The 104,385-nt window shown below is 71.0% G+C and carries 104 protein-coding genes, 1 tRNA gene, 3 pseudogenes and 1 riboswitch (1 of these 109 only partly in view); of the genes and pseudogenes, 50 read left to right on the top strand and 58 right to left on the bottom strand.

Annotation, left to right across the window (positions count from 1 at the left end):
* Nucleotides 1–294 precede the first annotated feature (294 nt).
* Complete coding sequence (locus tag AC1DWC_RS09825) at nucleotides 295–1,197, bottom strand: universal stress protein (protein WP_477836954.1); 903 nt, start codon at nucleotides 1,195–1,197, stop codon at nucleotides 295–297.
* A 227-nt stretch (nucleotides 1,198–1,424) separates the two neighbouring features.
* Here AC1DWC_RS09825 and AC1DWC_RS09820 point away from each other — a divergent pair, with 227 nt between their 5' ends.
* The 4 genes from AC1DWC_RS09820 (at nucleotide 1,425) to AC1DWC_RS09805 (ending at nucleotide 4,234) form a co-directional block, all read left to right on the top strand.
* Entirely contained in the window at nucleotides 1,425–2,603 is a 1,179-nt protein-coding gene (locus AC1DWC_RS09820) for a sensor histidine kinase (RefSeq protein WP_477907563.1), read from the top strand.
* Nucleotides 2,600–3,277, top strand: a complete 678-nt coding sequence (locus AC1DWC_RS09815; protein WP_477907561.1) for a response regulator — start codon at nucleotides 2,600–2,602, stop codon at nucleotides 3,275–3,277. The genes AC1DWC_RS09820 and AC1DWC_RS09815 overlap by 4 nt, the downstream gene beginning before the upstream one ends.
* Before the next feature lie 77 nt (nucleotides 3,278–3,354).
* On the top strand, nucleotides 3,355–3,618 hold the full coding sequence (locus AC1DWC_RS09810) for an SHOCT domain-containing protein (protein WP_477907559.1): 264 nt from the start codon (nucleotides 3,355–3,357) through the stop codon (nucleotides 3,616–3,618).
* Between the two features lie 43 nt (nucleotides 3,619–3,661).
* Complete coding sequence (locus tag AC1DWC_RS09805) at nucleotides 3,662–4,234, top strand: LLM class oxidoreductase (protein WP_477907607.1); 573 nt, start codon at nucleotides 3,662–3,664, stop codon at nucleotides 4,232–4,234.
* On the opposite strand, the gene AC1DWC_RS09800 is transcribed toward AC1DWC_RS09805, so the two are convergent.
* Entirely contained in the window at nucleotides 4,231–5,271 is a 1,041-nt protein-coding gene (locus tag AC1DWC_RS09800; RefSeq protein WP_477836964.1) for an LLM class F420-dependent oxidoreductase, read from the bottom strand. The genes AC1DWC_RS09805 and AC1DWC_RS09800 overlap by 4 nt on opposite strands.
* A 114-nt stretch (nucleotides 5,272–5,385) precedes the next feature.
* On the opposite strand from AC1DWC_RS09800, the gene AC1DWC_RS09795 reads away from it, so the two are divergent.
* Nucleotides 5,386–6,198 carry an SDR family oxidoreductase gene (locus AC1DWC_RS09795; protein ID WP_477907556.1) on the top strand — a complete coding sequence of 271 codons (813 nt, stop codon included), beginning with the start codon at nucleotides 5,386–5,388 and terminating at the stop codon, nucleotides 6,196–6,198.
* Here the strand turns inward: AC1DWC_RS09795 and AC1DWC_RS09790 are convergent.
* Nucleotides 6,195–7,172, bottom strand: coding sequence for an antibiotic biosynthesis monooxygenase (locus AC1DWC_RS09790; RefSeq protein WP_477907554.1), 978 nt, complete (start codon nucleotides 7,170–7,172; stop codon nucleotides 6,195–6,197). The two genes, AC1DWC_RS09795 and AC1DWC_RS09790, sit on opposite strands and share 4 nt — an antisense overlap.
* A 53-nt stretch (nucleotides 7,173–7,225) precedes the next feature.
* Between AC1DWC_RS09790 and AC1DWC_RS09785 the strand changes: the two genes are divergently transcribed.
* The 6 genes from AC1DWC_RS09785 to AC1DWC_RS09760 all read left to right on the top strand — a co-directional run bounded on the left by AC1DWC_RS09785 (nucleotide 7,226) and on the right by AC1DWC_RS09760 (nucleotide 14,298).
* On the top strand, nucleotides 7,226–7,786 hold the full coding sequence (locus AC1DWC_RS09785) for a TetR/AcrR family transcriptional regulator (protein WP_477907551.1): 561 nt from the start codon (nucleotides 7,226–7,228) through the stop codon (nucleotides 7,784–7,786).
* 26 nt (nucleotides 7,787–7,812) lie between these two features.
* The gene (locus AC1DWC_RS09780) at nucleotides 7,813–10,167 is read left to right on the top strand and encodes an MMPL family transporter (protein WP_477907550.1); all 2,355 of its coding nucleotides are present in this window, start codon (nucleotides 7,813–7,815) and stop codon (nucleotides 10,165–10,167) included.
* Between the two features lie 116 nt (nucleotides 10,168–10,283).
* A complete protein-coding gene (locus AC1DWC_RS09775; RefSeq protein ID WP_477907548.1) occupies nucleotides 10,284–11,594 on the top strand; it encodes a YhgE/Pip domain-containing protein in 1,311 nt (436 codons plus the stop codon).
* A 45-nt stretch (nucleotides 11,595–11,639) separates the two neighbouring features.
* Nucleotides 11,640–11,715 (top strand) — tRNA-Arg (locus AC1DWC_RS09770).
* 148 nt (nucleotides 11,716–11,863) lie between these two features.
* A complete protein-coding gene (locus AC1DWC_RS09765; RefSeq protein ID WP_477907546.1) occupies nucleotides 11,864–13,282 on the top strand; it encodes a DUF1254 domain-containing protein in 1,419 nt (472 codons plus the stop codon).
* 122 nt (nucleotides 13,283–13,404) lie between these two features.
* The gene (locus AC1DWC_RS09760) at nucleotides 13,405–14,298 is read left to right on the top strand and encodes an ABC transporter substrate-binding protein (protein WP_477907543.1); all 894 of its coding nucleotides are present in this window, start codon (nucleotides 13,405–13,407) and stop codon (nucleotides 14,296–14,298) included.
* 17 nt (nucleotides 14,299–14,315) lie between these two features.
* Here AC1DWC_RS09760 and AC1DWC_RS09755 read toward each other — a convergent pair whose 3' ends face one another.
* The 14 genes and pseudogenes from AC1DWC_RS09755 to AC1DWC_RS09690 all read right to left on the bottom strand — a co-directional run bounded on the left by AC1DWC_RS09755 (nucleotide 14,316) and on the right by AC1DWC_RS09690 (nucleotide 28,214).
* Nucleotides 14,316–14,747 carry a type II toxin-antitoxin system Rv0910 family toxin gene (locus tag AC1DWC_RS09755; protein WP_072842910.1) on the bottom strand — a complete coding sequence of 144 codons (432 nt, stop codon included), beginning with the start codon at nucleotides 14,745–14,747 and terminating at the stop codon, nucleotides 14,316–14,318.
* A gap of 102 nt (nucleotides 14,748–14,849) precedes the next feature.
* The gene (locus tag AC1DWC_RS09750; RefSeq protein WP_477907541.1) at nucleotides 14,850–16,487 is read right to left on the bottom strand and encodes a solute symporter family protein; all 1,638 of its coding nucleotides are present in this window, start codon (nucleotides 16,485–16,487) and stop codon (nucleotides 14,850–14,852) included.
* Nucleotides 16,484–16,846 (bottom strand): DUF485 domain-containing protein, encoded by a 363-nt coding sequence (locus AC1DWC_RS09745; RefSeq protein WP_477907539.1) that lies wholly within the window; start codon nucleotides 16,844–16,846, stop codon nucleotides 16,484–16,486. The genes AC1DWC_RS09750 and AC1DWC_RS09745 overlap by 4 nt, the downstream gene beginning before the upstream one ends.
* Before the next feature lie 145 nt (nucleotides 16,847–16,991).
* Nucleotides 16,992–18,746 carry a sodium/solute symporter gene (locus AC1DWC_RS09740; protein ID WP_477907537.1) on the bottom strand — a complete coding sequence of 585 codons (1,755 nt, stop codon included), beginning with the start codon at nucleotides 18,744–18,746 and terminating at the stop codon, nucleotides 16,992–16,994.
* Nucleotides 18,747–18,756: 10 nt separating this feature from the next.
* Nucleotides 18,757–19,131 carry a hypothetical protein gene (locus AC1DWC_RS09735; protein WP_477836985.1) on the bottom strand — a complete coding sequence of 125 codons (375 nt, stop codon included), beginning with the start codon at nucleotides 19,129–19,131 and terminating at the stop codon, nucleotides 18,757–18,759.
* On the bottom strand, nucleotides 19,128–19,949 hold the full coding sequence (locus tag AC1DWC_RS09730; RefSeq protein WP_477907535.1) for a LytR/AlgR family response regulator transcription factor: 822 nt from the start codon (nucleotides 19,947–19,949) through the stop codon (nucleotides 19,128–19,130). Before AC1DWC_RS09730 ends, AC1DWC_RS09735 begins: the two co-directional genes overlap by 4 nt.
* Nucleotides 19,950–19,977: 28 nt before the next feature.
* On the bottom strand, nucleotides 19,978–21,183 hold the full coding sequence (locus AC1DWC_RS09725) for a sensor histidine kinase (RefSeq protein ID WP_477907532.1): 1,206 nt from the start codon (nucleotides 21,181–21,183) through the stop codon (nucleotides 19,978–19,980).
* Nucleotides 21,180–21,431 (bottom strand): annotated as a pseudogene (locus tag AC1DWC_RS09720) (MmcQ/YjbR family DNA-binding protein); the annotation flags it as partial. The gene AC1DWC_RS09725 and the pseudogene AC1DWC_RS09720, both read right to left, overlap by 4 nt.
* Before the next feature lie 67 nt (nucleotides 21,432–21,498).
* On the bottom strand, nucleotides 21,499–23,142 hold the full coding sequence (locus tag AC1DWC_RS09715) for a Na+/H+ antiporter (protein WP_477907530.1): 1,644 nt from the start codon (nucleotides 23,140–23,142) through the stop codon (nucleotides 21,499–21,501).
* Nucleotides 23,143–23,145: 3 nt separating this feature from the next.
* Entirely contained in the window at nucleotides 23,146–23,538 is a 393-nt protein-coding gene (locus AC1DWC_RS09710) for a thiol-disulfide oxidoreductase DCC family protein (protein ID WP_477907528.1), read from the bottom strand.
* A 33-nt stretch (nucleotides 23,539–23,571) separates the two neighbouring features.
* A complete protein-coding gene (locus tag AC1DWC_RS09705) occupies nucleotides 23,572–23,763 on the bottom strand; it encodes an antitoxin (RefSeq protein ID WP_072842920.1) in 192 nt (63 codons plus the stop codon).
* Between the two features lie 113 nt (nucleotides 23,764–23,876).
* The gene (locus AC1DWC_RS09700) at nucleotides 23,877–26,339 is read right to left on the bottom strand and encodes an HAD-IC family P-type ATPase (RefSeq protein WP_477907526.1); all 2,463 of its coding nucleotides are present in this window, start codon (nucleotides 26,337–26,339) and stop codon (nucleotides 23,877–23,879) included.
* A 10-nt stretch (nucleotides 26,340–26,349) separates the two neighbouring features.
* Entirely contained in the window at nucleotides 26,350–27,465 is a 1,116-nt protein-coding gene (locus AC1DWC_RS09695; protein ID WP_477907524.1) for an MBL fold metallo-hydrolase, read from the bottom strand.
* A 17-nt stretch (nucleotides 27,466–27,482) separates the two neighbouring features.
* Nucleotides 27,483–28,214, bottom strand: coding sequence for an enoyl-CoA hydratase (locus tag AC1DWC_RS09690; RefSeq protein ID WP_477907522.1), 732 nt, complete (start codon nucleotides 28,212–28,214; stop codon nucleotides 27,483–27,485).
* Nucleotides 28,215–28,253: 39 nt separating this feature from the next.
* On the opposite strand from AC1DWC_RS09690, the gene AC1DWC_RS09685 reads away from it, so the two are divergent.
* Nucleotides 28,254–29,351, top strand: coding sequence for an NAD(P)-binding domain-containing protein (locus AC1DWC_RS09685; RefSeq protein WP_477907520.1), 1,098 nt, complete (start codon nucleotides 28,254–28,256; stop codon nucleotides 29,349–29,351).
* Here the strand turns inward: AC1DWC_RS09685 and AC1DWC_RS09680 are convergent.
* From AC1DWC_RS09680 to AC1DWC_RS09670, 3 genes are all read right to left on the bottom strand, one after another.
* Nucleotides 29,330–29,998, bottom strand: coding sequence for a hemerythrin domain-containing protein (locus tag AC1DWC_RS09680; protein ID WP_477907518.1), 669 nt, complete (start codon nucleotides 29,996–29,998; stop codon nucleotides 29,330–29,332). The genes AC1DWC_RS09685 and AC1DWC_RS09680 overlap by 22 nt on opposite strands.
* A 101-nt stretch (nucleotides 29,999–30,099) precedes the next feature.
* On the bottom strand, nucleotides 30,100–31,851 hold the full coding sequence (locus AC1DWC_RS09675; protein ID WP_477907605.1) for a hypothetical protein: 1,752 nt from the start codon (nucleotides 31,849–31,851) through the stop codon (nucleotides 30,100–30,102).
* Nucleotides 31,852–32,025: 174 nt separating this feature from the next.
* Nucleotides 32,026–32,877: an aldo/keto reductase gene (locus AC1DWC_RS09670; protein WP_477907516.1), complete on the bottom strand. Its 852-nt coding sequence runs from the start codon at nucleotides 32,875–32,877 to the stop codon at nucleotides 32,026–32,028.
* 59 nt (nucleotides 32,878–32,936) lie between these two features.
* On the opposite strand from AC1DWC_RS09670, the gene AC1DWC_RS09665 reads away from it, so the two are divergent.
* A complete protein-coding gene (locus AC1DWC_RS09665) occupies nucleotides 32,937–34,577 on the top strand; it encodes an ABC-F family ATP-binding cassette domain-containing protein (protein WP_477907513.1) in 1,641 nt (546 codons plus the stop codon).
* Here the strand turns inward: AC1DWC_RS09665 and AC1DWC_RS09660 are convergent, their stop codons facing one another.
* From AC1DWC_RS09660 to AC1DWC_RS09645, 4 genes are all read right to left on the bottom strand, one after another.
* On the bottom strand, nucleotides 34,578–35,768 hold the full coding sequence (locus AC1DWC_RS09660) for a Dyp-type peroxidase (RefSeq protein WP_477907511.1): 1,191 nt from the start codon (nucleotides 35,766–35,768) through the stop codon (nucleotides 34,578–34,580).
* Entirely contained in the window at nucleotides 35,761–36,279 is a 519-nt protein-coding gene (locus AC1DWC_RS09655) for a copper chaperone PCu(A)C (protein WP_477907509.1), read from the bottom strand. The genes AC1DWC_RS09660 and AC1DWC_RS09655 overlap by 8 nt, the downstream gene beginning before the upstream one ends.
* Nucleotides 36,276–37,748 carry a PepSY-associated TM helix domain-containing protein gene (locus tag AC1DWC_RS09650; RefSeq protein WP_477907507.1) on the bottom strand — a complete coding sequence of 491 codons (1,473 nt, stop codon included), beginning with the start codon at nucleotides 37,746–37,748 and terminating at the stop codon, nucleotides 36,276–36,278. The genes AC1DWC_RS09655 and AC1DWC_RS09650 overlap by 4 nt, the downstream gene beginning before the upstream one ends.
* A gap of 150 nt (nucleotides 37,749–37,898) precedes the next feature.
* A complete protein-coding gene (locus AC1DWC_RS09645) occupies nucleotides 37,899–38,441 on the bottom strand; it encodes a hypothetical protein (protein ID WP_477907505.1) in 543 nt (180 codons plus the stop codon).
* A gap of 110 nt (nucleotides 38,442–38,551) precedes the next feature.
* Between AC1DWC_RS09645 and AC1DWC_RS09640 the strand changes: the two genes are divergently transcribed.
* The 6 genes from AC1DWC_RS09640 to AC1DWC_RS09615 are packed head-to-tail and all read left to right on the top strand — an operon-like array spanning nucleotide 38,552 to nucleotide 44,094.
* Nucleotides 38,552–38,869 (top strand): helix-turn-helix transcriptional regulator, encoded by a 318-nt coding sequence (locus AC1DWC_RS09640; RefSeq protein ID WP_477907504.1) that lies wholly within the window; start codon nucleotides 38,552–38,554, stop codon nucleotides 38,867–38,869.
* Entirely contained in the window at nucleotides 38,862–39,437 is a 576-nt protein-coding gene (locus AC1DWC_RS09635) for a hypothetical protein (protein ID WP_477907502.1), read from the top strand. Before AC1DWC_RS09640 ends, AC1DWC_RS09635 begins: the two co-directional genes overlap by 8 nt.
* Nucleotides 39,416–40,318, top strand: a complete 903-nt coding sequence (locus AC1DWC_RS09630; protein WP_477907500.1) for an ABC transporter ATP-binding protein — start codon at nucleotides 39,416–39,418, stop codon at nucleotides 40,316–40,318. The genes AC1DWC_RS09635 and AC1DWC_RS09630 overlap by 22 nt, the downstream gene beginning before the upstream one ends.
* Nucleotides 40,315–41,523, top strand: coding sequence for an ABC transporter permease (locus AC1DWC_RS09625; protein WP_477907498.1), 1,209 nt, complete (start codon nucleotides 40,315–40,317; stop codon nucleotides 41,521–41,523). The genes AC1DWC_RS09630 and AC1DWC_RS09625 overlap by 4 nt, the downstream gene beginning before the upstream one ends.
* A 19-nt stretch (nucleotides 41,524–41,542) precedes the next feature.
* Entirely contained in the window at nucleotides 41,543–43,036 is a 1,494-nt protein-coding gene (locus AC1DWC_RS09620; protein ID WP_477907496.1) for a carboxyl transferase domain-containing protein, read from the top strand.
* A gap of 8 nt (nucleotides 43,037–43,044) precedes the next feature.
* Nucleotides 43,045–44,094: a hypothetical protein gene (locus AC1DWC_RS09615; protein ID WP_477907494.1), complete on the top strand. Its 1,050-nt coding sequence runs from the start codon at nucleotides 43,045–43,047 to the stop codon at nucleotides 44,092–44,094.
* Here AC1DWC_RS09615 and AC1DWC_RS09610 read toward each other — a convergent pair.
* The 3 genes from AC1DWC_RS09610 to AC1DWC_RS09600 are packed head-to-tail and all read right to left on the bottom strand — an operon-like array spanning nucleotide 44,091 to nucleotide 46,395.
* Nucleotides 44,091–44,768: a GOLPH3/VPS74 family protein gene (locus AC1DWC_RS09610; protein ID WP_477907492.1), complete on the bottom strand. Its 678-nt coding sequence runs from the start codon at nucleotides 44,766–44,768 to the stop codon at nucleotides 44,091–44,093. The genes AC1DWC_RS09615 and AC1DWC_RS09610 overlap by 4 nt on opposite strands.
* Before the next feature lie 47 nt (nucleotides 44,769–44,815).
* Nucleotides 44,816–45,676 carry a cytochrome c biogenesis CcdA family protein gene (locus tag AC1DWC_RS09605; protein ID WP_477907490.1) on the bottom strand — a complete coding sequence of 287 codons (861 nt, stop codon included), beginning with the start codon at nucleotides 45,674–45,676 and terminating at the stop codon, nucleotides 44,816–44,818.
* Entirely contained in the window at nucleotides 45,673–46,395 is a 723-nt protein-coding gene (locus tag AC1DWC_RS09600; protein WP_477907487.1) for a DsbA family protein, read from the bottom strand. Before AC1DWC_RS09600 ends, AC1DWC_RS09605 begins: the two co-directional genes overlap by 4 nt.
* Before the next feature lie 172 nt (nucleotides 46,396–46,567).
* On the opposite strand from AC1DWC_RS09600, the gene AC1DWC_RS09595 reads away from it, so the two are divergent.
* Nucleotides 46,568–46,987 carry a hypothetical protein gene (locus AC1DWC_RS09595; protein WP_477907486.1) on the top strand — a complete coding sequence of 140 codons (420 nt, stop codon included), beginning with the start codon at nucleotides 46,568–46,570 and terminating at the stop codon, nucleotides 46,985–46,987.
* Here the strand turns inward: AC1DWC_RS09595 and AC1DWC_RS09590 are convergent.
* Nucleotides 46,963–47,913, bottom strand: a complete 951-nt coding sequence (locus tag AC1DWC_RS09590; RefSeq protein ID WP_477907484.1) for a M56 family metallopeptidase — start codon at nucleotides 47,911–47,913, stop codon at nucleotides 46,963–46,965. The two genes, AC1DWC_RS09595 and AC1DWC_RS09590, sit on opposite strands and share 25 nt — an antisense overlap.
* Nucleotides 47,910–48,284: a BlaI/MecI/CopY family transcriptional regulator gene (locus AC1DWC_RS09585; protein ID WP_477907603.1), complete on the bottom strand. Its 375-nt coding sequence runs from the start codon at nucleotides 48,282–48,284 to the stop codon at nucleotides 47,910–47,912. Before AC1DWC_RS09585 ends, AC1DWC_RS09590 begins: the two co-directional genes overlap by 4 nt.
* Before the next feature lie 329 nt (nucleotides 48,285–48,613).
* On the opposite strand from AC1DWC_RS09585, the gene AC1DWC_RS09580 reads away from it, so the two are divergent.
* The gene (locus tag AC1DWC_RS09580) at nucleotides 48,614–50,521 is read left to right on the top strand and encodes a propionyl-CoA synthetase (RefSeq protein ID WP_477907482.1); all 1,908 of its coding nucleotides are present in this window, start codon (nucleotides 48,614–48,616) and stop codon (nucleotides 50,519–50,521) included.
* 89 nt (nucleotides 50,522–50,610) lie between these two features.
* Here AC1DWC_RS09580 and AC1DWC_RS09575 read toward each other — a convergent pair whose 3' ends face one another.
* From AC1DWC_RS09575 to AC1DWC_RS09565, 3 genes are all read right to left on the bottom strand, one after another.
* The gene (locus AC1DWC_RS09575) at nucleotides 50,611–51,135 is read right to left on the bottom strand and encodes an HNH endonuclease signature motif containing protein (RefSeq protein WP_477907480.1); all 525 of its coding nucleotides are present in this window, start codon (nucleotides 51,133–51,135) and stop codon (nucleotides 50,611–50,613) included.
* 374 nt (nucleotides 51,136–51,509) lie between these two features.
* Complete coding sequence (locus AC1DWC_RS09570; protein WP_477907478.1) at nucleotides 51,510–52,556, bottom strand: DUF222 domain-containing protein; 1,047 nt, start codon at nucleotides 52,554–52,556, stop codon at nucleotides 51,510–51,512.
* Between the two features lie 92 nt (nucleotides 52,557–52,648).
* Nucleotides 52,649–53,233 (bottom strand): DinB family protein, encoded by a 585-nt coding sequence (locus AC1DWC_RS09565; RefSeq protein WP_477907476.1) that lies wholly within the window; start codon nucleotides 53,231–53,233, stop codon nucleotides 52,649–52,651.
* A gap of 97 nt (nucleotides 53,234–53,330) precedes the next feature.
* On the opposite strand from AC1DWC_RS09565, the gene AC1DWC_RS09560 reads away from it, so the two are divergent.
* Nucleotides 53,331–53,921, top strand: coding sequence for a lipocalin family protein (locus tag AC1DWC_RS09560; protein ID WP_477907474.1), 591 nt, complete (start codon nucleotides 53,331–53,333; stop codon nucleotides 53,919–53,921).
* Nucleotides 53,922–53,926: 5 nt separating this feature from the next.
* Here the strand turns inward: AC1DWC_RS09560 and AC1DWC_RS09555 are convergent, their stop codons facing one another.
* Nucleotides 53,927–55,405 (bottom strand): SDR family oxidoreductase, encoded by a 1,479-nt coding sequence (locus tag AC1DWC_RS09555; RefSeq protein ID WP_477907472.1) that lies wholly within the window; start codon nucleotides 55,403–55,405, stop codon nucleotides 53,927–53,929.
* Nucleotides 55,406–55,425: 20 nt separating this feature from the next.
* Entirely contained in the window at nucleotides 55,426–56,763 is a 1,338-nt protein-coding gene (locus AC1DWC_RS09550) for a cryptochrome/photolyase family protein (protein ID WP_477907470.1), read from the bottom strand.
* Nucleotides 56,764–56,809: 46 nt separating this feature from the next.
* On the opposite strand from AC1DWC_RS09550, the gene AC1DWC_RS09545 reads away from it, so the two are divergent.
* Both AC1DWC_RS09545 and AC1DWC_RS09540 read left to right on the top strand, forming a co-directional pair.
* Nucleotides 56,810–57,517 carry a response regulator transcription factor gene (locus tag AC1DWC_RS09545; RefSeq protein WP_477907468.1) on the top strand — a complete coding sequence of 236 codons (708 nt, stop codon included), beginning with the start codon at nucleotides 56,810–56,812 and terminating at the stop codon, nucleotides 57,515–57,517.
* Complete coding sequence (locus AC1DWC_RS09540) at nucleotides 57,514–58,851, top strand: sensor histidine kinase (RefSeq protein WP_477907466.1); 1,338 nt, start codon at nucleotides 57,514–57,516, stop codon at nucleotides 58,849–58,851. Before AC1DWC_RS09545 ends, AC1DWC_RS09540 begins: the two co-directional genes overlap by 4 nt.
* A gap of 118 nt (nucleotides 58,852–58,969) precedes the next feature.
* Here the strand turns inward: AC1DWC_RS09540 and AC1DWC_RS09535 are convergent, their stop codons facing one another.
* From AC1DWC_RS09535 to pdxH, 6 genes and pseudogenes are all read right to left on the bottom strand, one after another.
* Nucleotides 58,970–59,338 carry an FKBP-type peptidyl-prolyl cis-trans isomerase gene (locus AC1DWC_RS09535; RefSeq protein WP_477907602.1) on the bottom strand — a complete coding sequence of 123 codons (369 nt, stop codon included), beginning with the start codon at nucleotides 59,336–59,338 and terminating at the stop codon, nucleotides 58,970–58,972.
* 6 nt (nucleotides 59,339–59,344) lie between these two features.
* A pseudogene (locus tag AC1DWC_RS09530) lies at nucleotides 59,345–59,695 on the bottom strand (FKBP-type peptidyl-prolyl cis-trans isomerase); the annotation flags it as partial.
* A 5-nt stretch (nucleotides 59,696–59,700) separates the two neighbouring features.
* Nucleotides 59,701–60,999 (bottom strand): citrate synthase, encoded by a 1,299-nt coding sequence (locus AC1DWC_RS09525; protein ID WP_072842951.1) that lies wholly within the window; start codon nucleotides 60,997–60,999, stop codon nucleotides 59,701–59,703.
* Between the two features lie 144 nt (nucleotides 61,000–61,143).
* Entirely contained in the window at nucleotides 61,144–62,091 is a 948-nt protein-coding gene (locus tag AC1DWC_RS09520) for an aldose 1-epimerase family protein (protein WP_477907464.1), read from the bottom strand.
* Nucleotides 62,092–62,115: 24 nt separating this feature from the next.
* Entirely contained in the window at nucleotides 62,116–63,417 is a 1,302-nt protein-coding gene (locus tag AC1DWC_RS09515) for an MFS transporter (protein WP_477907462.1), read from the bottom strand.
* Nucleotides 63,414–64,064: a pyridoxamine 5'-phosphate oxidase gene (gene pdxH / locus AC1DWC_RS09510; RefSeq protein WP_477907600.1), complete on the bottom strand. Its 651-nt coding sequence runs from the start codon at nucleotides 64,062–64,064 to the stop codon at nucleotides 63,414–63,416. Before pdxH ends, AC1DWC_RS09515 begins: the two co-directional genes overlap by 4 nt.
* A gap of 289 nt (nucleotides 64,065–64,353) precedes the next feature.
* On the opposite strand from pdxH, the gene AC1DWC_RS09505 reads away from it, so the two are divergent.
* Together AC1DWC_RS09505 and serC are read left to right on the top strand one after the other, a co-directional pair.
* The gene (locus AC1DWC_RS09505) at nucleotides 64,354–65,481 is read left to right on the top strand and encodes a citrate synthase 2 (RefSeq protein ID WP_477837055.1); all 1,128 of its coding nucleotides are present in this window, start codon (nucleotides 64,354–64,356) and stop codon (nucleotides 65,479–65,481) included.
* 133 nt (nucleotides 65,482–65,614) lie between these two features.
* A complete protein-coding gene (gene serC / locus AC1DWC_RS09500; RefSeq protein WP_072842956.1) occupies nucleotides 65,615–66,739 on the top strand; it encodes a phosphoserine transaminase in 1,125 nt (374 codons plus the stop codon).
* A gap of 63 nt (nucleotides 66,740–66,802) precedes the next feature.
* On the opposite strand, the gene AC1DWC_RS09495 is transcribed toward serC, so the two are convergent.
* The 3 genes from AC1DWC_RS09495 to AC1DWC_RS09485 all read right to left on the bottom strand — a co-directional run bounded on the left by AC1DWC_RS09495 (nucleotide 66,803) and on the right by AC1DWC_RS09485 (nucleotide 68,456).
* Nucleotides 66,803–67,330 carry a hypothetical protein gene (locus tag AC1DWC_RS09495; protein ID WP_477907460.1) on the bottom strand — a complete coding sequence of 176 codons (528 nt, stop codon included), beginning with the start codon at nucleotides 67,328–67,330 and terminating at the stop codon, nucleotides 66,803–66,805.
* 202 nt (nucleotides 67,331–67,532) lie between these two features.
* Nucleotides 67,533–67,922, bottom strand: coding sequence for a RidA family protein (locus AC1DWC_RS09490; protein WP_072842958.1), 390 nt, complete (start codon nucleotides 67,920–67,922; stop codon nucleotides 67,533–67,535).
* A 12-nt stretch (nucleotides 67,923–67,934) separates the two neighbouring features.
* On the bottom strand, nucleotides 67,935–68,456 hold the full coding sequence (locus AC1DWC_RS09485) for a nucleoside deaminase (protein ID WP_477907459.1): 522 nt from the start codon (nucleotides 68,454–68,456) through the stop codon (nucleotides 67,935–67,937).
* A gap of 220 nt (nucleotides 68,457–68,676) precedes the next feature.
* Here AC1DWC_RS09485 and sepH point away from each other — a divergent pair, with 220 nt between their 5' ends.
* From sepH to AC1DWC_RS09470, 3 genes are all read left to right on the top strand, one after another.
* The gene (gene sepH / locus AC1DWC_RS09480; protein ID WP_477907598.1) at nucleotides 68,677–69,570 is read left to right on the top strand and encodes a septation protein SepH; all 894 of its coding nucleotides are present in this window, start codon (nucleotides 68,677–68,679) and stop codon (nucleotides 69,568–69,570) included.
* Between the two features lie 130 nt (nucleotides 69,571–69,700).
* Nucleotides 69,701–69,967, top strand: coding sequence for a hypothetical protein (locus tag AC1DWC_RS09475; protein WP_477907457.1), 267 nt, complete (start codon nucleotides 69,701–69,703; stop codon nucleotides 69,965–69,967).
* 98 nt (nucleotides 69,968–70,065) lie between these two features.
* Nucleotides 70,066–70,812, top strand: a complete 747-nt coding sequence (locus tag AC1DWC_RS09470) for a DUF6928 family protein (protein ID WP_477907455.1) — start codon at nucleotides 70,066–70,068, stop codon at nucleotides 70,810–70,812.
* On the opposite strand, the gene AC1DWC_RS09465 is transcribed toward AC1DWC_RS09470, so the two are convergent.
* Genes AC1DWC_RS09465 through AC1DWC_RS09450 form a run of 4 tightly spaced genes read right to left on the bottom strand, consistent with a single transcriptional unit; the run spans nucleotide 70,792 to nucleotide 73,820 of the window.
* Nucleotides 70,792–71,067, bottom strand: a complete 276-nt coding sequence (locus tag AC1DWC_RS09465; RefSeq protein ID WP_083577027.1) for a DUF2537 domain-containing protein — start codon at nucleotides 71,065–71,067, stop codon at nucleotides 70,792–70,794. The two genes, AC1DWC_RS09470 and AC1DWC_RS09465, sit on opposite strands and share 21 nt — an antisense overlap.
* On the bottom strand, nucleotides 71,064–71,870 hold the full coding sequence (locus AC1DWC_RS09460) for a TrmH family RNA methyltransferase (protein ID WP_477907453.1): 807 nt from the start codon (nucleotides 71,868–71,870) through the stop codon (nucleotides 71,064–71,066). The genes AC1DWC_RS09465 and AC1DWC_RS09460 overlap by 4 nt, the downstream gene beginning before the upstream one ends.
* Nucleotides 71,871–71,901: 31 nt before the next feature.
* Nucleotides 71,902–72,333: a MarR family winged helix-turn-helix transcriptional regulator gene (locus AC1DWC_RS09455; protein ID WP_477907451.1), complete on the bottom strand. Its 432-nt coding sequence runs from the start codon at nucleotides 72,331–72,333 to the stop codon at nucleotides 71,902–71,904.
* A 32-nt stretch (nucleotides 72,334–72,365) separates the two neighbouring features.
* Complete coding sequence (locus AC1DWC_RS09450; protein WP_477907449.1) at nucleotides 72,366–73,820, bottom strand: NCS2 family permease; 1,455 nt, start codon at nucleotides 73,818–73,820, stop codon at nucleotides 72,366–72,368.
* A 79-nt stretch (nucleotides 73,821–73,899) separates the two neighbouring features.
* Between AC1DWC_RS09450 and AC1DWC_RS09445 the strand changes: the two genes are divergently transcribed.
* A complete protein-coding gene (locus AC1DWC_RS09445) occupies nucleotides 73,900–74,148 on the top strand; it encodes a DUF2530 domain-containing protein (RefSeq protein ID WP_072842965.1) in 249 nt (82 codons plus the stop codon).
* 29 nt (nucleotides 74,149–74,177) lie between these two features.
* Here the strand turns inward: AC1DWC_RS09445 and AC1DWC_RS09440 are convergent, their stop codons facing one another.
* The 3 genes from AC1DWC_RS09440 to AC1DWC_RS09430 all read right to left on the bottom strand — a co-directional run bounded on the left by AC1DWC_RS09440 (nucleotide 74,178) and on the right by AC1DWC_RS09430 (nucleotide 77,712).
* The gene (locus AC1DWC_RS09440; RefSeq protein ID WP_477907447.1) at nucleotides 74,178–76,148 is read right to left on the bottom strand and encodes a YhgE/Pip family protein; all 1,971 of its coding nucleotides are present in this window, start codon (nucleotides 76,146–76,148) and stop codon (nucleotides 74,178–74,180) included.
* An 80-nt stretch (nucleotides 76,149–76,228) separates the two neighbouring features.
* On the bottom strand, nucleotides 76,229–76,792 hold the full coding sequence (locus AC1DWC_RS09435; protein ID WP_477907445.1) for a phosphatase PAP2 family protein: 564 nt from the start codon (nucleotides 76,790–76,792) through the stop codon (nucleotides 76,229–76,231).
* Nucleotides 76,793–76,836: 44 nt separating this feature from the next.
* Entirely contained in the window at nucleotides 76,837–77,712 is an 876-nt protein-coding gene (locus AC1DWC_RS09430) for a hypothetical protein (RefSeq protein WP_477837076.1), read from the bottom strand.
* Between the two features lie 194 nt (nucleotides 77,713–77,906).
* Here AC1DWC_RS09430 and AC1DWC_RS09425 point away from each other — a divergent pair, with 194 nt between their 5' ends.
* Nucleotides 77,907–78,473, top strand: a complete 567-nt coding sequence (locus tag AC1DWC_RS09425; RefSeq protein WP_477907443.1) for a DUF732 domain-containing protein — start codon at nucleotides 77,907–77,909, stop codon at nucleotides 78,471–78,473.
* Nucleotides 78,474–78,524: 51 nt separating this feature from the next.
* Here AC1DWC_RS09425 and AC1DWC_RS09420 read toward each other — a convergent pair whose 3' ends face one another.
* Together AC1DWC_RS09420 and AC1DWC_RS09415 are read right to left on the bottom strand one after the other, a co-directional pair.
* The gene (locus AC1DWC_RS09420; protein ID WP_477907441.1) at nucleotides 78,525–81,251 is read right to left on the bottom strand and encodes a sacsin N-terminal ATP-binding-like domain-containing protein; all 2,727 of its coding nucleotides are present in this window, start codon (nucleotides 81,249–81,251) and stop codon (nucleotides 78,525–78,527) included.
* 2 nt (nucleotides 81,252–81,253) lie between these two features.
* The gene (locus tag AC1DWC_RS09415; RefSeq protein ID WP_477907439.1) at nucleotides 81,254–82,111 is read right to left on the bottom strand and encodes a DUF3027 domain-containing protein; all 858 of its coding nucleotides are present in this window, start codon (nucleotides 82,109–82,111) and stop codon (nucleotides 81,254–81,256) included.
* A 51-nt stretch (nucleotides 82,112–82,162) separates the two neighbouring features.
* Here AC1DWC_RS09415 and AC1DWC_RS09410 point away from each other — a divergent pair, with 51 nt between their 5' ends.
* From AC1DWC_RS09410 to AC1DWC_RS09400, 3 genes are read left to right on the top strand one after another with little or no spacing between them, the layout of a single operon-like run.
* Nucleotides 82,163–82,951: a glutaminyl-peptide cyclotransferase gene (locus AC1DWC_RS09410; protein WP_477907437.1), complete on the top strand. Its 789-nt coding sequence runs from the start codon at nucleotides 82,163–82,165 to the stop codon at nucleotides 82,949–82,951.
* A gap of 57 nt (nucleotides 82,952–83,008) precedes the next feature.
* Nucleotides 83,009–84,637, top strand: coding sequence for an MFS transporter (locus AC1DWC_RS09405; protein WP_477907435.1), 1,629 nt, complete (start codon nucleotides 83,009–83,011; stop codon nucleotides 84,635–84,637).
* Between the two features lie 23 nt (nucleotides 84,638–84,660).
* Nucleotides 84,661–85,128, top strand: a complete 468-nt coding sequence (locus AC1DWC_RS09400; protein WP_477907433.1) for a DUF2771 family protein — start codon at nucleotides 84,661–84,663, stop codon at nucleotides 85,126–85,128.
* Between the two features lie 8 nt (nucleotides 85,129–85,136).
* On the opposite strand, the gene AC1DWC_RS09395 is transcribed toward AC1DWC_RS09400, so the two are convergent.
* Nucleotides 85,137–85,550, bottom strand: a complete 414-nt coding sequence (locus AC1DWC_RS09395; RefSeq protein WP_072843227.1) for a cold-shock protein — start codon at nucleotides 85,548–85,550, stop codon at nucleotides 85,137–85,139.
* A 121-nt stretch (nucleotides 85,551–85,671) separates the two neighbouring features.
* On the opposite strand from AC1DWC_RS09395, the gene AC1DWC_RS09390 reads away from it, so the two are divergent.
* From AC1DWC_RS09390 to AC1DWC_RS09375, 4 genes and pseudogenes are all read left to right on the top strand, one after another.
* Nucleotides 85,672–85,899 (top strand): hypothetical protein, encoded by a 228-nt coding sequence (locus AC1DWC_RS09390; protein WP_477837084.1) that lies wholly within the window; start codon nucleotides 85,672–85,674, stop codon nucleotides 85,897–85,899.
* The gene (locus AC1DWC_RS09385; protein ID WP_477907431.1) at nucleotides 85,896–86,303 is read left to right on the top strand and encodes a YccF domain-containing protein; all 408 of its coding nucleotides are present in this window, start codon (nucleotides 85,896–85,898) and stop codon (nucleotides 86,301–86,303) included. The genes AC1DWC_RS09390 and AC1DWC_RS09385 overlap by 4 nt, the downstream gene beginning before the upstream one ends.
* Nucleotides 86,300–87,625, top strand: a complete 1,326-nt coding sequence (locus tag AC1DWC_RS09380) for a glycosyltransferase 87 family protein (RefSeq protein ID WP_477907430.1) — start codon at nucleotides 86,300–86,302, stop codon at nucleotides 87,623–87,625. Before AC1DWC_RS09385 ends, AC1DWC_RS09380 begins: the two co-directional genes overlap by 4 nt.
* 183 nt (nucleotides 87,626–87,808) lie before the next feature.
* Nucleotides 87,809–87,992, top strand: a riboswitch (cyclic di-AMP (ydaO/yuaA leader).
* 5 nt (nucleotides 87,993–87,997) lie between these two features.
* Nucleotides 87,998–88,537: pseudogene (locus tag AC1DWC_RS09375) on the top strand (transglycosylase family protein); the annotation flags it as partial.
* Nucleotides 88,538–88,589: 52 nt separating this feature from the next.
* Here the strand turns inward: AC1DWC_RS09375 and AC1DWC_RS09370 are convergent.
* A complete protein-coding gene (locus AC1DWC_RS09370; RefSeq protein WP_477837089.1) occupies nucleotides 88,590–88,784 on the bottom strand; it encodes a hypothetical protein in 195 nt (64 codons plus the stop codon).
* Nucleotides 88,785–88,844: 60 nt separating this feature from the next.
* On the opposite strand from AC1DWC_RS09370, the gene AC1DWC_RS09365 reads away from it, so the two are divergent.
* The 5 genes from AC1DWC_RS09365 to AC1DWC_RS09345 all read left to right on the top strand — a co-directional run bounded on the left by AC1DWC_RS09365 (nucleotide 88,845) and on the right by AC1DWC_RS09345 (nucleotide 94,178).
* Entirely contained in the window at nucleotides 88,845–91,136 is a 2,292-nt protein-coding gene (locus AC1DWC_RS09365) for a helicase-associated domain-containing protein (protein ID WP_477907428.1), read from the top strand.
* Nucleotides 91,137–91,245: 109 nt separating this feature from the next.
* On the top strand, nucleotides 91,246–91,371 hold the full coding sequence (locus tag AC1DWC_RS09360; RefSeq protein ID WP_477837093.1) for a hypothetical protein: 126 nt from the start codon (nucleotides 91,246–91,248) through the stop codon (nucleotides 91,369–91,371).
* A 4-nt stretch (nucleotides 91,372–91,375) separates the two neighbouring features.
* Nucleotides 91,376–91,690, top strand: a complete 315-nt coding sequence (locus tag AC1DWC_RS09355) for a hypothetical protein (protein ID WP_477907426.1) — start codon at nucleotides 91,376–91,378, stop codon at nucleotides 91,688–91,690.
* A gap of 147 nt (nucleotides 91,691–91,837) precedes the next feature.
* Nucleotides 91,838–93,496: a DNA repair helicase XPB gene (locus AC1DWC_RS09350; RefSeq protein WP_477837095.1), complete on the top strand. Its 1,659-nt coding sequence runs from the start codon at nucleotides 91,838–91,840 to the stop codon at nucleotides 93,494–93,496.
* Nucleotides 93,497–93,506: 10 nt separating this feature from the next.
* Complete coding sequence (locus tag AC1DWC_RS09345) at nucleotides 93,507–94,178, top strand: DUF3239 domain-containing protein (protein WP_477907423.1); 672 nt, start codon at nucleotides 93,507–93,509, stop codon at nucleotides 94,176–94,178.
* On the opposite strand, the gene AC1DWC_RS09340 is transcribed toward AC1DWC_RS09345, so the two are convergent.
* Nucleotides 94,175–95,161: an LLM class F420-dependent oxidoreductase gene (locus AC1DWC_RS09340; RefSeq protein WP_477907421.1), complete on the bottom strand. Its 987-nt coding sequence runs from the start codon at nucleotides 95,159–95,161 to the stop codon at nucleotides 94,175–94,177. The genes AC1DWC_RS09345 and AC1DWC_RS09340 overlap by 4 nt on opposite strands.
* Before the next feature lie 119 nt (nucleotides 95,162–95,280).
* Between AC1DWC_RS09340 and AC1DWC_RS09335 the strand changes: the two genes are divergently transcribed.
* The gene (locus tag AC1DWC_RS09335) at nucleotides 95,281–96,360 is read left to right on the top strand and encodes an alpha/beta hydrolase (protein ID WP_477907418.1); all 1,080 of its coding nucleotides are present in this window, start codon (nucleotides 95,281–95,283) and stop codon (nucleotides 96,358–96,360) included.
* 10 nt (nucleotides 96,361–96,370) lie between these two features.
* Nucleotides 96,371–97,336, top strand: a complete 966-nt coding sequence (locus tag AC1DWC_RS09330) for a sigma-70 family RNA polymerase sigma factor (protein WP_477907416.1) — start codon at nucleotides 96,371–96,373, stop codon at nucleotides 97,334–97,336.
* Here the strand turns inward: AC1DWC_RS09330 and AC1DWC_RS09325 are convergent.
* Entirely contained in the window at nucleotides 97,257–97,865 is a 609-nt protein-coding gene (locus tag AC1DWC_RS09325) for a carboxymuconolactone decarboxylase family protein (protein WP_477907414.1), read from the bottom strand. The genes AC1DWC_RS09330 and AC1DWC_RS09325 overlap by 80 nt on opposite strands.
* A 124-nt stretch (nucleotides 97,866–97,989) precedes the next feature.
* On the opposite strand from AC1DWC_RS09325, the gene AC1DWC_RS09320 reads away from it, so the two are divergent.
* Together AC1DWC_RS09320 and AC1DWC_RS09315 are read left to right on the top strand one after the other, a co-directional pair.
* Nucleotides 97,990–99,174 (top strand): pyridoxal phosphate-dependent aminotransferase, encoded by a 1,185-nt coding sequence (locus tag AC1DWC_RS09320; protein WP_477907412.1) that lies wholly within the window; start codon nucleotides 97,990–97,992, stop codon nucleotides 99,172–99,174.
* Between the two features lie 7 nt (nucleotides 99,175–99,181).
* Nucleotides 99,182–100,204 carry an AraC family transcriptional regulator gene (locus AC1DWC_RS09315; RefSeq protein WP_477907410.1) on the top strand — a complete coding sequence of 341 codons (1,023 nt, stop codon included), beginning with the start codon at nucleotides 99,182–99,184 and terminating at the stop codon, nucleotides 100,202–100,204.
* A gap of 9 nt (nucleotides 100,205–100,213) precedes the next feature.
* On the opposite strand, the gene AC1DWC_RS09310 is transcribed toward AC1DWC_RS09315, so the two are convergent.
* Nucleotides 100,214–100,639, bottom strand: a complete 426-nt coding sequence (locus AC1DWC_RS09310) for a VOC family protein (RefSeq protein ID WP_477907408.1) — start codon at nucleotides 100,637–100,639, stop codon at nucleotides 100,214–100,216.
* Nucleotides 100,640–100,751: 112 nt separating this feature from the next.
* On the opposite strand from AC1DWC_RS09310, the gene AC1DWC_RS09305 reads away from it, so the two are divergent.
* A complete protein-coding gene (locus AC1DWC_RS09305) occupies nucleotides 100,752–102,248 on the top strand; it encodes a glycoside hydrolase family 5 protein (RefSeq protein WP_477907406.1) in 1,497 nt (498 codons plus the stop codon).
* 46 nt (nucleotides 102,249–102,294) lie between these two features.
* Nucleotides 102,295–102,930, top strand: coding sequence for an alpha-ketoglutarate-dependent dioxygenase AlkB (locus tag AC1DWC_RS09300; RefSeq protein WP_477907404.1), 636 nt, complete (start codon nucleotides 102,295–102,297; stop codon nucleotides 102,928–102,930).
* Here AC1DWC_RS09300 and AC1DWC_RS09295 read toward each other — a convergent pair.
* Nucleotides 102,896–103,996, bottom strand: coding sequence for a 3-deoxy-7-phosphoheptulonate synthase (locus AC1DWC_RS09295; protein ID WP_477907402.1), 1,101 nt, complete (start codon nucleotides 103,994–103,996; stop codon nucleotides 102,896–102,898). The two genes, AC1DWC_RS09300 and AC1DWC_RS09295, sit on opposite strands and share 35 nt — an antisense overlap.
* Before the next feature lie 301 nt (nucleotides 103,997–104,297).
* Here AC1DWC_RS09295 and AC1DWC_RS09290 point away from each other — a divergent pair, with 301 nt between their 5' ends.
* Nucleotides 104,298–104,385: the beginning of a TetR family transcriptional regulator C-terminal domain-containing protein gene (locus AC1DWC_RS09290; protein ID WP_477907400.1), read on the top strand. It continues 335 nt past the right edge of the window; only the first 88 of its 423 coding nucleotides appear in the window; it begins with the start codon at nucleotides 104,298–104,300; its stop codon lies beyond the right edge, outside the window.

Genomic DNA, 104,385 nt, shown 5'->3' with positions numbered 1-104,385 from the left:
GGCCGCCGGGTCGCCTGCCGCCGCGGACCGCAGGCCCGCCTCGGCAGCCGCGAGGTCGGCGGTGGGCGGCGTTGCCGGCGCCGCGACCGCGGTGCCGGCGAGCAGGGCAGTCGCCGCTGCCGCGGTGGTCAGGACGGTGGCCAGTCGACGCCCGAACGTGAAACGCTGCTTCATGGAGCCTCCTTCGACGATGGATCAGCTACTCAAAACATCGTTTCCGGTCTGGTTCCGTTACTGCGCAGCCCGATTCGGCCCGGCCCCGGCCGCCCGACCAGACCTGCCCCCGCCGCCCGGTCAGTCCTGTGCCGGCGGCCGCACGATCAGGACCGGGCAGTCGGCGGTGTTCATCAGCGCGTTGCTCGTCGAACCGAGCACCATCCCCTTGAAGCCGCCGCGGCCGTGGCTGCCGACCACCAGCAGCTGGGCCTGCTCGGAGTACTCGCTCAGCACCCGGACCGGGCGGTCGCGGCTCACCACGCGCTGCACGTTCACGTCCGGGTACCGCTCGAGCCAGCCGGCCAGCCGCTCCGAGAGCACCGCCTCCTCCGCGGCCTGGATCCCGCTCCAGTGCGGGTCCGAGGCGGTGGCTCCGAGGGAGGGCTGGACGGACACGTCGCTCCAGACGTTCACCGCCACCAGCGAGGCGCCCCGGGCGGACGCCTCCGCGAACGCCACGGCCACCGCGGCCTCGCTCACCTCGGACCCGTCGACACCGACCACGACCGGGCCCTGGGCGGGCGGGCGGCCGTCGAGGGTGCGGCCGCGCACCACCGCGACCGGGGCGGTCGAGTGCGAGGCCACCGCGCGGGTCACCGAGCCGAGCAGGGCCCCGGTGAACTCGCCGAGCCCCCGGCTGCCGAGCACGATCATGGTGGCGTCGGCCGAGTACTGCAGCAGGATGTCCGCGATCCGGCCCTCGTGCAGCTTGGTACCCACCGCGAGCGGGCCGAGGTCCTCGGCGACCGAGCGGGCCAGCACCTCGGCGCTGTCGAGGTGCGCGCGGCCCTCGTTCTTCAGGTCGTCGCTGTAGCCGCGGGCCAGGTAGGGCTCGGAGTAGTAGTACGGGGGCACGTGGACCACCGAGACGAGCAACAGCGGAACCTTGCGGCCGGCCGCCGTGCGCGCGGCCCACACCACCGCGGTCGACGCCGATTCAGATCCGTCCACTCCGACTACGACGGGCTTGCCTGCGCTCATGCCTTGTCCTCCAGCTGTCCGGTTTTCACCGATTGTGCCCTCCAGACCCGTCGCGCGGGGCGCACCCCGCCGCCCGGGCACCCGAAGTCCGAGGCGGGCCGAGACGGGGTGTGAGAAACGGCACCACAACCGATCCCGGTCTCGGACTCCGGCTGCGCCGCGCGGCGGACTCCGCGTTACGCCTTCAGACCGATGCCGCGGCCGCCGTCCGGCGCTAGGTTGAAGCCATGCATGCCCGGGTGCCGAGGCCCTTCGACGTCGCACTCGCGACGGCAGTCGGCGTCGTCTCCTGCGTCGGTTCGGTGGCCGCGGCCCGGCACCAACCGGGCACGCAACCGCTCGATGCGGCGGCCTTCGTCCTGCTCGCGGTTGGTCCGGTCGCACTGCTGTGGCGGCGGACCGCGCCCGTCGCGGTGCTCGCGGTGACCGTGGCGGCGGCACTGGCCTACCTGCTGCTCGGGTACGGGGAGGGGCCCGTCTTCCTGTCCATGGTCGTCGCGTTCCTCACCGCCGCCCCGACGACCCGGCGCTGGCCGATGTACGCGGTACCCGCGGTCGGCTACGTGGTGTTCGTGTGGGGCGTCCCGTGGGTTACCGGCGGCGCCGTCCCACCGGCCGCCGCAAGGGTGGGGCTGGCCGCCTGGCTGCTCACCCTGCTGGCGGTGGCCGAGCTGATCCGGCAACGACGCGACGCGGCCCGGGCACGCCGCCAACGGGCCCGGGCGGCCGCCCGCAGCGCCGAGGAGGAGCGCCTGCGCCGCGCCACCGAGGAGCGGCTCGACATCGCCCGCGAGCTGCACGACGTACTGGCGCACAGCCTTTCGATGATCAACGTCCAGTCCGGGGTGGCCCTCGAGCTGCTCGAGAGCCGGCCCGAACAGGCAGGCATCGCACTGGCCTCCATCAAGACCGCCAGCCGCGACGCCCTGCTCGAGGTGCACTCCATGCTGCGGACGCTGCGCCGCGGCGGCGCCGAACTGGCACCGCTCGCGCCGGCCCCCACCGTCGCGGATCTCGACGCCCTGGTGGAACGGGCCCGCGCCGCCGGGATCCGGGTGCAGACCACCACCACCGGTGCGGCGCAGCCCCTTCCGGCGGCGGTGGACCTGGCGGCGGCACGGATCGTGCAGGAGGCGCTGACCAACGTCGCGCGGCACTCCGGCCAGACCGCGGCGCGGGTGTCGGTGCGATACCTGCCCGGCCTGCTGGAACTGGAAGTGGACGACGACGGCGTGGGCGACGGCGGTCGTGCGGCCCCACACGGCGCCGGCATCGCGGGGATGACCGAACGAGCCCACTCGCTCGGCGGCACCCTCAGTGCCGGGCCCCGGTCCCCGCACGGCTTCCAGGTACACGCGCGACTGCCCCTGCCCGGCAACGACATCGGCGGCGGTGAGCCGACATGACGCCGCCCGCGATCCGGGTCCTGGTCGCCGACGACCAGGCGCTGGTGCGGGCCGGGTTCGCCGCCCTGCTCGACGCCCAGGACGACATCGAGGTGGTCGGCCAGGCCCAGGACGGCGCGGAGGCGCTGCGGCTGGCCACGGAGCTGGTGCCCGACGTCGTGTTGATGGACATCCGGATGCCGGTGCTCGACGGGCTCGAGGCCACCCGCCGGATCGCGGCCAGGCCGGCACTGTCCGGGGTCCGGGTGGTGGTGCTGACCACCTTCGAGCTGGACGAGTACGTCTTCGAGGCGATCCGCGCCGGCGCCGCCGGGTTCCTGGTCAAGCACACCGAACCGGCCGACCTGGTGCGTGCGGTGCGGGTGGTCGCGGACGGCGAGGCACTGCTCTCCCCCGGCGTCACCCGGCGGCTGCTCGCCGAGTTCGCGGCCCACGCCAAGCCCGCCCCCGACGCCGCCCCGCTGGCCGAGCTCACCGACCGCGAACGCGAGGTGATGACCCTGGTGGCGGAGGGCCTGACCAACGCCGAGATCGGGGAACGGCTGTTCCTCAGCCCCGCCACCGCGCGCACCCACGTCAGCCGGATCCTGCTCAAGCTGGGTGCGCGGGACCGCACCCAACTGGTGGTGCTCGCCTACGAATCCGGCCTGGTCCGGCCCGGCTGGCGGGACTGACGTACGTCCCGACGCGTACCCGAGATGCCGCGCGGCGGCCGATGCGCCGGAGCACCGCGAGCGGCCAGGCTCGGGACATGAACACTCTCAGCGCACAGACGTCCCTGATCCTGGCCGACCACATCGACGGCCGCTACGGACCCGGCTGGGGGCCGGGCCCGTGGTTCGTCCTCATCCCCATCGCCTTCTGGGTGACCGTGATCGTACTGGTCGTCCTCGCCCGTCGCCGCTGGCGCGGGCACCACGGCGAGTCCACGCTGCGCGACGTCTTCGCCCGCGGCGAGATCACCGAGGCCGAGTACCGCGCCCGGTTGGCGGTGCTGCGGGAGACCCGGCGATGAGGGTCGCGGTGGTCGAGGCCCCGCCCGGTCCGGCGCCGACTGGATCCGGCGGGTCCGGCATCTCGAGGAGCAGGGGTTCGACTCGCTGCTGGTGCCGGACACCCTGTGGAGCACCTCGCCCTTCCCCGCTTTGGCGGCCGCGGCGGCGGTGACGACCACGCTCAGGCTGCGGACCTGGGTGGCCGCGGTGCGGGCGGGCGTCGACCCGGCGCCGGAGGTGATCGTCTCGGCGGCGGGGCCGAAGATGACGGCCGCCGCGGGGCGGGTGGCGGATCGCATCGCGCTCGCCCTCGGCCCCACCGCGACCGAGGAAGACCTGGAGACGACCGTCGAGGCCGCGCGCGAAAAAGGCTGCCCGGCAATGGCGTTCACCCAGTCGATGGTGGGCGTCGGCGAGGCGTTGCCGTCGTGGTTCGCCCGGACCGGCGGACCCACCCTCGCCGAACTCCGGCGGCTGGGATCGGCGGGTCTGCTGCCTGCGGACCCCGGCCTGGCCTTCGACCTCCTACGCGAGCGCGAGGAGCGTCTGGGCATCACGGAGGTGACGGTGCCGGGCGAGCTGGCCGAGGCGTTCGCCCCGATGCTGGCCCGGCTCCGCCGATCCCCCGCGCTCTAGTCGACGATCTTGCGCAGCTGCTCGATCAGCTTGACCCGGCCCGCCGAGTCCGCGGCCAGCGGCGCGACGTTCAGCGTGGTGACCCCGGCCTCCGCGAACGCGGCGACCCGCTCCTTGACGTAGCCGGCGGGACCGATCAGCGAGATCGCCCGCACCAGCTCGTCCGGCACGGCGGCCGCGGCCTCTTCCTTCTTGCCGGAGAGGTAGAGCTCCTGGATGGTCGCGGCCTCGGCCTCGTAGCCGTAGCGGCAGGCCAGGTCGTTGTAGAAGTTCTTGCCCTTGGCGCCCATGCCGCCGATGTAGAGGGCCAGATTGGGCTTGATCCACTCGAGCATGTGGTCGACGTCCTCGCCGATCGCGAGGGCCGGCCCGGCGTAGACCTCCAGCTCGCCGAGGCTCGGATCGCGCTTGGCCTTGCCCTTGGCGAGCGACTCGCCCCACACGTCGTCGGCGCGCTCGGGGTGGAAGAAGATCGGCTCCCAGCCCTCGGCGATCTCGGCGGTCAGCGCGACGTTCTTCGGCCCCAGCGACGCGATCACGATCGGGATGCGCTCGCGCACAGGATGGTTGATCAGCTTGAGGGGCTTGCCCAGGCCGGTGCCCTTCTCGGCGGGCAGCGGGACCTGGTAGTACTTGCCCTGGTAGTTGACCTTCTCGCGGCGCCACACCTGACGGCAGATGTCGACGATCTCGCGGGTGCGTCCGAGCGGTGCGTCGTACGGCACGCCGTGGAAGCCCTCGATGACCTGCGGGCCGGAGGCGCCCATGCCGAGCACGAAACGCCCGTCCGAGACGAAGTCCAGACCCGCCGCGGTCATCGCCATCAGCGACGGGGTGCGGGTGTAGATCTGGAAGATGCCGGACGCGAGCTTGACCGTCTTCGTCTTCGCGGCGAGGAAGCCGAGCTGGCTCACCGCGTCGAAGGAGTACGCCTCGGCGACGAAGGCGATGTCGAGACCCGCGCGTTCGAGGTCCCCGACCTCCGCGACCGTCTCGGCGAAACCGCCGCTGTAGGTGATCTGCATTCCGATCTGCACCGGGCACCTCGTATCTGTTCGTTGGACGTTGCCTCGCACCCTACGCAGCGCGGCGCGGTAAACGTATGACAGAAGTGACCGTCTTCCGTGACCGAGTGACCCTACGATCGCGCCGTGAGACGAAAGAGGCGGATCGACTGGCCGCACGCGCACGTGCTGGTGACCGGCGGCTCCCAGGGCATCGGCGCCGCGGTGGCCCGCGCCGCCGCGGCCAGGGGTGCGACGGTCTCGATCCTCGCCCGCGGCGAGGAACTGCTGCGCGCGACGGCCGAGCCGATGGGCGCGAACTGGGCGGTCGCCGACGTCACCGACCCGGCGGGACTGTCGCGGGCGGTCGAGCAACTCGAGGCCCGGTCCGGTCCCTGCGACGTGCTGGTCGCGTGCGCGGGCACCGCCCTGCCGGGGCGGTTCCTCGAGGTGCCGGTCGAGGAGTTCGAGTCGCAGATGCGGCTGAACTACCTGGGCGCGGTGCATGCGGCGCGGGCAGTGCTGCCGGGGATGGTCGCCCGAGGCCGCGGCACCGTGGTGCTGACCAGTTCGACCGCCGGTCTGATCGGGGTGGTCGGATACAGCGGGTACGCACCCACCAAGGCCGCGGTGCACGAACTCGCGCACTGCCTGCGCTACGAGGTGCAGCCGGCCGGGGTCACGGTCGCGGTGCTGTACCCGCCGGACACCGACACCCCCGGCTTGGCCGTCGAGAACACCCGCAAGCCGCCGGAGACCGTGGCTGTGTCCGGCGCAGTCGCACCGGTCTCCGCCGACAAGGTCGCGGCCGCGGCGCTGAAGGGGATCGAACAGGGCCGCCACCACATCTCGGTGGACCCGCTGACCCGCGTCCTGGTCCGCGCCGGCGGGATCGCCGAACCGCTGCTGCGCCCGTTCCTGGCGCGCACCATCCGACGGTCCCTGGGCACACCGGGTTAGGGCAGCGTCCACACCACCGTCGTAGCGAGCCAGAAGACGACGGCAGCCGCCGTCAGGAATCCCACCGAGATCACCAGCCCCAGCGTGTCGGTGCGCCGGCCCGGGCGCCGGCCCGGCTCCAGCCAGAAGCCCAGCATGCGGGTGACCAGTGGCATGACGACCCAGGTCAGGAGGCTGACCGAGGCTATGTTGCCGACCAGCAGGGCCGCCCACAGCTTCGCGCCCGGCCAGATCTCGGTGAGCGCGACGGTGAGGATCACGACGGTCGGGTACAGACCGACCAGCACCGAGAGCGCCGTCTTCCACGACGCGGTGGCGCCAGCCCCCGGCCCGGGCGCCGGGAACCACGACCCGTAGGGGTTCGCGATCTGGTGCACCTCGTACTCCTCGAAGTCGCGCCCCTCCGCGAGCAGCGCGGCGCGTTCGGGCGAGCCCAGCCACGCGTCGAGGTGTTCCGCGGTGTCGAAGCTGAAGACGATCGTCCAGCTGTCCTGGATCCCGGGCACCGGCCGGTGCAGCCGAGAGCCCCGGAATCCGGGAAACCCCTTCTCCGCCTCGACGACCCGCTGCTGCCAGGCCACGAACTCGTCCTCCCGGCCGGGCACGTGCGGGTGCGAGACCACCACCGTCACGACGTCGTCGTCGGCCTCGTCGACGAGCACGTGCTGGATCGGTGGCGCCTCGAAGAGGTCGGCGCCGCGGACCATCAGCTCGCGCCGGGTGTCGCTGTCGAGCCACCGTTTCAGGTTCGCGGTGCCGTCGAACCGGTAGACCACCGACCACTCCGACCCGGCGCCGGTGGGCCCGGTGACCTCGGCGCCGAGGAACCCGGCGAACGCCGCGGCGGCGCAGTCCACCTCGTCCTGCCAGCGCCGGAAGTCGGCGCGCCGGCCCGGGCGGACGCGTTGCGTCACGACCACCGTCGCCGGCGAGTGTCGCGGTGCGGCGGTGCCGGACTCCGACGACGGACTCATGGTGGGCCTCCCGAGGGGACTCCCGACCAGAGTAGTCGCCGTCCATCACGAAAGTGACCCACACCACTTCCCGGGCGGGCGGCCTCGACGCCGTCACCGCCGACGCCATCGCCGCCGAGGCCGGGGTCTCCACCCGCACCTTCCACAACTACTTCTCCTCCAAGGAAGAAGCGATCCTGTACCGCTTCGAGACCGAGGCGACGGTGTGGGTGGAGATGTTGCGCGCCCGGCCCGCGGACGAGCCGATCTGGGACTCCCTCGAGCGACTGTCCCTCGACCTGGTCACCGACCCGGACCGCGACCTCGACGAGATGGTCGCGGTGATGGCGTTGGTCGAGGACAGTCCGGCGCTGATGACCCGCAAGGTGGAGATGCGTGGGCGCGTCACCCGGATCCTCGGCGAGGCCATCGCCGAGCGCACCGGCACCGACATCGACACCGACCTGTACCCGAACCTGCTGCAGATGGCGGCCGGTGCCGCCTGCAAGGCCGCAATCGAACTGTGGCTGCGCGGCACCTCCACCGCCACGTCCCCGGGAGAGCTTGTCTCCCAGTCATTTCGACAGCTGCGGGCCGGCCTGCCGCAGCCGCACCCCACCGCTCCCCAGTCCTGACAGTTCTCGACACCGAAGGGTCTTCCATGGCCACCTATCTTTATCGGATCGGCAAGTTCGCCTATCGGCGAAAAGGCACGGTCCTGGCGATCTGGCTCGCGATCCTCGTTCTCATGGGAGTGGGTGCCGCCACCCTGTCGGGCCCGACGAGCGACTCGTTCTCGATCCCCGGCACGCCCGCGCAGAAGGCTCAGGACCTGATGAGCGAGCGGTTCCCGGACTCGGGCAAGGACCCCTTCAGCTCGCTCAGCGCCCGGTTCGTCTTCGCCGCACCCGACGGCCAGACCCTCGCGACGCCCGCGAACGAGGCCGCTATGGACGCGACGCTGGCGCAGGTCCGCGGCATCGACCTGGTCGATCCGGCCGCCAAGGCCGACCCCGCCGCGCCGGTTCCCGAGGGTGAGCGCTCCGCCGCGCTGGTCAACCCGGTCGTCGCCGACGCCGGCCTGACCGAGATGGCCACCGCGCAGGCCGAGCAGACCGGAAAGCCGCTCGACCAGGCCGTCGCCGACGCGCAGGCGCTGTCGCCGCTGAGCCCCGACAAGACCGTCGGCTACGTCGAGGTGCCCTTCAGCGGAGGCATGCAGGACGTCACGACCGACCTGACCGACCAGATCGACGCGGCCGCGCAGACCGCCCGCGACGCCGGCCTGACCGTGGAGGTCAGCGGCAGCGCCGCACAGAAGGTCGACATGCCGGGCGGATCCGCGGAACTGGTCGGCATGGCTGTGGCGGCCGTGGTCCTGATGCTCACCTTCGGATCGCTGGTCGCCGCCGGACTGCCCCTGATCTCCGCCATCATCGGCGTCGGCATCGGCAGCCTCGGCATCACCGTCGCGACCGGGTTCACCGAACTCGGGTCGATGACCCCGACGCTGGCCGTGATGATCGGTCTCGCCGTGGCGATCGACTACTCACTGTTCATCGTCTCCCGGTTCCGGCACGAACTCAGCGTCACCGACAGCCGCGAGGAGGCCGCCGGGCGCGCCGTCGGCACCGCCGGTTCCGCGGTGGTGTTCGCCGGCCTGACGGTGATCATCGCGCTGGTGGCGCTGCGGGTCGTCGGCATCCGCTTCCTCACCGAGATGGGCATGGCCGCCGCCTTCGCCGTGCTGATCGCGGTGCTCATCGCGCTGACCTTCCTGCCCGCGATGCTGGGCCTGTTCGGCCGCAAGGTGTTCGCCGGCAAGATCCCGTTCGTCAATCCCCGGGACCCCGAGTCCGGGTCGCTCGAACCGGGGCCGGCCAAGCGCTACGCCACCTGGGTGACGAAGCGTCCCGCCGTCCCGTTGATCGGCGGCGTGCTGCTGCTGGTGCTGCTCGCGCTGCCCGCCACCGGCCTCAAGCTGGCGTTGCCCAGCGAGGGCACCGGCGACCCGGCGACCTCCGCGCGGCAGGCCTTCGACCTGGTCAACGAGGGCTTCGGCCCCGGCCGCAACGGCCCGCTGCTCGTGGTGGTCGACGCCAAGGACGCGTCCGTCCCCGCCGAGCAGGCGTTCGGCGAGGTGCTGACCGCGGTCGCCGGTCAGCCCGACGTCACCAACGCGCAGATCATCGGCGTCAACCCGGCCGGCGACACCGCGCAGATCATGGTCACCCCGGCCGGCGCGCCGACCGACCAGAGCACGGTCGACCTGATGCAGTCCCTCCGCGACGGCGAGGCCGGCCTGCACGAGCAGATCGGCGTCAACTACGGCGTCACCGGGCAGACCGCGATCGAGACCGACATCTCGGACACCCTGCTGAACGCGTTGGTGCCGTACCTCGCGGTGGTCGTCGGCCTGGCGTTCCTGCTGCTGATGCTGGTGTTCCGGTCGATCCTGGTGCCGCTGACCGCGACCCTGGGCTTCCTGCTCAGCGTGCTCGCGACCTTCGGCGCCACCGTGGCGATCTTCCAGAACGGGTGGGGCGGACTGGTCGGCAACCCGCAGCCGCTGGTCAGCTTCATGCCGATCTTCCTGATCGGTGTGGTGTTCGGGCTGGCGATGGACTACCAGGTGTTCCTGGTGACCCGCATGCGCGAGGAGTACGTGCACGGGGCGTCCGCGAAGGACGCGATCACCATCGGCTTCAGCCATGGTTCCCGCGTCGTCACCGCGGCCGCGCTGATCATGATCTTTGTGTTCGGCGCGTTCATGGCCGAACCCAACTCGTTCATCAAGTCGATCGGCTTCGCGCTCGCCGCGGCGGTGTTCTTCGACGCCTTCATCGTCCGGATGGTGATCATTCCGGCGGTGCTGGCCCTGCTCGGCGACAAGGCGTGGTGGCTGCCGATGTGGCTGGACCGGATCCTGCCGAACATCGACATCGAGGGCGCGAAGCTCGAGCGCGACCTCCAGGCACCCGCGCCGTCCGAGCCGGAGGCGGTCGCCGCGCGCTAGCCGCTCCCCTACGATTGCCGCAGATCTGGCACCGTGTCCGCACCGTCTGGTGCGGGTGCGGTGCCAGAATCGTCTCGGGCACCAGTCCCGAGTCCCTCGGCGGAAGGCGACGACCAGTGGCATCGACCGAATCCGTACTGCGCACGGCCCGGTTCTGGCTGGCGCCGCTGGTGGTGGTCAGCGCCCTGATGTCGCTGCTCGCCGGGCTCTACCTGGGCGGCGTCCTCGACGCGCAGGAGGAACTGCACGACTTCCCGATCGCGCTCGTCAACCAGGACGAGGGCGACACCCCCGCCACGCCGGGGGCGGAGCCGGTGAACTTCGGCAACCAGATCACCGACGGACTGGTCGCAAACATCCCCGCCGACAAGATCGACCTGCAGCGGATCGGCATCGCGCAGGCGCAGCAGCGGCTCGCCGACGGCGACCTCTACGGCGCGATCGTGATCCCCAGCGACTTCAGCAAGCGCCTGCTGATCCTCGCCGAGGCCAGCGTGGTGCCCGGCGACGTCGAGAAACCGATCATCACCGTCTACACCAACCCCCGCGCCGGGACGTACAGCGCGGGACTCGTCACCGGCGTCACTCAGCGCGCGCTCGACGAGGTGAACGCGACGGTCGGGCGGCAGCTCACCGAGCAGGTCAACGCCCAGCTGGCGGGCATGGCGGGCGCCCCGCAGGTCGCCGGCGCCGCCCGGCTGACCCTGGCCACCCCGATCAACGTGGTCACCACGCCGTTCCACCCGCTGCCCGCGGGCACCGGCAGCGGGCTGTCCGCCTTCTACTACGCGCTGCTACTCCTGCTGGCCGGCTTCACCGGCGGCATGATCGTGCACTCCCTGGTCGACGCCGCGCTGGGCTTCGCGCCGACCGAGTTCGGCCCCCGGTACGTGCACAACCCCGCCGTCGAGATCTCGCGGCTGCACACCCTGCTGGTCAAGTGGGCGGTGATGCTGGTGCTGGCCCCGCTGGTGTCCGGGCTCTACGTCGGGATCGGCCGGGCACTGGGCATGCCGGTCCCGCACGGCCTCGGGCTGTGGCTGTACGGCGCGTTCGCCATCACCGCGGTGGGCGTCACCGCGCTGTCGGTACTGGCCGCCTTCGGCACCGCGGGGCTGCTGGTCAACCTCATCCTGTTCGTGATCCTCGGCCTGCCCTCCTCCGGCGCCACCATCCCGATCGAGGCGACGCCGCCGCTGTTCGGCTGGCTGGCGAACTTCGAGCCCATGCACCAGGTGTTCCTGGGCGCCCGGGCGCTGCTCTACTTCGACGGCGGCGCGGACCTCACCCACGCGGTCGGAATGACCGGAGTGGGGCTGCTGGTCGGGCTCCTGCTCGGCCTGGTGGTGACCCGGCTCTACGACGTGAAGGGTTTCCACCGCGGGACGGCGGCGCCCGGCCAGGAGCAGGTGCCGACGACGCCGTGACGGGGAGTCGGATAGACTCCGCTGCGGTGTGTGTACACACACGACGCCTTCGTAGCTCAGGGGATAGAGCAACCCTCTCCTAAAGGGTAGGTCGCAGGTTCGAATCCTGCCGAGGGCACCACATCTGCCGGTAGGGCGAGCGCCTGCCGGGCAGGCCGCGCCGTACGGAGCGCCATTCCTCCACTTTCACCCCCGCGGGATGAGGCACGGGCGACTCCTCCTCCTGGATCCTGAGGTCTCCACTGGTCTGAACTCAGGAGCGGCGAGGCATGGACAAAGCAAAGGTTGACCTGACTGCGGAACTGAACAAGATCGGCGTTCCGGACCGGGTGGAGTCACCACTGGGCACGTTCGAGTTCTTCGACGGTGTACCGCTGCCCGACTCGACCCGCGCGCTGTACGACGGCCTGGACTTCATGCGTGGCGTCGACTCCTTCCTCAACGCCGTACCGGGCGCGTCCCTGGTGGCGATGCGGCACGGCCTTCGCAGCGTCGGCGTCGACGGTCTGAACGTCCTCGGCGTGACCGATCCCCGGGCCAACTCGGCAAGCTTCTTCCTGACCCCGAACACCGCGACCGCGTACGGGACGATGTTCATCGACCTGCACGACGGGCCGGTGGTCATCGAGCCGCCGACGAACTCCCTGTGCGTCGTCGACGACTTCTGGTTCCGGTACGTGACGGACATGGGCATCGCCGGGCCGGACAAGGGGCAGGGCGGAAAGTACCTGTTCCTCCCGCCCGGCTACACCGGCGACGAGCCCGACGGCTACTTCATCTGTCGCACACCCACTTTCACCAACTGGGTGGTCATCCGCGCGCTCGACGGGATCGAGGCCGTCAAGCAGTCCCGGGTGTACCGGCTCTCCGACGCGGGCGCGCCCCCCGAGATGACCTTCGTCAACCTCGCGGAGAAGGTGTTCAACACCGTCCACTCCAACGACGTCTCCTTCTTCCACGAGATCGACGAACTCGTCCAGGAGGAGCCGTCCGGCTCACTCGACCCCGAGCGGGCCGGGCAGCTCGCCGCCATCGGCATCGAGCACGGGCGTCCCTTCGCGCCGGACGAGCGTATGGCCGCGGTCCTCGACTCGGCGGCGAAGACGGCCGCGGGCATGAGCCGCGCGCTGCTGTACTTCCCGCGCGGCGCGGAGAACTTCACCTTCGACGGCGGATCCTGGAAGGAGGCATTCGTCGGGGGCAGTTACGAATTCCTGCGGGGACAGGCCCGGATGCTCGACGCCAGGACACTGTTCCACTACGCCGCCACCGTCATCACGCCGGCGATGGCCCATGCCCAGGTGGGGGCGGGCTCCGCCTACACCTACACGGCCCAGGACTCGCAGGGGCGCCTGCTGGACGGCGCGAAGACCTACCGGCTCGTGCTCCCCCCGAACCCCCCGGCGAAGAACTTCTGGTCGGTCGACGTCTACGACACCCAGACCCGGTCGCTGCTGCAGACGGACAACCCGTACCCGAGCCTGATGAGCCTCACCGGCACCGTCCAGGAGGAGCAGGACGGGTCGATCGTGCTGTGGTTCGGACCGAGCGCGCCGGCCGGGAAGGAAGCGAACTGGATCCAGACCGTCGCCGACAAGAGCTGGTGGCCGGTCCTTCGCATCTACGGCCCGCTGCAGCCGTGGTTCGACAAGGCCTGGCAGCCCGGCGAGATCGAAGAATCCAGCTAGCCAAGGAAACTCCCGGGGGCGACGACGGGCAACAGTGGGCGGCCGAACGCCGACCCACTGTTGCCCCGGACCCACAGTCCATGCACTATGTCCGGGTGCGCCGAATCGGACATCGCCCCGTCATGCTCACCCTCGTAGCGGTTTCCGCGCTGACGCTGAGCGGATGTTCGACCGCCACCACCAACGCGGACATCGACGCCGGCGCCACCTCGACCAAGTATCCGGTCGCCTTCACCAAGCTGCCGTCGACCGCCGCGGTCAGTACCTGCGGACCGAGCAGCGAGGCCACCGTCAAGAAGGGCACGCTCACCATCGCGACGGACTCGCCGGCCTACGAGCCGTGGTTCGTCGGTGACAACCCCGCCAACGGCACGGGCTTCGAGGGCGCGGTCGCGAAGGCGGTCTACGAGAAACTCGGCTACCAGGCCCGGCAGGTGGAGTTCGTCCGGGTGCCGTGGGGCGAGGCAATGGCGCCGGGCCCCAAGGACTTCGACTTCGACATCAACCAGTTCACCATCGTCGGCGAGCGCCGCGACGCCGTCGACTTCTCCTCGCCGTACTACGCAGTGGCGCAGTCGATCGTCGCGATGAGCGGTACCCCGGCCGCCACCGCCCGCAACCTCAACGACCTGACTCCCTACCGGCTCGGCGCCCAGCGCGGCTCCACCAGCCTGGCCGCGATCACCGGGACCATCCGGCCCGCGCAGCCGCCCGTCGAGTTCGACACCACCGACGACGCGAAGGCCGCGCTCACCGCCGGGACCATCGACGCCCTCGTCGTGGACATCCCCACCGGATTTCAGATCACCGAGTCGGGTCTGCCGAACAGCGCTCTGGTGGGCCAGTTCCCACGACCGAACTCCGTCACCGAGTTCTTCGGCCTGGTACTGGAGAAGAACAGCCCGATGACTCCGTGCGCGTCGGCCGCGGTGGACTCGCTCTACGCGGACGGGACCCTGGATCGGCTCGCCCAGACCTGGCTCATCGACACCGGCGACGCCCCCGTTCTCGAGTAACCCTGTCCTCGAACGGCTTACGAGTACAACGAGACGAAGGTGCGCAGCGAAGCCTCGATGTCGCCCTTGAGCGCCCGCGCCACGCCGGATCCGATAGGGCCGAACAGCGGGGCTCCGCCGAGGTCGATGTCGAGTTCCACCTCCGAGCCGGCCCCCTTGGACCGCACCGACAGGGTCATCTTGATCTTGACGCCGCCCTTGCCGTCACCCGCGAGGACCAGGTTGCGCGGCGGCGTGTAGCCGGTCAGGACCCACTTGACCCGGTTGCGGAGCCCCTTGACCGAGACCACCGACTCCGCGGTGGTGCCCGTCGCGAGGTGCTCGGGAATCTGGCTGCGCCAGCCGTCGTGGATCTTGAGCCACCGATCGAATTCGGTCAGGGCACTTGCCTTTTCCCACGCCACCTCGGGCGCGAGGGGAACGTCGACCGAGACCTTCAGCTTTGCCATTGACGCATGGTAGCCAACGCGGAAACGAAGCACCCCGCACCCGGGTACAGGGGGTACCAGGTGCGGGGCACGTTTCGCGTCCGCAGGGACGATCCGGTCGCGTCAGTGCGCGACCGCCTTCTCCACGCCGACGCCGGTCAGGGAGCGCACCTCCATCTCGGCCTGCTTGCCCGCGTCCTCGAGCTTCTTACGGCCCACGTAGGTGCCGACGATGCCCAGCACGAAGGCCAGCGGGATGGACACGATGCCGGGGTTCGCCAGCGGGAACCAGGCGAAGTCGGCGTCGGGGAACATCGAGGTCGGAGTGCCGGAGACGGCCGGCGAGAAGACGATCAGCGTCAGGCAGCTGAGCAGGCCACCGTAGATGCTGAACAGCGCGCCCGTGGTGTTGAATCCCTTCCAGAACAGCGAGTACAGCAGGGTCGGTAGGTTCGCCGACGCCGCGACCGCGAAGGCCAGCGCCACCAGGAAGGCGATGTTCTGCCCCATCGCCAGGATGCCGAGCACGATCGACACCAGGCCGATGACCACCACGGTGATCCGCGAGACCCGGACCTGCTCCTCCTCGGATGCGTTGCCGCGCTTGATGACACTGGCGTAGATGTCGTGGGCGAAGGACGCCGACGCGGTGATCGCCAGGCCCGCGACCACGGCCAGGATGGTGGCGAACGCGACCGCGGAGATGATCGCCAGGAAGACCGTGCCGCCGAGCTCGAAGGCCAGCAGCGGCGCCGCCGAGTTCTCCTTGCCGGGCGCGGCCAGGATGGCGTCGGGTCCGACCAGCTTCGCGGCGCCGTAGCCGAGCACCAGGGTGAACAGGTAGAAGGCGCCGATGAGGCCGATGGCCCAGGTGACCGAGCGACGGGCCTCCTTCGCGGTGGGCACGGTGTAGAAGCGCATCAGCACGTGCGGCAGGCCGGCGGTGCCGAGGACCAGCGCGAGGCCGAGGGAGATGAAGTCGAGTCGCGTCATCGAGCTGAGACCGTACTTGGCGCCCGGCGCCAGCACGTCCCGGCCCGCGACCGCCTCGTTGGTGGAGCTGTTGACCATGGCCTGCGCGTCGGCGAGCAGCTGCGAGAAGTTGCCCTTCACCGCGAACAGGACCAGCACGAACATGATGCCCGCGCCGAGGATCAGCAGCACGGCCTTGACCATCTGCACGTAGGTGGTGCCCTTCATGCCGCCGATCAGCACGTAGACGATCATCAGCAGGCCGACCACGGTCACCACGATCGCCTGGCCGACCTTGTCGTGGATGTCGAGCAGCAGCGCGACGAGTCCGCCGGCGCCTGCCATCTGGGCGAGCAGGTAGAACAGCGAGACCACCAGGGTGGACAGCGCCGCGGCCATCCGCACCGGCCGCTGCTTGAGCCGGAAGCTCAGCACGTCCGCCATGGTGAACCGGCCGGTGTTGCGCAACAACTCCGCGACCAGCAGCAGGGCCACCAGCCAGGCCACCAGGAATCCGATCGAGTAGAGGAAGCCGTCGTAGCCGTAGACCGCGATGGCGCCGGCGATGCCGAGGAAGGACGCCGCCGACAGGTAGTCGCCCGCGATCGCGAACCCGTTCTGCGGGCCGGAGAACTGGGCGCCGCCGGTGTAGAAGTCCGACGCCTTGGTGGTGGTGCGGCTGGCGCGGATCACGATGGTCATGGTGATGACGACGAAGGCCACGAAGATGGCGATGTTGAGCATCGGGTTGCCGACATCGGCCGACGATGCCGCGAGGATGGTGTTCACAGCTGCGGGCCTTCCAGTTCTTCGCGGATCGCCGAGGACCGCGGATCGAGTTCACGGTTCGCGAACCGCACGTAGAGGCCGGTGATCACGAAGGTCGTCACGAACTGGCCGAGTCCGAGGATCAGGCCGAGGTTGACGTTCCCGATGACCTTGGTGGCCATGAAGTCGCCGGCGTACGTCGCCAGCAGCACGTAGACGGCGTACCAGAGCAGGAAGAAGGCCGTCATCGGGAACACGAAGTTCCGCAGCCGGCGTCGGAGGTCCTGGAACTCCGGGCTCGCCTGCATGTCGATGAAGGCCTGCTCGTCCGGTGCCGCCCGTTCGGGCGAGCCTTCCGGAATCACATCGGCTGTGGTCACTGCGAACTCCTCGAGCGGGGTACGTGGATGGAGCGGTTGACCGATGACGCTAGTGAGATACAGGTCACAGCCGCAGCCTGTGGCAGCGGTCACACGTCGAGGAGTCGAGATGGGCGCCAGGCGGTCGGCCGAGTGCGACGAACGGCTAGCGGGAACGCAGCTCCGTCGCCCGGTCGGAGCCCACGTCGAGCCGCTCCGGCGCGTGCATCCGGGTGAAGATCAGCCCCACTCCGGCGGGCACCCGGCCGCGCGTCGCCCGGCTGACGAGCACCATCACCGCGAACGCCAGCGGCACGCTCACCGCGGCCGGGTAGCCGACCAGCGCGGCGGGCCAGCCGCCCCACAGTCCGCCGCCGACGCCGCCCGCGACCGTCACCGCCGCCGCCAACCCCGACACCAGGCCGCCGACCACCATCCCGACCGCCGCCCCGGCTGCGGTCAGCCCGCGCCACCAGATGCCCAGCACCAGCAGCGGGCACAGCGTCGACGCCGCCACCGCGAACACGAGACCGACGGTGCGCGAGAGGTCCAGCGAGACCACCCCGACCGCCAGCACCAGCGGGATCGCCCCGGCCAGTACCGCCGCCAGCCGGAAGTCGCGCACCCGCCCGCGCAGCACGTCGGTGCTCAGCACGCCCGCGACGCTGACCAGCAGGCCCGAGGAGGTGGACAGGAACGCCGCGAGCGCACCCGCCGCGACCAGCGCCGCCAGCAACTGGCCGCCGAGACCGGAGAACACCGATCCCGGCAGCAGCAGCACGGCGGCGTCGGAGGCCCCGGTGATGAGCAGTTGCGGCACCCACAGCCGGGCGAAGGCGCCCAGCAGCGTTGGGAACAGGTAGAACACGCCGAGCAGGCCGATCACCGCGAGCGAGGTGGCGCGGGCCGTCCGGCCGTCCGGGTTGGTGTAGAAGCGGACCAGCACGTGCGGTAATCCCATGGTGCCCAGGAAGATCCCGATCATCAGGGAGTAGACCTGGTAGATCGGGTGGGACCCGCCGAACCCCCAGCCGGGCTCGAGCCACTGCACCTCGGTGGCGGGGGCGCCCGCCACCACCGGCACCGGCGCGCCCGCGTCGAGCACCAGCACGGTACCGGCGCCGAGTTCGTGTTCGCCGGGGCCGAGCGAGACCGGGCCCTCGACCGGCGCGTCGTCGACGGTCCCGTTCACCTGCGCGTGCAGCGTCTCCGAGACCTGCACGACGACGTCGGTGGTGATGTCGACGGTGGTGCGCGCGCCGACGGTCGGCGGCGCGGGTGACCCCAGATCGTATGCGCCGCCGAAGAAGTGCACCGACAGCACCACGGCCGGCACCGCGACCGCGGTGAGCTTGAGCCAGTACTGGAAGGCCTGCACGAAGGTGACCGACCGCATCCCGCCGCCGACCACGTTCCCGATCACGATCAGCCCGACCACCAGCGCGCCCACCCACGCCGGGATCCCGAGCAGGATGCCCAGCGTCAGCCCGGCGCCCTGGAACTGCGGCACCATGTAGAGGATGCAGATCACCACCACCACCAGCATGGCCAGCCGGCGCAACCGCACCGAGCCGAGCCGGAACTCGGCGAAGTCCGGCACTGTGTAGGCCCCCGAACGGCGCAGCGGCGCCGACACGAACAGCAGCAGCCCGAGATAGCCGGCGGTGAACCCGACCGGATACCACAGCGCGTCCGCGCCGTACTTGGCGATCAGCCCGGCGACGCCCAGGAACGAGGCGGCCGACAGGTACTCGCCGGAGATGGCGGCGGCGTTCAGGCGTGGGCCGACGCTGCGCGAGGCCACCAGGAAGTCGGAGGTGGTGCGCGCCAACCGGACTCCGTACAACCCGATGACGACGGTCGCGACGGCGGCGACCACCAGGACCAGAAGTGTGACGACGGGGAGCGGCTGACCGGACATGGCTGCCCGCTCAGTCGTCGGCCAGGTCGACGAATTCCTGCTCGGTGCGTTCGGCCAGCCGGCAGTAGAGCCGGGCGACACCGTAGAGCAGCGGGTACACCGCCACCCCGAGCACCAGCCACGGCAGCCGGATCCCGAAGACCGCGACGCCGCTCAGCGCCGGGAACGCGAGCACCAGCAGCGGGATCAGGCCCAGCAGCGCCGCGGCGAGCACCGCGATCCGCAGTGCCAGTCCGAGTTGCGCGCGCACCAGCGCCCGGACCATCACCTCGCCCACCTCGGTCTGTTCCTGGACCTCCACCCGGGTCCTCACCACGCGGGCCCCGTGCCGGTCCGCGAGGACCACCCGCTGCCGGGCCCGGGGCGGGCCGTCGGCGACGCTCACCGGGGAGACCAACTCTGCCGGGGCGCCCGCACCAGCCGGTCCTTGAGTTCGCGGGTGTGGCGACGGCTCACCGGCAGTTCCACCGTCGGGCCGTCGGCGGTGGCGCGCAGGCACACCACGATGCCGGTGCCCGCGGTGCGGATTCCGGTGACCAGCGGCAGCGCCACCAGGTAGGAGCGGTGCACCCGCAGGAAGCCGGCCGGCTGCCACCGGGACTCCAACGCGGAGATGGGGATTCGCACCAGGTGCGAGCCGGACGCGGTGTGCAGCCGCGTGTAGTCGCCGTCCGCCTCCACCCATGCCACCGCCGAGCGGCGCACCAGGGTGGTGACCCCACCCAGCTCCACGGGGATGACCTCGTCGGCGTCGGGCTCGGTGCCGGCCGCCTCGACCTGCGGTCCGCGCTGCTGACGCTGCGCGAGGATCCGGCGCACCGACTCCGCCAGCCGCTCCTCGCGCAGCGGCTTGAGCAGGTAGTCCACGGCGCCGAGATCGAAGGCGTCGACCGCGCGGTCGTCGTGGGCGGTCACGAACACCACCACCGGCGGGCGCACGAACGCGGCGAGCACCCCGGCCAGCTCGAGGCCGTCCAGGCCGGGCATGTTGATGTCGAGGAAGACCGCGTCGATGGGGGCGGCGTGTCCGAGCCGGTCCTTGATCACCCGCAGCGCCGTCGTCGCGTCGCCCGCGGTGAGGATCTCCCCCACGCCGTCCTGCGCGCGCAGCAGGTAGGCCAGCTCGTCGAGAGCGGGTCGCTCGTCGTCCACGGCCAGCACCGTCAGTGGGGCCTCGCGGGTCCCCTCGGCATTCTGCGTCACAACGAATCCATCGTGCCATGCCCGCCGGTCATGCCCGGATTCCGGCGCGGAACTTGGGCACCCGCATGCTGACCTTGGTGCCCGCCCCCGGCGCGGTCTCCACCACCAGGCCGTAGTCGTTGCCGAACGCCGCTCGCAACCGGTCGTCGACGTTGGCCAGGCCCACGTGTGCGGACTCCTTCGCGCTGGGCCGGCCGGGACCGGACTCGACGGCGTCCAGGGATCCCGAGCGCAGCACGTCCGGATCCATCCCGACGCCGTCGTCCTCCACGCTGATCACGCAGTCCGTGCCCTCGTCCGCCGCGACAATGGTGACCGTGCCGCCGTGCTGCTGGCCGGAGAGACCGTGCCGGACAGCGTTTTCCACCAGCGGCTGCAATGCCAGGAACGGCAGCACCACGTTGAGCACCTCGGGTGCCACCTGCAGCCGCACCTCGAGCGCGCTGCCGAACCGGGCACGTTCGAGGGTGAGGTAGCGGTCGATGTTGCGCAGCTCGTCGGCGAGGAGCGTGTACTCCCCCGCGGACCGGAACGAGTACCGGGTGAAGTCGGCGAACTCGAGGATCAGCTCCCGGGCGCGGGCCGGGTCGGTCCGCACGAACGACGCCACCGTGTTGAGCGCGTTGTAGATGAAGTGGGGGCTGATCTGCGCCCGCAGCGCCCGGACCTCCGCCCGGTCCAGCCTGGCGCGCGACGCGTCGAGTTCGGCCAGCTCGATCTGGCTGCTCGCGTACCGGGCCACCTCGGTGACGGCGCCGAGCACCCCCGGCCCCGGATCCGTGGTGGCGACCACGCCGAGCACCCCGATCACCCCGGCGTCCTCGACCAGCAGCGGCTGCGCGATCAACGCCCGGACCGCGGTGGCGCCGAGTTCGGCCTGCTCGACCAGGACCTGCCGTTCTCCCACGACCGCGCGGGCCGCCGCCGCCCCGAACGCCTCGGAGAGCTGCTGGTGCGGTCCGTGCCAGACCAGCAGCCGACCCTCGGCGTCGGCGATCGCCAGGGCCGCGCCACCGGTGAGCTGGCGCAGGTACGGGGCGGCCTCGGCTGCCGAGGTCGCGTCCAGTCCGCGGCGCAGCGGTCGGGCGGCCAGGGACGCGGTGTGCAGGGTGTCGTGCACCGCGCGCTCCGCGGGGGTGGTGAGCGCCTGCCGGGTGCGCAGCCACACCACCACGATGCCGACCACGACGGCCACCGCGACCACCCCCAGCAGGGCGAGAACCGTTGTGCTCACGGGGTCTCCGCGTCCAGCCTGGTCACCAGGGTGCGCGGCGCCACCGTGCGGTACGCGTCCTCGACGATGTCCGCCACCTCGTCCCAGTCCACGCTCACGTCGAGGTACACCCCCACCCATCCGCGGGTCCCCACGTAGGGCGGACGGAAGTACCGCTGGGTGTCGCGGTCGACCCAGTCCTGCTGCGCCCCGGCGGGGGCTGCCGCCCAGAAGGCGAGGCGGTCGTCGTGGTGGTGGTCGGCGAGGGTGGGAGTGGTCGTGGTCATGACCACGACGCTACGACAGCGGAGGCCCGCCCACCGCGACCACGCGCCGTCACCAGCGCTGTCGCTGCACACGGGCCTCCGCCACCGCCTCCTCCATGTCGAGCGTTTCCAGCACCCTGCGGAGCACCTCGTCGTCGAGGTCGCCGGAGTCCCGGGCCGCGAGCAGCGCCCGGCGCTGGGCCTTGAGCACCCGGCTGCGCAGCCGGTTGAACAGCGCACTGGCCTGCATCGCCTTGACCTCGTGCTCGCCGACGTCCTCCACCAGGTCCGCCGCCATCCGGGCCTCGGCCGAGCGCCGGACCCGCTCCGCGACCTCCAGCATCTCCTTGCTCGCCACGCCCTTCGGCGGATCCTCGAGCACGTCCCGCAGCGACTGCTCGGCGGCCTCGAGGGAGACCTTGCGCGCATAGGCAACCTGCTCCTCGGTGCGGCGCTCCTCGTCCGGGTCGGCGACGTCGAGTTTCCGGATCAGCAGCGGCAGCGTCGACCCCTGGATCAGCAGGGTCCCGACGGCGACGGTGAAGGCGACAGCCTGGATGACCCCGCGGCCCGGGAACGGATCGCCGGCCAACGTCACCAGCGGTACGCCGGACGCCGCGACGAGGGTGACGACGCCGCGCATCCCGGCCCACGACACCACCAGGTTCTGCCGCCAGTTCAGCGGGTCGCCCGGCCGGGAACCGCCGCGCCTGCTGACGATCGAACTGGTAGCCCGGCGCCGACCCCAGTTCAGGAAGATCCAGGCCGGGCGCACCACCATGACCAGGGCCAGCACCACCAGCCCGTACCCGAACACGTGCAACACCGGCAGCCCGTCGGCACGCACGTCCTCGACCACCGACTTCAGCTGCAGGCCGATGTACGCGAAGACGAACGTCTCGAGGACCAGGTCGACGGTCGGCCACACCGATCGTTCCTGGATCCGCGTCGCCACCGACTCGTCGCCGGCGCTGCGCCCCATCACGAACCCGGCCGTGACGACGGCGAGCACCCCGGAGGCGTGGATCTCCTCGGCCGCGAGGTACGCGGTGAACGGCAGCACCAGACCCAGCACCGTCTCCATCGGGGAGTCCTCGATCCGGGACCGCACCAACCGGACCGCCACCGCGAAGGCCAGCCCGACCAGCACCCCGCCCGCGGTCTCGTAGAGAAAGAACGCGACCGGCGAGTCGATGGCGATCTTCCGGCCCGTCACCGCGGCCGTGGTCAGCGCGAACAGGGTCAGCGCCGTCGCGTCGTTGACCAGGCTCTCGCCCTTGAGGATGGCCATGATCCGGGTCGGCAGGCCGAGCCGCCGGCCGACCGCGACCGCGGCGACCGCGTCGGGCGGGGCCACCACCGCGCCGAGCACCAGCGCGGCGCCGAGGGTGAACTCCGGCACCAGCCAGTCGGCGAAGAACCCCACCGCCAGGGTGGTCACCAGCACCATGCCGATGCCGAGCCGCAGGATCGACCCGAGGTTGCGGCGGAAGGTGTTGAAGGAGAAGTCGAGGGCCGCCGAGTACAGCAGCGGGGGCAGCACCACCCCGAGCATCAGTTCGGGCGCGATCTCCAGTGACGGAACGCCGGGCACGAAGGACGCCGCCGCGCCGATCGTGACGAGCACCAGGGGAACCTGGAAGTCGAGGCGCTTGGCGAACCCGGCGACGACGATGGCCGCGATGACCACGAAGAGCAGGCTGGTGATGTCCATCCGTCAGCCGACCGCGCAGCTGCCGCCCCTGCCGGGCAGTCGGTGCCGGTTGGCGGCGACCATCCGGTAGGCCAGGTCCTGTACCTGCCGGATCCCGGGAATTCGATAGATGTACAACGGCATTCGGCTGCCGATCACCCCGGACAGTGCCGCGTTGATCGCGCCGGCGCCCGCGTACCGGTCGCCGCGGGAGTCCACCGCCCAGGCCCGTTCGAGCGCCTCGTCCTTGCTCACGCCGAAATGCTCCGTCGCGCCGGGCTGCTGCAGCGCCGTCGCCGTGACCCGGCCGCGGCGGTCCAGTCGCTGCAGCCACCCGGCGCAGTACACACAGAAGCCGCAGTCCCGGTCGAAGAGCAGCTCCACGGTGTATCCGGCGGAGGGCGGTCTGACGGGCATTGCGGCTCCTGAGTGTGGCCGGCTTCTCGCGGACTACTGCTTCGGCGGGATGACCTTCTTGGCTGCGTCCTGCGCCTTGTCGACGTGCTGGGCGTACTTGCCGCCGGTCTTCTGGTCGACGATGTCGCCGGCCTTGTCGATCGCGCCCTCGATCTTGTCCGAGTGCTCAGAGGCGAGCTGCTGTCCCTTGCCGAAGAGGCCCTTCAGCGTATCCATGAAGCCCATCGTGGTTCCTCCTCCGACGCCCGGACCGGGCGCCTGTCGTCGAGGGGCGGTCCCCCCGCTCAGACCCAGTCTCACAGCTTTGCCGGACGCACGCCACAGGTGGAGCGTGCTGGTCAGCCCGCCGGAGACTCAGGAAGCGAGAACACGCGGCGCTTGTCGCCGGACAGCAGTCCGGACACCCACCAGCCCAGCTCCACCAACACGATCCCCACGCCGCCGCAGACGATCGCGGTGGTGGTGGCGGCGATGTTGGACGGGTCCAGCTTGAAGAACTCGCGGGTGAACGGGAGCGCGAAGAGCACCAGGTAGCCGCCCACCGACCCCGCGATCAGCACGATCTTCCACCACACGTACGGCCGCGCGACGATGGCCAGCACCCACAGCGCGATCATGATCAGGGTGATCAGCGCCGTGGTGCTGGCCTGGACCTGCTGGGTCGGCGTGGACTCGGGACCGGCATAGACCAGCACGTAGGACACGAACGACGCCACCCCGATCACCACGCCCGACGGCACCGCGAACCGCATCACCCGCGAGACGAAGCCGGTGCGAGCGCGCTCGTTGTTCGGCGCCAGCGACAGGATGAACGCCGGGATGCCGATGGTGAACCAGGCCGCGATGGTGACGTGCCGAGGCAGGAACGGGTACGGCAGCGGGTCGAAGTGCAGCACCTGGGACAGGAGGCCGGACAGCCCGATCAACAGGGCCAGCAGCACCGAGTAGACGGTCTTGGTGAGGAACAGATTGGAGACGCGCTCGATGTTGCCGATCACCCGGCGGCCCTCGCCCACCACGTAGGGCAGGGTGGCGAACTTGTTGTCCAGCAGCACGATCTGCGCCACCGCGCGGGTGGCCGCGCTGCCCGAGCCCATCGCCACCCCGATGTCCGCATCCTTGAGCGCGAGCACGTCGTTGACGCCGTCGCCGGTCATCGCGACGGTGTGGCCGCGCGACTGCAGCGCGCCGACCATCTCCCGCTTCTGGTCCGGCCGGACCCGGCCGAAGGTGGTCGCCTCGTCGAGCGCGTCCGCGAGTTCCTCTCGCCCGGAAGGCAACTCGCGGGCGTCGACGGGACGGTCACCGCCGGGCAGGCCCAGTGAGCTGGCCACGGCACCGACCGAGACCGCGTTGTCGCCGGAGATGACCTTGACGGACACATGCTGCTCGGCGAAGTACTCCAGGGTCTCGGCGGCGTCGGGCCGCACCCGCTGCTCGAGGATCACCAGCGCCCGCGGGGTGACCCGGCCGGGCGCGGCGGCGGCGTCCACCGGCAGGTCGCTGCTGCCCAGCAGCAGCACCCGCAGGCCCCGCGCGCCGGCCTCCTCCGCCTGACGGGCGGGGTCGCTGGCCGGGTCGAGCAGCACGTCGGGCGCGCCGAGCACCCAGTTCCCGTTGTCGCCGTAGGAGATTCCGCTCCACTTCTTGGCGGACGTGAAGGGCGCGATCCCGGTCGAGGTCCAGCCCGGGTCGTGGTCGATCGCCTCGGCGATCGCCAGCATGCTGGCGTTGGGACGCGGGTCGTCCCCGGCGAGGGCGGCCAGCGCATCACGCACCACCGCCTCTCCCCCGTCGCCGAGGACCCGCAGCTCGGACAGGCGCATCCCGTTCTCGGTGAGGGTGCCGGTCTTGTCGGCGCACACCACGTCGACCCGGGCCAGGCCCTCGATCGCGGGCAGTTCCTGCACCAGACACTGCCGCCGGCCGAGGCGGACGACGCCGACCGCGAACGCGAGGGAGGTCATCAGCACCAGGCCCTCGGGCACCATCGGGACCAGCGCGGCCACCATGCCGTTGAGCGCGTCGGGCAGTGCCTGCTTGCTGACGAAGAGCTGGTTGTAGACGATCATCAGGCCCGCCGGAATCATCAGGTAGGTGATGAACCGGAGGATCTTGTCGACGCCGCTGCGCAGTTCCGAGTGCACCAGCGTGAACTTGCTGGCCTCCTCCGCCAGCCGCGCCGCGTAGGCGTCCTTGCCGACCTTGGTGGCCTGGTAGGCGCCGCTGCCGGACACCACGAAGCTGCCCGAGAGGATCTGCGCGCCGGGCGTCTTGTGCACCGGGTCGGCCTCGCCGGTGAGCAGCGACTCGTCGACCTCGAGCGCCTCGCCCTCGACGAGTGCCCCGTCGACGACGATCTGGTCGCCCGCACCGAGTTCGATGATCTCGTCGAGCACCACCTCGTTCGGTGCCACCGTGACCGACTGTCCGTCGCGGCGGACCTGCGGCCTGGCCTGGCCGACGATCGCGAGCTTGTCCAGGGTCTGCTTGGCCCGGACCTCCTGGATGATGCCGATGGCGCTGTTCGCGACGATCAGCAGTCCGAACATGCCGTCGATGACGGACCCGGTGGCGAGCACGATGATCAACAGCACCCCGAGGATGGCGTTGATCCGGGTGAAGACGTTTGCACGGACGATGTCCCGCACCGAGCGGCTCGCCCGGCCGGGCACGTCGTTGGTCCGGCCGTCGGCCCGGCGGCGGGCCACCTGGTCCGCGGTCAGCCCCACCGACGGGTCGACGTCGGCGTGCAGGGGCGCGGTCACGACGGATGCGCCCGGGAGGTCCTCGTTGGCCATGAACGCCAGGTTATGCCAGCCGGAGCCACCAGTGCCGCTGCACGCCGGGCCGCAGCACGTCGATCCGCTGACCGGGCATCGGCACGCTGACCCGGGTGCCGGACTCGCGCGCCGCCGTCAGCAGTCGCGTCACCGGCTCGGCCCAGGGATGGAAGGCCAGGTTGAAGGTGGCCCAGTGCACCGGGACCAGCACGCCGGCCGCGTCGTCGCCCGCGTTGAGGTCGGCGTGCATCCGGACCGCCTCCTCCGGGTTCATGTGGATGTCGGGCCAGTGCTCGTCGTACGCGCCGACCGGCAGCAGCGTCAGGTCGAAGGGTCCGTGCCGCTGCCCGATCTCGACGAACCGCGGGGTGTACCCGGTGTCACCGCCGAAGAACGCGCGGTGCCGCGGCCCGCGGATCACCCACGACGACCACAGCGTCGTGTTGCGGGCCAGTCCGCGGCCGGAGAAGTGCCGGGCCTCGGTGCAGGTGACGGTGAGCTCGCCGAGCACGACCTCCTGGTCCCAGTCCAGTTCGACGATCCGGTCCTCGGGGACCCGCCAGCTGCGCAGGTGCGCGCCGATCCCGGTCGGCACCACGAACGGTGCGGTCTGGGTGCGCAGCAGTGCCTCGACGGTCGACTTGTCCAGGTGGTCGTAGTGGTCGTGGGAGACGACGACGGCGTCCACCCTCGGCAGGTCCTCGATCCCGACCGGCGTCGGGTGCAGGCGCAGCGGCCCGACCAGCCGGGACGGCGAGACCCGGTCGCTCCACACCGGGTCGGTGAGCACCCGGTACCCGTCGACCTCGATGAGCGCGCTGGCGTGCCCGTACCAGGTGACGGCCAGGTCGGCGGCGGCCGCGGGGGCCAGCGGCGTGGCCAGCGGGATGGCCTGGCGTGGCCGGCCCAGCCGGCCACGGGTGAGCAGCGCCGAGAAGATGCTCGAGTCTGAGCCGCCGACCACCTGGCGGCTGGGTTCGGTGTTGTGGAAGCGCCGGTCGCGGTACCGCGCCGAGCCCATCGCGTGCGGGGCGATCGCCGAGGTCGACGCGCCGATCTGGGACCGCACACCCCAGCCCGCCCGGACCAACGCCGCTACCCCTGCCAGCGCGACACCCGCCGCGAAGGCGCTCTTCGTTCCCATTCCGCCGCCCTGTCCCGCTACTTGCCCTGGAACATCGGCCGGCGCTTCTCCAAGCGGGCCATCCGCGCCTCGTCCATGTCCTCGCTGCTCCAGGCCGCGACCAGCGCCTCGCGCTGGTCCTCGGTGGCGTCCGCGCGGGTGCCGTCGTCGTTGAGCACGAGCTTGAGGTGGCGCAGGGACAGCGGCGCCAGGGCGGCGATCTGCTGCGCCCACTCCTGCGCGACGGCCAGGTCGCCGATCTTGTTGGCCAGCCCGGCGGTGAACGCGGCGTCCGCGGTCAGCCGCTCGGCGCCGAGCAGCACCGTGCGGGCCGGGCCGCCACCGGCCAGGGCCACCAGCCGCTTGACGGTCCAGTTGTCCACCGAGATGCCGAGTTTGGCTGCGGGAACGGCGAAGTAGGCGTCGGGCGCCACCACGCGCAGGTCCGAAGCGAGCGTCAGCTGGGTGCCCGCGCCGATCGCCGGACCGTTCACCGCCGCGATCACCGGCACCGGCGCCGAGTCGATGGTGCGCAGCATCTCGAGCAGGGTGTCGAGGAAGCCGTCCGCGTACACGTCGCCGGACAGGTCCGCGCCCGCGCAGAACGCCGAGCCCGAACCGGTCAGCACGATCACCCGGGCACCCTGGCCCACGGCCTCGTCGACAGCGTCGCGCAGCAGCACGCAGAGTTCGGTGTTGAGCGCGTTGCGCCGGTCCTCACGCTGCAGTTCGATTGTCACCACGTCGCCGTCACGGCTGGTCCCGATCATGGTTGTGACCGTACCGTTTGTCCCGGGGAGGTCGCCAACATGGATTCTCACGTCGACGTCGCGGTGATCGGCGCCGGTCAGGCCGGGCTGTCCGCCGGGTACTACCTGCAACGCCTCGGGGCGGACGCGGGACTGCGGTTCGTCGTGCTCGACCACGCACCCGGACCGGGTGGCGCCTGGCAGTTCCGCTGGCCGTCGCTGACCCTGAGCACCGTCAACCGGGTCCACGACCTGCCGGGCATGGCGTTCACCGACGTCCTCGGCGCCGAGGCGCCGGACCAGGTGCTGGCCGCGGACGCGGTGCCGCGCTACTTCGCCGAGTACGAACGCCGCTTTTCGCTGCCGGTGCGCCGACCGGTGCACACCCGGGTGGTGTGCGACCACGACGCGGGGGGCCTGCTGACCCTCGAGACCAGCGCGGGCGCGCTGACCGCCCGCGGGATCGTCAACGCCACCGGCACCTGGGAACGCCCCTTCGTCCCGCGGTACCGGGGCGCCGAACTGTTCGCCGGCCGGCAGCTGCACACCCGCGACTACCGGACGGCGGACGAGTTCGCCGGCCGGCACGTGATGGTGGTCGGCGGCGGCATCTCGGCGGTGCAACTGCTCGACGAGATCTCCCGCGTCACCACCACCACCTGGGTCACCCGCCGCGAACCGCAGTTCCGCGACGAACCGTTCACCGGGGAGGAGGGACGGGCCGCGGTGGCGGTCGTCGAGGACCGGGTGCGACGTGGGCTGCCGCCGGGCTCGGTGGTGTCGGTGACCGGACTGCCGCTCACTCCCGCGCTACGGGCGGCCCGCGAACGCGGTGTCCTGCAGCGTCTTCCGATTTTCGACGAGATCACCGCCGACGGTGTCCGCTGGGCCGACGGCACCGCCCAGCGGGCGGACGTGATCCTGTGGTGCACCGGGTTCCGCAGTGCCCTCGACCATCTGGCGCCGCTGCGACTGCGCGGACCCGGCGGCGGCATCACCATGACGGGTCGGCTGGCGACCCAGGTGGCCGCGGACCCGCGGATCCACCTGCTCGGGTACGGACCGTCGGCCAGCACCATCGGCGCGAACCGCGGCGGCCGGGCGGCGGCGTCGGAGCTGATCGCGCACCTGACATCTCACGCGGGGGCGACCCCGTAGATCCCCCGGTACTCCCGGGCGAACGCCCGCCGACCGAGCAGCCGCCAGGCGAGACGTCCGGGCAACGGCACCTCCGACAGGATCGCGCGGCGCTGCTGATCGGTCGCGCCGTGCAGCATGAACCCGAGGAACACCAGTCGGCGCTCCTCCGGGATCGACTCCCGGCCCCGGTCCCCCAGCTCGGCCCACTCCGCGGCCGACATCACCTGCTCGACCAGCGGCAGGATCCGTGCCTCCTCCTCGGCGAGGTGCTCGTCCAGCGCACCGGTCAGCGCGGTCAACGTCTCGGCCAGGTGCGCACCGGACTCCGGCGACGCGACCGCGGCGAACTCCCTTGCCTGCGATTCGACCCGTGCGACCAGTTCCCCGATCCGCTCGTGCTGCTCCTCCATCCGCAGCACCAGCGCACGATCGGTGGGCACCCGGTCCAGCAACCGGGGCCACATCAACTCGTCCTCGCCGCTGTGGTGGTGGTGCAGGGCCACGGTCATCTCGTCGACGAAGGCGACGACGCGGGCCGCCCGCTCGGTGTCACCGTCCGGCACCGCCCGCACCGCCGTCGGCAGCGCGGCGAAATTGCGGCGGAACACGTTGTGGATGACCACCATGTCCTGGGTGTCCGGGCGGGTTGCAACGGCAGTGCTCATGTCGTGCTCCTGGCTGTCTGCGGGCTGTGTCCACGCAGAATGCCGGGCGGTTCTTGGGGAAAACTTGCAGCGCGCATGGACCGGCATGACCGCGCGGCAATTCAGGACCTGGGGACCACCGCGCCGACCGGCCCGACCCCGACGCACAGCGTCAGCTCCGGGTCGAGCGTGCGCACCCGCACGTCCGGCCCACCGCCGTCGAGGTTGACGTAGACGGTGTTCAACCCCGCCCGCACCGGCACGGTCACCGGCTCGCCCTCCGCGAGACCCACCTCGATCTCGCCGTCGCGGCTCGCCAGGTAGTTCAGCTGCACCGCCCACTCCCAGCCGGCCAGCGGGCCGTTGAGCGGCAGCGCCGTCGGGGCATCGGTGACGTGGTAGCCGCAGCCCGGGACCGGCCCCTCACCGATCGCGCGCACCCAGCTCACCTCGGCGTCGACGATGTCGCCTGAGTCGTCCATCTTGCGCAGCACCGGCGTCGACGAGGCGAACTCCGGCCGGTCGGGCAGCGCGGCGAAGACGGAGCTTGCCATGTTGTGCGGGTAGGCCACCGGCAGCAACACCCAGATCGACACCGGCTGGTCGAACATCGGCGCGTCGGCGTTCGCGGCGAGCGCGGTCTCGGCCCGGGCCAGGAAGTCCACGGTGGGGTTGTCCTCCCACCGCGGCAGGAAGGTCGCCGTGGACCACAGGCTGCTCGCGACGAACGCCACCACCAGCCCCGAGACCAGCAGCACCGACCGGGGCCCGGCCGCGCCGGGTCGGCCCGACCAGCGTTCCCGGGTGGGGGCGCGCAGCACCAGGGCCAGCGCGATCGCGATCACCACGGCGCTGTCCGTCAGGTACCGCAGCGTCTGGCCGAGTTCGTAGGTGGTGTCGGGCGAGGACCGCGCGATCACCATCGCCGCCTCGGAGGCGAGCACGTACGCGGCGGTCGCGATCCACACCCAGCCGACGCGGCGTTTCCACGCGAGGGTCCCCACCACGCAGGCGAGGACCGCGACGGCCGCCACGACGACGAGAGCCTCCGGCGGCACCGCCCACGGCGGGCTCGGCGGCCAGCGGTCCCACTGCCACGGCCCGCCCAGCAGCGTCGGGAACAGGCCCCGGTACTTCGAGTGACGCATCAGTTCGATCGTCATCTCGGGGGTGCGCTCGCCGGGGCGCGGGGTGACGACGAGCGCGTAGACGAGGGCCCACCCCGCGACCACGACGGCGGACCAGGCCCACAGCCGCCGGCCCCGGACCAGCGTGGCGCGCAACGGTTTCCGGTGCCCGTCCACCCGGTACACCAGCGCGACGACGGCGAACGCCACCACCGGCACCAGCACGGACTTCTCGAAGAACAGCAGCGACGCGACGAACACCGCGAGCCCCGACCAGGCGTAGCGGGGCCGGCCGGTGCGGCACAGCAGCACCGCGTCCGCCGCCACCCAGGCCAGGCCGATCTGCATGGGCAGCGCGTTGAGGCCCGCCGCCCACCAGGCGAACGCGGGCAACGTCAACGGCGAGAACAGGTAGAGCGCAAAGGGAATCAGCAGGGTCGGCCGGCGGCCGAGCAGCACGGTGAGCAGGCGCAGGACCGCCAGGGACGCGAGGGCCTGCAGGATCACCAGGATCAGCGCGGGCAGCGCCCACTGGTACGGGGCGAGGGTGTTCGCGATCCCGGCGACCAGGAACCCCGCCGGCATGAAGTGCCCGTCGTGGTCGTAGAGCAGGAACTCCGGCGACAGCAGCGACATCGTCCCGGCGCGCCCGGTGAGGATCAGGTCGTCCCAGTAGTAGTAGCCGCGGGCCGCCACCACCCCGCGGACCAGCAGTTGCAGGACCACCAGCGCGGCGGCGACCTGCATGACCCGGGTGCCGGTCGGGCGCCACCAGGGAGCGCTGCCGCCGCCGGACGGAACCGTGGGCGAGGACGCGGACTCGGTGGTGGGGACTGGCGCGCTCATCGGTCACCAACCCTAGCCGGACCCGGCCGGCGGTCGGGGTGCTGGACTTTTCGACCCCGACCGCGTGTTTTCCCGCTACCCCATGTCGAACTCGTCGGGGTCCGGCCCCAGCCGGTTCCCGACGTCGAGCCCGGCGATGGCTGCCAGGTCGTCGGCATCGAGTTCGAAGTCGAACACCTCGAAGTTCTGCCTGATCCGGTACGGCGTCACGGACTTCGGAATCACCACGTTGCCCACCTGCAGGTGCCAGCGCAGCGTCACCTGGGCGGCCGACCGGCCGTGCTTGTTCGCGATGCGGGAGAGAACCGGGTCGTCGAGCAGTCCGCGGCCCTGCCCCAGCGGCGACCACGCCTCGGTGACGATGCCGTGCTCGGCGTGGAAGGCCCGCAGCTCCGGCTGGGCGAAGTCCGGGTGCACCTCCACCTGGTTGATCACGGGCACCACCCCGGTCTCGTCGATCAGGCGCTGCAACTGCGCGGGCTGGAAGTTGGACACGCCCACCGACTTGGCCCGGCCGCTCTCCTTGATCTCCGTGAAGGCCCGCCAGATGGCGACGTAGTCCTCGCGCATCGCGCGCGGCCAGTGGATCAGGTAGAGGTCCAGGTAGTCGAGTCCGAGCCGATCGAGCGAGGCGTCGAACTCGCGCAGCACGTTGTCCCGCGTCCACGTCTCCGCGGCGCCGTTCCACAGCTTGGTGGTGACGAACAGGTCCTCCCGTGCGATGCCGGAGTGCTTGATCGCGCGGCCGGTGCCGGCCTCGTTGCCGTAGACGGCGGCGGTGTCGATGCTGCGGTATCCGACGCTCAACGCGCTGGTCACCGCCGTGTAGCTCTCGTCATCGGGCACCTGCCACACCCCGAATCCGAGCTGCGGGACGGTGTTGCCGTCGTTGAGGGGCACGTTCGGTACTGAGCTCAGAGAGGTCATGGAACGGAACAACCGCTCGCGCCGGGAGGATGTTCCCGCGCTACTGAGACAATCGACTCATGAGCGCCACCCTGCACGCCGACGACCTCTCCGCATCCCGCGGCGACCGCACCCTGTTCTCCGGCCTCGACCTCGTCGTCACCCCCGGCGACGTGATCGGCCTGGTGGGCGCGAACGGGGCGGGCAAGTCCACCCTGCTCTCCATCCTCTCCGGCCACACCACCGCCGACGTCGAGGGCACCGTCACGTTGAGTCCGCCGCACGCGACGGTCGGCTACCTCGCCCAGGAACCCGAACGCCTGCCCGGCGAGACCGTCGAGGGATTCCTCGGCCGCCGCACCGGCGTCACGGAGTCCGAGGCGGAGATGAACGCGGCCGCGGAGGCCCTCGGCGAGCCGGGCGGCGACGACCGTTACTCGCACGCCCTCGAGCGCTGGCTCGGCCTCGGCGGCGCCGACCTCCCCGAGCGGGCCGAGAAGGTGCTCGACGACCTCGGGCTCGACGTCGGGTTGCAGGCCGAGATGACCGCCCTCTCCGGCGGGCAGGCCGCCCGGGCCGGGCTGGCCTCGCTGCTGCTCTCCCGCTACGACCTGCTGCTGCTCGACGAGCCCACCAACGACCTCGACCTCGACGGCCTGGACCGGCTCGAGCGCTTCGTCGACGAGGCCCGCACGGGCATCGTGGTGGTCAGCCACGACCGGGAGTTCCTGGCGCGCACCGTCACCGGGATCGTCGAGCTCGATCTCGCGCAGCAGCAGATCGCGGTGTACGACGGCGGCTACGAGTCGTACCTCGCCGAGCGGGAGATCGCCCGCCAGCACGCCCGCGAACGCTACGAGGACTACGCGGACACCAAGAGCGGCCTCGAGGATCGCGCTCAGATGCAACGCAACTGGCTCGAGCACGGCGTCCGGAACGCCCGCCGCAAGGCCAAGGGCGCGGACGGCGACAAGATGGGCCGCAAGGCTCGCGCGGAGTCCACCGAGAAGCAGGCCGCGAAGGCCCGCCAGACGCAGCGCCGCATCGAACGGCTCGAGGTGGTGGAGGAGCCCCGCAAGGAGTGGGAGCTGCGGATGGAGATCGCCAGCGCCCCGCGCAGCGGCACCGTCGTGGCCACCCTCAGCGGCGCGGTTGTTCGACGTGAAACATTCACCCTCGGCCCGATCACCGCCCAGATCGAGTGGGGCGACCGGGTTCTCGTCACCGGACCGAACGGTTCCGGCAAGACCACCCTGCTGCGACTGCTGCTCGGCACGCTCACCCCGGACGAGGGCAGCACCACCCTCGGCAGCGGCGTCGCGATCGGCGAGGTGGACCAGGCGCGCGGGCTCTTCGTCGGCGACGAACTGCTCACCGAGGCGTTCGGCGCGGCGGTCCCCGACTGGCCGGACGCGGACGTGCGGACGCTGCTCGCCAAGTTCGGCCTGCGCGGCGCGCACGTGCTGCGGCCGGCGAGCTCCCTGTCCCCCGGCGAACGCACCCGGGCCGCGCTGGCCCTGCTGCAGGCGCGTGGGGTGAACCTGCTGGTGCTCGACGAGCCCACCAACCACCTGGACCTGCCCGCCATCGAGCAGCTCGAACGGGCGATGGACGAGTACGAGGGCACCCTGCTGCTCGTCACCCACGACCGCCGGATGCTGGACACGATGCGCAGCACCCGGCGGTGGCAGATGGACGGCGGCAGGCTCACCGAATCCTGATCACCTGCCCAGCAACTGCTCCCCCAGGTACCCACCCGGCTCGCAGCCGGGGGGTATCGCGAACACCGCCGAGCCGATCGGCGTCGACCAGGTGTTGAACAGGTCCGCGTCCGAGAGTCGTTGCTGCACCGGCACGAACTGGGCCTGCGGATCCGCCTGGTAGGTGACGAAGATCAGGCCGGAGTCGGACACCGCCTCCCCTGCGGGCGCCTCGTCGTAGTTGTAGGCCCGCCGGTGGAACCGCTGCCCGGGATCGGCAGAGCGGGCCAGTGCGATGTGCGAGTTCGGCGCGATCACGGTGATCCCGCCCGCGTCCACCGCCCCGAAGTCCGGCTCGTCGTGCTCGGCGTCGCCGGTCAGCGGCGCCCCGTCGGACATCCGCCGGCCCATCACGACCTCGCGGCCGGGACGGTCCAACTCGTCCCAGCTGTCGAGGTCGAGGCGGATCCGCCGAATCACCACCGAGGTGCCGCCAGCCAGCCACGGCTGCTGCGCTCCGTCGTTCCAGACCAGCGTGTCGAAGTCCGCGGTGCCCGCGCGCGGGTTGACCGTGCCGTCCACCTGCCCCATCAGGTTGCGCATGGTGGTGCCCTCCGGCTCGGTGCCCCGGGCCCGACGGAACCCGCGTTGCGTCCAGCGGACGGTCGCGGTGGAGCGGGCGCCCTTGAGCAGCACCCGCAACGCGTGCGCCACGGTGACCTGGTCGTCGGAGCCGACCTGCAGCAGCAGGTCGCCGTCGCTCCACCTCTCCTCGAGCCGGTCGACCGAGAAGGGCGGCAACGGCTTCAGCCAGGACGGACGCCGTTCCTCCACCCCGGCCGCGCGGAACACGCCGGGGCCGAAGCCCACCGTGACGGTGAGTCTCGCCGGCCGCGTGGCCAGGTCCGGTTCGGTGTCGGCCAGCGCGCCCCGGCCGGCGGTGAGCCGTTCCGCGTCCGACGTCCACACCTTCAACAGCCGCACCAGCCCCGCCCGGTCGACCCCCGGTCGCAGGTCCAGCCCGACGAAGGTGGTGTGCGCCTGCGGCGGGGTCGCGACGCCGGCCTGGTGCGCGCCGCGGAAGGGCACCACGGACGGGGCCGCCTCCGCCTCCCGGTTCCCGGTGACCGCCCCGGCGCCCCAGCCGAGTGCGGCGCCGCCGACGGCGACCGCACCCGCGCCGAACAGACGCCGCCGGCTCAGCTCAGCCACCGTGCGCCCCTTCGTCGTAGGACTCCCGCGCGCCCGCGAAATCTCGCACCTGCGCGGTGAACTCGACGTCGCCGGCGTCGGCGAACCGGAAGGTGAACGGCACCTCGGTGCCCGCCTTGATCGGCGCGGGCAGGTCGAAGAGCATCACGTGGTCGGCGCCGGGTTCGAGGGCGTACGAACCGTGCGGGGGCACCACGATGCCGCCCTGCTTGCGGCGCATCACCATCGCACCACCGCTGTCGGCCATCTCGTGGAGTTCGACGCGGGGCGCGGCCGGGCTGCTCACCTCGGTGAGCAGCAGCTCGGAATCCGAGTTGTTCACCAGGGTGCCGAACAGCGCGGTCATCCCCGAGTCCGCGGCCTTCACCCACTGCTCGTCGAACGTGACCGAGGTCGCGGCCGAGTCCGCCTGCGGCGAGGACGAACCCGGGTCGCCCGAGCAGCCGGCGACGGCGAGTCCGATGGTCGCGATGCCGGCGATCGCAAGACGGGAACGAGTGAACGTGATCATGACTGGATCTCCTTGTTTGCGAGCGTCTTTGACTGAGCAGGCGTCTTCGAGCGTGTGGATGCGACGAGCCCGAGGAGCACGTCGACGACCAGGAAGGCCGCGAGGGACAGGCCGAGCAGGGGAACGAACAGGCCGACGGCCACCGCGACGACGGCCACTACCGCGACCACCGGCAGGCGCTGACGGCGCAGCGCTCCGCGGCGGGGCGGGGCACCGAATTCGATGCCGGCCGCCCGGGCGGGCCGGCGCTGCCACCACATCAGGTAGCCGCGCACGACGAGGGTGATCAGCGCGACCGCGAGGGCCGCGAGCACCACCTGGTTGGCGAGGCCGAAGAGGGTGCCCATGTGCAGTGCGATGCCCCAGGAGGTGAGCTTGGCCGCGATCGGGCCGTCGGCGAAGTCCACCCGGTCGACGACCCGCAGCGTGTACCCGTCGACGGCGATCGAGTCGCCGCCCGTCTTCGCCGTTTCCTTCACCGTCCACGCGGTGGAGACGTCGGCGGGGATCCCGACCGACAGTTGGCCGGTCAGCCCCTGGGCGCGGGCCACGTGCAGGACCCCGTCGATCGCGGTGACGTCCACCGGGTCGGCGCCGGACGCCGCGTGACCGGCGTGCTCGCCGCCCGCTGCCGGGGCGCCGTGCCCGTCGTGCTCTCCCCCGCCGGATGCCGGGGCGCCGGCGAGCGAGGTGTTCAAGGCCGGTGCGTTCCAGCTCATCTCGCTGCGGACGGTCTTGATGTTCGCGCCGGCGTTGTCGGACCAGGACAGGCCGGTGGCCGAGAGGAACAGCAGGCCGAGCGCCGCCCAGGCGCCGACCGCACCGTGCCAGTTGAGCGTCCGGCGGCGGCCCGTGACCGAGCGGTCGACGGTCAGCAGGCGGGCCCGCTTCCCGCGGGCCCGGTCCGCGCGCGCCTTGTTCCACCACAGGTACAGGCCGCCGAGGACGATGACGAACAGCCACGACGCAGCCAGTTCGGTGTAGAGGTTGCCGACGTCGCCGAGGTGCAGGTTCTTGTGCAGCGCGGACAACCAGGCCCGCAACGGCAGGTCACCGGAATCGGTCTCCAGCGCGCCGAGCACCGTCCCGGTGCCCGGGTCGACGAATACGCTCGTCTGCCCGGATCCGACATCGGGGTCGGCGAAGAGCACGCGGGTGGTGCCGCCCGGGTCGGCGGTCTGCACCGACTGCAGCGCGGACGCCTCGCGACCGTCCAGTGCGGCCTGCACCGCGGCGGACTCGGCCACGGGTTGCTCGGCGACAGGTGCCTGCAGGTAGCTCCCGTACACCCAGCTCTCGAGGGTCGGGGCGAACGCGTAGACGAAGCCCGTCAGCGCGGCGACCAGCAGGAAGGGTCCGACGAAGACGCCGGCGTAGAAGTGCAGCCGCAGCACCAGTGCGCGCAGCGGTCGGGGGTTTCGGGCCGGCGGCGAGTGTTCGCGCACGCCGGTGGTCTCGATGACAGTCATGAATTCGCTCTCGTCGATCAGACAGGGCGAGGGCCCGCACGGCGTACAGGCACGGCGGCACCCTCGTAGGCGCGGTCCCGACGGGTGTGGGGATCCGCGAAAGCCGCGCACCGGCCTGCTCGGCCGAGGGTGCGCGGGGGTGAGGTGTGATCAGACGAGAACGGGTGGCCCACGTCGGGGCGTGGCGGCGCGGCACAGCGCGGAGACGATCGGGTGGACGTCCACGACGGGACGCCAGGTACGGGTCTGTTCGGCGACGGGGATCGCGGCGAAGAGCGCGGCGACGACGGCACGCAGGGCCGCCTCCGTGCGCGGGCCGATCCGCTCGGCCGCGGCGATCGCGGCCGCACAGACGCCGATCGCGAGCACGTGCGCGGCGATCATGCCGAGGCTGGGCACTGCCGAGTCAGACGCGCCCGAATGGTGGCCGCCGACGCCGAGAGTCAGGTGCGCCCCGACCTGTCCGGCCGCGAGGACCGCGACGAGCGCGGGCCGACCGGAGCGGAGCGGAGGGATCGCGGCGCTCACGCCGACCAGCACCGCGGCGAATCCGGCGAGCAGCACCAGCGTGGATCCGGACGGGAGTCCGCCGCCGGCGATCCCGTGCGCGGCGACCGCCACGGCGACAGTGACACCGCCGACGGCGGTGTCACGCACTCGGCGAGAGAGCTTCTCACCTGGGCCGACACGCATGCCCGAACCGTACTACACCGCGTCGTACCCCTCGGCCGCGGCCGCCGCAACCCCGGACCCGAATGCCGACAAACTTGACAGACTGTTGTGTTTTCCCAACACTTTGATGCATGAGTCCGGTACGGCGCGGGGAGTCCCGCCCCATCCACAACCGCATCGGCGTGCTGCGCGCCGAACGGTCGCTCAGCCGGGCCCGACTGGCCGAGCTGATCGAGGTCAACCCGCAGACGGTGGGCGCCCTCGAGCGCGGCGACCACTACCCGAGCCTCGACCTGGCGATGCGGATCTGCGAGGTGTTCGGCCTGCCCGTCGAGGCCGTGTTCTCCCGGACCGAGTTCACGCCGCTCTCGGACGTGGTCTACCGGCGGCCGGACCGCACCGACGACCACACACACGACAACCAGGAGGGCGACGCCCGCGATGTCTGAGCCGAATCTCGTCGAGCGCTACCAGGCGTACCGGGTACGCCGGTTCCTCGCGAACTCCGAGAAGTGGCGGAACATGCTGCCCGGTTGGCGCACCCGGCGACGGCGCCGGGCACTGGTGACGGGCCTGGCGGTCACGTTCGCGCTGATGGTCGCGGTGGCGGTGACGTGCCACTTCTCCGAGTGGGCACCGCTGCTGTGGCTACCGGCGTGCGTGCTGTTCCTGCCCATCTGGACCTCGCTCGCCGTCGTCTCGGGCCGCCAGGGCGATGCACCGACCGAGGCCCTCGACGAGTGGGAGGTCCAGCAGCAGAACAGCGCCCGCTCGATCGCCCTGAGTATCACCCAGTGGCTGATGATGATCCCGGTGGCGTACCTGATCGTCGGCAGCGTCGTCACCGGCGGCTCCCACACCACCATGGCCTATACCGGCGGACTGCTCACCCTCACCATGTTGATGGTCGGCGGCTGCCTGCCCACGATGATCCTGGCCTGGGGCCAGCCCGATCCCGAGCCCGACCCCGTTGCGGACCACCCAGAGGAGGCGGCATGTACGCCGGCAACACCCTGACCATCGACCGGATCTCCAAACGCTACGGCGACGTCGTGGCGCTCGACGACCTCAGCTTCGAGGTGCGCCCCGGTGAGATCTTCGGCTTCGTCGGCAGCAACGGCGCGGGCAAGACCACCACCATGCGGATCACCCTCGGCGTGCTGTCCGCCGACTCGGGCGAGGTCCGCCTCGGCGGGCGACCCGTCGACCTCGACGTGCGGCGCACCATCGGCTACATGCCGGAGGAACGCGGACTGTACCCGAAGATGAAGGTCGGCGCACAGCTCGCGTATCTCGCTGAGCTGCACGGCCTCTCGCGCCGCGATGCCCGCAGCGCGGTGGCCCGCTGGACCGAACGCCTCGGCATCGACACGCGTGTCGACGACACCGTCGACTCGCTCAGCCTCGGCAACCAGCAGCGGGTGCAGCTGGCGGCCGCACTGGTGCACGACCCCGCGGTGCTGGTGCTCGACGAGCCGTTCTCCGGACTCGACCCGGTCGCGGTGGACGTGATGAGCGAGGTGCTGGTCGAGAAGGCGGACGCCGGTGTGCCGGTGATCTTCTCGAGTCACCAGCTCGACCTGGTGCAGCGCCTGTGCCACCGGGTCGGCATCATCGCCGCGGGCCGGATGCGCGCCGTCGGCACGGTCGAGGAGTTGCGCGGCGCCGGCCAGACCCAACTGGTGGTGCACGCCCCGTCCGCCCCCGACGGCTGGGCCGACCCGATCGACGGCGTGCGGACACTGAGCCACCAGGACGGTCACACCGTGCTCGCCCTGGAACCGGGTGCCGACGACCAGGCCGTCCTCGCCGCCGCCCTGAGCACCGGCCCGGTACACGAGTTCTCGTTGCAACGTCCCTCCCTGACCGAACTGTTCCGAGAGGTTGTCGCCGCATGAGCACCCCGACATCACCCGCGCTGAGCCCGGCCCGCGCCGTCGGCCTGGTCGCCCGCCGCGAGTTCCTCACCCAGGTCCGCAAGAAGAGCTTCCTGATCAGCAACCTGATCATCCTGATCGCGATCGTCGGCGGCATCGCCGCGTATGCGCTGTTCTCCGGCACCAGCGAGCCCAGCCGCACCACCGTCGGGCTGGTCGGTGACCAGTCGTTGACCCCGGTCCTCGTGTCCGTCGGCGACGCCGCGGGGACGCCGGTCGAGGTCCGCGAGTTCGGCGACGAAGCACAGGCCCGCGACGGCGTCGAGGCCGGCGACATCGAGGTGGCCGTGATCCCCGCCGCAGACGGATCCGTCACGGCCGTCACGGAATCGGAGATCGACGCCGGCCTTCGCATGGTCCTGGACGTGGCTGTCGCCGAGCAGGCCCGCGCGACCGAGCTGAGCGCACAGGGCGTCGACACCGCCGCACTGACCGCGGCGACCGGCCGCGCGGTGGTCACCGTCGACACCCTGGACGCACCGGATCCCGAACGGGGCCAACGCCTCACCCTGTCGATCGCCGCGGTGGCCCTGTTGTACATGCAGATCCTGATGTTCGGCATGTACGTCGCGATGGGCGTCGTCGAGGAGAAGTCGAGCCGGGTGGTCGAGTTGCTGCTCTCGACGCTGCGCCCGCTGCAGTTGTTGTGGGGCAAGGTCATCGGCATCGGCGCGGTGGGGTTGGCGCAGCTGGCCGCGTACGGCGTGGCCGGCCTCGGCGCGGGACTGGCGACCGGAGTCCTCACCGTCACCGGCACCGCCCTCGGCGTGTTCGCGGGCACCCTCGGCTGGTTCGTGCTCGGCTTCACCTTCTTCGCGGTGCTCTACGCGGCGGCCGGGTCGATGGTCTCGCGCCAGGAGGACGTCAACTCCACCGCGATGCCGCTGACGGTGCTGATCATGGCGATGTTCTTCACCGCGTTCTCGGTGGTGAGCGACCCGGACGGCACGCTGAGCAACGTGCTCAGCTGGATCCCGCCGTTCTCCGCGATCCTGATGCCGCTGCGGATCGCGGCCGGGGTGGCGAGCACGACGCAGGTGGTCTGCACCGTCGCGATCATGGTCGCGGTCACCGCGGCGCTGTCGGTGGGCGCGGCGAAGATCTACCAGCGTTCGGTGCTGCGGGTGGGCAAGACCGTGTCCTGGCGGGAGGCGTTCGGCCGCTGAGCGGGGTTATGGTCTGGCCATGAGCCAGCGCCTGTCCGCCCACGAGATCCTCGACCTGGTGCTCGACGCCGGCAGCTTCGCGTCGTGGGACGTCGCCCCGATCGCGGTCGACGCCGACGAGTCCTACCGCGCCGACCTCGACGCGGCGGCCGCGAAGACCGGCCTGGACGAGTCAGTCGTCACCGGCGAGGGCACCGTCCACGGCCGGCGGGTGGCCGTGATCGCCTGCGAGTTCGGCTTCCTCGCCGGGTCGATCGGCGTCGCGGCGGCCGAGCGGATCGTCGCCGCCGTCGAACGCGCGACCGCGCAGTCGCTGCCGCTGCTGGCCTCTCCGACCTCCGGCGGCACCCGCATGCAGGAGGGCACCCTCGCGTTCGTGCAGATGGTGAAGATCGCCGCGGCCATCACCGTGCACAAGGCCGCGCACCTGCCCTACCTGGTGTACCTGCGCAACCCCACCACCGGCGGGGTGTTCGCGTCGTGGGGTTCGCTCGGGCACGTGACCGTCGCCGAGCCGGGCGCGCTGGTCGGATTCCTCGGGCCGCGGGTGTACCAGGCGCTGTACGGCGAGAAGTTCCCCGAGGGCGTGCAGACCGCCGAGAACCTCTACCGCAACGGCGTGATCGACGGTGTGGTGCCGCCGAAGTGGCTGCGGCACCTCGTGATCCGTGCGCTCCGGGTGCTGACCGGCGAGTCCGACGCGGTCGTGGACCCGCTGCCCGAACCCGCACACATCCCGGACGTGCCGGCCTGGCAGTCGGTGATGCTCTCGCGGCGGGCCGACCGGCCCGGCATCCGGGCGCTGCTGCGGTACGCCGCCACCGAGCAGGTGCCGCTCAGCGGCACCGGGCAGGGTGAGGCCGACAAGACGGTGCTGGTCTCGCTGGCCCGGTTCCGCGGCGCCCCCTGTGTGCTGTTCGGGCAGGACCGCAGCGGCCAGTCCGCGCAGCACACCATGGGCCCCGGCGCGCTCCGCGAGGCGCGTCGGGCGATGAAGCTGGCCGAGGAGCTGCGGATCCCGCTGGTGCTCGTCATCGACACCCTCGGTGCGTCGCTGTCGAAGGAGGCGGAGGAACGCGGACTCGCCCCGGAGATCGCGCGCTGCCTCGCCGACCTGGTCACCCTCGACACCCCGACGGTCTCGGTGCTGCTCGGCCAGGGCACCGGCGGCGGCGCGCTGGCCCTGCTGCCCGCGGACCGGGTGCTCACCGCGCAGAACGGGTGGCTGGCCCCGCTGCCCCCGGAAGGCGCCAGCGCCATCGTGCACCGCGACACCACGCACGCCCCCCGGATGGCGGCCGCCCAGGGCATCCGGTCGCTGGACCTGCTGCGCGACGGCATCGTCGACGCGATCATCCCCGAACTGCCGGACGCCGCCGACGAACCGGTCGAGTTCTCCAAACGGGTGGGCGCGGCGATCGCCCGGGAACTGGTCACGCTCGCCGCCGAACCCGCCGCGGACCGTCACACCTCCCGCATCGCGCGCTACCGCAACCTCGGGCTGCCCCGATGAGTCCCGCCGTGAGCGAGCACGACTACGACCACGCCGCGCTGGCCCGGTTCGAGCTGTTCCTGTTCGCGGCGGTGGCCACCGTGCTGATCACCCGCGCGTACCTCGCGGCCACCGGCTACCCGCAGATCGGCGGCGGCGCGCTGCACATCGCGCACGTGCTGTGGGGCGGGCTGTTGATGGCCGGGGCGCTGGTCGGGGTGCAGATCAGCCAGGGCAGCCGGGCCCGGGTCCGCGCCGCCCTGGTCGGCGGCATCGGTTTCGGCCTGTTCATCGACGAGATCGGCAAGTTCGTCACCGCCGACGTCGACTACTTCTTCCAGCCCGCCATCGCCATCATGTACGTCGTCTTCGTGCTGTTCTACCTGGTGGTGCGGGAACTGCTGCTGCGGCGGCCGCTGACCGACCGCAAACGCCTGGCGGTCGGCTTCGGCGCCCTCTCCGATCTCGCGCTCGGCCAGCTCGACGAGGTCCGGTACCGGTCCGCGCTGCGCGTCGTCGACGGGGTGCGGGACCCGAAGTTCACGGACCTCGCGGGCCTCGTCCACGGCGGGCTGACCTCGCAGGCTCCGCCGGCGCGGGGTCTCGAGTCGAGGATCACCCACGCACGCGACACGCTCACCTTACGTTCGACGGCGGTCCTGTCGCACTGGCTGGTGCGCCGAACGGTCCTGGCGCTGTTCGTGTTACAGGCGGCGGCGTCCGTCGTCGGGGTGGTCGTCTCGCTGGTCGTCGACAGCACCTACGAGACCGACGACGTGGCCGACCTGACGGTGCAGTTGTCGAGCGCGGTGACCGTCGTCCTGATCGTGGCCGGCGTGTGGTTCCTGTTCCGTGGCCCGTACCTGCGGTCCCTGCGGCTGCTGCGGGCGTCCATCGTGGTCAACCTGCTGGTGACGCAGGTGTTCCTGTTCGCCGAGAACCAGCTCGGCGCGCTGACCGGGTTCGCCTTCTCCCTGTTCCTGCTCGCCGTCCTGCGCATTGCCATCCGAACCGAGGAGGGCGCCGCGTCCGCCGGAGCGCCGGAGGCCTCGGCGAGCAGCGCGGTCACCCCGGCCTAGGACGTGCCGCCCGCCGCGATCGACGGCACGATGACCGCGACCATCACCGCCGCATTGACGGCCTCGACCGCCTTGCGTACCGCGGTGCCCGCCCACTCCCCTTCGGCGATCTCCTTGGCGCGCTTGTTGATCGCGCGCCGGTCGCCGTCGGGAAACACCTTCGGCGTCGCATCCACCGCGGCGAGCAGCGAGACCAGCGCGGAGGTCCGGGGCGACGGGTCGGCGCCGCCGATCACCGCGTCGCGCAGCTCGGCGCGGAGCTGACTTTCGTGGGTGTCGTCGACGGCGGGCCACACCGTGGTCGGGAAGATGCCGAGCAGCTTCGCCTTGGCCTCGCGCACCCAGCCCTTCGCCACGATCCGTTCGAGCACCGCCTCGCGCAGGCCCTTGTCCAGCTTCTCGATGGCCCGTTCCGGCTTCATCGGCTTGGACTCGCGCAACTGGGTGACCGCCCGCGCGAGGATCGCGTCGTCCGGGGTGGACTCGTGGCGCAGCACCAACCGCCCCTTGCGCACCTCCTCGCCCTCCCCGGCCGGCTCGACCACGCCGTCGAGTGCGAGTTCGAGCAGCACGGCGCCGGCGAGCACGCGCGGCAGCTTGGCGCCGTCCACGACGGGCTTTCCGGTCTCGTCGTCCAGGAGCAGCAGCAACAGGTCTTCGGCGAGCAGCGTCATGCCTCCCACGGTACGGCGGACCGGCCGGTGGAGCAGTTCGACGGTGTTCAGCGGTCGTTGCCCGGCGCCGGCTCCGACACCTTGGACTCGGATCGCCGCCGGCGTACGACCCGCACCGCCACCAGCGCGAACAGCACCAGCACGACCGCCAGCAGGATCCCCGCATCGGAAACCCGCTGCGCCCAGTCGCTCAATGTCACCTGGAGCGAGAACTGGTCGTCCACACCCATCACGCCGCCGAGGTTCGCGGTCCCGTCCGTGGCGAGGAAGAAGGCCCCGAGCGCCACGAACAGCAGACCCGACACCAGCGACGTCGTATGTGTGCGCACCGGCCCGAGCGCGATCGGCCTGCCCCGCAACCACTGCCGCCGTCCCAGATCGAATCGGTCCCAGAGCAACGCGAGCACGAAGAGCGGGACGGTCATCCCCAACGCGTAGACGGCCATCAGCAGTCCGCCGTAGCCGGCACCGCCGCCGGCCACCGCGATCGTGAGGACACTGCCGAGCAGAGGCCCCGAACAGAACCCGGCGAACCCGTACACGCCTCCGAGCGCGAACACCGACACGGTCCCGGAGATACGAACCGACCCGGCCGCACGTTGTGCGGGAGCGAACGCGAATCCCCGGCCGAACACCGTCATGACACCGAGTCCGATCAGCACCAGACCACTGATCGTCGTCACCGTCTCACGGTGCTGGGTCAGCAGCGATCCCATCGCACCGAGACCGGCGCCGAGCGGCACGAGCACCACCGCGAGGCCGAGGTAGAACACCGCGGTCCGGGCGGCGAGACGCCCGACACCGTCGAAGGCGTACGCGAAGAAGGACGGCAGCAGCAAAGCCGAACAGGGACTGACCAGGGAGAGCAGACCGCCCAACAGCGCACCGAGCAGTCCGACGTCGGTCACGGCAGTTGCCCACCGGTCTTCTCGATCAACTGCTCGAAGGCCGACAGCGGCTGGGCGCCGAGCACGGGATAGCCGTCGATCACGAACGATGGCGTGCTCGCCACTCCGATCATGTTGGCCTCCAGCGCATCTGCGGCGATGTCGGAGTCCACCGAGGTGTCTGCGGCGTCACGAGCGAAGCGATCCAGGTCCGGCACGCCGGCCTGCTGCGCGAATCCCCGCAGTGCGGCCTGGTCGAAGGTCGGGTGTCCGCGATCCGGCGCCGCGGCGTACAGAGCCGAGTTGAACTCCCAGAACCTGCCCTGCGCGGCCGCCGCCCGACCGGCTCGCGCGGCGACCATCGACTCTTCCCCGAAGATCGGCAGGTCACGCCACTCGATCCGTAGCTTCCCTGCCTCGACGTACTTGTCGACGAGCTGGGGCTCGGTGTCGCGACTGAACTTCGCGCAGAACGGGCAGCGGTAGTCCGAGTACACGACCAGGACCACGGGTGCGTCGACCGGTCCCCGTGCCAGGGGGTCACCCTCCGTCCGGCGGGCCATGTCCCCGACCGGCCCGATTCCGGGTTCCCGGTCCGCCGTCGCCGATGCCGTCGATTTGTCCGGGGCGCCCGTCCGGTCCAGCACGAGAAGACCCGCCAGCACCAGAGCGACAAGACCGAGCCCTCCGAGCAGCCACACGTCCCACCTGCGCCCGAACGGCCTGCCCTGCGACTTCATCCGAACTCCATTCGTTCCAGCACGTCGACCCGCCACTACTATCGGCGATCGTACATGGAACTACTATTCTTCTTAGTAGTTCATCCGGCTGCACCGACGAAGGGCTCCGAGCATCGTGGTCGAAAACTCCGGCAGTGGAACGTATTTGGCACGTGCTCTCACGGCGGGTCTCGTGACCGTCATCGCGGCCGGCGTCCCGACGGACATCATCGACACCCCGTTCTTCGGACGCGAGGTGCCCGTGCGCTGGTGGGAGTACCCGGTCCTCGCGGTCACCGCAGTCCTGACCGCACTGTGGTTCGGCATCCGCCCCGGCACCCAGGAACACCGCCCGACCGGCGCGATGGCCGGGGTGGTGCTCGCGGTGTTCGCCGTGGGCTGCCCGGTCTGCAACAAGATCGTCCTGCTCGCGATCGGCACGAGCGGCGCCCTCGGGTTCTGGGCACCCCTGCAACCGGTGCTCGCGGTCGTCTCGCTCGCCCTGCTGACGGTGGCCGTCGTGCTGCGCCGTCGTCAGAGCCTGTGCGGTCCCGACTGCGCCGTCCCCGCCGAGCGCACCGCCGCGGCTCAGGCGCCGAGCATCGCGCAGTAGGCCGCGAACGCCGTGACCACGACGGAGACCGTCCCCAGCACCGGCAGGGCCGACAGGGTGAGCGCGAGCGGATAGTGCAGGACCTGCGCCCCACGGCGCGACGCGCGCTGCCCCGACAGCCACACCACACGATCCTCGACGAAGCCCGCGGCCGACATCGCCGCCGGCCGGGAGTCCCGCGGTTCGTCGTGCCACCGCTCCAGCGCCGCGCACACCGCTGAAGGACCACACGACGCGGCGGCCTGACGGTCCGCGGACAACTCCACCAGTATCCGAACCCACGTCGCGCCCACCCGCGCCAGCGGGACCACCGGGACGGCGGCGCTCAATGCGTCGGCCCACGCCACCAACAGGTGGTGGCGGCCTCTCAGGTGGGCGCGTTCGTGGGCCAGGATCGCCTCCCTGGCCGGCGGCTCGAGATCGATCACACCCGTTCCCAGCACGATCGCCGGGGAGCGGCCGCCGATGCTGTACGCCGCGACCCCCTGCCCGACGACGTGGAAGACGTCGCCGTCGGTCGAGTTTCGCCGCCCCACCAGGCGCAGCACCGACGCGTGCTCCTCGGTGGCCCGGCGATGACGGAGCAGACCCCGCGAGACGACCAGCGCGATTCGTCCGGCCAACAGCAAGCCGACGGCCCAGAGCGTCGCCTCGACTGCGAGAAACCAAGGAACAGTGCCGTTCTGGCGCAGGGAGCTGACACACGAGAGCGTCGACGAGGGCAGGAGGTGCCAGCGATCTCCCGGCCGTACCCACAGGACGAGTGGCACGGCCGCCACCACACCGACGAACAGTGCCTGCGACGTCAGCCAGGCCGCGAGGGCCACCCGCGGGTGCCGGTGCGGCGCCGCGAGCAGGCCGAGCCAGTGCGGCGCCGCGAACCCGAGGACCACCGTGGCGACCAGCAGGCCGATCGCGGCGATCACCCGACACCGCCGCGTCGGCGCGTCTGCGTACGACGTGCGGCCCGACGCAGGATCCTCGACTCGTCCTCCGAGGCGGAGTTCGCGAAGTGCAGCATGACCTGTTCGGCGTCACCGCTCGAGCGGAGCACCTGACGAAGCAGATCGGCCGCGGTCTCCTCCCGGCTGCGTGTGGCTCGGTACCGATAGGCCCGTCCGACGCGTTGCCGGGACGCCATGCCCTTGGTGTGCAGATTGTCGAGGACCGTCATCACGGTCGTGTACGCAAGCGGCCGCGGGGGTTGCAGTCGATCCATCACGTCTCGCACGCGGACCGATTCGTCCACGCTCCACAGCACGTCCATCACCGCGGTCTCGAGGTCACCGAGCCCGATCACGCGGCCACCCCGGCGGCTCCCGGGAAGCCGAGCTTCTCGTCAGCGCGGGTTCCGCTCGCTCGTGCCATGCCGCAAGTACAAGACGCTGCGAATCGAGAGTCAAGTTTCGAGGCGTCCTGTTCGAGGTTTCCTGTTCGAGTTGTGCGGCCCGAGGACGACCTCTCCGGCGGCCGCCCCGGGCGACGGTGGCGACCGTTCACCGACGGTTCGGCGCCAACCACCGACAGACAGGCGTCGCAGACCTCGTATTCACGCTGTGTGCACGGCGGTGTCCCCTAGTGTTCAGTGCGCGTCACAAGCACACAAGAACTGGGAGAGGACAGCCGATGAGTGCAGTCGAGCGGGCCAAGGGCTCATACGCCGAGGCCTTCCGTCGGAGCGTCGAGCAGCCGGAACAGTTCTGGCTCGAGGCCGCAGAGGCCGTCGACTGGGACGTCGCCCCGACTCGTGCGCTGGACTCGTCATCTGCCCCGATGTACCGCTGGTACCCGGACGCGACGATGAACACCTGCCACAACGCGCTCGACCGGCACGTCGCGGCGGGCCGGGGTGAACAGGCCGCGCTGATCTACGACTCCGCCATGCTCGGCACCACCCGCACCTACAGCTACGCGCAGCTGCTCGACGAGGTGTCCCGGTTCGCCGGAGTGCTGACCGCGCAGGGCATCTCGGCCGGCGACCGTGTCATCGTGTACATGCCGATGATCCCGGAGGCGGCCGTCGCGATGCTCGCCTGCGCGCGCATCGGCGCGGTGCACTCGGTGGTGTTCGGCGGGTTCGCCGCCGCCGAGCTGGCCGCCCGTATCGACGACGCGGAGCCGAAGGCGCTGGTGACCGCGTCCGGCGGACTCGAGCCGGGCCGCACCATCGAGTACCTGCCGATGGTCGAGCGGGCGCTCGGGCTGACCGACAAGGCGCCGGCCGTCGTGATCGTCAAGGACCGTCCGAGCATCCCCGGCTCCGCTTCCGACGTCGCGGGCTGGCTGGACTGGGACGCCGAGGTCGCCGCGGCCGCCCCCGCGGACTGCGTGTCCGTGGCCGCGACCGATCCGCTCTACATCCTGTACACCTCGGGCACCACCGGGAAGCCGAAGGGTGTGGTCCGAGACAACGGCGGGCACGCGGTGGCGTTGACCTGGTCGATGCGCAACCTCTACGACATCGGCGCCGGACAGGTGATGTGGACGGCCTCCGACGTCGGCTGGGTGGTCGGGCACTCGTACATCGTGTACGGCCCACTGCTCGCCGGCGCCACCACCGTGATGTACGAGGGCAAGCCGGTTGGCACGCCCGACGCCGGCGCATTCTGGCGGGTGGTTCAGGACCACCAGGTGCGGGCACTGTTCACCGCACCGACCGCGATCCGCGCGATCCGCAAGGAGGACCCGGAGGCGAAAGAACTTGCCAAGTACGACATCTCGTCGCTGGTGACACTCTTCGCCGCGGGCGAGCGGCTCGACCCCGACACCTACGAGTGGGCGGGCAGGGTGCTCGGGGTCCCGGTCGTCGACCACTGGTGGCAGACCGAGACCGGCTGGGCGATCTGCGCGAACCTGCGGGGCCTCGAGCCGATGCCGATCAAGGCCGGATCCCCCACCGTCCCGGTGCCGGGCTACCGCGTCGGGATCCTGGACGGCGAGGGTGCGCCGGTCGAGGCGGGCACCGAGGGCAACATCGTCATCGCCCTGCCGATGCCGCCCGGCACGCTCGCAGGGCTCTGGCGCGACGAGGACCGGTACGTCAGGTCGTACCTGTCCACCTTCGACGGCTACTACCTGACCGGCGACTCCGGGTACATCGACGAGGACGGGTACGTGTTCGTGCTCGGCCGCAGCGACGACGTGATCAACGTTGCCGGGCACCGGCTCTCGACCGGCAGCATGGAGGCCGTGGTGGCCGAGCATCCCGAGGTTGCCGAGTGTGCGGTGATCGGGATCCGGGACGAGCTCAAGGGCCAGCGGCCCAGCGGCTACGTGGTGCTCAAGTCCGGTTCCGTGATCGATCCCGAGCAGCTGCGCAAGGACCTGGTCGCGATGGTCCGCGACCAGATCGGTGCCGTCGCGACCTTCCGGGACGTGACCGTGGTGCAGGCCCTGCCCAAGACCCGGTCCGGCAAGATCCTGCGTAAGACGATGCGTCAGATCGCCGACCACGACGAGTACACGGTGCCGTCCACGATCGAGGACCCGGCGGTGCTCGACGCGTTGGCCAAGCTGCTCGGCCCGGACGCCTGACGGGGCGCGCCCACGGGTTCGGCAAGGGCAGCGACCCGCCCGCAATACCCCGGCCCGTTCGGGACCGGCCATCGCACCAGGCCGGCCGCTCAGAACGGTGGCGATTCCTCGGGATTCGCCGATCTGTGGTGGCCGCGACTGCCGATGATCCGCGGGCCGGGTACCGCCGGCGAGTCGCTGCCCTGCGCACCCGCCGGCAGCGTCACCTCGCTCGTACCAAGACTCGAAGTCCACAACAGCGCGTGACCGCGCAGCGCGACCACGTTCCACAGCCGCAACGTCTTGAGCTGATGATGAAAGGCACACAGGCACTCCAGGTTGGAGACAATCGTCCACCCGCCCGCGGCCGGGTCCCATATTCGGAACTCGACGATGTGGTCGACCTGGCATGCGTCGGCAGGACGGGCGCAGCCCGGGAACCGGCAGTGCCCGTCCCGGGCACGGACCATCGCCACCGTTGCCGCGTCCGGGCGGTAGGTCAGCGCCCCGTCCGGGGGTGCCGGCAATCCCCCGTGCCCGTTTGGGTACTGCCCCAATGCGAGAGTCGGATCGACGCGCACCGCCGCAAGGATCGCCTCGGCAACTGTGCCGAGACTGAGCGGTACCGGTCTCATCGGGGGCTCACCCCTGGTCCGCTTGCCTGCTCGGGCACCCGACCTCGCGGACCACACCGAGGCTGCCGAGCACGGTTTACCGGTTGGTCGCGAACTGTAGGCGGGCACATATCCGGCCCTGCGGCGACCACCGCGGGCAAGGAACGAACGCACTCGGTACCGCGACCGTAGCGCCGGCGGCGCCTCGGGATCCGAGCCTGCGGGTGGAGTGTCCGATGACGCGGAGCCTGCCCCCGACCCGTGCGGATTCCCACCCACCGGAGTGGTGCCCGCAGCAACGGGTTGCGTCGCAACGTCGGCTGCATCAGCCGTGGTTGCAGCGTCAGTGGTTGCAGTACCGGTGATTGCAGCGTTGGCGGCTGCAGCAGCCTCCGTCACGGCACCGTCGACGGCAGCAGCCTCGGTTCCAACATCGGTGACCAAGCCCTGCTTCTCCGCAAGGTCCAGCGCCTCCGCCAACAACACCTGCCAGGTCCCGTCCGCCGCCAAGCTCCTCGCCAGTTCGGGTGGGGGTCCCTCCCTGCACGAAGTGCTTGGGGGCCGATGAAACCGTGCCCGTGCAGGTACGCCGGCCGCGACAACAACCCGACCAGGGTCGCGACGTCGACCGTGATCTGCGTCAACGGCGCCCGCCGGCCCGGCAGCGACGCCCGCCTCGACGCCGTGCAGTTCTCCCGCTCGCACTGGCACACCAGGTGCGGCTCACCGTGCATGATCGCCATCACCGCATCGGCCATCCGCTGCTGCGCACCCCGCAGGTCGTGCGGACACACCGTCGCCGCCATCTCCGCGACCAGTTGCATGAACTGCGCGCCCTCCTCGGGCGAGACCGTCACCTCGATCACCGACGAGCTCCCCCGCGACCGCCGCACCACCCGCCGACCGCGCTGCTCGAACTCTCGTTGCTCGGCCGCCTCCTCCGGCGAGTACTCGCAGATCAAGCGAAAGATCTCCCCTGCCAACGGTCCCGGCGTCAACCGCCGTGCGGCCGCAACGATCTCCGCCTCCAACGCCGCCACCGTCTCGGGACGCAGTCCGCTCGTGTCCCGTGCGATAACGCGCACCCGTGCACAGTCGAGGTCGCCCGCCTCGAAGGCCGCCCGTACCCGGGGCAGTCGCAGTCGCAGATCCATCCCCAACTCCGCGTGGCCCTGCGCGACCGTTCGGGAACATCCCCAGCGCACCGCCAACTCCGCGATCGCGTTGTTGCCGCAGTCGGTGATGTCCCCCGACCCCAGCCGTACATCCCGCTCGATCCACGATTCCCAGAACCGGCCCGCCGCGAGCACCTTGAGCGCCGCGCACGTGTTCTCACCGCGCGCCGTCTCGGTCGCCTCGGTCAGGTCGATCGCGTCGACCAGCACCGCCGAGGTCTCCGCCTCGACTCTCGAGTTCGCTCCACCACCCCTGGTTTCGAACATGTATGCGACGCTACGCCGGGGGTCCGACAACCAACCAGATCCGCCGACCACCGCCGGTCAGGGGAAATTACCCAGCCGTTTGCGACCGGCACTCAGCGAACGGCGTCGGCTGCGGCCTGGACCCTACGGTAGTGCGCGAGACGACGGTCTGCGTCCGTGTAGGGCAGGTTGTCGTTGCTCTTGGCCATTCCCGCAACGCCGTCGATCAGCTCCCGAACGATGTCGGCGTGCCCGGCATGACGGGCCGTCTCGATGTTCATGTGCAGCAGGATCTGGTGCAGGGTGACATTCTCGTCGGGCCACCCCGGCGCGCATCCGGGAGAGTCGAGGTCGAGGGCGTCGAACGTCTCACCGGCGTGCGCCCACGAACGTCGGTAGAGACCGTCCACAATGAACTCCGTCGACTCGTCCGGAGTCGCCCACAGGTCGGCGTTCTCGGCAGTACCGGGGCGGGCCCAGGGCAACTCCATGGGGGCGGGCCGTCCGAAAACATCTCCGAAGTAGCCGAATTCGCACGCGGCCAGGTGTTTGACGAGACCGAGGAGGTTGGTACCGGTGGGCGTCAACGGACGCCGGAGGTCGTACTCCGAGAGACCCTCCAGCTTCCAGAGGACCGATTCACGCAGCACCTGCAGTCGCCCGATCAGGTCTGACTTGTTCGCGGCTTGCGAGGTCATCCAGGCAGCCTAGGCGGACAATCGAAGACACCGGTAGACCAATCCGCCCGGCGCGCGGCGCCGAATCACCACTGACACGAACACCAGGCAGCGGAGGTTGATTGTGAGAAACGCCGTCGGAGCACTGCTCGCCGCGGGATCCGCCCTTGTCCTGGCGGTCCCTGCCCAAGCCCAGCCTGCACCGTTGGCACCGGTGGCCGCCGTCGACATCGGGCGGTACACCGGGACCTGGCTGCAGCTCGCCGCGGTGCCACAACCGTTCAGCCTCGACTGTGCGCGCGACACCCGTGCGACGTACTCGCTGGTAGACGCCCGGAACGTCCGGGTCCAGAACAGCTGCGAGACCTGGTCCGGGAGCCGCAACGAGATCGTCGGCAATGCACGAGTCAACGACCCGGTCACGAACGCGCAGTTGCACGTGAGCTTCCCCGCCGTGCGGTCCCAGGATTCGCCGGACGGACCGACCAACTACGTCGTGACCTACCTCGCCGAGGACTACTCGTGGGCGTTGGTCGGGGACCCGGCCCGTTTCTCCGGCTTCGTGCTGTCGCGGGTCCCGGCCGTCACCGCCGAGCAGTGGCGGCAGATCCGTGCGGTGGTCGAGTCACGCGGGTACAACTCGTGCCTGCTTCTCACCACGCCTACCTCCGGCGGACGAGACGACATCCGTCCGCTCTGCACGCTCTGACGGCCTCAGGATGCGCTCTGATGCCGACGGGCAGCGGTTCCGGTGATGTTGTTGACCATGCCCTTGAAGATGACCCCGTGGAACGGCAGGAGCGCGTACCAGTAGGCGCGGCCGGCGATTCCGCGTGGGAAGAAGGTTGCCCGCTGGTCGAGGCGGGAACCGCGCGGCGCGGCGTGGACCCGCCACTCGAGCCAGGCGCCACCCGGCGCGCGCATCTCCGCCCTCAGTCGCAGTAGGGCGCCGCGTTCGATCTTCTCCACCCGCCAGAAGTCGAGCGCGTCCCCGGTCTGGAGCCGTCGCGCATCACGACGGCCGCGACTGAGGCCCACCCCGCCGACCAGCCGGTCCAGCCAGCCGCGGACCGCCCACGCCAGCGGGAAGGAGTACCAGCCGTTCTCGCCGCCGATGCTCTCGACCACCTGCCACAGCGTCTGCGCGTCCGCCTCACAGGTCTTGCTGCGTTCGTCGGTGAACACCACCTCGCCGGCCCAGACCGGGTCAGACGGGAGCGGGTCCGAGGGCGCTCCAACCGGTGCGGCGTTCGCCCACGTCGTCTCCACCTCGCCCCGCTCGATGCGGCCCAGGGCCAACCGCACCGCCTCCCGGTACGGGGTGAGTCCGCCCGCAGGCGGCGCAATGACGTCGTCGATGCCGTGTTCGGTCATCACCGCGTCGTTGTGCAACGACTCGATCAGCGCCCGCCCCAGACGAGACGGGATCGGGGTCACCAGCCCGATCCACAGGCCGGCCAGCCGCGGCGTCAGCACAGGAAGGACCAGGATGCGACGGTTGGCCAGACCCGCGACCTGCGCGTAGGTCTTCATCATGTCGCCGTAGCCCATCACGTCCGGTCCACCGATGTCGTAGGTACGACTGCGCGGCAACGGGGCCTCCGCCGCGGCGACCAGGTAGTGCAGGACGTCCCGGACCGCGATCGGTTGGATCCGGTTGTTCACCCACCGCGGCGTGGTCATCACCGGCAGCCGATTGGTCAGGTGCCGGATCATCTCGAACGATGCCGAACCGGATCCGATGACCACCCCTGCCTGCAACGCCATGGTCGGGATTCCCGAGTCGATCAGGATCCGCCCGACCTGGGTCCGGGAACGCAGGTGCGCAGACAGTTCCACCCCCGCCGGGTGCAGCCCGCCCAGGTAGACGATGCGCGACACGCCCGCAGACCGCGCCGCGGCGACCACGTGCTGTGCGCCACGGCGCTCGGCGTCGGCGAACGCCTCGCCGCCGCCCATGGAGTGGACGAGGTAGTAGACGACGTCGATGTCCCTGAACGCCGCTGTCAGCGAGTCGGTGTCGTCCAGGTCGCCGCGGCAGATCTCGACGTCACGCGCCCACGGCACGTCCCGGAGCTTGTCCGGGGAACGCACCAGCACCCGAACCGAGTACCCGGCTGCGAGCAGTCGTGGTGTCACCCGGCCACCGATGTAGCCGGTCGCACCCGTGACCAGCACGCGCAGGTCGCCCATCACTCGACGATAGCCCTGCCTCAGCGCCCGAGTTCTCCGAGGCGCGCCAACGACTCTCGACGCTCGACGGCGTGGTCGACGACGGGGTCCGGGTATCCGGACGGGCGGCCGGCCTTCAGCGCGTGCACGGCGCCGCCCGGGACCCCGCGCAGCTCCGGTACCCAGCGGCGCACGTAGTCGCCGTCCGGGTCGAACTTCTCGCCCTGAGTCGTCGGGTTGAACACCCGAAAGTACGGCGCCGCATCGGTTCCGCAGCCCGCGGTCCACTGCCAGCCGTGCTGGTTCGAGGCCAGGTCGCCGTCGAGCAGGTGGGCCATGAAGTACCTGGCCCCACGCCACCAGGGCAGGTGCAGGTCCTTCACCAGGAAGGACGCGACGATCATCCGGACCCGGTTGTGCATCCAGCCCTCGGCGAGCAGCTGACGCATCCCGGCGTCGACAATCGGGAACCCCGTTCGCCCTTCGCACCATGCGGCCCAGGACAACTCGGCGTCCGGGCCGGTGTCGTACCGGATCGCGTCGAACCGGCTGTCGTAGTTGTGCCGGGCACTGTCCGGGCGGTGGTAGAGCACGTCGGCGTAGAACTCACGCCACGCCAGCTGACGCAGGAAGGCCTCCGGCCCGGCACCGCGCAGACCGGCGAGATCCGCGAGCACGGTGCGCGGGTGGACGGACCCGTACTTGAGATCCACCGACAGTCGGCTGGTCCCGTCGAGGTCGGGCCTGTCCCGAATCCTGTGGTAGTCGGCGAGGTCGCCGTCGCGGAAGCGCGCCCACCGCTCGAGCGCGGCCCGCTCCCCCGCCGCGGGTCCGCCCGATGCTGCGGGCCGCGGGACCGGCACCCGCGCAGGCAGTTCCGGGTCGAGCCAGTCCACCGCGACGCCCGAGCCGGCTGCGGGTGCGCGCCAGCCGTGGTCGAGCCACCGACGGAAGTACGGCGTGAACACCCGGTAGGGACCGCCGTCGGCCTTCGTCACCCGGCCCGGCGCGACGGCATAGGGCGAGCCCGTCCGCACCAACTGCACCCGCTCGGCGACCGCGTCGTCGCGCCGACGCCCGTACGGCCCGTAGTCCGCGCTGACGTGGACCTCGCTCGCACCGACCGCCGCCGCGACCGCGGGGACGACCGACACGGGATCACCCCGCACGACGCACAGGCGGCCGCCCAGCTGCTCGTCGAGTGCGGACAGGCTGCGGAACAGGTGGTCCCGCCGGACCGCACCGGACGGCCCGAGAATCGACTCGTCCAGGACGAAGAGCCCGAGCACCCCCACTGCGCCGGCCTCGGCCGCCGCGGACAGCGCCGGCAGGTCCCCGGTGCGCAGGTCACGGCGAAACCACATGACAGAGGCGGGCATGCCCGTCTTTCTACACCCGCCCGGCGGGTGCGGGCACAATGCAGGGGTGACCGAACCCGCCGCCGCCACGGTCCTGGTCGTCGACGACGACCAGGACGTCCTGCTCTCCCTACGTCGCGGCCTGCAGCTGTCCGGATTCACCATCCTCACCGCGGCCAACGGCGCGGAGGCCCTGAGGGTGGTCGCGGACCGGAGCCCCGACGCGATCGTCCTGGACATGAACATGCCCGTCCTCGACGGCGCCAGCGTGGTGACCGCGCTGCGCGCGATGGGCAACGACATCCCGATCTGCGTGCTGAGTGCCCGTTCCTCGGTGGACGACCGGGTGGCGGGACTCGAGGCGGGCGCGGACGACTACCTCGTCAAACCGTTCGTCCTGGCCGAGCTCGTCGCTCGTATCCGCGCCATGCTGCGCCGGCGCGCGACACCGCCACCGGCGCCCGCACCGCAGGGCGCGCTGACCGTCGGCGCGCTGACCGTCGACCTGCTCGGCCGGCGCGCTGTCGTCGGCGGCCACGAGATCGAGCTCACCAAAAGGGAATTCGAGCTGCTCGCCGTCCTGACGCGCAACAGCGGCGTGGTCCTGAGCCGTGAACGGCTGCTCGAACTCGTCTGGGGGTACGACTTCGTCGCCGACACCAACGTCGTCGACGTGTTCGTCGGCTACCTGCGCCGCAAGCTCGAGGCAGACGGCCACCCCCGCATCCTGCAGACCGTGCGCGGGGTGGGGTTCGTGCTGCGGGACGCGCAGTGAGCCCTCGCCGCTCCTATTCGCTACGCGCCCGCGTCGCCGCCGCCACCGCGCTCGGCGCCACCGTCATCGTCGCCCTGCTGGGAGTCTTTGTCGCGTTTGCGATCTCACGCAACAACATGAACCAACTGGACCGGAGACTGGAGACGGCGACGCGGGTCCTGATCGCGAACGCCGCGACCGCCGCGTCATTTCTGCCCACCTTCGGCGACGGTGGCGCGTTCGCCGTGACCATCCGGGCGGGAACCGACGTCATCGTGAGCACCCCCACCCGGCTTCCCGAACTCGACCCCGGCGCCGCGACCGTGCACGTGGACGGCACCGCCTACCGGGTGAACACCAGCCGAATCGCCGACAGCGACAACCTGATCTCGCTTGCCGTACCCGCGGCGGAGGCCCGTGACGTCACCGCCGAACAGCAACGCTGGGTGGCGGTCTCCGGTGTGCTCGCGATCGCCGCCGCAGGCGGTCTCGGCTGGATCTTCGGGGGCCGGGCGGTCCGGCCGATCACCGCGTTGACGCGGCACATCGGTGCCGGCACGCCGCAGCCCGGCCCGCCGCCGAAGGTCTCCGGCGTCCGGGAGGCCGAGGAACTGGCGGACGAGCTGGAACTGATGCTCGCGCGGATCGCCGAGGCGCAGGCGCAGTCCGCGGCGTCTCTGGACACCGCACGCGACTTCGCCGCCGCGTCGGCGCACGAACTGCGGACCCCGCTGACCGCGATGCGCACCGACATCGAGGTCCTCAGCACCCTCCAACTCGACGACGCCCAACGCGCAGAGATCCTCGGAGACCTGGCACGCACCCAGGGCCGCGTCGAGGCCACCCTGTCCGCGCTCGAACGGCTCGCGTCGGGCGAGCTGTCCAGCGAACGCGACCACGTGCCCACCGACCTGGCCGAGCTGTGTGACATCGCCGCCCAGGAAGCAATGCGCCAACTGCCCAGCCTCGCGGTGCGGGTGGAGTCCGACCCCTCACTGGTCATCAACGGCCTGCCCGCCGGCCTGCGGCTCGCGCTGGACAACGCGATCGCCAACGCGGTCCGGCACGGCGGGGCGTCGACGGTGGTGCTGGCGGCCCGGCGCACCGGGCCGGACACGGTCACGGTCACCGTCGACGACAACGGCACCGGCGTGCCGGTGACCGAGCGTGAAGCGGTGTTCGAGCGCTTCATCCGAGGCTCCGGGGCCGCGCGTGGCGGGTCGGGACTGGGCCTGGCGCTGGTGGCACAGCAGGCCCAGTTGCACGGCGGCCGGGCCTACTTCGAGGACAGCGAACTGGGCGGCGCCCGCCTGGTGCTCGAGTTCGCGGCGCCGCGAAACCAGCCGCGAGGCTAGGTGCCGGCGGTATCGCCCGCAGACCCCACTCGGACCGACCTTCGGACCCGGATCGGAAACAGGGCCCCGCATCGGTGTCGATGCGGGGCCCTGTCTGCGATGCGTCTTGGCTGTGTGACTACCTCGTGCCGAGCAGGTCGATCACGAAGACCAGCGTCTTGCCGGAGAGCTGGTGCCCACCACCGGCCGCACCGTAGGCCAGCTCCGGCGGAACCGTGAGCTTGCGGCGGCCGCCGACCTTCATGCCGGGGATGCCCTTCTGCCAGCCCGGAATCAGCTGGGCGAGAGGGAACTTCACGGAATCGCCACGCAGGAACGAGGAGTCGAACACCTCGTTGGTGTCGAACTCGACACCGTGGTAGTGGACGTCGACGACGGCGCCGGGCTGCGCCTCCGCGCCGTCACCGACCTCGATGTCCTCGATCACGAGCTCCGCGGGTGCCGGGCCGGTGGCCGGCTCGATCACCGGCGCCGCCGGCGGAACCACGACGTCGAGCAGGTCGATCACGAAGACCAGGGTCTTGCCGGAGAGCTGGTGCCCACCGCCGGCCGGGCCGTAGGCCAGCTCCGGCGGGATGGTCAGCTGACGGCGTCCCCCGACCTTCATGCCGGGGATGCCCTCCTGCCAGCCGGCGATCAGGCCCGCGAGCGGGAACTTGATGGACTCGCCGCGGCTCCAGGAGGAGTCGAACTCCTCGCCGGACTCGAACTCGACGCCGAGGTAGTGGACCTCGACCTTGGCGCCGGGAGTGGCCTCCGCGCCGTCGCCGACGGTGATGTCCTTGATCACGAGCTCGGTGGGCGGGGGGCCCTCCTGAAACTCGATTACCGGCTCGTTGCTCATGCGGGTCACCTGCTTTCCAGGTCGGTGTAGTTGCGTTCGGTGTAGCCGGTGTAGATCTGACGCGGGCGGCCGATCTTGGTGGCCGGGTCCTCGTGCATCTCGCGCCAGTGCGCGATCCAGCCGGGCAGCCGGCCCATCGCGAACAGCACGGTGAACATCCGCGTCGGGAAGCCCATCGCGCGGTAGATGAGACCGGTGTAGAAGTCGACGTTCGGGTACAGCTTGCGCTCGATGAAGTACTCGTCGGTGAGCGCGGCCTCCTCGAGCGCCTTCGCGATCTGGAGCAGCTCGTCGTCGCCGCCGAGCTTGGCCAGGATGGTGTCCGCGGCCTTCTTGGCGATCGCCGCGCGCGGGTCGTAGTTGCGGTAGACGCGGTGCCCGAAGCCCATGAGCTTCACGCCGTCTTCCTTGTTCTTGACCTTGCGGACGAACTCCTTGACGTCGCCGCCGCTGGCCTTGATCTCGTCGAGCATCTCGAGCACGGCCTGGTTGGCGCCGCCGTGCAGCGGGCCCCACAGTGCGTTGATGCCGGCCGAGACCGAGGTGAACAGGTTGGCGTCGGAGGAACCGACCATCCGCACCGTCGACGTCGAGCAGTTCTGCTCGTGGTCGGCGTGCAGGATCAGCAGCATGTCGAGCGCCTTGGCGACCTCGGGGTCGACCGCGTACGGCTCGGCCGGGAAGCCGAACGTCATCCGGAGGAAGTTCTCGACCAGGGAGAGCGAGTTGTCCGGGTACAGGAACGGCTGCCCGACGGACTTCTTGTACGCGTAGGCCGCGATGGTCGGCATCTTCGCCAGCAGGCGGGTGGTCGACAGCTCGACCTGCTCCGGGTCGTCGGGGTCCAGCGAGTCCTGGTAGTACGCGGACAGCGCGTTCACCGCGGAGGAGAGCACCGGCATCGGGTGCGCGTTGCGCGGGAAGCCGTCGAAGAACCGCTTGAGGTCCTCGTGCAGCATCGTGTGGCGCTGGATGCGGGTGGCGAAGGCCGCCAGCTCGTCGGCCGAGGGCAGCTCGCCGTAGATCAGCAGGTAGCTGACCTCGAGGAAGCTCGAACGCTCCGCCAGCTCCTCGATCGGGTACCCGCGGTAGCGCAGGATGCCGGCGTCGCCGTCGATGTAGGTGATCGCAGACTTGGTGGATGCGGTGTTGACGAAGCCCGGATCGAGGGTGGTGTACCCCGTCGCGGACAGGAGCTTGCCGAGCTCGATCCCGTCATTACCCTCGGTGGCCCTCGCGATTGTCATCGCATGTTCGCCACCGGGGTAGCTGAGCGTGGGCTTGGTTTCTTCGGCAGCGGGCACGGATGACCCCTCTCAAACTCGAACCTTGCGAGTAGCAATATCAGTCGAGTAGAACCTAGTCGCAGTCAGCTTCGGCTGCCCAGCGAGGGTCGCTGTGGCGCTCTGTGCGCCACAGTCAAAGTGCCGTGAGCTGTGGTTATCCGATCAGCATATGCCCAGCCCCCAGCTTCCGCTCCAGGTTTGCCCGGGCGCGAGAACAAGTTGGTCGATGCCCGAGTTGAAGGCGTCCGGCGGGCAGGTCATCGGCTCGACGGCCAGCGCCCGGCCGCGGCCCGGGTAGCCCTTCCCGATTTCGGGATCCGCGGTGAACACCTGGATCCAGCCGAACCGGCGGTCCGTCCACAACACCGTGCCGACGCCGTCCGGTGCGCGCAGCACGTGCCGGGCCCGGCCGTCGGGGTCCGGCACGATCGAGCTGAACGGGGTGTCCAACCGCACGCCCGCGAGGCCGCGTGGCGAGGTGAAGTCGAACTCGGTGCCGTAGACGGACTGCGAGTTGCCCTCGGGCAGCATCCGGTCCGGGTCGAGCGGCAGCCGGGTGCCCGCGGTCAGCTGCAGCGTGCAGTCGTCGAGCGGGGTGTCCCCGACGCGGACGTAGGTGTGCACGCCGAGCCCGAACGGGGCCGGCATCGCGCCGATGTTGGTGGCGGTGTGGGTGACGGTGAGACCGTCCGGGCCCAGCTCGTGACGCACCCCGACCTGCAGCGGGTACGGCCAGCCCTTGTGCAGGCCCACCCGGATCGTCTGCTCGACACTGCTCTCGGTGCGTTCGACGAGCTGCCACTCGTCCCGTCGCACGAGGCCGTGGATGGCGTTGTGCCGGTCCGGTTCGGTGATCGACAGCTGGTGCTCGACGCCGTCGAAGACGAAGTGCCCGTCCCGGAGCCGGTTGGGCCACGGCGCCAGCACCAGTCCCGCCGACAGCGGCGGCCGCTCCTGGGCGGACCACGTCTCGGTGAGGGCCCGGCCGTCGCACTCGAGCAGTCGCAACGCGGCGCCGCGGGAGACGACCTCGGCGCGGTAACCACCGAAGCTGAGCGGGTAGGCGCGCACGCCGGCGGACTCGATCACGCGGGACACGGACTCAGGCATGGATCCCAGTGTCCACGAATCGCCTCACCGTGCCACCGAATCCGACGCTCGGCCCTCCCCGACGCGGTATCGGAGGAACATCGGGAACGCCAGGCAGGCGAGGGCCACCCCGACCACCACCAGGATGCCGCCGCCGGCCGCGGCGACCGCGGTGCCGACCGATGCGGCGGCCGCCCCGTGCAGCACGTCGCCCATCCGGGGGCCGCCCGCGACCACCACGATGAACACGCCCTGCAGTCGGCCGCGCATCTCGTCGGTCGCCACCTGCTGGAGCATGGTGCTGCGGAACGCCGCGGAGACCATGTCGACCGCACCGCCGAACGCCAGGAACCCCAGCGCCACCCAGAGGAAGATCGCGCTGTCACCGGGACTGGCCAGCCCGACCGTGACGCCGAAGCCCACCATCGCCAGCCCCCAGAGCACGATGCACGCCACCACCGCACGGCCCTGGTACCGCACCCCCGGCAACCAGCCGGAGAAGACGCCGCCGAGCACCGCGCCCGCGGACATCGCCGCGAACAGCAGGCCCAGCGCGACGCCGCCGGTCACCGGGTCCCCGAACGTCTCGTTGGCGATCTGCGGGAAGAGCGCCCGCGGCATGCCGAACACCATCGCGACGATGTCCACCACGAACGAGGCCAGCAGCACCTTCTGCGTCGACAGGTACCGGAACCCGTCCAGCACCGCACGCAGCCCGGCCTTCGTGGTGTGCCCGGTCGGCGGCAGCGCGGGCAGAGCCAGCACCGCCCAGAGCGTCGCCATCAGCAGCACCGTGTCGATCAGGTACAGGCTGGCCAGCCCGATCGTCGGGATCAGCACGCCGGCCAGCAGCGGCCCGGCGATCGCGCCGAACTGCACGACCGTCATGTTCAGGGAGTTGGCCGCCGGCAACTGCTCGCCGGGGATCAGCCTCGGGATGATCGCGGCGCGGGTCGGCTGGTTGACCGCGAAGAACGCCTGCTGCAGCGAGAACAGCCCGAGTACCACCCAGACGTTGTCCATGCCGGCCGCGGCCTGCGCCCAGAACAGCAGCGAGGTCACCGACAGCCCGATCGTGGTGATCGTCATCAGCCGCCGCCGGTCCATCACGTCGGCGAGCGCGCCGCCCCACAGACCGAAAAGCACCAGCGGGACCAGCCCGAACACCCCCGTCAGCCCGACGTAGGCCGAACTCCGGGTGATCTCGTAGACCTGCTGCGGCACCGCGACCACGCTGAGCTGCGCACCGATGACGGTGACGACGCCCGACACCCACAACCGCCGGTAGTGCGGCTCGCGCAGCGGGGTGGTGTCGGCCAGCAGCCGCCGACGGGGTTTCCCGGTCACGGCTGCAGTCGCGTCGCGGTCCAGCCGCCCTCGGCTCGGGTGACGAGCACCCGGTTGTGCATGCGGTTGGCGCGGCCCTGCCAGAACTCGACGGTCTCCGGCCGGAGCAGGAGTCCGCCCCAGTCCGGCAGCACCGGAACCTGTTCCGTGTCTGCGAACCGCGCGGTGACCTCCGCGAGCCTCGCGTCGAGGGCGCTCCGGGACTCGATCGGCTGCGACTGCTGCGAGGCCCAGGCGCCGAGCTGCGAACCCCGCGGGCGGGTGTGCCAGTAGGCGGCGGTGATCTCGGGGGCCACCCGTTCGACCGGGCCGCGGACCGTGACCTGGTGTGCGAACGCGGTCCAGGCGAAGGTCGCCGAGGCGTACGGGGCGGCCGCGAGTTGCCTGGCCTTGGTGGAGCCGTAGTTGGTGTAGAAGACCAGCCCTTCCTCGGACAACCCCTTGCACAGGACCGTGCGCGAGGCCGGCCGACCCGCCTCGTCGACGGTCGCCAGCACCATCGCGTTCGGCTCGACCACGCCGGCGGAACGGGCCTGGTCGAGCCACCGGCGCAGCAGCGGCAACCAGCCGTCTTCGAGGGCCGCGACATCCAGGTTCGATTCCGGGGCAGGCGAATTCATCGCCTGGGCCGCATATCCCACGCGCATCGCTGCCAGGTCGGCGGGTACCGCGGGCAGGTTGTCGGAATCGGGTGACACGGGTGAACACGTTACTACCGGGTACGCACTCCCCGACCGGCGCGTGTTAGGGGATAGAGTTTCGAGACAACCGGACCCGCCGAATGGGGATTCGCACCCGCGATTCGCACCCGGCAGGGTCAGCAGTTTGCGCGGCGGCTCGTGCCTGTGAACCATGCATGCGCCCGCAAGACGGTGAAGCTTAAGTCAGTGGTGCAGCCCGGACCGGCGGCACTGAAGATGAGGAGAGTCCACGAGCATGGCAGCGAGCGCGGTAGTACCCGAGGATTTTGTGAGTGGACTCGAGGGCGTCGTCGCCTTCACCACCGACATTGCCGAGCCCGACAAGGACGGTGGCGCGCTCCGCTACCGCGGCGTCGACATCGAGGACCTGGTCGGTCGCGGTGTCACCTTCGGCGATGTGTGGGCCCTGCTCGTGGACGGCCAGTTCGGCCAGGGCCTGCCGCCCGCCGAGCCGTTCCCGCTCCCGATCCACACCGGCGACGTCCGCGTCGACGTGCAGGCCGGCCTGGCCATGCTGGCACCGATCTGGGGCTACCAGCCGCTGCTCGACATCGACGACGAGACGGCCCGCGACCAGCTGGCCCGCGCCTCCGTCATGGCGCTGTCCTACGTCGCCCAGTCGGCCCGCGGCATCTACCAGCCCGCCGTGCCGCAGAAGGTCATCGACGAGTGCTCCACCGTCACTGCGCGTTTCATGACCCGCTGGAAGGGTGACCCGGACCCGCGGCACACCGAGGCCATCGACGCCTACTGGGTGTCCGCCGCCGAGCACGGCATGAACGCGTCCACCTTCACCGCCCGCGTCATCGCCTCCACCGGCGCCGACGTCGCGGCCTCGCTGTCCGGCGCCATCGGCGCGATGTCCGGCCCGCTGCACGGCGGCGCCCCGGCCCGCGTGCTGCCGATGATCGAGGAGACCGAGCGGACGGGCGACGCCCGCGCGCTGGTCAAGGGCATCCTCGACCGCAAGGAGAAGCTGATGGGCTTCGGGCACCGCGTGTACCGCGCGGAGGACCCCCGGGCCCGCGTGCTCCGCGCCACCGCCAAGCGCCTGGACGCGCCGCGCTTCGAGGCGGCCGCCGCGCTGGAGCAGGCCGCGCTCGCCGAGCTGCGCGAGCGTCGCCCGGACCGCGCCATCGAGACCAACGTCGAGTTCTGGGCCGCGGTCATCCTGGACTTCGCCGAGGTGCCCGCGCACATGATGCCCGCGATGTTCACCTGCGGCCGCACCGCCGGCTGGTGTGCGCACATCATGGAGCAGAAGCGCCTGGGCAAGCTGGTCCGCCCGGCCGCCATCTACACCGGCCCCGAGCCCCGCACCCCGGACACCGTCGCCGGCTGGGACCTGGTCGGCAAGGTCTAGTTCACAGGCTCCGCTGCTACACCGCACCACAGCGAACGGCCGGGCGAGCTCACACCGAGCCGCCCGGCCGTTCCACGTGGGCGTCTAAACTACCCGTACACAGGGCCCATCAACGCTTAGGACACATTGACCAATGGCTGACGCAACTACACCGATCATCCCCGCCGACCTCAAGCCCGTTGACGGCCGTTTCGGTTGCGGGCCCTCGAAGGTCCGCCCCGAACAGCTCCAGTCGCTGGTGGACGTCGGGGCGTCGGTGTTCGGCACCAGCCACCGCCAGAAGCCGGTCAAGAACGTCGTGGCCCGCGTCCGGTCCGGCCTGGCCGACCTGTTCTCGCTGCCCGAGGGCTACGAGGTCGTCCTCGGCAACGGCGGCACCACCGCGTTCTGGGACGCGGCCGCATTCGGCCTGATCCGCGAGAAGTCGCTGCACCTGACCAACGGCGAGTTCAGCTCCAAGTTCGCCTCGGTGGCCAAGGGCAACCCGTTCATCGGCGACCCGATCGTCGTCTCGTCCGAGCCGGGCAGCGCGCCGGTGCCGGTCTCCGATCCGTCCGTCGACCTCATCGGCTGGGCCCACAACGAGACCTCGACCGGTGTCGCGATCCCCGTCTCCCGCCCCGCGGGTTCGGAGAACGCCCTCATCGCCATCGACGCCACCTCCGGCGCCGGCGGCCTGCCCGTGAACATGGCCGACGCGGACGTCTACTACTTCGCGCCGCAGAAGTGCTTCGCGGCCGATGGCGGCCTCTGGGTGGCGCTGATGAGCCCGGCCGCGCTCGAGCGCGTCGCCGAGATCAAGGCGTCCGGCCGCTGGACCCCCGAGTTCCTGTCGCTGCCCATCGCGGTGGACAACAGCTCCAAGGACCAGACCTACAACACCCCGGCCCTGGCCACCCTGCTGATGTTCGCCGACCAGATCGAGTGGATGAACGGCAACGGCGGCCTGGACTGGACCACCAAGCGCACCGCCGACTCCTCCTCGCGCCTGTACAACTGGGCCGAGGCCAGCGAGTACGCGACGCCGTTCGTCGCGGATCCGGCGCACCGGTCGCAGGTGGTCGGCACCATCGACTTCGACGACAAGGTGGACGCCGCCGAGGTCGCGAAGATCCTGCGCGCCAACGGGATCGTCGACACCGAGCCGTACCGCAAGCTGGGCCGCAACCAGCTGCGCGTCGGCATGTTCCCGGCCATCGACCCCGAGGACATCACGCAGCTGACCAAGAGCATCGACTGGGTTGTCGGCCAGCTCTGACCACTGCACACGAGAGCAGCCCCCGACCTCGAGGTCGGGGGCTGCTCTCGTCTCGGGCGGGTGTCAGCTGCCGAAGGTGCTCAGCACGCCGTTGATCAGGCCCGCGATGGCGCCCAGCGGGTCTTCTGCGGAGCCGCCGGCGGGGGCGGTGCCCTTACCGCCGGTCACGGTGACCTTGGACACGGGGATCGGGTCCTGGTAGTCGGTGTCGCCGTCTTCCTTGCACTTGGTGCGGACCTGGTACTCGCCGTCCGCGAAGGTCTTCGAGGTGCCGGTGCCCGACGCGTCGACCAGGATCTGGCCGGCAACCATCTTCTCGCCCTCGATGAGGAAGCTCTCGCCGACCTTCGTGGTCTTGTCGAGGACGGTGGCGTCGGGCTGGTAGACGGTGCCCTCGCACTTGACGAACGCCTTGGTGGTGCTCAGGCCGGTCATCGTGATGGAGATGGTGCCCTTACCCTCGTCGGCGGCGACGGTCGCGGCGCTGGTGACGGCGGCGGAGCCGATGGCCGGGTTGGCGACGAGGCCGAGCACGGAGAGGCCGGCAACGGCGCCGACGGCGGCCAGGTGCCGCTTCATGGAGGTAGCCACGAGAGTTGTCCCTTCGGTCTGCGTCCGATCCCGGAGGACCAACCGCACATATGTTTAGCCTGCCCTACATTAGGACAGGCTAAAGTTAATGAGATTCCACACTCGAAGTCAACCCATGTGACGGCCGGCACAACGCGGGGCGACTCAGACAGGTCAGCCCCCSGCACGTGATGCCGGGGGCTGACTCGCTGCCGAGGCGGTGCTACTCGACGATCAGGGCGTCGGCCTCGATCTCGACCAACAGCGCGGGGTCGATGAGCGCGCTGACCTCGAGGATCGTCGTCGCGGGACGGATGTCGCCGAAGACCTCACCGTGCGCGAGCCCGGCCTCCTCCCACCGGCTCATGTCGGTGAGGTAGATCCGGGTGCGGATCACGTCCTCGGGCTTCGCGCCCGCCTCGGCGAGGGCCGCGACGACCCGGCTGACGGCCTCACGGGTCTGCTCGGCGAGGCTGTCGCCGCCGACGGGGCCGTCGGGGCCCGACGCGGTGGTTCCGGACACCGACACCTGCTGGCCGATGCGGACGGCCCGCGAGTAACCGATCTTCGACTCCCAGTCGGAGCCGGACGAGATGTTGTTTCGATTCGACATGGGGAGATTCTGTCAGGGCTCCCCCACCGCCTCCGCAGGCAACGTCTGGTTCTCCGCCACGAACCGACGGAAGGGCGCGAGCGCCTCGTCCCCGAGATGCGGCCCGCTGACCACCGTCCCCTCGTTCGCCGACGCGATCACCTCCGCGCAGCCCAGCGTGAACCGCGGTCCGCCGCTGAGGATTCCGCCGAACTGTGCGGCCGCGGCACCGAACACCACCCGGCGCACCCCCGCCCACACCATGGCCGCCGCACACATCGGACAGGGCTCTCCGCTCGCGTAGACCGTGGCCCCGACGAGTTGGCCGGCATTGCCCTCGCCGCATGCGGTGGTGACGGCGTCGAGTTCGGCGTGCTCGGTGACGTCGCCCGACGTGGTCACGGAATTGGCGCCCTCGGCCACCACCGTGCCGTCCGCGCCCACGACCACCGCGCCGAAGGGGCGGTTCCCGGCATCGCCCGTCTCGACCGCCAGCTCGATCGCCCGCCTCAAGTGTGCCCGGTCGACCCTGTCAATGCTGCCTCGATCCGACATCTCGACGATCCTCCTCAGTTCGCCTCGACCGCTGTCGCCCCGCCCGAAATGCCCGTCGGATCCATTCTCGCGGACCGGGTGCGAGTTGGGAACCAGAGAGAGTAGCGCGCCGTAAATCAAAGACCACCGCCGGATGTGGCGTGTCATCCCGTCCCACCGATCACGGGTCGGTTACAGTCCCTCCGCGGAGTATCGCGAGTGGTGCGATGAGGAGGTCATGGTGCGAGAGCTTCGAGTGATCGGACTCGAGCCCGGGGGCACGCATGTCGTGTGCGCCGACACCGAGAGCGGCGAACGCTTCCGCCTCCCCGCCGACGACAAGCTGCGTGCGGCCGCGCGCGGCGACATCGCGCGGTTCGGACAGATAGAGATCGAGACCGAGAGCCAGCTGCGCCCCAAGGACATCCAGGCTCGGATCCGCGCGGGCGCGACCATCGAGCAGGTGGCCGCCGAGGCCGGCGTCTCCATGAAGAAGGTCGAGCGCTTCGCCCACCCGGTCCTCCTCGAACGTGCACTGGCCGCCCAGAAGGCACAGGGCGGTCACCCCGTCCGCGAGAACGGTCCGGCTCTGCAGACGCTCGAGGAAATCGTCTCGCTGGCCTTCCGCGCCCGCGGCCACAACCTCGAGGACGCGGACTGGGACGCCTGGCGAGGCGAGGACGGACACTGGGTCGCCCAGCTGCAGTGGCAGGCCGGACGCACCACCAATGCCGCGCACTGGCACTTCCAGTACGACGCACACGGCGGCACGGTCGTCGCCCTGGACGCGGCCGCGACCGACCTGCTCGACCCCGACTTCGGGCGGCCGCTGCGCGGCCTGGCGCCGGTGACCGAGATCGCCCGCGACGACGAGTTCGACTCGTTCGACGCATTCGACGACCCGGACGACTTCGACGAGGCCGAAGCCGGCGCCGACATCGGCCCCGCGGCCGAACCGGCCGACGACCAGCCCCTCGGCGACGAACCGAGCGCACCCGCCGCCGAGACCTCGGCGCCGGAACCGCTGCCCAAGGTGGCGCCGCAGCACCAGAGCGGACGGGACAAGAAGGGCCGACCGGCGCTGCCGTCCTGGGACGACGTACTGCTCGGAATCAGGAGCAGCGGCCGCGGCTGACAGTCCCGGGTCCACACCCCGCTTCTCACGGTGCCCGCCAACTGCTACGACCTCCGCCCCGGACAGTCGCCGGCCGCGCACCCGCTCGGCCGCGGACACACCCCGTACGCAGCTGATCCTCGGAAATGCCTTGGCCACAGGCGAATTGCGGATCGGTGGGCGCGCCGTCGGGCTGTCGGGGGTGTCCGTCCCGGTGCTCGCGGTCGGCAGGACCACCGACGTCATCGCACCGGCCGCCTCGGCACGGGCGATCACCACCGCGGCGACCGGCGCGCCGAGCGTCCGCTTCGAGACCACCACCGGAAGTCACCTCGGGCTGATCGCGGGACCCGACGCAGCCGCCACCACCTGGGCATACCTCGACGATTTTCTCGCGGAACCGGCTCTCGTCGGCTGACCGGCCGGGAAGATGCTGCGCGCCCCGGTGCGCCACCGCGCTTATCCGCACCGAGGTCGTACCCTGCTAGGAAAGGGACTGAAAGGCAGGTACCGGACGTGGGGGCGAAAGCATCAACCATCTGGTACGTCGACGCCCCAGACCCGGCAAACGTGCTACGCGAGAACCCGGAGCCCGATGCGGAGGCGGCCCGCGCCCTGGTCGGCGAGCTGTTTCCCGAGATGAACGTCTTCCCGCTCGGATCCGGCACGCTGGCCGACTCGACCGGCGTGGCACCGGGCGAGGTGTACGTGGGCAGCTATCCCGGCCTGACCGTGGTGTGCGGCACCAACCTCAACCTCCGCAAACCTTCCACGATCGACGAATCCTGGACTCGGCCACTGGCTTCCGAGCAGACCTACCTGGTGTGCACCGACCCCGGCGCCGCGTGGGGCTCGTTCGCCTACTGGGAACGCGGGGAGCTGCGGCGCTCGTTCAGCGCCACCCCGGTCGAGATCCACGAGAACCTCGGCCTGCCACTGCTCTGGGAGCGGCCGTTCTGGGCGGGCGAGCACCCGCTGCCGTTCCCGCCGGGGGTGTTCCCCGACCCGCAGTCACTCCCGTTCCACCCCAGCGAGTTCGCAGAGGCGGCCAACGCGGAGTGGCTCGGCTACCGGTACACCCCGCCGGTCCGCGACGGCGAACTCGATCCGGCCACCGTCGGGCTGTGCGGGTTCGCCGTCTACCGGGACGGCGAGGAACCGCCCGTCGCGCTGGCCGGCACCCGCGCCGCCGGGCCCGGGCCACTGTCCCGAGGACTGCGGCGCTGGTTCGGCCGCCGCGACTCAGCGGGCGCCGAGCGCTAACGCCAGCCAGCCAGCCGCCACGCCGGCCACCGTGCCGTACACCAGCCACCGCCACACCGGTGTGGCGCGCCACTGCCACAGGGTCGGCGCCACCCCCGCGGCGACCACCAGGTTGACCACCACTGCCAGCAGCGGGTGCACCTCGATCATCGCCGCGCCGCACGCGATCACCGCGACGACGGCGACCAGGGCCGCGAAGCCCGCGACCACCAGGCCCGTCCCCCACGGCGTCCCGGATCCCACGGGGTCGGTCACCCCTGGGTCCTCACCCGTTCGTAGAACGCCATCGCGGCCGCCGTCGCCACGTTCAGCGAATCGGTTCCGGGCGCCATCGGGATGCGGGCCCGGACGTCGGTGTTGCGCATCGCGTACTCGGACAGGCCCGGCCCCTCGGCGCCGAGCAGCAGCGCCACCCGCTCGCCGGTCATGGCCTCCGCCAGCGTCACGGCCGCCGGATTCGGGGTAAGTGAAATGATCTGAAAACCCTTGTCCCGCAGCCTCTGAAGGCCCCTCGGCCATTCCGGGACCCGGGCGAACGGCACCCGCAGCACGTGGCCCATCGACACCCGCACCGAGCGCCGGTACAACGGGTCTGCGCAGCGATCCCCGAACAGCACCGCGTCCACGCCGAGGCCGGCGGCGTTGCGGAACATCGACCCGATGTTCTCGTGGTCGTTGACGCCCTCGAGCACCGCGACGGTGCGGGCACCGGCCAGCACCTCGTCGAGGTCGAGTTCGGGCGGACGATGCGCGGCGGCGAGCACGCCGCGGTTGAGGTGGAAGCCGACCACCTCCGCCATCACCTCTGCCGAGGTCCGGTAGAAGGGCACGTCCACACCCTCGAGGTCCGCGGACAGCTCGTCGAGTCGCCGGTCCACCCCCAGCAGGCTGATCGGGGGGAAGCGCGACGAGAGCAACCGCTGCGCGACAAGGACCCCCTCGGCGATCACCAGGCCCTTGCCCTCCGGCAGGTCCGGACGCCGGTCCGAGGAGTTGAGGTCGCGGAAGTCGTCCAGCCTGGGATCGGCCGGGTCGTCGATGTCGATAACGTGAACCACCCGGACCATCTTGCCGCACGCCGGCCGAGCGCTACTCCATGGTGTTGACCATGCCGCCGATGATGTCGACGGACCGCCGGAGCAGGTCCCGCTGTTCCGGGTCCAGCGCCGCCAGTCGATCCGTCATCCACTTCTCCCGGGCGCTGGTCTCGTCGGCGAGCAGCGCGCGGCCCGCGTCGGTGAGCGAGACGATGATCTGGCGGCCGTCGGTCGGGTGCGGCGCCCGCACGACCAGTCCGGCTTCGGCGAGAGAGGCGATCACCCGCGTCATCGACGGCGGCTGCACCCGTTCCCGTGCCGCCAGTCCACCGGGTGTCATCGGGCCGTGCTCGTACAGGCTCGACATCGCGGAGAGCTGAGTCAACGAAACCTGGGAGTCGGAGCGCCGACCGCGCAGATGGCGGGCGAGTCGTACGACCGCCAGGGACAAGTCACCGGCGAGGGCCCGAGTATCCATGGTCACCTTCGGAGGATACGGCACCTTGTGACACAGGTTCAGGTAATTGCCTCAGTGATGGGGCCCACCGCAAAATAGGCCACGAACAGGGCCGCAACCATCCACAACAACGGGTGGATCTGCTTGGCCCGACCGCTCGCGGCGCCGATCACGACCCACGCGATGAATCCGACACCGATGCCGTTCGCGATCGAGTACGTGAAGGGCATGACGACGATCGTGAGGAACGCCGGCAGGGCCACCTCGAACTTGCTGAAGTCGATGTCGCGGACCTGACCGATCATCATCGCACCGACCACCACCAGCGCGGGCGCGGCGGCCTCGATCGGCACCACCTCGTACAGCGGGGTCAGGAACATCGCGGCGAGGAACAGCAGTCCGGTGACCACGTTGGCCAGGCCGGTCCGGGCGCCCTCGGCGATCCCCGACGCCGACTCCACGAACACCGTGTTGGACGACGCGGACGCGCCGCCGCCCACGATCGCGCCCGCGCCCTCCACGACGAAGGCCTTGCCGATACCCGGCAGGTTGCCGTGCTCGTCGGCGAGCCCGGCCTCCTTGCCGAGGCCGGTCATCGTGCCCATGGCGTCGAAGAAGTTGGCCAGCACCAGGGTGAACACCAGGAGGCTGGCGGCCAGGACACCGATCCGGGTGAAGGCGCCGAACAGGTTGACGTCGCCGACCAGGCTGAGGTCCGGAAGCTGCGCGAGCACGTCGGGCATGGCGGGCACGCTGAGGTTCCAGCCGCTGGGGTTCACACCCTTTGAAGGGCCGACCTGCCAGATCGCCTCGATGATCGCGGCCAGCACCGTGGTGACCACGATGCCGATGAGCAGGCCGCCCCGAACCTTGCGCGCCACCAGGATTCCCATCAGCAGCACACCGAAGGCAAATATGACCGTCGGCCACGAGGAGATGGAGCCGCCGATGCCCAGGCCCACCGGAACCGAGGTGCCCGCCTCGTCGGGGATCCGGCGCACGAAGCCGGCGTCGACGAAGCCGATGAACGCGATGAACATGCCGATGCCCGCGACGATCGCGGACTTGAGCTCGTCGGGCACCGCGTTGAACACGGCGGTCCGGAAGCCCGAGATCGCCAGCACCACAATGATGATGCCGTCGATCACCACCAGGCCCATGGCCTCCGGCCAGGTGACCTGGGGGGCGATCGTCACGGCCAGCAGGGCGTTGATGCCCAGGCCCGCCGCGATGCCGAACGGATAGTTCGCGATGATGCCGAACGCGATGCTCATCACGCCGGCCACCAGGGCGGTGACCGCCGCGACCTGCGAGATCGGCAGGATGTTCCCGAGCACGTCCGTCTTGGCTGCCGCGTCGTCGGCGGAGAAGCTGCCGAGGATCAGCGGATTGAGGACCACGATGTAGGCCATCGCCACGAAGGTGACGAGGCCGCCACGGACCTCGTTGCTGACCGTGGAACCGCGTTCCGTGATCTTGAAGTAGTTGTCGAGGAGCCTCGAGGTCCCAGCCATGTCGTCCCTGTCTCAATCGCCGAAGATGCGCGTCGCACCTGGGAGGTTAAGGCACCACCAGGCAGGTAGCGTTATTTCGGTGACCGCCAAACGCAACGATCCGCTCGTCCCGACACGGCTCACCGACCCCCGGCCGGTGGTCGCGATCGGCGTCCTCGCGTGGTTCGTCGCAACTGCGACAGTGTTACTCGCCGGCGAACCGTGGCGCGAGGCCCTGCCGATCTGCTACGCGGGCCTCGCCGTCGGTGTGCTCGGTTTCACGTTGTTCCTGGCCCAGCGCGCGGCCGCGCGGCGCGGCAGCAAAGTCGCGCAGCGCGGCCTGGGCTAGGTGTAGTTCCCGGTCCGGCCGGTCGGCGATCAGCGCACCGGGACCGGGTGCAGCACCTCGGTGTCGCCGTCCCGCCCGTCCGTGTCACCGATGTAGACGTCGGGATTCTCGTCGCCGTGGTTCTCGTCGCCGTGGTTCTCGTCGGCAGGGGCGACCTCGGCCGCCCGCTGACGGCGACGCCACCAGACGGTCACCGCGACGGAGGCCACCACGATTCCGGCCAGTACCGCGATCGACATCCAGAACCGAGGGCCGTCGTACCCGATGAGGACCATCCGCAGGGCGTTGCGTGCGTAGGTCAGCGGCATCAGGTCGTGCAGCAGGCGGATCGGGGCGGGCATCTGCTCGATCGGGTACACGCCTCCGAACGCGAAGATCTGGATCATCAAGGCGCCCAGCGCGATGAACGTGCCGTTGACCGCCCCGAACACCACGGTGAACACCCGGCCCAGCGCGACCCCGGCCGCACCGATCAGGATCATCACGGCCACCATCGCCAGCACGCTCGGCGGGTCCGCCTTCGCGACCGTCAACGTGACCACCGAGAGCACCAGGGCCGCGACGAGGGTGATCGCGGCGGGCGCGCGGTACCGGCGCAGTCCGCCCCGCACCACGCCCTCGTCCGGGTCCTCGTCGTCCCGTCGACCGCCTCGCGGCCGCAGCACGAACCACGTCAGGATCCCGCAGAGGAACAGCAGCACCGACATCACCACGGGCACGGCGCCGGGACCGAAGCCCGCCGCCACGTTCAGGTTGCGCTCGCTGACCGCCACCGGCGACGAGAGCAGGCCGGCCGTGGACTCCCGCTCCGCCTCCGTGAAGTGCGGGACCTGCTTGGCGCCGTCCGCCAGACCGGTCGCCAGTTCGTTGCTGCCGGCGTCGAGCTGGCCGACGCCGTCCTTGAGCTGACCGAGACCGGCGCTGAGCTCGGTACCGCCCGCGTCGAGCTGGCCGAGACCGGTGTTGAGTTCGTTGGCGCCGGCGTCGAGCTCGTGCGCGCCCGCCGCCAGTTCACCGAGGCCCGAGTTCAGTTCCGCCGCGCCGGAGGCCGCCGAGGCGATACCGCCGCGGTACTCGGCGGTCGGGTCGGACAGCTCGTGGGCCAGCTGCCGGGCACCGTCGCGCAGCTGCTGCAGCTGACCGGCGATGTCCTCCGCGCCGGTGGGCAGGCCCGCGGCAACCGCGGCCTCGAGCAGCGGGGTGACCACCGTGTCGATGACCTCGCTGATCTGCGTCGCCCCGGCGCCGAGCTGGTCGGTGCCGTCCTCCAGCTGAGACAGGCCGGCGGCGAGTTCGCCGGACCCCGCCTTGGCCTCGTCTGCGCCGGCGGCCAACTGGCCGGTGCCGGAGGCCAGCTCGCCGCTGCCCGCGTAGGCCTCGTGCAGGCCCGAGGAGAGCTCGACGCTGCCGTCGGAGAGCTGGGTGACGCCGTCCAGGGCCTCGCCCGTGCCGTCCGAGAGCTGACGCGCACCGGCGGCCGCCTCGTCGAGACCCTTGCCGACGTCGCCGAGTCCGACGAGAACCTGGTCGACGGACTGCTCGCCGATGCTCTCCGAGACCGCCGAGCGCACCTGCGCCATGACGCTCTCCCCGACCGGGCCGGCCACCAGGCTGTTGTGGTCGTTGTAGACCACGTCGAGCGTCGCCTTGCTGCCGTTACCGCTGGCCGCGCTGGCGATGTTCTTGCTGAAGTCCTCCGGGATCACCACGGAGAAGTAGTAGCGGCCGTCCTCGACCCCCGCTTTGGCCTCGTCGAGGGTGACCTCCTGCCAGTTCACGTCGCCGCCGTCGAGCAGCGCCGTCGCCACCTCGGTGCCCGCGTCCAGGCGGGTGCCGTCCAGGTCCGCGCCCGCGTCGCTGTTCACGATGGCGACCGGCATCTGGGAAACGGTGTCGCCCGGATCCCACAGCGCCCACATGTAGAAGCCCATCAGCGCCAGCGGCGCGATGACCAATACGGCCAGGGCCGTCCGGATCAGATGCGTCCGACGTGGCGACACACCAGACTCGACGGCTGTGGATCCTGGCTCCATGTGGGGGGCCCTTTCCCTCAATCCTGCTGGACACGCGTCCAAGTTGGTCAGGATAGAGAAGTCTGGCCCACCTGTTGCCGTTTTCGCTCGAACCAGACAGCACCCCAGATCCACAGGGCTGCCCAGGCCGCCCCGAAGAGCCAGCCCGCGAGGACGTCGGTGAGCCAGTGCGCGCCCAGGTACACGCGCGAGAGCCCGATCAGCAGCGTCCAGCACGCGAGCAGTGCGAACACCCACGGCGCGCGCCACCGGGGCGCGGCCAGCCGCACGATCACCGCGGCGACCACGCAGACCAGGATCGCGGACATCATCGCGTGCCCGGAGGGGAACGAATGCGTCGCCTCGTCGACCAGCCGCTCCGGGAACGGAGGCCTGGCCCGCCCGAACACCAGCTTGAGCCCGGACATCACGAACAGCCCGGTGAGCATCGCCCCGGCCACCATGACCGCCTCGACCCGGTGCCGGCGCACGACCAGCGCAATCGAGATCCCGGCGGCGATGGCCCAGGAGGCGGCGGTGCCGCCGAGATTGGTGATCACCGTGACGACGTCGGTGAGCCAGGGCGTCCGCACCTCCAGCATCCAGTCGAGCACGTTCCGGTCGATGTTCATGCCACGATCATCGTCGCCGCCACGAACACCGACCGAACCGGGCGTCAGCTGCCCGAGCTGCCCGAACTCCCCGAACTGCCGGCACTGCCAGAGCCGCCCGGCTCCTCCGGCGACGGCGTCGCGACGAGGTCGCCCGGCGCGTACATGTAGGCGGTCGCCTGCACCGCCAGCGAGGTGCCCGTGGTCGCCGGCGTCTTGGCACGCCAGTTCACGATCGGGTTGAGCGCACCGAACGGCCCGCACCCGGTGGCGCCGGGTAGCGCGAAGTCCTTCGCCGCCGTGTGCACGTTGGTGACCTGCAGCGTGCCCTCCGGGTAGTCCGGCCCGCCCACCACGTTGTACACGGGGTCGAGGGCCCCACCTCGCACGCCACGGAGCTCGAATGTCACCGGGCTCTCGGCGGATCCGAGGTAGCAGTTGTCGCCGAGGAATGCGTTGTTGAGCTTCATCCGGACCGGCATGTCGATGTTGAAGTCGAAGATCTCGTCGTGCATGACCGGCACCGCGACCGCCTGGACCTCTGCGGTCACCGCGGCGAGGCCGAAGAGGTTGTCGAACGGCAGGTCCACACCCAGTACGCCTCCCGGCACCGTCATGGGCTTGGCGTAGACGCCGAAGTTCTCGGTGTCGGTGCTCGTGAAGGTGGAGCCGTCGGCCGGGAAGCCGACGCTGAGCACCATGTCGCCCTCCTTGACGGGCAGCTGGAATCCGTTGTTGTCGAAGGTTCCGCCGTTGATGGCGACGCCGACACAGGCGCCCTGCGGGTCACCCTCGGTGTCGCAGTGCTCGGCGCCGGGGATGTTGTCGAGCGTCGTGGCCGCCGCGGTCGGCGCGGTCATCACCGCGGTTGCTCCCAGCGCGAGGCCGACGACCGCGCGTCGGGACCAACGATGTCGGCGACTGAGTGTTCGGTTGGCCATAGGTCCTCCTGAAATGGTCCAGCCCGGCCTCAGAATCGACCGAGCCGATCAGAGTGCTTGTGCCCGCATCACATTGGGTGATAACTGTGAATAGATGCCACAGACATAGTCACCAAAAGGGATATTTGGGAATACTAGTTTCGATAGGCAACGATGCCCCCGGGACACGCGGGAGCTGTGCCACACTTCGCGCCATGACACTTTGGCGAACGATCTCCGTGTCCGCAGCCGTGGTTGCGTGCTGTGCCATCACGGCGTGCGGCGGGGAGTCGACCGGCACCGGCGACATCACCAGCAGCAGCGCCGCGGCGCCCGGTACAAGCAGCCAGGTCAGCTCGGCGACACAGGCGCCTGCAGTCGAGCCGGCGCCGGTCGCCGCGCCTGTTCCGGCCGGCACCGAGGCTCCCCAGGTGCCGCCGGCCGAGGTCCCTGCCCCCGAGCAGGCCGCTCCGGAACCCGTTGCGGCCGTGGCAGACCCGCTCGACGCCCGGTCACCGGAGCAGGTGGTCGCCGAGTCCGGAGACAAGGGGCAGCGTTACCTCGGCGCCCTGCGCGCAGCCGGGATCCCACCGGCAGGCATGGACGCGCAGGAGATCCTCTACGCCCGGGGCCTGTGCCGGGCGCGCGCCGAGGGCGCCTCCCGCGCCGAGCTGCTGCGCGAGTTCGACGCCGTCGGCCAGGCGTACTCGAAGTTCACCCCACTCTCCCCGGGACAGGTCGCCGAGGCGTACGTCGTCACCGCGGAGCAGCACTACTGCTGATCCGACCCGGTCGGCAGCTGCCGGACTCCGCCCGAAAGGCAACCGCCGCCGCTACTGCCTGCTGTCCCAGTGCGCGGTGCCCTGCTCGTCGACCCACTGCGGCACCGCGACGTCAGCCTCGACCGCACCGCTGAGCCGGACGGTGAGACCCTCGTGCACCACCACCGTGCCCTCGGGCAGCTCCCGACCGGAGGCCACGTGCGCCAGCACGGCGCCGGGCTCCCGGTCCCAGGTGCTGACGCGGCCCGTGCCGAGCACCTCGGCGTGCACCGCCTCGGAGGCGAGCGGTAGGTCCAGCAGTTCGGCCAGCGCGGCGGCGCCGGCGAGGTCGCCGACCACCAGCCGGTCGGCGGGGATCGCGGCCGCGAACCAGGGCCGGTCCAGCACCACCGCCGCGGCCGGATCGACGGCTGCGCCGGACATTGCCCGGACCCGCTCGGGCGGCGAGAGTTCATCCAGGTCCAGGGCCCCGGAGGCGGTCGCCGCGGCAAGCAGCCGGTGCGCCCGCACCACCACGGCCGGGCCGGGCGCCCGCTCCGGGTCGGCCAGCCGGTCGATCAGCAGTTCGGCCGTCGCCACCGAGTCCACCCGGTCTGCGGCCAGCGCACCGGTGAGCGCGGCGACGTCCGGGTGGTCGAGCACGTCCAGCAGGCCCCCGTAGGTGCGGTCGTCGGGCGCGCGCAGCGAGCCGAGCCTCACGCCCCCGACCCGGGCGTGACGGCGCAGCCACCAGGCCGTGTACCCGTCCCGGTCCGCCAGCAGTTCCCGGGTGTCCGGCTCCGCGGCCAGCAGGCTCAGTGCGGCGGGCCACGCCGCCTCGTCCACCAGGTCCAGGTCGCGCACCGCGACCAGCTCCTCCGGGTCCTCGGGGAGCGTGGCCCACCACGACCCCTCGTCGTCGAGGTCCTGTTCGGGTCCGGTCGGCAACTCCGTGCGCAGCACCGAGAATCCCCAGCCGACACCGACCGCCCGCAGCGCGTCCGCGCCGTGGCGCTCCACCAGGTCCGCGGCGACCACCCCGAACGGTGCGTCCCCGGCGAGCACGGCGGCCAGCGGGGCGCCGGGCAGCAGCATCTCGTCCGCACCGCGCAGGTCGCCGTCCGAGTCCGGCAGCAGCAACTGCCCGAGCCACCCAGGCAGCTCGCCGCGGCCGGCCGCGGCCGCCGCCAGCGACAGCACCGTGTCCGCGAGTTCCGTAGCCACCGGTACGTCGTCGAAGTCCGTGTCCTCGATCTCCGCACGCAGCGCCGGATCGGCCAGGATCTCGAACACGCCCGCCGAGCCAGCCCCCAGCCTGGCCAGCAGCGGATCGGCGGCGGCCGGGTGCACCAGCCGGATCCAGTCGACGCCTCCCAGGTCGGACCCGAGGTCGTGGCCGAGGACGACGGTCCGCGGGCCCGTCACCGTGCGCCCGTCGGCGAGCGGCACGGGGATCGCCGCCAGCTCCTCGACGGCGACGGTGTCCACGACGAGAGGATCGAGCGCCGCGTACAGCCTTCCCCACCAGTCGGGTTCGCGGTGCAGCCCGGAGAGCAGTTCGGCCAGCCGAGCCAGCCCGATCCGGTGCGCGCCCACCGCGGACAGTGCCGGCGCGCCGGCGGCGGCGGACAGTTCCGGGACGACCAGTCCGGGGACGGCGTCGCCGAGCAACTCGGCCAGCTCCGCGCTCAGCCCGGGCAGCACCGTCGCGGACGTCGGCGTCAGCTGGTCCCCCGCGACGCCGGGCAGCCACGGACTGGTGGTGAGCTCACGCAGCACCGACTCGCGCAACATCGCGTCCACCTCGCCGCGCGCGAAACCGGGCACCGGGACCATCGCCAGCCGTTGCGAAACGGGAAGCGCCGCAACGAAATCCGCATAACCGTTGGCCAGGTGCGCGAGTGTGGCGCCGGGCATCAGCCGGCGCCGGTCCGGCTGCAGCGCGGTCTGGGCGATCAGGATCGCGGGCAGCGACAGCTCCTCGTCGGAGCGGGTCGGGGCGCGCAGCACGTCCTCGCCGACCGGGCGGACGCGACCGCCGGTGACCGGCACCAGCCAGCGCGCGGCCGCGGTTTCGAACTGCCACCAGCAGCGCTCGCCGACGGTCACCTCGACCAGCCCGCCGTCGAGGACGCGCTCGGCGCGCGCAAACTCGTGCCCGTCCACCTGAATCGACTGCAGCGCAGGCAGTTCCAGCAGCAGATCGGCGGCCTCGCCGGCCAGCCGCTTCACCAGCGCGGCGCCGTCGACGCCACGGCGCAGCGCCAGCACCACCTCGGTGTCGTAGCCGTCTGCCGGCTCGGCCGCGGTCGGCCACGGCAGGCGCAGCACCGGCACGCCGGCGGCCGGCGCCTCGAGACCCGCCACGGCCAGTTCGGCGCGGGTGCGGGCGGCGGAGAACAGCACCGACCCGGTGGTCGAGCGCAGCTCGATCTCCTCGCTCACGGCGAGGACCGCGGTGAAGCCGACGCCGAACCGGCCGACGCCGGCGGCAGGGTCGGTCTTGCCCGACACACGCAACGCCGAGAGCGCCTGCAGGCCCGTCGGATCCAGTGCGGTGCCGACATTCGCGACCCGCAGCATCATGCCGTCGAGCTTGACCCGCAGCCGACCGGGCACCCCGGCCCGGGCCGCGGCGTCGGCGGCGTTCTGCGCGAGTTCGGTCAGCAGCCGGTCGCGGTACCCCGCATGGACCAGGTCGGCCTCGGTGGTCGCGTCCTCGCGGAGCCTGGTCGGCGAGGAGGTCCACGCCAACAGCGTGGACTCCCTCAGCGCGTTCGCACCGAGGGGGTCGGCCACCGTCAGTTCGTCGATGCCGCGTCTTCTTCTTCGGTGTTCGCGGCCTTCTCGGAGGCTTCGGCGTTATCGGAGCCCTCGGCGGTGTCCACCGGTGCGGGCACGGGATTCGCGACGATCTCCACGGCACCGTCGTCGTAGGCGTCGAACTGCGGGCTGCCGGCGCCGGTGGGCAACTCGGTGTCAGAGTGCGCGCCGCAGCCGTACTCGGCGTAGACCACCCGACCGTCGGCCGCCATCTCGTTGCCGCACACCCCGAACGCCACCCGCAGCGACCCGGCCAGCGGGAGGTAGAAGCCGCACAGCTCACAGGTGGACGGCGCGGCCTTGGCCATCTCGGTGTCCGGCCCGTACTCGCCTTCGCGCCAACGCTCGGCCGCGTCGAGCCGACCCTCCAGGCTCATCACCTGCTTGCGGCCGAGACCGACCTCGAAGGCCAGGTCGTCGACGACCGGGTCGCCCGTCGCCACGTAACCCGGCACCAGCCGGGGGTCTCCCGCCCGCGGCGGCAGCAGCCCGCCGGGCGTGAGATCGCCTGCGCGGACGCGCTCGTCCCACGGCAGCCAGTCCGGAGCGGTCAGCGCGTCCGGGCCGGGGAGCAGGACCAACTCGCTCACGGTGACGTGGTCGGAGTCCGGCGCGGCGGCCAGGACCACCGCCCACTGCCAGCCTCGATACCCCGGCAGCTGGGCCGTGAACCGGTGGGTGGCGGCGCTCTCGTCCTCGAACGTGACGCCGAGATGTTCCCCGACCTCACCCTCGCCGAGGTCGACCAACGCCTGACGCGCCAGGTCGACCGCATCGGCCAGAACGGGGCGCACGGGGGCAAGCTCGGAGGCAGGCTGGGGACTCACGCGGTCCATTTTGCCGTATCGCAGCAAATCCGTGGCAGGACGGGCTGTCATGCTGTCGTAATGACCTGGCGCCCACTCCTCACGACTGCCGTTGCGGCGACCGTCCTGGCCCTCTCCGGCTGTGCGCCGGATGCCTCGTCGACCACGTCCCCGGCCGTCGAACGGCTCCGCGTCGAGGTGCTCGACACTCGACCGCACGACCCCACCGCCTTCACCCAGGGACTCGAGATCTCCGACGGCGAACTGCTCGAGGGCACCGGGCTCAGCGGCCGGTCGTACCTGAGCGCGCGGGACCTCGGCACCGGCACGGAGCGGGTCCGGGTGCCGCTGGCGGACCCGCTGTTCGGCGAGGGCATCACGGTCGCGGGCGACACCGTATGGCAACTCACCTGGCGCGACGGCGTGGCGGTCGCGTACGACCGGGACACGCTCACCGAGCTCCGTCGGGTGAACTACGAGGGGGAGGGCTGGGGGGTGTGCGCGCAGGACGGTCGCCTGGTGACGAGCGACGGCTCCGACACACTCACGTTCCGCGACCCGGCCACCTTCGACCGGCTCGGCACGGTGGTCGTCACCCTCGACGGCAAGCCGCAGTCCCAGCTGAACGAACTCGAATGCGCAAGCGACGGGAGCGTCTACGCCAACGTCTGGCAGTCCGACGTCATCCTCCGGATCGATCCGGGCACCGGCGACGTCACCGCGGTGGTCGACGCGTCGGGCCTGCTCACCCATGACGAACGACGGTCCGTGGACGTCCTCAACGGGATCGCGCAGGTACCCGGGACCGACCGATTCCTGATCACCGGCAAGTACTACCCACACCTGTTCGAGGTGCGGTTCGTGCCGTGACGCGCGGAGCCCTAGGGTGCGTGGCCCACTGTCGGTGATCTAGGACAGAATTGGGGAGTGACCGGACCCCGCGAGCCCCACGACCCCGACCGGGGTCGGTCGACCGGCGACCACCCACGGCACGAGAACCACCCCGGATTCGCGAACTATCCGCCGACCACGCGGCGGGTGGGCGGGCGTCGGCAGCCCCTGCCGCCGTTGCACCCGGTCGACAGCGGACCCACCGAGGAGATCCGGCAGCCCGGCCCCGGCGCGCCGAAGCCCCCGCCGATCCCCCGCAAGCTCACCGTCACCCGGGTCGCCGCGATGCGCAGTCGCGAGCTGACCAACAAGGGCATCGCCACCTTCCACCGCGCCGCCAAGGCCGACGGCGCCGACAAGTCCGGCCTCACCGCCCTCACCTACGCGGTGATGGCGAACTTCGCCACCGACGCCGCGATCGCCGTCGCCCTGGCCAACACGCTGTTCTTCTCCGCGGCGACGGGCGAGGACAAGACCAAGGTCGCGCTGTACCTGCTGATCACCATCGCGCCGTTCGCGGTGATCGCGCCGCTGATCGGTCCGATGCTGGACCGGTTGCAGCACGGCCGCCGGCTCGCACTGGCGTCGTCGTTCGCCCTGCGGACGGTGCTGGCGGTGCTGCTGGTCTTCAACTTCGACAGCTGGGCGCTGTACCCGGCCGCACTGGGCATGATGGTGCTGAGCAAGTCGTTCTCGGTGCTCAAGAGCGCGGTGACGCCGCGGGTGCTGCCACCGGAGATCGACCTGGTGCGGGTCAACTCGCGACTGACCGTGTTCGGCCTGATCGGCGGCACCATCGGTGCGGGCGCGGTGGCCGGAATCATCGCCTTCGCGACCGGCTCCACCGGGGTGCTCTGGTTCGCCGCGCTCCTCACCACCCTGGGCGCCTACCTGAGCATGCGCATCCCGGCGTGGGTGGAGGTCACCGAGGGCGAGGTGCCCGCGACCCTGACCTACCACGGCAACGACGCCCACACCGAGGTGATCGCGGCGGACCGCAAGGAGACGGTCAAGGCCAGCAAGCGGCGACAACCGCTGGGCCGCACCGTCATCACGGGGCTGTGGGGCAACAGCACCATCCGCGTGATGACCGGCTTCCTCACCCTCTACATCGCGTTCGTCGCCAAGTCCCGGACCGGGCACGAGCCCCTGGAGCAGGCCGCGATGCTCGGCCTGGTCGGTGCCGCCGCCGGCATCGGAAACTTCGCGGGCAACGCGGCTGGCGCCCGGATCAAGCTCGGCCGACCCACCGTGGTGGTGCTCCGGTGCACCGCCGCCGTGACGGCGGTCGCGATCCTCGTCGCCCTCACCGACAGCCTCCTCACCGCGGCACTGGCCGCCCTCGTTGCGTCCGGCGCGAGCGCCCTGGCGAAGGTCTCGCTGGACGCCTCGCTACAGGACGACCTGCCCGAGGAATCCATCGCGTCCGGCTTCGGCCGCTCCGAGACGGTGCTGCAGCTGAGCTGGGTGATCGGCGGCGCGCTCGGAGTGCTGCTGCCGACGCAGTACTGGATCGGGTTCTCGGTGGTGTCGGTGCTGCTCACCTTCGGTCTCGTGCAGACCGTCCTCAGCAACCGGGGGTCGTCACTGCTCCCCGGGCTCGGCGGCAAACGCCCCGACGTGGCAAACCAGGAGATCACCAAGCCGATCTCGACCGCCGACTGACGCCCAACTAGAAACGGAACCCAATGACTCTGCAAGCCCGGACGAAGAAGACCATTGCGGCCCTCTCGGTGGTCGCGCTGGTGGCCGCCGGCGGCCTCGCCGCCGTGGTCACCGTGCTCGTCCAGAACGCCCCGGAGACCCTGCCGACGGTCACCGCGTACGCGCACTACAAGACCGTCGACGCACACGCCGGTGTGTGCGACGCCGACCTCGCGTGCGCGGGGCTCGAGATCGCGAACCTGAGCGTTCCGGCGGGCCAGCCGCTGCAGTTGTCGCTGCCCAAGGACGTGTCGAGCTCCGACTGGCGGCTGAACGTGCAGATCGGCAACCCCGAGACCGGCGAGGTGTTCAACGGGTACCGCGACTACACGCCGGGCGAGGCGTCCGCCGTGACGGTGCCGTCCGGCAAGAACGAGCAGCTCCTCGGCGTGATCATCCAACTGCCCGCCGATGGCGGCCTCGCACCGGTGTGGGCGATCCAGACCTACTGAGACCCGACCTAGCTGTCGAGCTCCCGGGCGACGGCGCGCACGACCTCGGAGATCCGCTGCGCGGTCTTGCGGTCGGGGTACTTGCCCCGGCGCAGGTCCGGCTGCACCTTGGCCTCGAGCAGGGTGATCATGTCCTCGACCATCCCGTGCAGCTCGTCGGGGGTGTGCTTACGGGCGGCGTCGTCCTTGCGGGCGCCGCCGCCCTGCCGGATGGTCGGGGTCGGTTCGAGCACGGTCACGCTCAGGGCCTGCGGGCCACGACGGCCGGCGGCCATCCCGAACTCCACACGCTGGCCCGGCTTCAGTGCCTCGACACCCGCGGGCAGCGCGGCGGACCGGACGTAGACGTCCTCGCCCGACTCCTGGGAAAGGAAGCCGAAGCCCTTTTCCGCGTCGTACCACTTCACCTTGCCGGTAGGCACTGCGTTCACCTGCTCATCCACATATAAAGGAACGCGCCCCACGGATGCGGGACGCGACGACCGCAGTCTACCCCCGCGCGCCGCCGGACCGGCCCACGGTTTGAGGCGATACCGTTGGACGGTGGCAAGTCAACAGTCCCCCCGCGGCACCGCGCTCTTGCGTGTCGCGCTCGTCTGCTTCTCCGTCGGCGTGCTCGCGATCATCGCGGCCTTCGTGGTCTTCGCGCTCGGGCATGAACCCCCGCTCGCCCTGTACCTGCTGGCAGGCGCCTGCCCCGTCGGCTTCCTGCTGGCAATCGTCTTCGCACTGAGGTCCGGGCGTCGCGTCCGGGGAGGGGCGCAACAATGAGAATCGTCCTGAACATCATCTGGCTGATCTTCGGCGGCCTCTGGCTGGCGCTCGGCTACTTCCTGGCCGGCGTCATCATGTGCATCCTCATCATCACCATCCCGTTCGGCATCGCGGCGTTCCGGATCGGCGTGTACGCGCTGTGGCCGTTCGGCAAGACGGTCGTCAACAAACCCACCTCCGGGATGGGCTCACTGATCGGCAACGTGATCTGGCTGGTACTGGCCGGCATCTGGCTCGCCATCGGACACGTGGTCAGCGCGATCGCGATGGCCATCACGATCATCGGCATCCCGCTCGCTGTCGCGAACCTGAAGATGGTGCCGATCTCGTTGATGCCGCTGGGCAAGGACATCGTCGACGTCGACGCGGTACCCGCCTACCCAGGAGGCGCCCAGGGATGAGCCTGCTGCCCCCTCCCGTCCGTGCTCCCGGCCCCGCGCCGGACACCTGTCCAGCCACGGCGGAGGGGCGCTCGCTGCCGTCCTCCCCGTTCTTCGCCGGCGCGCTGGCCGCCCTCGCCGTGGCGGTGGTCGTCGCGCACGACCGGGCGGTCCCGCTCGGTCACCCGCTGTGGGGCCTGTTCAGCAACGGCCTCGACCTGCTGGTGTACCGCAGCGGCGGTGCCACCGTCCTCAGCTCCGCGGGCCTCTACGACCACGCCCTGTACGGCGGCATGTGGTTCACCTATCCGCCGTTCTCGGCGGTGCTGTTCGCGCCGCTGAACCTGGTCAGCGCCGACATGGCCGGCCTGCTCGGCTACCTCGCCAACTTCGTCACCCTCTATCTGGTGGTGCTGCTGTGCTGGCGACAGCTCGGCTATCGGACCGGCCGGCACCTATACATCGTCAGCGCCCTGCTCACGGTGATCTTCAGCGCGCTCGAGCCGGTCCGCACCACCGTGTGGCTCGGGCAGGTCAACCTGATGCTGATGCTGCTGGTGATCTGGGACCTCGGGCGGCCGGAAGGCAGCCGCCTGCGCGGGTTCGGCGTAGGCGTCGCCACCGGGATCAAGCTGACGCCGGGGCTGTTCCTCGTGCAACTGCTGATCACCCGGCAGTGGCGCGCGGCCGTCGTCGCGGCCACCACACTGCTGGCGACCGTGGCCGTCGGGTTCGTGGTGATCTTCTCCGACTCCAAGGACTACTGGACCGGCGTGATCGTGCACTCCACGCGGATCGGCGAGACGGCCTGGCCGGCCAACCAGTCGGCCTCCGGGGTGCTGGCCCGGTGGCTGGACGTCCCGGAGCCGCCGCGGCTGCTGTGGCTTGCGGTCGCCGGCGCCCTCGCTGCACTGGGCATGGGCGCGTCATACCTGGCCCACCGCCACGGGCACGCGCTGCTGTCGGTGACCGTGTGCGGCCTGACGACGGGCGCCGTCTCCCCCTTCTCCTGGGGGCACCACTGGGTGTGGTTCGTGCCGATGCTGGTCCTCGCGGCGGACTGGGCGCTGCGCAAGGGTCGCGCAACCGCCTGGCTGGTGCCGGCGGCGCTCGCCCTGCCACTGCTGATCTGGAGCCACCGGTTCCCCGACGGGGTGTACGCGATCGGGCTGTTCATGATCCCGACCACGACCTACCTGGCCCCGATCTTCGCCGCGGTCTACCCGTTGACGTTCGTCGCGATCGCCACCACGGTCATGGTCGCACTGCGCCGCTCCCCGCCACCGAACCCCCTGGTCGGCCCCGAGAACTTCTGTGATCTGCCTCACATAACGGTGAGATAACAGGGCGGTCTCGGAACCGACCGAGCGCTTCTACCTGCGGAAACTTGCCCACTTCCAGGCGAAACGCCGAATATTCCGCAATTTGGGTAACAGATGACGCACAGTCCCGATCCACGTACGGTCATCAGCGGCCGGAAGTTCGGCCAGATCCGGTCCGCCGCGCCAAACCTTGTCCCGCGGACCAGATTCCAACGGATTACCCAGGGACAAGGACGGGGGACCCAATGTCCCCAGTGGACACCGGAGGATGCGAAAGCGACCTCCTTGGGGTGAAGCCAGACCCGCACCAATCCAGGAGCGGCGAGGCCGGGCGACCTCTCAGCCCGAACCCGACAGCTGACCTCGCAGGCGCGTGTGGAGAGGAATGCTTCAATGAGTGCTGGACGCCATCGCAAACCGACTACCACCCGCCGCACTGCCGCCAAGGTCGTCGTGACCGGCGCAGTCCTCGGAGCGGCGAGCGCGGCCTTCGCGGCCCCCGCCAGTGCAGCGCCCGATTCCGACTGGGACCGTCTCGCGCAGTGCGAGGCCGGCGGTAACTGGGGAATCAACACCGGCAACGGCTACCAGGGCGGACTCCAGTTCTCGCCCAGCACCTGGACCGCACACGGCGGCGGCGAGTACGCCGCGACCGCGAACCAGGCCACCCGTGAAGAGCAGATCGCGGTCGCCGAGAAGGTGCTCGCGAACCAGGGCTGGGGCGCATGGCCGTCCTGCTCCTCGAGCCTCGGCCTGACCAGCGGCTCCACCCCGCGCAGCACGCCGGCCCCCGCGCAGGCGGCCCCCGCGGCCGAGGTCCTGCCGTCCGTCACCAGCGTCCCGACCACCGAGGGCACCGCCGACGTCTTCGAGTCGCTCGACAGCATCCTCAGCGCGGTCAAGGCCAGCGGCGTCGTCCTCGACCCGCAGGTCGAGTCCGCCCCACACCTCACGGTGTGGGGCCCTTCTTCGTTCGGCGCGGTCGTCAGCGGTTCACGACGGTGTGCGGATGGGTGTACGGCAGCTCCGAGACGGGGAGCGGGAACTCGATCTCCTCCCCGAAGGGGGAAAGCCCCCCGGAACGCGACGACGAAAGCTCCGTCACGGCGTAGTCGCCGTCCTGGATCTCCGCCGACGGCCAGCCTGGATCAACGTATCGCTTGCTCGATTTGTTAGCCACGGGGTCATTTTGGCAGGAGGTCGCGTCGCCGTACAGCCCAGGTATCTAATCTGATACGCGATGACCGACACCGAAGGCGTTGACCCGGCCGCCGAAACCGAGAGCCTGGCCGCCTGGCTGACCGCGAGAACCGACGCCGAGCTGGCCGAGTTGCTGCGTCTGCGTCCCGACCTCGCGGTCCCGCCGCCCGCCCACCTCGCGGTGCTCGCCGCCCGCGCCGAGCAGCGGGCGTCGGTGCTGCGCGCCGCCGACGAGCTGACCGTGCTCGAGCTCACCGTGATCGGGATCCTCTCGCAGGAGGGGGGCCGTGAGCGCGGCGTGCCCCGGGCGGCGCTCACCGCGGCAGTCGCGGGCCGGGCGCCGGTGCGCTCCGTCGACAAGGCGCTGAAGGCGCTCCGCGATCGAGCCCTGGTGTGGGGGTCGAAGGTGCTTCGGGTGACTCCCGCCGCGCAGGACGCCGTCACCTGGCGGGTCGACGCCCCACGGGACGCGCTGACGGCCACGGAGATCGAGTCCGCCCTCGCCGAACTCGGCGACACCGAACGCCGGCTGCTGACCACGCTGGCCACCAGTTCGCCGATCGGCCGCACCCGCGACGCCGCGCCCGGCACCGACCCGGAGCGGCCCGTGCAGCGGCTGCTGGCCCGGCGCCTGCTGAACTGGATCGACGAGCAGACCGTGGAGCTGCCGTACCAGGTGGGCCAGGCCCTGCGCGGGGAAACGGTCAGCGACCCCGCCGCACTGACCCCGCCGCCGATCCGGGCGACCAAGTTGAAGGTCGCCGACGTCAACGCCGCCGCGGGCGGTGAGGTGCTCGAACTGGTCCGGCACTGCGAGGACCTGATCGCCGCCCTCGGCGCACAGCCGGCCGCGACCCTCAAGGCGGGCGGGCTGGGGGTCCGGGAGACCAAGCGGCTGGCGAAGGCCGTCGGCGTCGACGAGGCCCGGCTGGGCCTGCTCGCCGAGGTCCTCGCCGCGGCCGACCTGATCGGCCGCGGGACACCGGACCCGCTGCCCGCCGCCGACACCGGCGACGACTACTGGGCGCCGACGGTGGCGGTGGACTCGTGGCAGACCACCACGCCCGCACAGCGCTGGCACGTACTCGCGCAGGCCTGGCTCGACCTGCCGCGGCGGCCGTGGGTGGTCGGCATGCGCGACGAGCACGGCAAGCCGATCGCGGCCCTGTCGGAGGAGGTGCGCGCCACCGGCGCCCCCAGAGACCGCCGGTTCGTGCTGGGGCTGCTCGCCGAGCTGGGCACCGGGCAGGGCGCGACCGCGTCCGAGGTGGCCGCCACGGTGGCCTGGCGCCGGCCACGGTGGTCGGCCCGCTTCGGCGCCGACGCGGTCCGGCACACCCTGGCCGAGGCCGCGACCCTCGGGCTGGTCGGCCGCGGCGCCCTCAGCTCCCCCGGCCGCAGCCTGCTGCACGACGCCCCCGCCGAGTCCGCCGTCGCCGAGATGGCCGCGAGCCTGCCCGCGCCGATCGACTACGTCCTGCTGCAGGCGGACCTCACGGTTGTCGCACCCGGGCCACTGACCCCGGAACTGCAGGAACAGATCGCGCTCGTGGCGGACCTCGAGTCCGCCGGCACCGCCACCACCTACCGGATCGGCGAGTCCAGCGTGCGCCGCGCCCTCGACGCCGGCCTGAGCGCGTCCGAACTGCACACGCTCTTCGCCACCCGCTCCCGGACACCGGTCCCGCAGTCGCTGACCTACCTGATCGACGACGTGGCCCGGCGCCACGGCCGGCTCCGGGCGGGCGTGGCCGCGTCGTTCGTCCGATGCGAGGACCCTGCGCTGCTCGCGGAGGTACTGGCGTCACCGGTGGCCGAACCACTGGCCCTGCGGGCTCTCGCCCCCACCGTCGCGATCTCCCAGGCACCGCTGGCCGAGGTGCTCGACCAACTGCGCACCGCCGGTTTCGTGCCCGCGGGCGAGGACTCGTCCGGCGCCATCGTGGACCTCCGCCCGCGCGGGTCCCGGGTGATGCGGCGCCGGGCCCGGCCGGCGCCGCGGATGCCGGCCGTCCCCACCGCCGAGCAGCTCGAGACCCTGGTCCGCCAGCTCCGGGCCGGCCAGCGGGCCGCATCGGCGACCCGCGGCGACGGCGTCCGCTCGGACGGCAGCCGGGCCAGCGGCGCCGCCACCGTCGCGCTGCTGCAGCTGGCCGCGCGGGTGCACCGCAGCGTGTCGATCGGGTACGTGGACGCGCAGGGCGTGGCCACGGAGCGGATCGTGGACCCGGTCAGCGTCGGCGGCGGTCAGCTCGACGCCTTCGACCCGGCGGCAGGCGCAGTGCGCCGGTTCACATTGCACCGGATCACCTCGGTGAACCTGGTCGACTGACCGGAATTCGCGGGGCCCCGAAAAGCTCCTGATCAGCGCGACTGGCTTTTCCTACGGAATGACGTATGGTCTCGGTCAAGTGATTGCCACTTCGTATTCAGGAGAGACAATGGCCGATCGAAACTCTGGTAAAACCCTGAAAAAGCCCGCCCAGTCCATCAAGGAAAAGCGGGCGGAAAAACGGGAAAAGTCAGTCGAGTCCACGGAGTTCATCCGGAAGCGGAAACGCAGCTGACTCGATGCCCCCGTATGCCGGCGCCCTCGATGCACTGTACGAACAGTTCTCGAACAGCGGCAACGCCACCGCCAGGATCTTCGTACTGGACGAGCAGGCCAAGCAGTCCGGCCTCCCGGTGCTACACCCGACAGGACACGGAAGGACCGTCACTGTGAAACGGACACTGCTCGCACTGGACCAGATCAAGGAAAGGCTGGAGAACGAACTCGACGCCACCACCGGAAACGGCGAACGCCAGTCCGGGTACCGCTCCGGAATTTCCGAGGCACTGGTCCAGGTGATGGACACGAGAAATTCACTCACCGCGAAACGCTAGAAATTCGCACGGGGAAAAACGGTTACAAAAGGAAGGGATTCGGCGTTTCCGCCGAACCCTTCCTTTTCTCGCGTGCGGCCTCGGCGGCGGCCGCCCACCCGGACAACGTGGACAATGGTGGGGCTACGACCGTCAAAAGGAGGACGCGTGACCGACGGACCCTTGATCGTCCAGTCCGACAAGACCCTGCTCCTGGAGGTCGACCACGAGCTGGCCGGCCAGGCCAGGCAGGCCATCGCCCCGTTCGCCGAACTCGAACGCGCCCCCGAGCACGTGCACACCTACCGGGTCACCCCGCTGGCGCTGTGGAACGCGCGCGCGGCCGGGCACGACGCCGAGCAGGTGGTCGACGCCCTCGTGACCTACTCGCGGTTCGCGGTCCCGCAGCCGCTGCTGGTCGACGTCGTCGACACCATGGCCCGCTACGGCCGGCTGCAGCTGGTGAAGAACCCCGCGCACGGGCTGACCCTGGTCAGCCTGGACCGCGCCGTGCTCACCGAGGTGATGCGGCACAAGAAGATCGCCCCGATGCTCGGCGCCATGGTCGACGAGGACACCGTCGTGGTGCACCCGTCCGAGCGCGGGCACCTCAAGCAGATGCTGCTCAAGATCGGCTGGCCGGCCGAGGACCTGGCCGGGTACGTGGACGGCGAGGCGCACCCGATCGACCTGGCCTTCGAGGAGGGCCACTGGCAGCTTCGCGACTACCAGGAGATGGCGGCCGAGTCGTTCTGGGCCGGCGGGTCCGGCGTGGTGGTGCTCCCCTGCGGCGCCGGCAAGACCATGGTCGGCGCGGCCGCGATGGCCAAGGCCAAGGCCACCACCCTGATCCTGGTGACCAACACCGTCGCCGGCCGGCAGTGGAAGCGGGAACTGATCGCCCGGACCTCCCTGACCGAGGACGAGATCGGCGAGTACTCGGGCGAGCGCAAGGAGATCCGGCCCGTCACCATCGCCACCTACCAGGTGATCACCCGCCGCACCAAGGGCGAGTACAAGCACCTGGAGCTGTTCGACTCCCGCGACTGGGGCCTGGTGATCTACGACGAGGTGCACCTGCTGCCCGCGCCGGTGTTCCGGATGACCGCGGACCTGCAGTCGAGACGTCGCCTCGGCCTGACCGCGACGCTGGTCCGCGAGGACGGCCGTGAGGGCGACGTGTTCTCCCTGATCGGTCCGAAGCGCTACGACGCGCCGTGGAAGGACATCGAGGCCCAGGGCTGGATCGCGCCGGCGGACTGCGTCGAGGTCCGGGTGACGATGACCGACGCGGAGCGGATGGCGTACGCGACTGCCGAGCCGGAGGAGCGCTACAAGCTCTGCTCGACGGCGCACACCAAGATCGCGGTGGTGAAGTCGATCCTGGCCAAGCACCCGGACTCCCCCACCCTGGTCATCGGCGCCTACATCGACCAACTCGACGAGCTCGGCGAGGCGTTGGACGCGCCGGTCATCAAGGGCTCGACCAAGACCAAGGAACGCGAGATCCTCTTCGACCAGTTCCGCAACGGCGAGATCCAGACGCTGGTGGTGAGCAAGGTCGCCAACTTCTCGATCGACCTGCCGGAGGCGTCGGTCGCGGTGCAGGTCTCGGGCACCTTCGGGTCGAGGCAGGAGGAGGCCCAGCGGCTCGGGCGCCTGCTGCGGCCCAAACACGACGGCGGCCAGGCGCACTTCTACTCGGTGGTGTCTCGGGACACACTCGACGCGGAGTACGCCGCGCACCGGCAGCGATTCCTCGCCGAGCAGGGCTACGCGTACCGGATCACCGACGCGGACGACCTGCTCGGACCGGCGATCGGGTAGGAATAGGTCCGTGCGCCGCTTCGAGTTCCCCGTCGACAATGCCCATGCCCGGTCCGTGAACGAGACGGTCGGCGACGTCCGCCGACTGAGGGTCTCGTCGATCGTCACCGCCGTCCTGTTCGTCGCGCTCGCGGTGTGGCTGTTCACCCTCGCGCACCCGTGGTCGTACATCCTCGGTGTGGTGCTGGTCCTGGTCGGGGCGACCTCGTTGTGGGTCGCGTTCTGGGCCCCGCGCAAGGTCGGGTCCATCGAGGACCTGTACGCCAAGGGCGCGCTGGTGCCGGCGGTGGTGGCCGAGACCCGGCCGCGCGGCGCCACCCTGCTCGCATTGATCGACGTCGCCAAGCCGACCGCGGACGGCCCGCACTACGTACTCGTCACCCGCAACGTGCAGTCCCTGCCCGGCCACACCCTCAACCACGTGGGCGAGCGGGTGCCGTCGATCTCGGTGCTCTCGGACCGCAACACCCGGGCCAAGGGCGACACCTGGCAGATGGTCAGCCCGATGCCGATCGCGTGGGGCACCCGGGACACGCGCGTGCTCCGACGCGCGGCGGATGCGATCGGCGGCGAGGAGTGGAAGCTGCTCGCCAAGAGCATCCCGCTCGCCGAGCAGGTGCGCCGGGCGGACAACCAGCAGCTGCCCGTCGCGACCGCGGACCTGCCCGACTACCTGCGTTAGGCGAGCGCTGGGATGACCTCGCGTTCGAACAGTTCGATCCCGGACGTGTCGTACGCCGCCTCCGGGAAGTAGCAGATGGCGTAGTCGAGCCCCTGCGCCCGCAGCGCGGTGAGGTTCTCGACGATCTGCTCGGGTGTCCCGACCGCGGGCATGCCGGTGAACGCGGCCATCGACGCCTCCGCCAGGTCCTCGCCCACGTAGCGAGCCATCCGGTCCTTCGTCTGCGCGAGCCGGTCGTCGACGTCGGCCTGCGTCGCACCGATCGCGACGTTGTAGTTGGCGGAGCGCACGATCGCGCCGAAGTCGGTGCCGACGGCCGCGCAGTGCTCACGCAGCACCGAGGACTTGTGCGTGAAGCCCTCCGGGGTGCCGTCGAAGTTGGTGTACTGCGCGTACTTCGCGGCGATCTTCAGCGTGACCTTCTCCCCGCCGCCGGCGATCCACAGCGGCGGTCCGCCCTCCTGCAGCGGCAGCGGCCGGCAGATCGCGCCGTCGACCTGGTAGTGCTTGCCGTCGAGGGTCGCGGCCCCGGTGCGCCACGCCTGCTGCAGGATCTGCACGCCCTCGTCGAGGCGGGCCAGCCGCTCACCCGCTCGCGGGAAGCCGTAGCCGTAGGCGCGCCACTCGTGCTCGTACCAGCCTGCGCCGATGCCCATCTCGATGCGACCTCCGGAGATGAGGTCCGCGGTCGCGGCGATCTTCGCGAGGTAGGCCGGGTTGCGGTAGCTCATCGCCGTGCACATCTGCCCGAGGCGGATCTGCGAGGTCACCGCGGCCAGCGCCGACATCAGCGACCACGCCTCGTGGGTGGCCTCCTCGGTGGGTGCGGGCACCGTGTGGAAGTGGTCGTACACCCACGCCGACTCCCACGGTCCCGCCTCCGCGCGCAGGGTCAGCCCCTTCATCACCTGCCAGTGGTCGGCGGGCTCGATGCCCACCAGGTCCAGCCGCCAGCCCTGAGGAACGAACATCCCGAATCGCATCGGTCGAGCCTACGACGGTCAGCATCGGGTCAGGCAGACAAACTCGCCCGGCGGCCCGGCAGGTGATGAAGGATGCTTGGCAGGACGACGAATCGGCCCTGTGGAAGAGGACCCACGACATGCAGCGCACGCTGATCGACACCGCCCTCGAGCGCGTCACCCGTGCCGTCGTCGTGGCCGCCGGCGCCCTCCCCCGACCCGTGCAGCGCCTGCTCGCCGGCCGGCCGGTCCGAGTCGACGGCAACGAACTCAACCTCGAGATCCAGCTGATGCTGCGCATGCTGACGCTGCTGCCCGGCTCCGACTACGCGGCACAACCGGTCGCGACATCGCGGGCGCAGGTCGACTCGGAGGCGCGGTTGGTGGCCGGCGCCCCGATCCCGATGGGGGAGGTCCGGGACCTCACCGTGCCGGGCCCGGCCGGCCCGATCCCGGTTCGGCTCTACCGGCCGACCGGCCTGACGCCGCCGGCCCCGGCGGTGGTCTACCTCCACGGCGGCGGATACGCCCTGGGCAGCCTGGACAGTCACGACAACGTCTGCCGCTTCCTCGCCGCGCATGCCGAGGTGGCGGTGCTGGCCGTCGACTACCGGCTGGCACCCGAGCACCCGTACCCCGCGGCCGTCGAGGACGGGCTGGCCACCTTCCACCATGTCGCCCTGAACGCTGTCGAACTCGGCATCGACCCCCAACGCATCGCCGTCGCGGGGGACAGCGCCGGCGGCGGCCTCGCCGCGGTGCTCGCCCAGGTGACGGCGGCCGACGGCGGACCGCGGCCGGCGTTCCAGCTGCTGTTCTTCCCGTTGGTCGACATGTCGACCAAGCACCGGTCGTACCAGCTGTTCTCGGACGGCTACTTCCTCACCGAGGCACAGCAGGACTGGTCCACCGAGCAGTACCTGCCCGACCGCGGCGCCCGCACCGACCCGAGGGCGTCACCGCTGCTGGCCGACGACCTGGCCGGACTGCCGCCGGCGTACATCGCGGTCGCCGGCTTCGACGTGTTGCGCGACGAGGGGCAGGCGTATGCGGCGCGTCTGCGCGAGGCCGGCGTCACGACGACGCTGCGCACCCACCACGACCTGGTGCATTCCTTCATTCACATGACCGGCTACGGCCGCGCCGGCAGCGATGCGCTCCGCGAGGCCGTCGGCGCGCTGCGGGTCGGGCTCTCCGACCGGGGACGCGCGTCCTCGTAGACTCGACCGCATGGCCGTTACCGCGCTGGCCGAGACATTCGAGTCGCACCGCCAGCACCTGCTCGCCGTGGGCTACCGGATGACCGGCAGCGTCGCCGACGCCGAGGACGCCGTCCAGGAGGCCTGGCTGCGGCTGAGCGAGCGCGACGCCGACGACATCCGCGACCTGCGGGCCTGGCTGACGACGGTGGTCGGACGGATCTGCCTCGACCACCTGCGCAGCGCGGCCGTCCGCCGGGAAAGCTATGTGGGGCAGTGGCTTCCGGAGCCGATCGTGAGCCCGCTCGGGGGACACAGCCCACCGGACCCGTTGGACGCGGTGGTCCGGGACGAGGACACCCGGCTCGCGGCGATGATCGTGCTCGACACCCTCGGCCCGGACCAGCGAACCGCCTTCGTCCTGCACGACGGGTTCGGTGTGCCGTTCGACGAGATCGCCACACTGCTCGACACCTCCACCCCGGCGGCGCGTCAGCTCGCGTCCCGGGCGCGGCGGGCGGTCGCAGGAGTGGAGTCGCCGACGCCGGACCCCGAGCACGCCGAGGCGGTGGGCGCGTTGCTCGCGGCGATGGCCAGCGGCGACCTGCAGCAGGTGCTCGACGCCCTGCACCCGGACGCACTGGTGATCGGCGACGCGGGCGGCACCACCCGCACCGCCGTCAACGTGCTCCACGGCGCCGACCACTTCGCCCGGTTCTTCCTCGGCCTGGCCCAGCGCTACGGACCGCAGGCCCTCCTGGCGATCGAACCGGCCATGGTCAACGGCCAGCTCGGCTTCCTCTCGCACGGCTCGCCCGGCGACGAGACACACCCGGCCTTCCCCGGCCGCGTCGGCGGGTTCACCGTGCGCGAGGGCAAGGTCTGCGCGGTCTACGACATCGCGAACCCGGCCAAGCTCACGCGCGTCCGGATTCCCGGCTGGCACCGGCCTGATCCGCCGCCGCCCACGGAACCCGGCACGCGTCGCCGGAACTGAACCCCTGGTCCACGATGCCGAGCGCCGAGTACATCCGCGAGCGCTGGTTCTCCAGTGCGATCTGGTACGTCAGCTCCACCACACCGTCGCGGCCGAACCGGCGTTCGAGGTCCGCAACCTGCTCGTCGGTGACGGCGGTGGGCGTGGCGGTCATGGCGTCCGCGTAGGCGATCGCGGCCCGCTCGTCGTCGCTGTACCGCGACGAGTTCTCGTAGTCGCCGATCTGCTGGAGGCGCTCGACGTCCAGGCCTTCCAGACGGGTGAGCATGGTCCCGAAGTCCACGCACCAGGAGCAGCCGACCGTCCAGGCCACCCGGTAGACCGCGATCTCGCGGACGTTTGCCGGCAGCACGGTCGACGCCTTCTCCACGGCCATCTCGTGCCCGGCCGAGGCCAGGAACAGCTTGCGGTGGTGTGCGAGCACGGCGAACGGTTCGGGCACCGCGCCGAACCGGCGTCCGGCGATCCGGTATGCGAGCTTGACCAGCGGACCTGCCTCCTGCGGCGGAACCGGGGGAATTCGAGTCATGACACTCTCCTGTTCGCGGTATCGACGGCCCGTGTGCGGCCGTCTACTCCCTGGACGAGACAGCCCGGACAAATGTGACAGTAGGCGTTTCCCGGCCCGATGCACCCCCGCCTAAGCTGTGACAATGCCCGCAGCACGCCATTCGCAGACGGTCGCTCGCCTGCGGCCCTTCGCCTCGACGATCTTCGCGGAGATGACGGCGCTCGCCACCGCGACGGGCGCGATCAACCTCGGCCAGGGGTTCCCGGACACCGACGGTCCGCGGGCCATGCTGGACGTCGCCCGCGCCGCGATCGCCGACGGGCTGAACCAGTACCCGCCCGGCCCGGGGATGCCGGTGCTGCGTGAGGCCATCGCCGCGGACCAGGCCGCCCGGTACGGGATGTCCTACGACCCGGACACCGAGGTGCTGGTGACCGTCGGCGCCACCGAGGCGATCAGCGCCACCCTGCTCGGGCTGGTCGAACCGGGCCAGGAGGTGGTGCTGATCGAGCCGTACTACGACTCCTACGCCGCCGCCGTCGCGCTGGCCGGCGGGGTGCGCCGGACGGTTCCGCTGGTGCCGGACGGCGCGGGCTTCGCGCTGGACCTCGACGCGTTGCGTGCGGCGGTCGGGCCGAACACCGCGATGCTGGTGGTCAACACCCCGCACAACCCGACCGGCACCGTGCTCGGCGCCGCGGACCTGGCCGGGATCGCCGCGCTCGCCGTCGAGCGGGACCTGCTGGTGCTCAGCGACGAGGTCTACGAACACCTGGTGTTCGACGGCGCCGCCCACACCCCGCTGGCCTCGCTGCCGGGGATGGCCGAGCGCACCGTCACCGTGTCGAGCGCCGCGAAGACCTTCGCGGTGACGGGCTGGAAGACGGGCTGGGTGTGCGGGCCCGCGGAACTGGTGGACGCGGTCCGAACCGCCAAGCAGTTCCTCACCTTCGTCGCCGGTGGCCCGTTCCAGCCGGCCGTCGCGTACGCGTTGCGGCACGAGCAGGGGTGGGTCGCCGAGCAGCGAGATGCCTTGCAGCGCAAGCGGGACACCCTCAGCGACGCGTTGCGCACGGCGGGGTTCGGGGTGCACGCCAGCGGCGGCACCTACTTCGTGTGCGCGGACATCACCCCGTTCGGCACCACCGACGGTGCGGCCTTCTGCCGGGCGCTGCCGGAGCGGATCGGGGTGGCCGCGGTCCCGGTGAGCGCGTTCGCCGACGACAAGGCGGCGTGGGATCACGTGGTGCGCTTCGCGTTCTGCAAACGCGACGAGGTGCTGACGGAGGCCGCCGAGCGGCTCGCCTCGCTGGCGGGGCGGTGGTGACCGCACGATGAGTGCCCCCCGCACGGTGCCCGCCGACTTCGTTCGCCGGGCCGCCGAGATCGCGGCCGGCGGCGGCTTCGACCTGGGTTTCCCGCTGGACGCGGCGGGGGTGTCCGCGGCGGTGCTGCGCGACGCCACCGCCCGCATCACCCCGGACCAGTTGTCGCGGTTCACCCAGGCGGCGTGGCAGCTCACCGACGACGAACTGTTCGGCCTGGGCGCGGCGCCCGTGCCGCGGGGCACCTTCAAGCTGGTCAGTCTGGCCCTGATCCACACCCCCGACCTCGGCAGCGCCCTCGATCGGATCACCGACGTGACCCGCGCCCTGCCCGGCATGCCGCCGATGCGACTGGAGACCGGCGCGGCCACCACCCGACTGCTGGTGCAGGTCCCCGAGCGCGCGCGGGCCCTGCCGCCGGCCTCCGCACTCGCGGCCGACCGACTGCTCATCGACTTCGTGATGATGGTGCTGCACCGGTTCGCGGCCTGGTTGGTGGGCAGGCGAATGAAGCTTGTCTCGATGAAATTGCCTTATCCCACACCGGATCCGGCACTCGCAAAGAACTACGACGCCATCTTCGGGGTGCCCGTCGTCTTCGGCGCGGACGTCGCCGCGCTGGAGTTCGACAGCGCGCTGCTGCGGGCCCCCATCGTCCAGACGGAGGAGACGCTGCTCGCCTACCTCCGCGAGTCCCCGAACCTGATCTTCTCCGAGCGCGACTACGACAGCTCCGCGGCGACGCAGGTGCGCAAGGTTCTAGAGGCCGGGGTCCGGGGACGCACCTCGACCGCCGACGACATCGCGGAGATGCTCTCGATCAGCGTCCCGCACCTGCGAAGGCTGCTCCGGCAGGAGGGCACGTCGCTCAACCAGCTGCGCGAGGAGGTCCTGCGCGACGCCGCGATCTCCGGCCTCGGCCGCGGCGAGTCCGTCGACGAGCTGTCCGCCCGGCTCGGGTTCTCCGAGCCCAGCGCCTTCCGCCGGGCGTTCAAGCGCTGGACCGGCGAGACCCCCGGCGCCTACCGGTAGGGCCCGGGCTCAGCACAGGCAGAACTCGTTGCCCTCCGGGTCCGCCATGGTGATCCACCGGTACGGCCCCTGCTGCCCGCGGTGCAGCTCCGTCGCCCCGGCCGCGACGAGCCGGTCCGCGACGGCCTGCCTGTCGTCGCCGACCCGCAGGTCCAGGTGCATCCGGTTCTTCACCGTCTTCGGTTCCGGCACCGTCTGGAACAGCACCCGTGGCCGCTCCGGGTGTGCGGGGTCCGAGATCGCCGCCCCGGCCTTCCACACCAGCACCCCCTCGAACAGGGTGGTGTCCTGCTCGCTGGCCTGGCCGGCGGCGACCAGCCCGCGGATGAAGTCCTCGTCGCTCGGCTCCACCTCCCAGCCGAGCGCCGCGGCCCACCACTTGGCCAGCGTGTGCGGATCGTTCGAATCGACAGTCACCTGAAATTCGTATCCCATGTCCGGACGGTACAACCGGCCACCGACAGGTGCGGACGACTCAGCCGCGCAAGCAGATCCACCGAATGCCAGACGGATCTCGCCCTACACGGCATCCTGGACAAACGTTCAAATGAGAGGCCGTGTCTTGCGCAAGCTCCTTCTACTGATCCCGTTGGTCGCACTGGCCCTGCAGGTCGCGCCGACCGCGACCGCGGCACCGGCCACCGAGCCGGCGGCGACCGCGGACGGCTGGACCCTGCCGCGGCTCACGGTCAACGATCGCGCGATCACGGACGTGACGGGCCGGACGGTGCTGCTGCGCGGCGCAAACATCAACCAGCTCAACGACTATGCGCAGAACGACCCGGCGATCCCGGCGACGGCGCCGCTCTACCGCAGCGACTTCACCCGGATGGCGACGCTCGGCTTCAACGTCGTCCGGCTCACCGTCGCGTGGTCGGCGCTCGAGCCCACCCCGGGCGCCCTCGACCAGGGCTACGTGGCCCGGATCCGCGAGGCCGTCCAGGACGCGAAGGACCACGGCATCTACACGGTGCTGGACATGCATCAGGACGCCTGGGGCAAGGCCGTCGGCACCCCCGCGGGCGAGACCTGCCCGGAGCCGATGCGCGCGGGTGTCGGCTGGGACGGCGCCCCCGCCTGGGCCACCCTGACCAACGGCTGGACCACCTGCAACATCGCCGGCGTCCGGGAAACCGCGCCGGCGGTCGCCGCCGCGTTCCAGAACTTCTACGACGACGTCCAGGGCATCCAGGGGCACCTCGTCGACACCTGGGCGCGACTGGCCGCCGAGTTCAAGGACGAACCCGCGGTCGCCGGCTACGACCTGCTCAACGAGCCCAACCCGGGCCTGCGCGACCCGATCACCGCCGCCGATCAGATCGGCCGCTTCTACCAGCGGACCGTCAATGCGATCCGCGGCGCCGAGCAGGGCGGCTTCCCGCACCTGGTGTTCTTCGAGCCGAGCGCGGTGTGGTCGGCCTTCGGTGTCGACGCCCTGCCGCCGCGTCACTACCTGGCCGACCCGCTGGTGGTGTTCTCGCCGCACCTCTACGCCGGGTCGATCACCGTCAGCAGCGACCTCCCGTCCCTCGAGGAGGGCTTCGACCTGGCGAAGCGTGCGGCCGCGGTCTACGACGCGCCGCTGTGGACCGGCGAATGGGCGTGGTTCGGCGAACCCGAGGACGACGCCGACCAGGTCGAGCGGTTCATGGACGCGATGGACGCCCACAAGATGGGCGGCGCCTGGTGGTCGTGGTCCCAGGCGTGCGGCGATCCGCACGCCGTCCGGGACGGCCACACCGACGAGCCGATGGGCAACCTCAACCGCATCGACTGCCCGTCCGGCGAGCAGCTGGGCCTGGTCGAGGGCTTCGCCAGGCCGCTCTCCCGGGCCTACCCGCGCGCTGCCCCGGGAGCGCTGACCGAGGTCACCGCGGCCGGCTTCACGGGCACGGGATCCGGACGCCTGGAGGCGTGGTACCCCGGCGCCGACCGGCCGGCGCTGGACACCGCCAACGTCTCGGACCCGGTCCTGACGCAGGTGGACGGCGGCTGGGGTCTGACCGCGCGCACCGACGGCACCTACTCGGTGACCGCCCGCTGAACCGACCCATGGGAACACCTGTTCGTACAGGAGTAGGCTCACCCTCGTGGACATCGCGGTGCAGGCGTCGCTGTTCGACGACCCGACCGGGGGCGCGCGGCTCGGGCCGCTCGACGGCTCGGTGCGCAGGCGCACCCTGACCGCGGGCGCCTGGGTGGACGTGCGCCCCGGCTGGATGTCCGGGTCGGATCGGCTGTTCGCCGACCTGGCGGAGCGCACGGTGCCGTGGCGGGCCGAGAGCCGGCGGATGTACGACCGCGTCGTCGCGGTCCCCCGCCTGGTTGCCTTCTACGACGCCGGCGCCGCGCTGCCGGACCCGCTGCTCGCCGACGCGATGGCGGCGCTGAGCGGGTACTACCTGCCCGAGCTTGGCGAACCGTTCGTCTCCGCCGGGCTCTGCTACTACCGGGACGGCGCCGACAGCGTCGCCTGGCACGGCGACACCATCGGCCGCAGCGCCACCGAGGACACCATGGTGGCGATCCTCTCGCTCGGCGCCGCCCGGACCCTCGCGCTACGCCCGCGCGGGGGCGGCGACTCCGTGCGGTTCTCGCTGGGCCACGGCGACCTGCTGGTGATGGGCGGGTCCTGCCAGCGCTCCTGGGAACACTGCGTCCCCAAGAGCTCCCGCCCCACCGGCCCCCGGGTCAGCGTGCAGTTCCGGACCCGCGGCGTGCGGTGACCACCGCGTCGGCGAGCCGGTCGAGCTGGTCGGCGGTGGTGTCCCAGTCCAGGCACGCGTCGGTGATGGACTGCCCGTAGGTGAGCTCGTCCGCCTTGCCGAGGGTCAGGTCCTGACGGCCGGCCTCGATGAAGCTCTCCAGCATGATGCCGACGACACCCTTCTCGCCGCCCGCGATCCGGGCCGCGATGTCGGTCACCACGTCGACCTGACGCTCGTGGTTCTTCTGGCTGTTGCCGTGGCTGGCGTCGATGACGATGCGCTCCGGCAGGCCCGACTTCGCAAGGCGCGCAAGGGTGTCCGCAACCGACTCCCGGTCGTAGTTCGGACCGGCGGCGCTGCCGCGCAGGATGACGTGGCAGTCCGGGTTGCCCGCGGTCCGGATCAGCGCGGAGCGGCCGCTGAGGTCGGTTCCGGGGAAGACGTGGCTGGCGCCGGCGGCGCGGGTGCCGTCGACCGCGACCTGCACGTCGCCCTCGGTGGAGTTCTTGATGCCGACCGGCATGGACAGCGCGCTGCACAGCTGCCGGTGCACCTGGCTGGCCGCCGTGCGGGCGCCGATCGAACCGTAGCTGACCAGGTCCGCGATGTACTGCGGGGTGATCGGGTCCAGGAACTCGCAGCCCACCGGCAGGCCCAGCGCCGAGATGTCGAGCAGCAGTTTGCGTCCCACCCGCAGGCCGGTGTTGACGTCGAAGCTGCCGTCCAGGTGCGGGTCGTTGATCAGACCCTTCCAGCCCAGCGTGGTGCGCGGCTTCTCGAAGTAGACGCGCATGACCACGTGCAGCGCGTCGCCGTGCTCCTGCGCCTTCTGCGCGAGCCGGCGGGCGTAGTCCATCGCGGCCTCGGTGTCGTGCACCGAGCACGGGCCGACGACGACGAGCAGGCGGTCGTCGCTGCCGTCGAGGATCCCGACCGTCGCGGCGCGGCCGTCACGCACGGTGTCCGACACCGCGGCGTCGACCGGGTGCTCGGCGCGCACCTCTGACGGCGGCGCCAGGGGGCTGATGGAGATCGTCCGCTGGTCGTCGAGATCGCGGACGTCGGATTCGATGGTGATCGTCATGTGAGTGTCCTGTTCGGTGAGGACCGACCCACTGAGGATGCGTGCACACTCGCGAGCCGGTGAGGTCCGGCTCGGGGTGGAAGAAGTCAGCGCAGGTCTACGCTGACCGGCCCACCCGGGGCCGGCCTGCTAAACCAGAAATATGCGCGCTGCATGGCCGCCACTGTAGCAGCGCCCCCGGACCGCGGCTGTGAACGGTCACCGTTGTTGGCAATTTGCCAGGTAGTTGACACGGTCGTCATCGCAGTTGGCAATCTGCCAGATAGTTGGCATAGCCCCATCAACGTTGCCGGCCTCGAAGGTGACCGAACGATCCGAGGACATGCTCGCTGAAGCGTTGCTGCTTGCCAGGGCGCAGCAACAGCGTCGCATCGAATTGCTGGGAACCA

It is taken from the genome of Rhodococcus sp. P4_C10 (genome assembly GCF_056402135.1).
Note: the sequence above shows the minus strand (reverse complement) of the source record. Positions and strands in the feature narration are given on the sequence as shown.

What these genes read in the sequence shown, in the direction of transcription:
- AC1DWC_RS09825 (WP_477836954.1), bottom strand. Translation starts at nt 1,197, where the DNA reads ATGAGCGCAGGCAAGCCCGTCGTAGTCGGAGTGGACGGATCTGAATCG.
- AC1DWC_RS09820 (WP_477907563.1), top strand. Translation starts at nt 1,425, where the DNA reads ATGCATGCCCGGGTGCCGAGGCCCTTCGACGTCGCACTCGCGACGGCA.
- AC1DWC_RS09815 (WP_477907561.1), top strand. Translation starts at nt 2,600, where the DNA reads ATGACGCCGCCCGCGATCCGGGTCCTGGTCGCCGACGACCAGGCGCTG.
- AC1DWC_RS09810 (WP_477907559.1), top strand. Translation starts at nt 3,355, where the DNA reads ATGAACACTCTCAGCGCACAGACGTCCCTGATCCTGGCCGACCACATC.
- AC1DWC_RS09790 (WP_477907554.1), bottom strand. Translation starts at nt 7,172, where the DNA reads ATGAGTCCGTCGTCGGAGTCCGGCACCGCCGCACCGCGACACTCGCCG.
- AC1DWC_RS09780 (WP_477907550.1), top strand. Translation starts at nt 7,813, where the DNA reads ATGGCCACCTATCTTTATCGGATCGGCAAGTTCGCCTATCGGCGAAAA.
- AC1DWC_RS09765 (WP_477907546.1), top strand. Translation starts at nt 11,864, where the DNA reads ATGGACAAAGCAAAGGTTGACCTGACTGCGGAACTGAACAAGATCGGC.
- AC1DWC_RS09760 (WP_477907543.1), top strand. Translation starts at nt 13,405, where the DNA reads ATGCTCACCCTCGTAGCGGTTTCCGCGCTGACGCTGAGCGGATGTTCG.
- AC1DWC_RS09755 (WP_072842910.1), bottom strand. Translation starts at nt 14,747, where the DNA reads ATGGCAAAGCTGAAGGTCTCGGTCGACGTTCCCCTCGCGCCCGAGGTG.
- AC1DWC_RS09740 (WP_477907537.1), bottom strand. Translation starts at nt 18,746, where the DNA reads ATGTCCGGTCAGCCGCTCCCCGTCGTCACACTTCTGGTCCTGGTGGTC.
- AC1DWC_RS09715 (WP_477907530.1), bottom strand. Translation starts at nt 23,142, where the DNA reads ATGGACATCACCAGCCTGCTCTTCGTGGTCATCGCGGCCATCGTCGTC.
- AC1DWC_RS09710 (WP_477907528.1), bottom strand. Translation starts at nt 23,538, where the DNA reads ATGCCCGTCAGACCGCCCTCCGCCGGATACACCGTGGAGCTGCTCTTC.
- AC1DWC_RS09705 (WP_072842920.1), bottom strand. Translation starts at nt 23,763, where the DNA reads ATGGGCTTCATGGATACGCTGAAGGGCCTCTTCGGCAAGGGACAGCAG.
- AC1DWC_RS09700 (WP_477907526.1), bottom strand. Translation starts at nt 26,339, where the DNA reads ATGGCCAACGAGGACCTCCCGGGCGCATCCGTCGTGACCGCGCCCCTG.
- AC1DWC_RS09695 (WP_477907524.1), bottom strand. Translation starts at nt 27,465, where the DNA reads ATGGGAACGAAGAGCGCCTTCGCGGCGGGTGTCGCGCTGGCAGGGGTA.
- AC1DWC_RS09690 (WP_477907522.1), bottom strand. Translation starts at nt 28,214, where the DNA reads ATGATCGGGACCAGCCGTGACGGCGACGTGGTGACAATCGAACTGCAG.
- AC1DWC_RS09685 (WP_477907520.1), top strand. Translation starts at nt 28,254, where the DNA reads ATGGATTCTCACGTCGACGTCGCGGTGATCGGCGCCGGTCAGGCCGGG.
- AC1DWC_RS09680 (WP_477907518.1), bottom strand. Translation starts at nt 29,998, where the DNA reads ATGAGCACTGCCGTTGCAACCCGCCCGGACACCCAGGACATGGTGGTC.
- AC1DWC_RS09675 (WP_477907605.1), bottom strand. Translation starts at nt 31,851, where the DNA reads ATGCAGGTCGCCGCCGCGCTGGTGGTCCTGCAACTGCTGGTCCGCGGG.
- AC1DWC_RS09670 (WP_477907516.1), bottom strand. Translation starts at nt 32,877, where the DNA reads ATGACCTCTCTGAGCTCAGTACCGAACGTGCCCCTCAACGACGGCAAC.
- AC1DWC_RS09665 (WP_477907513.1), top strand. Translation starts at nt 32,937, where the DNA reads ATGAGCGCCACCCTGCACGCCGACGACCTCTCCGCATCCCGCGGCGAC.
- AC1DWC_RS09655 (WP_477907509.1), bottom strand. Translation starts at nt 36,279, where the DNA reads ATGATCACGTTCACTCGTTCCCGTCTTGCGATCGCCGGCATCGCGACC.
- AC1DWC_RS09650 (WP_477907507.1), bottom strand. Translation starts at nt 37,748, where the DNA reads ATGACTGTCATCGAGACCACCGGCGTGCGCGAACACTCGCCGCCGGCC.
- AC1DWC_RS09645 (WP_477907505.1), bottom strand. Translation starts at nt 38,441, where the DNA reads ATGCGTGTCGGCCCAGGTGAGAAGCTCTCTCGCCGAGTGCGTGACACC.
- AC1DWC_RS09640 (WP_477907504.1), top strand. Translation starts at nt 38,552, where the DNA reads ATGAGTCCGGTACGGCGCGGGGAGTCCCGCCCCATCCACAACCGCATC.
- AC1DWC_RS09635 (WP_477907502.1), top strand. Translation starts at nt 38,862, where the DNA reads ATGTCTGAGCCGAATCTCGTCGAGCGCTACCAGGCGTACCGGGTACGC.
- AC1DWC_RS09630 (WP_477907500.1), top strand. Translation starts at nt 39,416, where the DNA reads ATGTACGCCGGCAACACCCTGACCATCGACCGGATCTCCAAACGCTAC.
- AC1DWC_RS09625 (WP_477907498.1), top strand. Translation starts at nt 40,315, where the DNA reads ATGAGCACCCCGACATCACCCGCGCTGAGCCCGGCCCGCGCCGTCGGC.
- AC1DWC_RS09620 (WP_477907496.1), top strand. Translation starts at nt 41,543, where the DNA reads ATGAGCCAGCGCCTGTCCGCCCACGAGATCCTCGACCTGGTGCTCGAC.
- AC1DWC_RS09610 (WP_477907492.1), bottom strand. Translation starts at nt 44,768, where the DNA reads ATGACGCTGCTCGCCGAAGACCTGTTGCTGCTGCTCCTGGACGACGAG.
- AC1DWC_RS09600 (WP_477907487.1), bottom strand. Translation starts at nt 46,395, where the DNA reads ATGAAGTCGCAGGGCAGGCCGTTCGGGCGCAGGTGGGACGTGTGGCTG.
- AC1DWC_RS09580 (WP_477907482.1), top strand. Translation starts at nt 48,614, where the DNA reads ATGAGTGCAGTCGAGCGGGCCAAGGGCTCATACGCCGAGGCCTTCCGT.
- AC1DWC_RS09575 (WP_477907480.1), bottom strand. Translation starts at nt 51,135, where the DNA reads ATGAGACCGGTACCGCTCAGTCTCGGCACAGTTGCCGAGGCGATCCTT.
- AC1DWC_RS09570 (WP_477907478.1), bottom strand. Translation starts at nt 52,556, where the DNA reads ATGTTCGAAACCAGGGGTGGTGGAGCGAACTCGAGAGTCGAGGCGGAG.
- AC1DWC_RS09565 (WP_477907476.1), bottom strand. Translation starts at nt 53,233, where the DNA reads ATGACCTCGCAAGCCGCGAACAAGTCAGACCTGATCGGGCGACTGCAG.
- AC1DWC_RS09555 (WP_477907472.1), bottom strand. Translation starts at nt 55,405, where the DNA reads ATGGGCGACCTGCGCGTGCTGGTCACGGGTGCGACCGGCTACATCGGT.
- AC1DWC_RS09550 (WP_477907470.1), bottom strand. Translation starts at nt 56,763, where the DNA reads ATGCCCGCCTCTGTCATGTGGTTTCGCCGTGACCTGCGCACCGGGGAC.
- AC1DWC_RS09520 (WP_477907464.1), bottom strand. Translation starts at nt 62,091, where the DNA reads ATGCCTGAGTCCGTGTCCCGCGTGATCGAGTCCGCCGGCGTGCGCGCC.
- pdxH (WP_477907600.1), bottom strand. Translation starts at nt 64,064, where the DNA reads ATGCGCGTGGGATATGCGGCCCAGGCGATGAATTCGCCTGCCCCGGAA.
- AC1DWC_RS09505 (WP_477837055.1), top strand. Translation starts at nt 64,354, where the DNA reads ATGGCAGCGAGCGCGGTAGTACCCGAGGATTTTGTGAGTGGACTCGAG.
- serC (WP_072842956.1), top strand. Translation starts at nt 65,615, where the DNA reads ATGGCTGACGCAACTACACCGATCATCCCCGCCGACCTCAAGCCCGTT.
- AC1DWC_RS09490 (WP_072842958.1), bottom strand. Translation starts at nt 67,922, where the DNA reads ATGTCGAATCGAAACAACATCTCGTCCGGCTCCGACTGGGAGTCGAAG.
- AC1DWC_RS09485 (WP_477907459.1), bottom strand. Translation starts at nt 68,456, where the DNA reads ATGTCGGATCGAGGCAGCATTGACAGGGTCGACCGGGCACACTTGAGG.
- AC1DWC_RS09450 (WP_477907449.1), bottom strand. Translation starts at nt 73,820, where the DNA reads ATGGCTGGGACCTCGAGGCTCCTCGACAACTACTTCAAGATCACGGAA.
- AC1DWC_RS09435 (WP_477907445.1), bottom strand. Translation starts at nt 76,792, where the DNA reads ATGAACATCGACCGGAACGTGCTCGACTGGATGCTGGAGGTGCGGACG.
- AC1DWC_RS09430 (WP_477837076.1), bottom strand. Translation starts at nt 77,712, where the DNA reads ATGGCCAACCGAACACTCAGTCGCCGACATCGTTGGTCCCGACGCGCG.
- AC1DWC_RS09425 (WP_477907443.1), top strand. Translation starts at nt 77,907, where the DNA reads ATGACACTTTGGCGAACGATCTCCGTGTCCGCAGCCGTGGTTGCGTGC.
- AC1DWC_RS09415 (WP_477907439.1), bottom strand. Translation starts at nt 82,111, where the DNA reads ATGGACCGCGTGAGTCCCCAGCCTGCCTCCGAGCTTGCCCCCGTGCGC.
- AC1DWC_RS09410 (WP_477907437.1), top strand. Translation starts at nt 82,163, where the DNA reads ATGACCTGGCGCCCACTCCTCACGACTGCCGTTGCGGCGACCGTCCTG.
- AC1DWC_RS09400 (WP_477907433.1), top strand. Translation starts at nt 84,661, where the DNA reads ATGACTCTGCAAGCCCGGACGAAGAAGACCATTGCGGCCCTCTCGGTG.
- AC1DWC_RS09385 (WP_477907431.1), top strand. Translation starts at nt 85,896, where the DNA reads ATGAGAATCGTCCTGAACATCATCTGGCTGATCTTCGGCGGCCTCTGG.
- AC1DWC_RS09380 (WP_477907430.1), top strand. Translation starts at nt 86,300, where the DNA reads ATGAGCCTGCTGCCCCCTCCCGTCCGTGCTCCCGGCCCCGCGCCGGAC.
- AC1DWC_RS09365 (WP_477907428.1), top strand. Translation starts at nt 88,845, where the DNA reads ATGACCGACACCGAAGGCGTTGACCCGGCCGCCGAAACCGAGAGCCTG.
- AC1DWC_RS09360 (WP_477837093.1), top strand. Translation starts at nt 91,246, where the DNA reads ATGGCCGATCGAAACTCTGGTAAAACCCTGAAAAAGCCCGCCCAGTCC.
- AC1DWC_RS09355 (WP_477907426.1), top strand. Translation starts at nt 91,376, where the DNA reads ATGCCCCCGTATGCCGGCGCCCTCGATGCACTGTACGAACAGTTCTCG.
- AC1DWC_RS09340 (WP_477907421.1), bottom strand. Translation starts at nt 95,161, where the DNA reads ATGCGATTCGGGATGTTCGTTCCTCAGGGCTGGCGGCTGGACCTGGTG.
- AC1DWC_RS09335 (WP_477907418.1), top strand. Translation starts at nt 95,281, where the DNA reads ATGCAGCGCACGCTGATCGACACCGCCCTCGAGCGCGTCACCCGTGCC.
- AC1DWC_RS09330 (WP_477907416.1), top strand. Translation starts at nt 96,371, where the DNA reads ATGGCCGTTACCGCGCTGGCCGAGACATTCGAGTCGCACCGCCAGCAC.
- AC1DWC_RS09325 (WP_477907414.1), bottom strand. Translation starts at nt 97,865, where the DNA reads ATGACTCGAATTCCCCCGGTTCCGCCGCAGGAGGCAGGTCCGCTGGTC.
- AC1DWC_RS09320 (WP_477907412.1), top strand. Translation starts at nt 97,990, where the DNA reads ATGCCCGCAGCACGCCATTCGCAGACGGTCGCTCGCCTGCGGCCCTTC.
- AC1DWC_RS09315 (WP_477907410.1), top strand. Translation starts at nt 99,182, where the DNA reads ATGAGTGCCCCCCGCACGGTGCCCGCCGACTTCGTTCGCCGGGCCGCC.
- AC1DWC_RS09310 (WP_477907408.1), bottom strand. Translation starts at nt 100,639, where the DNA reads ATGGGATACGAATTTCAGGTGACTGTCGATTCGAACGATCCGCACACG.
- AC1DWC_RS09305 (WP_477907406.1), top strand. Translation starts at nt 100,752, where the DNA reads ATGAGAGGCCGTGTCTTGCGCAAGCTCCTTCTACTGATCCCGTTGGTC.
- AC1DWC_RS09295 (WP_477907402.1), bottom strand. Translation starts at nt 103,996, where the DNA reads ATGACGATCACCATCGAATCCGACGTCCGCGATCTCGACGACCAGCGG.